Source organism: Mesorhizobium sp. M0106 (assembly GCF_040322715.1).
Lineage (GTDB): Bacteria > Pseudomonadota > Alphaproteobacteria > Rhizobiales > Rhizobiaceae > Mesorhizobium.
Window position 1 is genome coordinate 1 of the sequence record NZ_JAMYUA010000009.1, and the last position, 113,082, is coordinate 113,082.

General features: G+C 62.5%; 109 protein-coding genes, 2 tRNA genes, 4 pseudogenes and 2 riboswitches (1 of these 117 only partly in view). Of the genes and pseudogenes, 43 read left to right on the forward strand and 72 right to left on the reverse strand.

Annotated features, from left to right (window positions below):
• Positions 1-179 precede the first annotated feature (179 nt).
• Genes cobO through NKJ55_RS11265 form a run of 4 tightly spaced genes read right to left on the reverse strand, consistent with a single transcriptional unit; the run spans position 180 to position 2,290 of the window.
• Complete coding sequence (gene cobO, locus NKJ55_RS11250) at positions 180-797, reverse strand: cob(I)yrinic acid a,c-diamide adenosyltransferase (RefSeq protein ID WP_352449967.1); 618 nt, start codon at positions 795-797, stop codon at positions 180-182.
• Position 798: 1 nt separating this feature from the next.
• Positions 799-1,320 carry a bifunctional adenosylcobinamide kinase/adenosylcobinamide-phosphate guanylyltransferase gene (gene cobU, locus NKJ55_RS11255; protein ID WP_352449968.1) on the reverse strand — a complete coding sequence of 174 codons (522 nt, stop codon included), beginning with the start codon at positions 1,318-1,320 and terminating at the stop codon, positions 799-801.
• Complete coding sequence (locus tag NKJ55_RS11260) at positions 1,313-2,095, reverse strand: CbtA family protein (RefSeq protein WP_352449969.1); 783 nt, start codon at positions 2,093-2,095, stop codon at positions 1,313-1,315. The genes cobU and NKJ55_RS11260 overlap by 8 nt, the downstream gene beginning before the upstream one ends.
• 15 nt (positions 2,096-2,110) lie before the next feature.
• Complete coding sequence (locus NKJ55_RS11265; RefSeq protein WP_023676561.1) at positions 2,111-2,290, reverse strand: CbtB domain-containing protein; 180 nt, start codon at positions 2,288-2,290, stop codon at positions 2,111-2,113.
• 36 nt (positions 2,291-2,326) lie between these two features.
• A riboswitch (cobalamin riboswitch) is annotated at positions 2,327-2,524 on the reverse strand.
• 347 nt (positions 2,525-2,871) lie between these two features.
• Here NKJ55_RS11265 and NKJ55_RS11270 point away from each other — a divergent pair.
• The 3 genes from NKJ55_RS11270 (at position 2,872) to NKJ55_RS11280 (ending at position 4,779) form a co-directional block, all read left to right on the forward strand.
• Positions 2,872-3,039: an SRPBCC family protein gene (locus NKJ55_RS11270; RefSeq protein WP_352450124.1), complete on the forward strand. Its 168-nt coding sequence runs from the start codon at positions 2,872-2,874 to the stop codon at positions 3,037-3,039.
• Positions 3,040-3,257: 218 nt separating this feature from the next.
• The gene (locus tag NKJ55_RS11275; protein ID WP_352449970.1) at positions 3,258-4,256 is read left to right on the forward strand and encodes a heparan-alpha-glucosaminide N-acetyltransferase; all 999 of its coding nucleotides are present in this window, start codon (positions 3,258-3,260) and stop codon (positions 4,254-4,256) included.
• Positions 4,257-4,272: 16 nt separating this feature from the next.
• Positions 4,273-4,779, forward strand: a complete 507-nt coding sequence (locus tag NKJ55_RS11280; RefSeq protein ID WP_352449971.1) for a methyltransferase family protein — start codon at positions 4,273-4,275, stop codon at positions 4,777-4,779.
• A gap of 18 nt (positions 4,780-4,797) precedes the next feature.
• Here NKJ55_RS11280 and NKJ55_RS11285 read toward each other — a convergent pair whose 3' ends face one another.
• The 4 genes from NKJ55_RS11285 to NKJ55_RS11300 form a co-directional block, all read right to left on the reverse strand.
• Positions 4,798-5,184, reverse strand: coding sequence for a MerR family transcriptional regulator (locus tag NKJ55_RS11285; protein WP_023676566.1), 387 nt, complete (start codon positions 5,182-5,184; stop codon positions 4,798-4,800).
• A 139-nt stretch (positions 5,185-5,323) separates the two neighbouring features.
• A complete protein-coding gene (gene mgtE, locus NKJ55_RS11290) occupies positions 5,324-6,721 on the reverse strand; it encodes a magnesium transporter (RefSeq protein ID WP_352449972.1) in 1,398 nt (465 codons plus the stop codon).
• A 332-nt stretch (positions 6,722-7,053) separates the two neighbouring features.
• Positions 7,054-7,536 carry an SRPBCC family protein gene (locus NKJ55_RS11295; protein ID WP_352449973.1) on the reverse strand — a complete coding sequence of 161 codons (483 nt, stop codon included), beginning with the start codon at positions 7,534-7,536 and terminating at the stop codon, positions 7,054-7,056.
• On the reverse strand, positions 7,533-7,850 hold the full coding sequence (locus NKJ55_RS11300; protein WP_352449974.1) for an ArsR/SmtB family transcription factor: 318 nt from the start codon (positions 7,848-7,850) through the stop codon (positions 7,533-7,535). Before NKJ55_RS11300 ends, NKJ55_RS11295 begins: the two co-directional genes overlap by 4 nt.
• 346 nt (positions 7,851-8,196) lie before the next feature.
• Between NKJ55_RS11300 and NKJ55_RS11305 the strand changes: the two genes are divergently transcribed.
• Positions 8,197-9,108 (forward strand): phosphatase PAP2 family protein, encoded by a 912-nt coding sequence (locus tag NKJ55_RS11305; RefSeq protein ID WP_352450126.1) that lies wholly within the window; start codon positions 8,197-8,199, stop codon positions 9,106-9,108.
• Positions 9,109-9,434: 326 nt separating this feature from the next.
• Here NKJ55_RS11305 and NKJ55_RS11310 read toward each other — a convergent pair whose 3' ends face one another.
• The 10 genes and pseudogenes from NKJ55_RS11310 to NKJ55_RS11355 form a co-directional block, all read right to left on the reverse strand.
• Positions 9,435-10,502, reverse strand: a complete 1,068-nt coding sequence (locus NKJ55_RS11310) for a cyclic nucleotide-gated potassium channel (protein WP_352449975.1) — start codon at positions 10,500-10,502, stop codon at positions 9,435-9,437.
• Positions 10,503-10,613: 111 nt separating this feature from the next.
• Entirely contained in the window at positions 10,614-10,757 is a 144-nt protein-coding gene (locus NKJ55_RS11315; protein WP_352449976.1) for a hypothetical protein, read from the reverse strand.
• A 1,568-nt stretch (positions 10,758-12,325) separates the two neighbouring features.
• Positions 12,326-12,490: a DUF736 family protein gene (locus tag NKJ55_RS11320; RefSeq protein ID WP_352449977.1), complete on the reverse strand. Its 165-nt coding sequence runs from the start codon at positions 12,488-12,490 to the stop codon at positions 12,326-12,328.
• 338 nt (positions 12,491-12,828) lie between these two features.
• Positions 12,829-12,957 (reverse strand): annotated as a pseudogene (locus tag NKJ55_RS11325) (DUF736 family protein); the annotation flags it as partial.
• Positions 12,958-13,315: 358 nt separating this feature from the next.
• Positions 13,316-13,642, reverse strand: a complete 327-nt coding sequence (locus tag NKJ55_RS11330; RefSeq protein WP_352449978.1) for an antibiotic biosynthesis monooxygenase family protein — start codon at positions 13,640-13,642, stop codon at positions 13,316-13,318.
• Between the two features lie 8 nt (positions 13,643-13,650).
• Positions 13,651-14,043 (reverse strand): 4a-hydroxytetrahydrobiopterin dehydratase, encoded by a 393-nt coding sequence (locus NKJ55_RS11335; protein ID WP_352449979.1) that lies wholly within the window; start codon positions 14,041-14,043, stop codon positions 13,651-13,653.
• 49 nt (positions 14,044-14,092) lie between these two features.
• A pseudogene (locus tag NKJ55_RS11340) lies at positions 14,093-14,167 on the reverse strand (NADH-quinone oxidoreductase subunit D-related protein); the annotation flags it as partial.
• A 42-nt stretch (positions 14,168-14,209) separates the two neighbouring features.
• Positions 14,210-15,853: a chaperonin GroEL gene (groL, locus tag NKJ55_RS11345; protein WP_352449980.1), complete on the reverse strand. Its 1,644-nt coding sequence runs from the start codon at positions 15,851-15,853 to the stop codon at positions 14,210-14,212.
• Positions 15,854-15,903: 50 nt separating this feature from the next.
• Positions 15,904-16,218, reverse strand: coding sequence for a co-chaperone GroES (gene groES / locus NKJ55_RS11350; RefSeq protein ID WP_352449981.1), 315 nt, complete (start codon positions 16,216-16,218; stop codon positions 15,904-15,906).
• Positions 16,219-16,847: 629 nt separating this feature from the next.
• Positions 16,848-17,285, reverse strand: coding sequence for a hypothetical protein (locus NKJ55_RS11355; protein ID WP_352449982.1), 438 nt, complete (start codon positions 17,283-17,285; stop codon positions 16,848-16,850).
• Positions 17,286-17,696: 411 nt separating this feature from the next.
• On the opposite strand from NKJ55_RS11355, the gene NKJ55_RS11360 reads away from it, so the two are divergent.
• The 6 genes from NKJ55_RS11360 (at position 17,697) to NKJ55_RS11385 (ending at position 24,074) form a co-directional block, all read left to right on the forward strand.
• Complete coding sequence (locus tag NKJ55_RS11360; protein ID WP_023676577.1) at positions 17,697-18,071, forward strand: DUF1488 family protein; 375 nt, start codon at positions 17,697-17,699, stop codon at positions 18,069-18,071.
• Between the two features lie 50 nt (positions 18,072-18,121).
• Positions 18,122-18,307 carry a DUF3606 domain-containing protein gene (locus NKJ55_RS11365; protein ID WP_023676578.1) on the forward strand — a complete coding sequence of 62 codons (186 nt, stop codon included), beginning with the start codon at positions 18,122-18,124 and terminating at the stop codon, positions 18,305-18,307.
• 371 nt (positions 18,308-18,678) lie between these two features.
• Positions 18,679-19,335 (forward strand): ABC transporter ATP-binding protein, encoded by a 657-nt coding sequence (locus tag NKJ55_RS11370; RefSeq protein ID WP_031211739.1) that lies wholly within the window; start codon positions 18,679-18,681, stop codon positions 19,333-19,335.
• Positions 19,335-21,743, forward strand: a complete 2,409-nt coding sequence (locus tag NKJ55_RS11375) for an ABC transporter permease (protein ID WP_352450127.1) — start codon at positions 19,335-19,337, stop codon at positions 21,741-21,743. The genes NKJ55_RS11370 and NKJ55_RS11375 overlap by 1 nt, the downstream gene beginning before the upstream one ends.
• Positions 21,733-22,788, forward strand: a complete 1,056-nt coding sequence (locus NKJ55_RS11380; RefSeq protein WP_352449983.1) for a lipocalin-like domain-containing protein — start codon at positions 21,733-21,735, stop codon at positions 22,786-22,788. The genes NKJ55_RS11375 and NKJ55_RS11380 overlap by 11 nt, the downstream gene beginning before the upstream one ends.
• 1,025 nt (positions 22,789-23,813) lie before the next feature.
• Positions 23,814-24,074 (forward strand): pyocin activator PrtN family protein, encoded by a 261-nt coding sequence (locus NKJ55_RS11385; RefSeq protein ID WP_352449984.1) that lies wholly within the window; start codon positions 23,814-23,816, stop codon positions 24,072-24,074.
• A 684-nt stretch (positions 24,075-24,758) separates the two neighbouring features.
• Here NKJ55_RS11385 and NKJ55_RS11390 read toward each other — a convergent pair.
• The 11 genes and pseudogenes from NKJ55_RS11390 to iolG all read right to left on the reverse strand — a co-directional run bounded on the left by NKJ55_RS11390 (position 24,759) and on the right by iolG (position 36,193).
• Positions 24,759-24,986 carry a transposase domain-containing protein gene (locus NKJ55_RS11390; RefSeq protein ID WP_502901478.1) on the reverse strand — a complete coding sequence of 76 codons (228 nt, stop codon included), beginning with the start codon at positions 24,984-24,986 and terminating at the stop codon, positions 24,759-24,761.
• Positions 24,987-25,749: 763 nt separating this feature from the next.
• Positions 25,750-26,242: pseudogene (locus NKJ55_RS35605) on the reverse strand (IS66 family transposase); the annotation flags it as partial.
• 306 nt (positions 26,243-26,548) lie between these two features.
• A complete protein-coding gene (locus tag NKJ55_RS11410) occupies positions 26,549-27,598 on the reverse strand; it encodes a Gfo/Idh/MocA family protein (protein WP_352449985.1) in 1,050 nt (349 codons plus the stop codon).
• A gap of 208 nt (positions 27,599-27,806) precedes the next feature.
• On the reverse strand, positions 27,807-28,811 hold the full coding sequence (locus NKJ55_RS11415; protein WP_023676588.1) for a substrate-binding domain-containing protein: 1,005 nt from the start codon (positions 28,809-28,811) through the stop codon (positions 27,807-27,809).
• A gap of 58 nt (positions 28,812-28,869) precedes the next feature.
• Positions 28,870-29,970 carry an ABC transporter permease gene (locus NKJ55_RS11420; protein ID WP_156937342.1) on the reverse strand — a complete coding sequence of 367 codons (1,101 nt, stop codon included), beginning with the start codon at positions 29,968-29,970 and terminating at the stop codon, positions 28,870-28,872.
• The gene (locus NKJ55_RS11425; protein ID WP_352449986.1) at positions 29,963-30,703 is read right to left on the reverse strand and encodes an ATP-binding cassette domain-containing protein; all 741 of its coding nucleotides are present in this window, start codon (positions 30,701-30,703) and stop codon (positions 29,963-29,965) included. Before NKJ55_RS11425 ends, NKJ55_RS11420 begins: the two co-directional genes overlap by 8 nt.
• A gap of 137 nt (positions 30,704-30,840) precedes the next feature.
• A complete protein-coding gene (locus NKJ55_RS11430) occupies positions 30,841-31,965 on the reverse strand; it encodes a Gfo/Idh/MocA family protein (protein WP_352449987.1) in 1,125 nt (374 codons plus the stop codon).
• Entirely contained in the window at positions 31,955-32,920 is a 966-nt protein-coding gene (locus NKJ55_RS11435) for a hydroxyacid dehydrogenase (protein ID WP_352449988.1), read from the reverse strand. Before NKJ55_RS11435 ends, NKJ55_RS11430 begins: the two co-directional genes overlap by 11 nt.
• Positions 32,920-33,735, reverse strand: coding sequence for an HpcH/HpaI aldolase family protein (locus NKJ55_RS11440; RefSeq protein ID WP_352449989.1), 816 nt, complete (start codon positions 33,733-33,735; stop codon positions 32,920-32,922). Before NKJ55_RS11440 ends, NKJ55_RS11435 begins: the two co-directional genes overlap by 1 nt.
• Before the next feature lie 10 nt (positions 33,736-33,745).
• On the reverse strand, positions 33,746-35,182 hold the full coding sequence (locus NKJ55_RS11445; protein ID WP_352449990.1) for an NAD-dependent succinate-semialdehyde dehydrogenase: 1,437 nt from the start codon (positions 35,180-35,182) through the stop codon (positions 33,746-33,748).
• A gap of 3 nt (positions 35,183-35,185) precedes the next feature.
• Positions 35,186-36,193 carry an inositol 2-dehydrogenase gene (gene iolG, locus NKJ55_RS11450; protein WP_352449991.1) on the reverse strand — a complete coding sequence of 336 codons (1,008 nt, stop codon included), beginning with the start codon at positions 36,191-36,193 and terminating at the stop codon, positions 35,186-35,188.
• A gap of 107 nt (positions 36,194-36,300) precedes the next feature.
• On the opposite strand from iolG, the gene iolD reads away from it, so the two are divergent.
• The 3 genes from iolD to NKJ55_RS11465 all read left to right on the forward strand — a co-directional run bounded on the left by iolD (position 36,301) and on the right by NKJ55_RS11465 (position 39,992).
• Positions 36,301-38,148 (forward strand): 3D-(3,5/4)-trihydroxycyclohexane-1,2-dione acylhydrolase (decyclizing), encoded by a 1,848-nt coding sequence (gene iolD / locus NKJ55_RS11455; protein ID WP_352449992.1) that lies wholly within the window; start codon positions 36,301-36,303, stop codon positions 38,146-38,148.
• A gap of 124 nt (positions 38,149-38,272) precedes the next feature.
• Positions 38,273-39,172 (forward strand): myo-inosose-2 dehydratase, encoded by a 900-nt coding sequence (gene iolE, locus NKJ55_RS11460; protein WP_352449993.1) that lies wholly within the window; start codon positions 38,273-38,275, stop codon positions 39,170-39,172.
• A gap of 4 nt (positions 39,173-39,176) precedes the next feature.
• On the forward strand, positions 39,177-39,992 hold the full coding sequence (locus NKJ55_RS11465) for an SDR family oxidoreductase (RefSeq protein WP_352449994.1): 816 nt from the start codon (positions 39,177-39,179) through the stop codon (positions 39,990-39,992).
• Positions 39,993-40,065: 73 nt separating this feature from the next.
• Here NKJ55_RS11465 and NKJ55_RS11470 read toward each other — a convergent pair whose 3' ends face one another.
• The gene (locus tag NKJ55_RS11470) at positions 40,066-40,941 is read right to left on the reverse strand and encodes a MurR/RpiR family transcriptional regulator (protein ID WP_352449995.1); all 876 of its coding nucleotides are present in this window, start codon (positions 40,939-40,941) and stop codon (positions 40,066-40,068) included.
• Between the two features lie 396 nt (positions 40,942-41,337).
• On the opposite strand from NKJ55_RS11470, the gene NKJ55_RS11475 reads away from it, so the two are divergent.
• Positions 41,338-41,496, forward strand: a complete 159-nt coding sequence (locus NKJ55_RS11475; RefSeq protein WP_352449996.1) for a hypothetical protein — start codon at positions 41,338-41,340, stop codon at positions 41,494-41,496.
• An 848-nt stretch (positions 41,497-42,344) separates the two neighbouring features.
• On the opposite strand, the gene NKJ55_RS11480 is transcribed toward NKJ55_RS11475, so the two are convergent.
• Complete coding sequence (locus tag NKJ55_RS11480; protein WP_352449997.1) at positions 42,345-43,520, reverse strand: hypothetical protein; 1,176 nt, start codon at positions 43,518-43,520, stop codon at positions 42,345-42,347.
• A gap of 615 nt (positions 43,521-44,135) precedes the next feature.
• Here NKJ55_RS11480 and NKJ55_RS11485 point away from each other — a divergent pair.
• Complete coding sequence (locus NKJ55_RS11485) at positions 44,136-44,642, forward strand: alpha/beta fold hydrolase (RefSeq protein ID WP_502901477.1); 507 nt, start codon at positions 44,136-44,138, stop codon at positions 44,640-44,642.
• A 370-nt stretch (positions 44,643-45,012) separates the two neighbouring features.
• Here NKJ55_RS11485 and NKJ55_RS11490 read toward each other — a convergent pair whose 3' ends face one another.
• Both NKJ55_RS11490 and NKJ55_RS11495 read right to left on the reverse strand, forming a co-directional pair.
• Entirely contained in the window at positions 45,013-46,107 is a 1,095-nt protein-coding gene (locus NKJ55_RS11490) for an S-adenosylmethionine:tRNA ribosyltransferase-isomerase (protein WP_352449998.1), read from the reverse strand.
• On the reverse strand, positions 46,104-46,826 hold the full coding sequence (locus NKJ55_RS11495; protein WP_352449999.1) for an SDR family NAD(P)-dependent oxidoreductase: 723 nt from the start codon (positions 46,824-46,826) through the stop codon (positions 46,104-46,106). Before NKJ55_RS11495 ends, NKJ55_RS11490 begins: the two co-directional genes overlap by 4 nt.
• A gap of 85 nt (positions 46,827-46,911) precedes the next feature.
• Between NKJ55_RS11495 and soxR the strand changes: the two genes are divergently transcribed.
• Positions 46,912-47,346 carry a redox-sensitive transcriptional activator SoxR gene (soxR, locus tag NKJ55_RS11500; RefSeq protein ID WP_352450000.1) on the forward strand — a complete coding sequence of 145 codons (435 nt, stop codon included), beginning with the start codon at positions 46,912-46,914 and terminating at the stop codon, positions 47,344-47,346.
• A gap of 1,200 nt (positions 47,347-48,546) precedes the next feature.
• On the opposite strand, the gene NKJ55_RS11505 is transcribed toward soxR, so the two are convergent.
• Positions 48,547-49,929, reverse strand: coding sequence for a DUF6538 domain-containing protein (locus NKJ55_RS11505; RefSeq protein ID WP_352450001.1), 1,383 nt, complete (start codon positions 49,927-49,929; stop codon positions 48,547-48,549).
• 138 nt (positions 49,930-50,067) lie between these two features.
• Positions 50,068-50,152 (reverse strand) — tRNA-Leu (locus NKJ55_RS11510).
• A 175-nt stretch (positions 50,153-50,327) separates the two neighbouring features.
• Between NKJ55_RS11510 and lipB the strand changes: the two genes are divergently transcribed.
• Positions 50,328-51,071 carry a lipoyl(octanoyl) transferase LipB gene (gene lipB / locus NKJ55_RS11515; protein ID WP_352450002.1) on the forward strand — a complete coding sequence of 248 codons (744 nt, stop codon included), beginning with the start codon at positions 50,328-50,330 and terminating at the stop codon, positions 51,069-51,071.
• Between the two features lie 387 nt (positions 51,072-51,458).
• Here lipB and NKJ55_RS11520 read toward each other — a convergent pair whose 3' ends face one another.
• The 23 genes from NKJ55_RS11520 to NKJ55_RS11630 form a co-directional block, all read right to left on the reverse strand.
• Positions 51,459-52,142 (reverse strand): ABC transporter ATP-binding protein, encoded by a 684-nt coding sequence (locus NKJ55_RS11520; RefSeq protein ID WP_254818120.1) that lies wholly within the window; start codon positions 52,140-52,142, stop codon positions 51,459-51,461.
• Positions 52,139-53,425: a lipoprotein-releasing ABC transporter permease subunit gene (locus NKJ55_RS11525; protein WP_352450003.1), complete on the reverse strand. Its 1,287-nt coding sequence runs from the start codon at positions 53,423-53,425 to the stop codon at positions 52,139-52,141. Before NKJ55_RS11525 ends, NKJ55_RS11520 begins: the two co-directional genes overlap by 4 nt.
• Entirely contained in the window at positions 53,422-54,750 is a 1,329-nt protein-coding gene (gene proS, locus NKJ55_RS11530) for a proline--tRNA ligase (protein ID WP_352450004.1), read from the reverse strand. Before proS ends, NKJ55_RS11525 begins: the two co-directional genes overlap by 4 nt.
• A 560-nt stretch (positions 54,751-55,310) precedes the next feature.
• Positions 55,311-55,595 (reverse strand): DUF1467 family protein, encoded by a 285-nt coding sequence (locus NKJ55_RS11535; protein WP_023676613.1) that lies wholly within the window; start codon positions 55,593-55,595, stop codon positions 55,311-55,313.
• Positions 55,592-55,996, reverse strand: coding sequence for a methylmalonyl-CoA epimerase (gene mce, locus NKJ55_RS11540; protein ID WP_352450005.1), 405 nt, complete (start codon positions 55,994-55,996; stop codon positions 55,592-55,594). The genes NKJ55_RS11535 and mce overlap by 4 nt, the downstream gene beginning before the upstream one ends.
• 139 nt (positions 55,997-56,135) lie before the next feature.
• Positions 56,136-57,806, reverse strand: a complete 1,671-nt coding sequence (locus tag NKJ55_RS11545) for a ribonuclease J (RefSeq protein ID WP_352450006.1) — start codon at positions 57,804-57,806, stop codon at positions 56,136-56,138.
• Positions 57,807-57,891: 85 nt separating this feature from the next.
• The gene (locus NKJ55_RS11550; protein ID WP_352450007.1) at positions 57,892-58,713 is read right to left on the reverse strand and encodes a biotin--[acetyl-CoA-carboxylase] ligase; all 822 of its coding nucleotides are present in this window, start codon (positions 58,711-58,713) and stop codon (positions 57,892-57,894) included.
• 4 nt (positions 58,714-58,717) lie between these two features.
• The gene (gene nuoN, locus NKJ55_RS11555) at positions 58,718-60,154 is read right to left on the reverse strand and encodes an NADH-quinone oxidoreductase subunit NuoN (RefSeq protein ID WP_352450008.1); all 1,437 of its coding nucleotides are present in this window, start codon (positions 60,152-60,154) and stop codon (positions 58,718-58,720) included.
• Positions 60,155-60,172: 18 nt separating this feature from the next.
• Complete coding sequence (locus NKJ55_RS11560) at positions 60,173-61,678, reverse strand: NADH-quinone oxidoreductase subunit M (RefSeq protein WP_352450009.1); 1,506 nt, start codon at positions 61,676-61,678, stop codon at positions 60,173-60,175.
• Positions 61,678-63,651, reverse strand: coding sequence for an NADH-quinone oxidoreductase subunit L (gene nuoL, locus NKJ55_RS11565; protein ID WP_352450010.1), 1,974 nt, complete (start codon positions 63,649-63,651; stop codon positions 61,678-61,680). The genes NKJ55_RS11560 and nuoL overlap by 1 nt, the downstream gene beginning before the upstream one ends.
• 10 nt (positions 63,652-63,661) lie before the next feature.
• The gene (gene nuoK / locus NKJ55_RS11570) at positions 63,662-63,970 is read right to left on the reverse strand and encodes an NADH-quinone oxidoreductase subunit NuoK (RefSeq protein ID WP_023676620.1); all 309 of its coding nucleotides are present in this window, start codon (positions 63,968-63,970) and stop codon (positions 63,662-63,664) included.
• A 1-nt stretch (position 63,971) separates the two neighbouring features.
• Entirely contained in the window at positions 63,972-64,592 is a 621-nt protein-coding gene (locus NKJ55_RS11575) for an NADH-quinone oxidoreductase subunit J (protein ID WP_023676621.1), read from the reverse strand.
• A 118-nt stretch (positions 64,593-64,710) separates the two neighbouring features.
• Positions 64,711-65,202, reverse strand: coding sequence for an NADH-quinone oxidoreductase subunit NuoI (nuoI, locus tag NKJ55_RS11580; protein WP_023676622.1), 492 nt, complete (start codon positions 65,200-65,202; stop codon positions 64,711-64,713).
• The gene (gene nuoH / locus NKJ55_RS11585; RefSeq protein WP_352450011.1) at positions 65,202-66,245 is read right to left on the reverse strand and encodes an NADH-quinone oxidoreductase subunit NuoH; all 1,044 of its coding nucleotides are present in this window, start codon (positions 66,243-66,245) and stop codon (positions 65,202-65,204) included. Before nuoH ends, nuoI begins: the two co-directional genes overlap by 1 nt.
• Positions 66,246-66,247: 2 nt before the next feature.
• The gene (gene nuoG / locus NKJ55_RS11590) at positions 66,248-68,329 is read right to left on the reverse strand and encodes an NADH-quinone oxidoreductase subunit NuoG (RefSeq protein ID WP_352450012.1); all 2,082 of its coding nucleotides are present in this window, start codon (positions 68,327-68,329) and stop codon (positions 66,248-66,250) included.
• A gap of 74 nt (positions 68,330-68,403) precedes the next feature.
• Complete coding sequence (locus tag NKJ55_RS11595) at positions 68,404-69,099, reverse strand: helix-hairpin-helix domain-containing protein (protein WP_352450013.1); 696 nt, start codon at positions 69,097-69,099, stop codon at positions 68,404-68,406.
• Between the two features lie 78 nt (positions 69,100-69,177).
• Positions 69,178-70,482: an NADH-quinone oxidoreductase subunit NuoF gene (nuoF, locus tag NKJ55_RS11600; RefSeq protein WP_023676626.1), complete on the reverse strand. Its 1,305-nt coding sequence runs from the start codon at positions 70,480-70,482 to the stop codon at positions 69,178-69,180.
• A 10-nt stretch (positions 70,483-70,492) separates the two neighbouring features.
• Positions 70,493-71,545 carry an NADH-quinone oxidoreductase subunit NuoE gene (gene nuoE, locus NKJ55_RS11605; protein ID WP_352450014.1) on the reverse strand — a complete coding sequence of 351 codons (1,053 nt, stop codon included), beginning with the start codon at positions 71,543-71,545 and terminating at the stop codon, positions 70,493-70,495.
• A 434-nt stretch (positions 71,546-71,979) separates the two neighbouring features.
• A complete protein-coding gene (locus NKJ55_RS11610) occupies positions 71,980-73,170 on the reverse strand; it encodes an NADH-quinone oxidoreductase subunit D (RefSeq protein WP_352450015.1) in 1,191 nt (396 codons plus the stop codon).
• Positions 73,171-73,773, reverse strand: coding sequence for an NADH-quinone oxidoreductase subunit C (locus tag NKJ55_RS11615; protein ID WP_352450016.1), 603 nt, complete (start codon positions 73,771-73,773; stop codon positions 73,171-73,173).
• Entirely contained in the window at positions 73,770-74,309 is a 540-nt protein-coding gene (locus NKJ55_RS11620; RefSeq protein ID WP_352450017.1) for a hypothetical protein, read from the reverse strand. The genes NKJ55_RS11615 and NKJ55_RS11620 overlap by 4 nt, the downstream gene beginning before the upstream one ends.
• Before the next feature lie 6 nt (positions 74,310-74,315).
• Positions 74,316-74,897, reverse strand: a complete 582-nt coding sequence (locus NKJ55_RS11625; protein ID WP_023720749.1) for a NuoB/complex I 20 kDa subunit family protein — start codon at positions 74,895-74,897, stop codon at positions 74,316-74,318.
• Positions 74,888-75,253: an NADH-quinone oxidoreductase subunit A gene (locus NKJ55_RS11630; RefSeq protein ID WP_023798850.1), complete on the reverse strand. Its 366-nt coding sequence runs from the start codon at positions 75,251-75,253 to the stop codon at positions 74,888-74,890. The genes NKJ55_RS11625 and NKJ55_RS11630 overlap by 10 nt, the downstream gene beginning before the upstream one ends.
• 335 nt (positions 75,254-75,588) lie before the next feature.
• Between NKJ55_RS11630 and NKJ55_RS11635 the strand changes: the two genes are divergently transcribed.
• From NKJ55_RS11635 to NKJ55_RS11670, 8 genes are all read left to right on the forward strand, one after another.
• The gene (locus tag NKJ55_RS11635) at positions 75,589-76,788 is read left to right on the forward strand and encodes a winged helix-turn-helix domain-containing protein (RefSeq protein WP_352450018.1); all 1,200 of its coding nucleotides are present in this window, start codon (positions 75,589-75,591) and stop codon (positions 76,786-76,788) included.
• Between the two features lie 29 nt (positions 76,789-76,817).
• Positions 76,818-77,021: riboswitch (cobalamin riboswitch) on the forward strand.
• A 38-nt stretch (positions 77,022-77,059) separates the two neighbouring features.
• Complete coding sequence (locus NKJ55_RS11640; RefSeq protein ID WP_352450019.1) at positions 77,060-77,494, forward strand: DUF1636 family protein; 435 nt, start codon at positions 77,060-77,062, stop codon at positions 77,492-77,494.
• A complete protein-coding gene (gene cobW, locus NKJ55_RS11645; protein ID WP_352450020.1) occupies positions 77,491-78,531 on the forward strand; it encodes a cobalamin biosynthesis protein CobW in 1,041 nt (346 codons plus the stop codon). Before NKJ55_RS11640 ends, cobW begins: the two co-directional genes overlap by 4 nt.
• 18 nt (positions 78,532-78,549) lie before the next feature.
• Positions 78,550-82,086 carry a cobaltochelatase subunit CobN gene (gene cobN, locus NKJ55_RS11650; RefSeq protein ID WP_352450021.1) on the forward strand — a complete coding sequence of 1,179 codons (3,537 nt, stop codon included), beginning with the start codon at positions 78,550-78,552 and terminating at the stop codon, positions 82,084-82,086.
• Positions 82,083-83,552 carry a precorrin-3B synthase gene (gene cobG / locus NKJ55_RS11655; RefSeq protein WP_352450022.1) on the forward strand — a complete coding sequence of 490 codons (1,470 nt, stop codon included), beginning with the start codon at positions 82,083-82,085 and terminating at the stop codon, positions 83,550-83,552. The genes cobN and cobG overlap by 4 nt, the downstream gene beginning before the upstream one ends.
• Positions 83,549-84,196: a precorrin-8X methylmutase gene (locus NKJ55_RS11660; protein WP_502894830.1), complete on the forward strand. Its 648-nt coding sequence runs from the start codon at positions 83,549-83,551 to the stop codon at positions 84,194-84,196. The genes cobG and NKJ55_RS11660 overlap by 4 nt, the downstream gene beginning before the upstream one ends.
• Positions 84,193-84,951, forward strand: a complete 759-nt coding sequence (locus NKJ55_RS11665; protein WP_352450024.1) for a precorrin-2 C(20)-methyltransferase — start codon at positions 84,193-84,195, stop codon at positions 84,949-84,951. Before NKJ55_RS11660 ends, NKJ55_RS11665 begins: the two co-directional genes overlap by 4 nt.
• Complete coding sequence (locus NKJ55_RS11670; RefSeq protein WP_352450025.1) at positions 84,948-85,712, forward strand: precorrin-3B C(17)-methyltransferase; 765 nt, start codon at positions 84,948-84,950, stop codon at positions 85,710-85,712. The genes NKJ55_RS11665 and NKJ55_RS11670 overlap by 4 nt, the downstream gene beginning before the upstream one ends.
• Here NKJ55_RS11670 and NKJ55_RS11675 read toward each other — a convergent pair.
• Positions 85,676-86,458: a cobalt-precorrin-6A reductase gene (locus tag NKJ55_RS11675; protein ID WP_352450130.1), complete on the reverse strand. Its 783-nt coding sequence runs from the start codon at positions 86,456-86,458 to the stop codon at positions 85,676-85,678. The genes NKJ55_RS11670 and NKJ55_RS11675 overlap by 37 nt on opposite strands.
• Position 86,459: 1 nt before the next feature.
• On the opposite strand from NKJ55_RS11675, the gene cbiE reads away from it, so the two are divergent.
• The 8 genes from cbiE to NKJ55_RS11715 are packed head-to-tail and all read left to right on the forward strand — an operon-like array spanning position 86,460 to position 93,512.
• Positions 86,460-87,701, forward strand: a complete 1,242-nt coding sequence (gene cbiE / locus NKJ55_RS11680; protein WP_352450026.1) for a precorrin-6y C5,15-methyltransferase (decarboxylating) subunit CbiE — start codon at positions 86,460-86,462, stop codon at positions 87,699-87,701.
• Positions 87,698-88,078, forward strand: a complete 381-nt coding sequence (locus tag NKJ55_RS11685) for a cobalamin biosynthesis protein (protein WP_023676642.1) — start codon at positions 87,698-87,700, stop codon at positions 88,076-88,078. The genes cbiE and NKJ55_RS11685 overlap by 4 nt, the downstream gene beginning before the upstream one ends.
• Positions 88,075-88,839, forward strand: coding sequence for a precorrin-4 C(11)-methyltransferase (cobM, locus tag NKJ55_RS11690; protein ID WP_352450027.1), 765 nt, complete (start codon positions 88,075-88,077; stop codon positions 88,837-88,839). Before NKJ55_RS11685 ends, cobM begins: the two co-directional genes overlap by 4 nt.
• The gene (gene cobA / locus NKJ55_RS11695) at positions 88,836-89,642 is read left to right on the forward strand and encodes a uroporphyrinogen-III C-methyltransferase (RefSeq protein WP_352450028.1); all 807 of its coding nucleotides are present in this window, start codon (positions 88,836-88,838) and stop codon (positions 89,640-89,642) included. Before cobM ends, cobA begins: the two co-directional genes overlap by 4 nt.
• Positions 89,639-90,952 (forward strand): cobyrinic acid a,c-diamide synthase CobB, encoded by a 1,314-nt coding sequence (locus NKJ55_RS11700; RefSeq protein WP_352450029.1) that lies wholly within the window; start codon positions 89,639-89,641, stop codon positions 90,950-90,952. The genes cobA and NKJ55_RS11700 overlap by 4 nt, the downstream gene beginning before the upstream one ends.
• Positions 90,949-91,710, forward strand: a complete 762-nt coding sequence (locus NKJ55_RS11705) for an adenosylcobinamide-GDP ribazoletransferase (RefSeq protein ID WP_352450030.1) — start codon at positions 90,949-90,951, stop codon at positions 91,708-91,710. The genes NKJ55_RS11700 and NKJ55_RS11705 overlap by 4 nt, the downstream gene beginning before the upstream one ends.
• A gap of 24 nt (positions 91,711-91,734) precedes the next feature.
• The gene (gene cobT, locus NKJ55_RS11710) at positions 91,735-92,745 is read left to right on the forward strand and encodes a nicotinate-nucleotide--dimethylbenzimidazole phosphoribosyltransferase (RefSeq protein WP_352450031.1); all 1,011 of its coding nucleotides are present in this window, start codon (positions 91,735-91,737) and stop codon (positions 92,743-92,745) included.
• Between the two features lie 26 nt (positions 92,746-92,771).
• Positions 92,772-93,512 carry a hypothetical protein gene (locus NKJ55_RS11715; protein WP_352450032.1) on the forward strand — a complete coding sequence of 247 codons (741 nt, stop codon included), beginning with the start codon at positions 92,772-92,774 and terminating at the stop codon, positions 93,510-93,512.
• A gap of 94 nt (positions 93,513-93,606) precedes the next feature.
• Here the strand turns inward: NKJ55_RS11715 and NKJ55_RS11720 are convergent.
• Positions 93,607-93,682, reverse strand: a tRNA-Lys gene (locus tag NKJ55_RS11720).
• A gap of 105 nt (positions 93,683-93,787) precedes the next feature.
• Positions 93,788-94,693: a PhzF family phenazine biosynthesis protein gene (locus tag NKJ55_RS11725; RefSeq protein WP_352450033.1), complete on the reverse strand. Its 906-nt coding sequence runs from the start codon at positions 94,691-94,693 to the stop codon at positions 93,788-93,790.
• 111 nt (positions 94,694-94,804) lie between these two features.
• Here NKJ55_RS11725 and NKJ55_RS11730 point away from each other — a divergent pair, with 111 nt between their 5' ends.
• The 4 genes from NKJ55_RS11730 to NKJ55_RS11745 all read left to right on the forward strand — a co-directional run bounded on the left by NKJ55_RS11730 (position 94,805) and on the right by NKJ55_RS11745 (position 98,387).
• The gene (locus NKJ55_RS11730; protein WP_352450034.1) at positions 94,805-96,097 is read left to right on the forward strand and encodes an efflux RND transporter periplasmic adaptor subunit; all 1,293 of its coding nucleotides are present in this window, start codon (positions 94,805-94,807) and stop codon (positions 96,095-96,097) included.
• Between the two features lie 2 nt (positions 96,098-96,099).
• Positions 96,100-96,810, forward strand: a complete 711-nt coding sequence (locus NKJ55_RS11735; protein ID WP_352450035.1) for an ABC transporter ATP-binding protein — start codon at positions 96,100-96,102, stop codon at positions 96,808-96,810.
• Between the two features lie 2 nt (positions 96,811-96,812).
• Entirely contained in the window at positions 96,813-98,030 is a 1,218-nt protein-coding gene (locus NKJ55_RS11740) for an ABC transporter permease (protein WP_352450036.1), read from the forward strand.
• Between the two features lie 114 nt (positions 98,031-98,144).
• Positions 98,145-98,387 (forward strand): hypothetical protein, encoded by a 243-nt coding sequence (locus NKJ55_RS11745; protein ID WP_023720771.1) that lies wholly within the window; start codon positions 98,145-98,147, stop codon positions 98,385-98,387.
• On the opposite strand, the gene NKJ55_RS11750 is transcribed toward NKJ55_RS11745, so the two are convergent.
• The gene (locus tag NKJ55_RS11750; protein ID WP_352450037.1) at positions 98,362-99,111 is read right to left on the reverse strand and encodes a hypothetical protein; all 750 of its coding nucleotides are present in this window, start codon (positions 99,109-99,111) and stop codon (positions 98,362-98,364) included. The two genes, NKJ55_RS11745 and NKJ55_RS11750, sit on opposite strands and share 26 nt — an antisense overlap.
• Before the next feature lie 7 nt (positions 99,112-99,118).
• A complete protein-coding gene (locus NKJ55_RS11755; protein WP_352450038.1) occupies positions 99,119-100,231 on the reverse strand; it encodes an endonuclease/exonuclease/phosphatase family protein in 1,113 nt (370 codons plus the stop codon).
• 187 nt (positions 100,232-100,418) lie between these two features.
• Between NKJ55_RS11755 and NKJ55_RS11760 the strand changes: the two genes are divergently transcribed.
• The gene (locus tag NKJ55_RS11760; RefSeq protein ID WP_352450039.1) at positions 100,419-101,003 is read left to right on the forward strand and encodes a BA14K family protein; all 585 of its coding nucleotides are present in this window, start codon (positions 100,419-100,421) and stop codon (positions 101,001-101,003) included.
• A 175-nt stretch (positions 101,004-101,178) separates the two neighbouring features.
• Positions 101,179-101,463 carry a PilZ domain-containing protein gene (locus tag NKJ55_RS11765; RefSeq protein ID WP_352450131.1) on the forward strand — a complete coding sequence of 95 codons (285 nt, stop codon included), beginning with the start codon at positions 101,179-101,181 and terminating at the stop codon, positions 101,461-101,463.
• 13 nt (positions 101,464-101,476) lie between these two features.
• Here the strand turns inward: NKJ55_RS11765 and NKJ55_RS11770 are convergent, their stop codons facing one another.
• From NKJ55_RS11770 to NKJ55_RS11790, 5 genes are all read right to left on the reverse strand, one after another.
• Positions 101,477-102,100, reverse strand: coding sequence for a hypothetical protein (locus NKJ55_RS11770; protein WP_352450040.1), 624 nt, complete (start codon positions 102,098-102,100; stop codon positions 101,477-101,479).
• Positions 102,093-102,614 carry a hypothetical protein gene (locus tag NKJ55_RS11775; RefSeq protein WP_352450041.1) on the reverse strand — a complete coding sequence of 174 codons (522 nt, stop codon included), beginning with the start codon at positions 102,612-102,614 and terminating at the stop codon, positions 102,093-102,095. The genes NKJ55_RS11770 and NKJ55_RS11775 overlap by 8 nt, the downstream gene beginning before the upstream one ends.
• 502 nt (positions 102,615-103,116) lie before the next feature.
• Positions 103,117-104,094, reverse strand: a complete 978-nt coding sequence (locus NKJ55_RS11780) for a DUF3592 domain-containing protein (protein WP_352450042.1) — start codon at positions 104,092-104,094, stop codon at positions 103,117-103,119.
• A gap of 257 nt (positions 104,095-104,351) precedes the next feature.
• Positions 104,352-105,371: a ketol-acid reductoisomerase gene (ilvC, locus tag NKJ55_RS11785; protein ID WP_352450043.1), complete on the reverse strand. Its 1,020-nt coding sequence runs from the start codon at positions 105,369-105,371 to the stop codon at positions 104,352-104,354.
• 134 nt (positions 105,372-105,505) lie between these two features.
• Complete coding sequence (locus tag NKJ55_RS11790) at positions 105,506-106,156, reverse strand: TetR/AcrR family transcriptional regulator (protein ID WP_352450044.1); 651 nt, start codon at positions 106,154-106,156, stop codon at positions 105,506-105,508.
• 156 nt (positions 106,157-106,312) lie between these two features.
• Between NKJ55_RS11790 and NKJ55_RS11795 the strand changes: the two genes are divergently transcribed.
• The gene (locus NKJ55_RS11795; protein ID WP_352450045.1) at positions 106,313-106,741 is read left to right on the forward strand and encodes an anthrone oxygenase family protein; all 429 of its coding nucleotides are present in this window, start codon (positions 106,313-106,315) and stop codon (positions 106,739-106,741) included.
• A gap of 37 nt (positions 106,742-106,778) precedes the next feature.
• On the opposite strand, the gene NKJ55_RS11800 is transcribed toward NKJ55_RS11795, so the two are convergent.
• Positions 106,779-107,231, reverse strand: a complete 453-nt coding sequence (locus NKJ55_RS11800; protein WP_352450046.1) for a MarR family winged helix-turn-helix transcriptional regulator — start codon at positions 107,229-107,231, stop codon at positions 106,779-106,781.
• 100 nt (positions 107,232-107,331) lie between these two features.
• On the opposite strand from NKJ55_RS11800, the pseudogene NKJ55_RS11805 reads away from it, so the two are divergent.
• A pseudogene (locus tag NKJ55_RS11805) lies at positions 107,332-107,508 on the forward strand (Rieske (2Fe-2S) protein); the annotation flags it as partial.
• A gap of 129 nt (positions 107,509-107,637) precedes the next feature.
• The gene (locus NKJ55_RS11810) at positions 107,638-108,363 is read left to right on the forward strand and encodes a glutathione S-transferase family protein (RefSeq protein WP_352450132.1); all 726 of its coding nucleotides are present in this window, start codon (positions 107,638-107,640) and stop codon (positions 108,361-108,363) included.
• Between the two features lie 54 nt (positions 108,364-108,417).
• On the opposite strand, the gene NKJ55_RS11815 is transcribed toward NKJ55_RS11810, so the two are convergent.
• Positions 108,418-108,828, reverse strand: coding sequence for a winged helix-turn-helix transcriptional regulator (locus NKJ55_RS11815; RefSeq protein WP_352450047.1), 411 nt, complete (start codon positions 108,826-108,828; stop codon positions 108,418-108,420).
• Positions 108,829-108,964: 136 nt separating this feature from the next.
• Between NKJ55_RS11815 and NKJ55_RS11820 the strand changes: the two genes are divergently transcribed.
• Positions 108,965-109,855 carry an SDR family oxidoreductase gene (locus tag NKJ55_RS11820; protein ID WP_352450048.1) on the forward strand — a complete coding sequence of 297 codons (891 nt, stop codon included), beginning with the start codon at positions 108,965-108,967 and terminating at the stop codon, positions 109,853-109,855.
• 41 nt (positions 109,856-109,896) lie between these two features.
• Here NKJ55_RS11820 and NKJ55_RS11825 read toward each other — a convergent pair whose 3' ends face one another.
• Entirely contained in the window at positions 109,897-111,816 is a 1,920-nt protein-coding gene (locus NKJ55_RS11825; protein WP_352450049.1) for a potassium transporter Kup, read from the reverse strand.
• A gap of 158 nt (positions 111,817-111,974) precedes the next feature.
• Positions 111,975-113,082 carry the 3' portion of a potassium transporter Kup gene (locus NKJ55_RS11830; RefSeq protein ID WP_352450050.1) on the reverse strand. Its footprint extends 806 nt past the window's final position, so 1,108 of the gene's 1,914 nt are visible here — the last part of the coding sequence; its start codon lies beyond the right edge, outside the window; it ends in the stop codon at positions 111,975-111,977.

Below are 113,082 nucleotides of genomic sequence, written 5' to 3' on the forward strand. Positions count from 1 at the left end.
CCTCATATTTTGGGGGGGTTGGGTGGTGCGCCGCCGCCCCCCTGGTTGTGGTACCCCGGGCTTTAATAACCCCCCGTTGCGGGCCGGTGCGCGGCCACCTCTCCCCCGCTTCGCGGCGGGCGAGGAACCCAAATCTTGAGAGGTCGAGACACCGCGCCTCTGCCTCCCCAGCAACCCTCTCAGAACTCGATGCCCTGCTGCGCCTTCACGCCGGCGGAGAAGTGGTGCTTGGTCACGCCCATCTCGGTGACCAGATCGGCCGCCTCGACCAATACCGGTTTGGCGTTGCGGCCGGTGACGACGACATGCAGGCCTTCGCGACGCGCCTTCAGCGCCGCTACCACCTTTTCGACGTCGAGATAGTCGTAACGCAGCGCGATGTTCAGCTCGTCGAGCACCACGAGGCTGATCGACGGCTTGGCCATCAGCTCCAGCGCTTTCGCCCAGGCAGCCTCGGCCGCCGCGATGTCGCGCTTCAGGTCCTGTGTCTCCCAGGTAAAGCCCTCGCCCATGGCGTGCCAGACGACACGGTCGCCGAAGGCGGCAAAGGCGTCTTTCTCGCCGGTATGCCACTTGCCCTTGATGAACTGAACGACGCCGACGCGCTTGCCATAGCCGAGCATCCTGAGCGCCAGCCCAAAGGCGGCCGTGGTCTTGCCCTTGCCCGGTCCGGTGTTGACGATCAGCAGCCCCTTCTCGACCGTCTTGGCCGCGACCTCGGCGTCCTGCACCGCCTTGCGCTTGGCCATCTTGGCGCGGTGGCGTTCTTCGTCCTTGGGATCGACAGTATCAGCCATGTCATTTCACCTTGAGCGGCAGCCCCGCCACCATCAAAAGCACGGTGCTGGCAACAGCCGCGACATCCTGATTCAACCGACCGGCGGCGTCGCGAAACCGTCTTGCCAGCGCATTGTCCGGCACGATGCCCTGGCCGACCTCGTTGGACACCACGAACCACGGCCCACGCGGCCGCGACAACACATCGGCCAGCCTCCGGCATTCGGCCTCGACATCATGGTCGGCCAGCATATGGTTGGTCAGCCACAGCGTCAGGCAGTCGATCAGCACCGGCTGGCTGTCAGGCAGCGCTCCGATCGCGCCGGCAAGGTCGAGCGGCGCATCGATGGTCGTCCAGCCGGCGCCGCGCCGCGAGCGGTGCAGCGCGATGCGCTGGCGCATCTCCTCGTCATAGGCCTGCGCGGTGGCAATATAGCTCCACGGCGCCGGACAGGCCGTTACCAGCCTCTCGGCATGCGCGCGCATTCCGGAGCGCGCCCCCCCGATGGCCCCGGGGAGTGCCCCGGCAGCGCGGTCAGGCAAAGCTGTCGCGCAGGCTGGTCGCCGTGCCCGTGAAGCGTCCGCGCACCACGCCGACGACCGCGCCGAGCACCAGCCAGAACACCAGATTGGTCAGCGTCACCGCCACCACGAACTGGTGGTGCAGGCCTTCCGGGATCGCCGTTTCGAAGCTATCGGGCTGCGGCGCGCCGACGATATGCGGCGCAACGATCAACGCCACGGCAAGAGCCACCAGCGGCAGCGATCTGCGGAAGACGATAAGGCCGAGACCGGCCGCTGTCGCCAGCACTGTTGCCCACCACCAGATCTGGCGTTGGACAAGGTCGGCCGCCGGCATCGCCGGCAGTTCCGGCGGCAGGCCGAGGCCCGGCGCCAGCGTGAACGCGGCAAAGCCGGCCAGCCCCCAGAACAGGCCCTGGCGCCAATTGCCGATGCCGCCGGCGAATTCCGAAACCGCAACCAGGACCAGCGCAAAGCCGATGCCGGTGACGATATTGGCAACGACGCTGAAGCCGAAGCGTTCGAAAACGTCCGCCGGCGCCCAGCCTTCGTCTTCCGCCGGAGCCATTGCTTCAGCCGGTGCCGGCGCGGCGCTGCTCATAGCCGTCGTGCCCGCAGCGTTTTCAGCCGGTGTCGCAGGTGCCGCGGCATGGTCATGGCCGCCGCCGGCCTGTTCGTAGACTTCCGCCTTCAGGATGAGCGGCACCGTGGCATAGGCTTGCATGCAGGCGAGAGCCACGCCGGCCACAAGCCCTGCGATCGCCGCGATGAACACGACGTTGCGAAACAGTGTCATGATGTCAGCCCCTTGTTAGTGGCAGGGAAAGCCCATCGAATGGCGATAGTCGTGCGCGGCATTGTGGACCGCATCGATATGCGAGAAGCCGACAAAGCCCATGACGAAAATGCCGAGGAATGCAGCAAGCGCCAGTTGCATGAGACGCGACTGCGAGGAGGCGGAAGCGCCGAGCGAAACGGAAGCGGTATTCATGTCTTGTCCTTTCGCCCTCCACCCGAGGGCATAGAAGTCAGTTTCCTGTCGCCGGCAGGTCTCCTGGCTCGCGGATCAGCGCCCTTCCCCACCTTCCCGAAGGCGAACCTTCAGTGGCATATGGAGAGGACTACCGCACACAGTTGCGGGGGCAGCCGCGGCATTGGGCAAACAATTTCGCCCGCACCGCATTCCCTCTTGGTTCCAAACGGAACCGACGACATCAGCGACTATAGGCAGAATCGCCGCGCCCGGCAAACCAAATTCCGCCGGATCGTGTGGCGAATGCGCCGCCTCGCCAAGTTCGCAGACCGGCGCCGCGATTGACAATTTTCGCAGCCGGGTGTCGGCTGGCGGTGGGGAGGAAGCCGGCATGCAACCCAGCCCGAACAAGCGATCCCTACAACGGCCTGACGCGGCCCGAGCCGACGCTGCCGTCAAACAGCCTATTGGGACATCGCAGCCTATCAGCGCGATCTCGAGGCCATCTGGTATCGCAACTGGCTGCTCGTCTGCCGCGACGCGAAGCGCTCGCCGATCCGGCCGCCGATATCGACAACATCGTCGCGTTCGGTACCCAGGTGCTGGAGGAGGATGCTGATATCTGCGAGGTCAACCAGATGGGCCTGCGCTCGATGCGCCACAAGGCCGGCGTACTGATGCCCGAGGAATACGACTTGCACCGCTTCCACAACTGGGTGCGCGAGCGCCATGCGGCGCTCACACATCAAAGCGATTTGGGCAGATAGCGCCAGGTGACGAAGCCGCAGGCCACCGCCAGCAGGCCGAGCGTCGCGAAAACAGCGCCCAGTCCGAAAAACGCCAGCACGCCGGCCAAAGGCTTTCCGGCTCTGGCCTAAAGCAGCTCTGATGCCGACCGGCGCCAACACGACGCAAGGCCCTGCTTCTTTTGACGGTGGCAACCGTGATAGTCGTCTTGCCGGGGCTGAACCAAGACAGCGAGACCATGAGCATCGACACGCCGAGCGCAGCCGTTCAGGATCAACCGAAGTCGAAGCGCATCGCCGCTATCGACATTGCACGCGGCATCGCTTTGCTTGCCATGGCGAGCTATCATTTCACCTGGGACCTCGAATTCTTCGGCTACACCGATCCCGGCCTCACCGCCTTCGGCTGGTGGAAAATCTACGCGCGCTGCATCGCCTCGAGCTTCCTGTTCCTGGTCGGCATCAGCCTCTATCTCGCCCATGGCAAGAAAATCCGCTGGACCGGCTTCTGGAAGCGCTTCGCCATGGTTGCCGGGGCAGCGCTCACAATATCGCTGGTCACCCGCATCGCCACGCCCGACGGCTTCATCTTCTTCGGCATATTGCACGAGATCGCGCTCGCCAGCCTGCTCGGCCTGGCGTTCCTGCGCCTCCCGGCGCTACTGACGCTTGCCGTGGCGGCCCTCGCTATTGCCGCGCCTTTCTACCTGCGATCTGAGCTTTTCGATCATCCGGCTTTGTGGTGGGTCGGCCTGTCGGCGACCAACCCGCGCTCCAACGACTACGTTCCACTGCTGCCCTGGTTCGGCGCCGTACTTGCCGGCATCGCGGTTACCAAGCTCGCCACCACCTCCGGCGCGCTGACGCGGCTGTCGGCCTTGGCGCCTGGCCGCTGGGCAAATCCGCTGGTCTTCATCGGCCGGCACAGCCTTGCCTTCTATTTGATCCATCAGCCGGTGCTGATCGGCTCGGTCTGGCTGTTTTCGCAATTCATGCCGGCGCAGGCCGAAACCAGGGAGGTGCGTTTTCTGAAATCCTGCCAGATATCCTGCGAGCAGGCACGCGACACCGAGTTCTGCTCCAGCTATTGTGCCTGCATGCTGGACACTCTCCAGGGCGAAGCCTCGCTTGACCGGCTCTACAGCAACGACCAGTCCCCGGAGTGGAAGGCGCATATTGGCGAGCTCGCCGGCACCTGCACCGCCCAAACCGAGGCGGCGGAACCGGGAACGCGCTAATCGAGGGAGGACAATAATGAGCGACAGTCACCCGAAACCCGTGCAGCAAAATCCTGGGCAGCCGAAGCTGGGGCACATCCCATGGCCGCCGCTGATCTATGTCGCCGCCATCATCGTCAGCGTCGCGCTAGGGCTGTTCTATCCGCTGCCGTGGATCGGCGATCTTCTCGGCGACATCCTGTTCGCCGCCGGCCTTGTGGGGTTGGTGGCGGTTGCCGCGCTCTGGTTCACGGCAATCCGCACCATGATCCGCGCCAAGACGACGCTCAACCCGAACGGCGTGCCTGACCATCTGGTGACCACCGGACCCTTCGCCGTCAGCCGCAACCCGATCTACCTCGCCAACACGCTGCTGCTGGTCAGCCTCGCCTTTGTCACTGGGATCGCCTGGTTCCTGCCGCTGGCAGTCATCGCGGCGTTCCTGACGCAGAAGCTGACGATCGAGAGCGAGGAGAAGGTGCTGACGGCCAAATTCGGCAAGAAATACCGGGACTACGCCAAAAGGGTGCGGCGCTGGATTTGAGCCGAGGCTGACACCGGCTTAGGTGGTGACGCCGAGCTCCACCAGCCGCTCGACACAGGATTCCTCGGCCTGGTCGAGCTCTGCCAGGGTCTCTTCGAGGTCGCGGCGTTTCTGGCGAAGATCCTCGCGCTTTTCCTCGATGCGTTTGATCATCAGCTTGAGCTGGCCTACCTCGCCGGGCGGCTCCCTGTACATCTGGATGATCTCGCGGATCTCGTTGATCGAGAAGCCGAGCCTTTTTCCCCGCATGATCTGGCGGATGAGATGCCGGTCCGACGGACGGAACAGCCGCGTGCGGCCGCGTCTTACCGGCTGCACCAGCCCTTCGTCCTCGTAGAAGCGCAACGTCCGCGTCGACACGTCGAATTCGCGGGTCAGCTCCGTGATCGAATAATATTCCCGCATCGTCACTCCAATGCCCCGGCCACGCCGCGAGTTCCAACTGGCCGGCGCCGCCAGCGCCCAGGCGCGTACCAGAATCGGCGGACAAGGCACCTTTCAAAGCCTCGCATGGCATTTACGTAAAAGTCAATTGAGGTGACGTTCAGCGCACGCCGAACCACCATGTGGCGAGCCCGAGAAAGGCAAAGAAACCGACGACATCGGTGACCGTGGTGACGAAAACCGCCGAAGCCACAGCCGGATCGATCTTGAAGCGGTCGAGCAGCAGCGGGATAAGGATGCCCGCCAGAGCCGCCACGAACATATTGATGATCATCGCAGCCGCAATGATGCCGCCGAGATTGCGATCGTGGAACCAGGCAGCAGCGACGAGGCCGATCAGGATGGCAAAAATGATGCCGTTGATGAAGCCCACCCCGATTTCGCGGCGGATGATGCGGCCGGCATTGTAGATGTCGAGGTCCCTGGTCGCCAGCGCCCGCACCGTGACCGTCATGGTCTGCGAGCCGGCATTGCCGCCCATGCCGGCGACGATCGGCATCAGCACCGCCAGCGCCACGATATGCTCGATGGTGCGGTCGAACAGGCCGATCACCGAGGCCGCCAGGAAAGCCGTCAAAAGATTGACCAGCAGCCACGGCACGCGCGAGCGCGAGGTCGAAAAGATGCTGTCCGAGAGTTCTTCGTCGCCGACGCCGCCCATGCGCAGCAGATCTTCCTCGGCCTCCTGCTGGATGACGTCGACGACGTCGTCGATGGTCAGCACGCCGACCAGCCGCTCGTTCTCGTCGACGACGGCGGCGGACAGAAGATCGTATTGTTCGAATTCGCGTGCCGCCTCCTCCTGGTCCATGGTGGCCGGGATGGCATGCCTGGTCTCATGCATGACCTCTTCGACTTTGACCGAGCGCTTGGTACGCAGGATCTGGTCGAGGTCGATGGCGCCGAGCAGCTTGAAGCTCGGATCGATGACGAAGATCTGGCTGAAACGGTCGGGAAGATTGTTGTCCTCGCGCATGTAGTCGATGGTCTGGCCGATCGTCCAGAACGGCGGCACCGCGACGAACTCGGTCTGCATGCGGCGGCCGGCGGTCTCTTCGGGATAGTCGAGCGAACGCCGCAGCCTGATCCGCTCGGTGAACGGCAGCTGCGACAGGATCTCGTCCTGGTCCTCCTGGTCGAGGTCCTCGAGAATGTAAACGGCGTCGTCGGAATCGAGCTCCTGCACCGCCTGGGCGATCTGCGCATTGGGCAGACTGTCGACGATGTCGCGGCGGATCGCCTCGTCAACCTCGGTCAGCGCGGAAAAATCGAAATCCTTGCCCAGCAATTCGACCAGCGCGCGTCGCTGTTCCGGGTGCAGGGCCTCGAGCAGGTGGCCGAGTTCCGACTGGTGCAGATCGTCGACTTCGCGCTTCAGCGTCAGTGTATCGCGATCGGCGATCGCGGCACCGATCTGGGCGAGGAACGACGACAGGATGACGCCGTCCTCGTCATAGATGTCGGCGCGGCGCTCCTCGGCCGCCCTGGCGCCGGTCATCTGTTCGTCCCTCCCGCCATCGGATTTCCGGATAAGGTGCCTGTCAGGTCTAACGCATGACCCTGACAATCGGAATCGATTTTGCGAAAGGACCATGCACAACGACAAATTGCTACAGCGCCGTTCGCGCGTCCAAACGACGCGGCGCATACCGGATGGTAGGAGGAGAGGACGTTCTACAAACCTGCGGCGCTGCAAACCTTCGCGGCGGCAGGTAAAGGGCAGCGTATCTCCCCGACCCGGTCAACCAGATGGGCAGATCGACACTGATTCAAAACGGCGAGGCCGACAGTGCGAGGGCCTCGCTGGTATTGGACTGGAAGGCTTCCCGATCAGGCGGCGTGGCGCTTGGCCTCAGCCGCATAGCGGTCCAGGAGACCGCTCCAGCCACCCTCGGATTCGAAGGCCTCGCGCATCGCCTCTGCGGTTTCGCCCATGTTCTCCAGAAGCCTGTGCTCGAGTTCCACACGCGTCGCGTTCTCGCCAAGCGCGACAAAGCGGATCTCGACTTCGGTCAGCAATGCCGGATCGTAGCGCCAGCCGGCTCCAATGCGCCAGGCGAGCGTCAGCCTTGACGGCGGATCCCAGGCGAGAACCTCGCCCCAATCGCATTGTGACCCATCCTCGCCGATCTCGTACCAGCGGCCGCCGGCTTTCGGTTCGATCACCGCGGTCGTCAGGGCGGATTTGCCGATCGAGTGCGAAGCCGGCCACCAGCGCCCGAATCCTGTGGTGAACATATCGAATGCCTTGTCGAGCGGCACCTCCACCGTCACCGACTTCCTGACCGGCGCGGGCTTGATCATGGTCGTCATTTCCTGTTCTCCTTGCTGTTGTCGACTTCCCGTTTGAAGGCGTCGAGCGCATCGCCCCACATGCGGTCGAGCCAGGCGCGCATCTCGCCGAGCCCATGCGGGTCGAGATGATAGATGTTGCTGGCACCTTTCGGCTCTGCGCGGACCAGCCGGGCTTCCTTCAAGACCTTGAGGTGCTGCGATACCGCCGGCTGCGAGACCGGAAGCACTCGCGTCAGATCTATGACCGAGCGTGGCCGATCGGCGATGAGCTCGAACACCTTGCGGCGCGTCGGATCGGCCAAGGCCACCATTCCTGCATAATCATAAATCATGACTTATGATAAGCTAAAACTTATGATAAGTCAACCGAGGGCGTGGCGGGCCCGTGTTCAAGCAACCGGCCGGCTCGGCCCCGAGGCTCCGGGGCAATTCCTTCACGCGGGGGCATGGACAGCGATGCGGATGCAAGACTGCTCAGGGAATCGATCCACCGCATGCGGGCCGGCCGGCAAATGTCGACCACCGGGGAAAAGTAAACCTGGCGGCAAGGTTTTTACCTTATCGGTGTATGTGTCTCTCCGGCGAAACGTTAAGAACGGGTAAATTGGTTTGGCCCTAACCACGGAAGCCTCTCGCTACAGGCCCTCCGCCCTATGGCAATCGCGCCTCTCCTTGTTCATGGCGACATACGTTTTAGGCGCATCTGCACTATATCCAGAAGTATTCTATACGTCAGCCTTAATCTATTCTCACAAATTTCTTGTTGGCATTCCGGTGTTGTTTATCGGTGGCGTCTGCTGTACCGCGCTAATCCATGGCCGGCGGCAACCGGTTCGCTACGCACTGGATTTGGTTCAAGGGCGCTGGCGCGGTTGCCTGCTGGTGCTGCTGTTCTTCTTTGCCAGCTTGACCGCGTTCTCTACCTACAAGATCGCCATCCCGTCCGTCGTCCCATACTATGCCGACAACTGGTTGGCCGACGCTGATGAATGGCTGCACGGGATGCCGCCATGGGAGATCGTCCATAAGCTCGACGGCAACAATTGGTCGTTCGTCGTCTTCAACAGCTACGAAGTCATTTGGTTTTACCAGTGGTTCGGCACCATCCTTTTCGTGTCGCTCTGGTCGGACGAGATTGCCCGCATCCGCTATCTCTGCGCAGCAGCGCTGACGTTGTCCGTCCTCGGAACGGTCTTGGCCCTGGCGCTGGCATCGGTCGGACCGGTTTACTACCACCACTTTGTCGGCGTGGATCGCTTCCACGGATTGAATGCGGCCCTGGACAGGCTGGACCACAGTTACATGGTGCGGGAACCCGCGGCATATCTCCTGATGGCTTACCAAAGCGGCCGGCCAAGTCTTGGCGGCGGCATCTCGGCCATGCCAAGCATGCATGTCGCCTTTGCCGCATTGAACGCCTATTTGCTGTCATCGATCAATCGCTGGCTTGGCGTTCTGGGTTGGACCTTTGCAGCCCTGATCCTGTACGGATCGGTGTTCACTGGCTGGCACTATGCCGTGGACGGCTACGCATCGATCGTTGTTGTGTCGGTGATCTGGTGGGCGACCGGACGCCTGGTGCGCGAATAGTTATGTGCGCTTGTCGATAGATGGCCATGCCCGCCGATGGCCACTTCGCATAAGCCAAACTCGCGACCGCAATCAGGCAAAAAGCACGTGCCCCGACAAGGACGCTCCCTGCCGTGCTCGAATTCAACGGGCAAGAGATTCCGCTTTCGAATTTAATGGTGCGGTCGAGATGCCGCGTTGATTTTAAAGCATTTTTCTACGATTCCGTGGCGATTTGTATTGAGGATGGGTCGGCAGCGGCAAAGCATGTAGTTCCAGCCAGCCACCATCGGCAGGCAGCTGGCAGCCTTGCCATCACATCCTCCTCTGACGAACACCTAGTACGGTCAACCCTTAGCTGCCGCGCCGCGCCGCTCGAGCGCGGTCTTGCGGATGGTTTCTGCGATCTCCGGGCTGCTGCTGCACAGCATCTGGAAATCCGCCGAGTGTAGCGACAGGAGTGAGACCACCGTTGTGGCGCTGACGGTCGCCGAGCGCGGTTCGCCGGTGATCAGCGCCATCTCGCCGAAGAAGGCGCCAGGGCCCAGATCCACCGGGTTCGGCGTCGCGACGCTGACGCGCCCCTCCACGACGAAGAACATCTGGTCACCGGTCTCGCCATTGCGGCAGATCACAGCGCCCGCCGGCACGATGCGAGGTCGTAATGCGCGCACGATCTCGACTAGTGTGGCCGGGCCGAGCTTCTGAAACAACGGCACGGCGGCGACCAATTGCCAATTGCGGACGAAATCCTCGCGACGGACTTCTTGATAAAAGCCGGTGGCAAGAATGCCAGCCCAGAGCGCGAAGATGCCGATGCCACTCATCATGACCGCCCCGGCAAGGACGCGGCCGGCGAAGCTTTCCGGAATAGCGTCGCCATAGCCGGTGGTGGACAGCGTGACCACCGCCCACCACATTGCCTGGGGGATGCTGCCGAACTGTTGCGGTTGGACGTCGCGCTCGATGACATAGGCTGCGAGCGCAAAACCGAAAAGAACGATGCCGAAGACGGTGGCGACGCCGATCAGGTTGCGCGCTTCGTTGGTCAGGATTCTGCCCAGCAGCGGGAAGAAAGTTGAATCGCGCAGCGGTTTCAGCAGCCAGACAGCACAGTAGAGGCTCCGGTCGGGCGTGCCGACGAGCAGAAATGCGGCTAGTGGAACCAAAACCGCGAGCACATCAATGGCGATTGCCGGCGTCCTGTCCCGAACGTCTCCCGCCCGGCGCTTGAGCAGTTTCTCGGCCAATTCCAGGAGATAGACGCCCCAAATGACCGCGAGCACGGCAGCCAAAGCCAGTCTGCTTCGTCCGGACAGGTCCGGTATCGTGAGCGTAGCCACCGCCACAAGCCCAGTCGCAGCCAGCACCGCGTTGAGCAGCGCGTAAATTCTTAAGAAAGGCAGTACCGACATTCTATGCCCACGAGCGGATACTACCCTCCAGAATAGGAGCCTTCAAGGCAAGCGCAAAGGTGCTTATTTTCGCTGCGATCGTCGCTGGACCATAGGCCATGAGCCATCCAATCAGGGTCGAGATCGAGCTGCCCCTCGAACCACACCCAGCGCCGGCTCCTCCGGCGCGACGATGAAGCGGAACTGATGCCGGTCGCCGCGGCCGCGCTCGACGAAGGCCTTGCCGTCGGCCTCGTCGTCGAAGGCCGAGTACACCCTGCCCTTTTCGCCGTCCCCTGGTCACGCCGTCGCGCTGGAGATAGCGCAGATGCGCATCGACAGCCTTGCTGGTCGTCACAAACTTTTGGCCGCGCCCGGTGGTCCCCTTCCCTCGTCCCGGCAGCTTGACGACGCGCGCCTTCACCACGACGCGGCGGGAGCGAAACCGGACGCCATTGGGATCCTGGCGCCACCCGCCGCCGTCCTTTGGCAACGCTGAGACCACCTTGCCTCCGCGGCCGCGGGCATTGAAGCGGCCATTCCCATTCCCGGCTCCGCTGCTTGCGCCGATGCGATAGGGATTACCGCCCTGCTTGCGGACGGCGATCTCGACCTGGCGCACGAAAGGCAGCGTCCGCAGATTGACCGGCGCGCGCCCATTCCGCGTCCGGCCGATGCGAACTTGGAATCTGTGGCTGTCACCATCTGCCATGACGACAGCATCGGGAGTCGGATTTCGCGCTTCAAGACGGCCGGAGCGCTGAGCATGCTATGGACTGCAATGACTTGCTGTGGCGTAGGATGGCGGATCGCACATCGCTGCGGCACCTAAACTTTCCTGTTCAGATCAGTGGGATAACGGACCAACCAGCACCCTTCGCACCTCGCGCCGTGCCGCTCGGTGTCCGCACGCGCCGGAAAAAACAATGTGCAGACAGACGCTTACGAGCGAAGCGAGGGCGAGCGCCAGCTCGCTTTATCTTGCCGTCCCTCCCGTCCCGCCCCCTCCTGAAACAACCCTCCCACCGCAATTCCCGCAACGCAACAAGCCGAAATGCATTCGACCAGGAATGCCACTGTCAACGTGACGCTGTAGAAGGGCGCTGGACAAACAGGCTATCTGCGGCGGGTCTCGCAGCCGGACACACAAGCTATCCGGCCGAGGCTCGACCGCAGTTAAGTCAACTACGGCAACGTTCGTCGGCGACCGACTGTTGGGCGAATGAATCGCCGCGAACACTGCCTCTGCCGCAACATTCGCGTCAACGGTCGCTACGCATTGCAACGTCATTCCGGATATCGCCCGTGCGCGAAAACCGGCGAATGGAGGGCGCTCGCCTCGCCCGCTCCCTGCCGAGAGCGCGTCGGAATGGAAACCGCACCATTGATCAGCGATGCGCGCAGCTTCCCGGAAACCATGGATCAGCGGATAAGATCGTGCTGCTGGAGCGCGCCCGCCATTCACCATGCGTGGGAGGTTCCGCGCAAATAGCCGACGCCGAATGGGTGAGCCAAGCATGCAGACATCATTGTCATGGTGCTGCGGACGACAGTGCATGCACCCCTATCCTGACGCACAGGCAGTCTGCCGCCGTGCTCGCTTCAAGGGCAAGGCTTCGTCGGCCGACCTGCTTGCCGCAAATTGCGTCGCGATGAGCGTCCGCAGCCATTGGCAAGCGTCCCGCCGCCCTTGACCTTCGCTACGCACGCCAGCCGCCTGACGGGAGATCGGGTCGGAGTGTTTAACCAGCGCCCGAGTTGACGCGAAAGGCTCGCTGAGGCGCAATAGGAGCATCCGATCAGCCTCGCTCGTCGCGCTCCGAGAGCCGGCTCCAGTGCAGGCCCTAAGCACTTTTCTCGGCATCCGATTGGAACAGAGTTGCGCGGATCGGGTTGCACGAAGGATGAATCGTCGATGCATACGGAGAGAGGGCGACAGCCTTCTCGCCGGTGCGATCCCACGCCGCACCGATCTCCATGTCTTTGTAGAGAACGCGGTGGTCTGGCATATTTTGGCATTCGATTTCTCGGCGGGCAGGATGGCAAGCTTCCCGTCGAGCGCCAGGGTTGAGATGTTGCCGAAGAAGCCGTCGTCGTTGCAGGTGAAGGTTCCGATCTGGGCCATTCCGTTGCACCTTTCATAAGCGTTGACGAAGTTTACTGCGGGCCGTCACGGCTCGCCGGAGAGCGTTGTGAACAACCCCAATGGCAGTTAAGTCGCCGGTGAGGAAGGCGCGCAAGGCACCTGCCAAAGTGTAACGTGCCGCATCTGACAGAGGTGCCAAGCAGTGGCGAACCTGAATATGGCGAAGCTCCGCCTTGCGGCTGGGCTTCGTGTTAGGTCGGATCACTCTGCGGCGCGGCGAGACCCGATGAGCGAGAACGCGCCCTCGGTGTCGGTCTCGACCGGGCTCGCAGATATCGGAGCGGAGAAGCTTGGATCGTCGAGCTTGACGGGGTAGTCGCGTCCCTCGCTCGAGGTCTTCTTCTATGCTGCCCCGAACTCGGTGTTATGCAGTGCGCCACGTAAGTTCGATGCGGAGTGAGGTGCCTTTGGCCCTTTTGGCCGATCCAATAACTCGATCCTTGTCTGGCACTTGCTTCTCCTCGCCCGGTGAAATCGAAATTTGTCCGGGACAATGGAACCGTGGACCCGAATGGCGCTGTCTTTCTTGATTGCCGTCAAATGTGGAACATCGACGTAGTGCATTGCGGATCGGCCCCCCAGGCCCGCCGGAGAGCACTGGTGCATGGAGGGGCCGTTGGTGCATGTAAATTCACCAGCTCATGTCGGCTGTCTCGACCCGGCGGTTCAGGTCACCTGAACAGCACGCCTACTGACCACTATCTATCACCTGGGCTACCTCGTACAGATTGGGATCGATCTCGTCCGTCAACTGATCGAAGTGACCCCACTCCTTGCGGAATTCCGGCGATTGATGAGCCGATCGCAAGAGATCGCGATTCTGCCATTGGACGTCGTTGACGATGCGCCGCCCGTCGAGGCTGCGATGCAGGCTGATTGAGATGAAGCCAGGCTGGCGCGCCATAAAGCGCGCTCGCTCGGTCACGACGGACAATGCCTCGGCCTGCTTGTCCGGTTCAGAATCGACGATGGTGATTTGGGTGACGGGCTGATCGTCGGTTCGGATGTGTGGCATAAACGACCTCACTTGATTGGCAATGGATTTGCCGTGTCACCGTTGGCGGTCGAGGGGCCCCCCGAGCGATCGAGCATCCGATCGATCTTGCTCGCCATGATGAAATCGTTCTCGTGCAGTCCTTTGATCTTCTTGGTGCTCAGGGACACCGTCACATAACCCCAGCCGAAGCTGATGTCGGGGTGATGGCCCTCGCTTTCGGCGAGCTCACCGATCTCCTGAACAAGGGTGAGCGCGTCCCGGAAATTGCGGCATCGAACGCTCCGCTGGATGCGGTGGGCATCGTCACCCAGCTCCCAATCAGGAGCCTGTGCCTGGAAGCGTTGGGCTTCATCACGCGTGAGCGGCGGGACGCCGCCGCGACAAGGCGTACATGTTTTCTCGGCAAGAGTGTCGGTCATGTTCTTCTCCAAGACCATTTTTAGCAGCAAAAACGACAGCGACGAGCGCCTATCGATCGATCTCCCCGAACACGATGTCGAGCGAGCCGATGATCGCCAAGATATCGGCTCGCATGTGCCCGCGTGCTGGGCCTTCCGTCGTCCTGGCTATAGTTTCAGGCGCCGCTCAGTAGTCCATTCCGCCCATTCCGCCCATACCTCCTGCGCCACCCATAGCGGACGCATCCTTCTGCGGAATGTCCGCGATCATTGCTTCAGCGGTGATCAGGAGCGCGGCAATCGAGCCGGCATCCTGCAGGGCCGTCCGAACGACCTTGGCGGGGTCGACGATACCGGCCTTGATCATGTCGACGTAGATCTCGTTCTGGGCATCAAAACCCTGATTGTGATCCTTGCTGTCGGCGAGCTTGCCGACGACGATCGAGCCCTCGACGCCGGAATTCTCGGCAATCTGGCGGATCGGCGCTTCAAGTGCTCTCAGCACAATCGAAATACCTGCCGTCATGTCAGCATTCGCGCCAGTAAGCTCAGTCAAAGCTGCCTTGGCGCGCAAAAGCGCAACACCGCCGCCGGCAACGATGCCTTCTTCCACGGCTGCACGAGTGGCGTTCAGCGCATCATCGATGCGGTCCTTCTTTTCCTTGACTTCCGTCTCGGTCGCGCCGCCGACGCGAATGACAGCAACGCCGCCAGCCAGCTTCGCCAGCCGCTCCTGGAGTTTCTCCTTGTCGTAATCCGAGGTCGTTTCCTCGATCTGCAACTTGATCTGCTGGACGCGCGCCTGGATGGTGGCTTTCTCGCCGGCGCCGTCGATGATCGTCGTCGTATCCTTCTCTATGAGCACGCGCTTAGCCCGCCCGAGCATGTCGATGGTGACGTTCTCGAGTTTGATGCCGAGATCCTCGGAAATCATCTGGCCGGCGGTGAGCACGGCAATGTCTTCCAGCATCGCCTTGCGCCGGTCACCGAAGCCTGGCGCCTTGACGGCCGCGACCTTGAGGCCGCCGCGCAGCTTGTTGACGACCAGCGTCGCCAGCGCCTCGCCTTCGACGTCTTCCGAGATGATCAGCAGCGGCTTACCGCTTTGAACCACAGCTTCGAGGATCGGCAGCAACGCCTGCAAGTTGCCGAGCTTCTTCTCATGGATGAGAACGTAAGGGTCCTCCAGCTCCGCGCGCATCTTCTCGGCATTGGTGACGAAATAGGGCGAGAGATAGCCGCGGTCGAACTGCATGCCTTCGACGACATCGAGTTCGGTTTCGGCTGTCTTGGCTTCTTCGACGGTGATCACGCCCTCATTGCCGACCTTGTTCATCGCCTTGGCGATCATGGCGCCGACCGACGCGTCGCCATTGGCGGCGATCGTACCAACCTGGGCGATCTCGTCCGAAGATTTGACTTTCCTGGCCCTGGTTTGAATGTCCTTCACCACAGCAGCCACAGCAAGGTCGATGCCGCGCTTGAGATCCATCGGGTTCATGCCCGCGGCAACGAATTTGGCACCTTCGCGCAGGATGGAAGCGGCCAGCACCGTGGCTGTCGTCGTGCCGTCGCCGGCAAGGTCGTTGGTCTTCGAGGCCACTTCGCGCACCATCTGGGCGCCCATGTTCTCGAACTTGTCGGCAAGCTCGATTTCCTTGGCGACGGCGACACCATCCTTGGTGATGCGCGGCGCGCCATAGGCCTTGTCGATGACGACATTGCGGCCTTTGGGGCCGAGCGTCACCTTGACGGCGTTGTTCAGAATTTCGACGCCGCGAAGCATCCGGTTGCGGGCATCGGTAGCGAATTTGATTTCCTTGGCAGACATGATTTTACGTCCAGTTCAGTCTTGAAATTGCGGGATCGGAAATCGCCCGGTCAGGCGGCTTTCTTGGCCGCTTTGGTCTTCTCGACGATGCCCAAAATGTCGCTCTCCTTCATGATCAGGAGGTCCTCGCCATCGATCTTGACCTCGGTGCCGGACCATTTGCCGAACAGGATGAGATCGCCGGCCTTGACGTCGAGCGGGATCAGCTTGCCGCTCTCGTTACGCGAGCCCGGGCCGACGGCGATCACTTCGCCTTCCTGAGGCTTTTCCTTGGCGGTGTCGGGAATAATGATCCCGCCCTTGGATTTGGTATCGCCTTCCGCGCGCCGAATGACGACGCGGTCGTGGAGTGGTCGGAATTTCATTGGGGTTCTTTCTGCCGCCGCACATAGAGCGACTGCAACACTTAACATAGCCCCTTTGGCACTCGAATGATAGGAGTGCCAAATTTTTAATTCCTCAACCGAAAATATTTGAAATGTAAATCAGTCGTTGTTACCGGCGCTTTTGGCCGTCCGAAAGGCGGAGCCATAAGCAATTTTATTGTAATTCATCCCTCTTACTTTTGCCGACAACAGACTATATTAACCCGCAATTACGCACCAAACCTATTGAGCCTTGATTGAATGTTTATATACAGTTCGCGAAAATTTGGCACGATTTGGCTTTCCCGGTCCCGATCGACATAGGTCCGCGACCTTCGACCAACCATGAAGCACCGAATTTTCGACGGCGAATGTATAGCGCTTATCCGGCGCGCATGTCGCTCTGTTCGAGCCTTTGAACCACGGCGCTGACCACGGATGTACTGGCAGCATTGGGATCTTTCCGGTTCGGATGGAAAAGATGCAGGAGGGGCGTCGGCGTGCTCCTGCGGAAAGCCGCACCCCCTCATGCAACGCAGCCTCCCCGCGTGGGGAGCGGTTGCCTGCGCTACGGCGGCGGCTTTCCATGCGAGCCGCTTCAAAAATGATGCTGCGAAACGGCGCTGGCTTTATCCGACGAACGCCTCACGCATCCGAGCGAACATGCCGGGCTGTCTCCCGGCAATCGCCGCACGGATGTGACGGGCGGCCGTTGCGGCGGTCACCGTCGCGCCGAAATGGCAATAGCAGATGATCTCATGCAATTGCCTGTCGGTCAGTTCGAAGAACCGCTTCGCTTCGCCGTAGTTGTCGTTTTCCAACCCGGCGGCGCGGAGGACAGGATCCTCGAAAGCGACTGAGATCGGCGAGCCGTCGCCGCGCATGGCCCCGCGTGCTCTAACCGGCTGATACTCGGTCTGGTGCAGCGTCGAGAGGCGCCGGTCAGGGTTCCGTTCAAGGAGCTCCGCCCAGTGTTCAAGACGCTCGCTGCGCGACATGGCCTGGCGCGGGTAGGCCTGATCGATCTCGGCGACGATCTGCAGTTGCTCGATCGTCTGGTGTTTCATTTTGGCCTCCTATTCGGACGATAGTTGGTCCACCCATATCCTTCTTATGCCTGCGGCCAGCGTGACTCCAACCGATCGTGAAGTCCAATCACGATGATGCTGGGAGGGCTTCCCCCACGAAAATGCGGAGGCTTCGCAAAGATCCGGCCATTAATTTGGCGAACGCGGTCAAATGCGCGGCTGTTCGACGATGTCGGTCTGGAGTCCGTGCCGATCGAGGTGATCGACGGGCAGAGTCTGTGCTGGAGTAGCCCGGCTCCATCGCTGGCCGGGCAGCGGGATCAAGCGAGTGGCAGTTTAGCTTCGAAACCGCCGTAATTCTGAACGCGCACAATGCGAAGAGACGCAAGGCCGCGAGCCTGCAACAGACGTTCGCTACGCGGTTCTTGACGGCTTGAGGTATGTTCAACCTTGGCGCTGACTTTTCCGAACCGAAGCCGCAGCTACGACGAGGCCGGACAATACCTCCATTTTCTCGGCTACGATGGCATGTTTGAAATGCCGTTCTTGATTGAGATTGAAGCGCTCGCGAACGCAAAACCGGAAGCAGCCACAGCCGAAGCGGGTTATTTGGCGACCTTCGATGCATCAAGGGACTCCATTCGTGATGTCGCGCGGAAAGCTTCCTCCCACGGCCGCAAGAACGTGTACCAGCCCAGAAGACCTCGACGCTTCGAACGGCGGACGAGCAAAGCGTTCCCCGTAAGGGATCGGCTTATCCCTGCGACCGCGGAGTTGTGCGGTTTCGACATGGTTGGCGACTACGTCCTTGTCCCCGTCGATTAGAGGATTATCCTTGACATGTTTGGGCGAGGCGATCGCCCATGGAGGTTGTCATGGCAGACGACAAGTCAAAGCGTGGTCCGCAAGACAGAGCACGGGTCGACGGTGGCGAAGACTATGAAGTCGGGTACCTCATGAAGAAGCACCATCTCGAACGGGCTGATGCCCTCAGGCTGGTAAAAAAGTATGGAAACAACCGCGCAAAGATCGAAGAGGAACTCTTTGCCCGAAAGGTTTGATCGCGTATTCCCGTGAGGCTGGCATAGAGCCGAGCACGCCTGAGTGTGACCAGGCTGCAGGCATAATCATGGCGCTTTTCGGCAACGGCATCGGCACTGCTGAGGAATTGAAGGCAGCGCTCCAGTTCCGTTTGGAGAGTGAGTTGCGACGGCACGGTCAACGCCTATCCCGCCTAGCTGAGAACCGCTCTAGATCGTAATTGTACATCGAATTCCAAGTGGAGGTCGCGTTAGATGCAAAACGCGAGCCTCTGAAGAAAACCATTGTCCAATTAAGGCAGTGGGTTTGGAGGCTGTATGAAAGGGGTCGTTGTTTGGCGCTATTTCACTGGCATGCCGTGTCAGAAGCACGCGGGCCTCCGGGGAGTAACATGCTGCTGAGGCTGGACCAGATCGACAAATTCTACCCCACTGGCGAAGGGCCGTTGCATGTTCTGCACGGGATCGATCTTTCGCTGGAGGCGGGCAAGAGCCTTGCGCTGACCGGCGAGTCTGGCAGCGGCAAGAGCACGCTTTTGCACCTCGTTGCAGGGCTCGACAGCCCTGATGCGGGAGAAATCCACCTTGGCGGTACCAATATTGTGGGGCTGAACGATACGGCCCTTGCCGCCCTGCGGCGGGGAACAGTCGGACTTGTGTTCCAGCAGTTCAACCTGATCCCTTCGCTTGATGTGGCAGCCAACCTTGCCTTTCAGGCTCGACTTGCCGGCCGTCCTGATCCGGCGTGGCTGAAGGTCCTTGCTGAACGGCTGGGCCTGGCCAAGGTCCTAACGCGCTACCCTGAACAGCTGTCGAGTGGGCAACAACAGCGGGTGGCGATTGGGCGGACCCTAGCCGTTCGGCCCCGGCTGGTTTTGGCCGATGAGCCCACGGGCAATCTCGATGAGGCAACAGGGGACGCTGTACTCGATCTTATGCTGTCGCTGGTGGCTGAAACGGGTGCCGCCCTGTTAATGGTTACCCATTCCAACCGTCTGGCAAACCGGCTGAACGCCCACGTTCACCTGCACGCGGGACGGCTGGCTTGATGGTGTGGACCGGGTTGTCAGCGCTCTTGTCGCATTGGCGCAGGCGGCCTGTCCAACTGGCGATGCTGCTTTTGGGGCTATCGCTGGCAACGGCGTTGTGGTCAGCGATTCAGGCGATCAACGGTGAGGCGCGGGCGAGCTATGACCGTGCAGCGGCGATCCTTGGGCAGGACCGGCTCGCGCAACTGGTGCGTGAGGACGGGACCCGGATGGATCAACAGGTGTTTGTGAGACTGCGGCGAGCAGGCTGGCTGGCTTCGCCGGTGATTGAAGGTGAAATGCGGTTTGGGGATGTGCGGTTGCGCGTCCTCGGCATTGACCCACTGACTTTGCCGCCGCAGGCGCAGCAGGTGGATGTTGCAGTGGGTGATGAGCTATTGCCGTTCATCACGGCGCCCGGGGTGCTCTATGCAACTCCGGAAACCGCGGCACGACTAACCGAGCAAGCAACACCTCCCGTGCGCGTGGCCGAGGGTTTGCCGCCTGGCACAGTCCTCACCGACATCGGGCAGGCGCAGGTCTTGCTTGGGGCAAAGGACAAGATCTCTCGTCTTTTGCTCTGGCCGGACCAACCGATTGGCCGTGCCCCTCTAGAGGTGACAGCCCCCGGCCTGACCCTGCGCGAGCCGAGTGAAACGGGGGATCTTGCCAGGCTGACCGACAGTTTTCACCTGAACCTGACGGCTTTCGGTTTTCTTGCCTTTGCGGTGGGGCTCTTCATCGTGCATTCCGCCATCGGTCTGGCTTTTGAACAGCGCCGCCCGGTGTTTCGCACGCTGCGCGCACTGGGCTTGCCGGCCCGCGTGCTGGTCCTTTTGCTGATCGCCGAGCTGCTGATCTTCGCCCTCCTCGCGGGATTGGTGGGCGTGGCACTTGGCTATGTAGTCGCCTCGGCCCTTTTGCCCGACGTCGCCGCCACCCTGCGCGGACTTTACGGGGTCGATGTGCCGGGAACGCTGTCGATCCGCCCCGCAGTGTGGGCAGCGGGGCTGGCGATCGCGGTAATCGGCACGCTGGTAGCGGCCGCACAAAGCCTCTGGCGGCTATGGCACCTGCCGCTGCTTGCGCCGGCCCAGCCTCGGGCCTGGGCGCGGGCTTCAGAGCGGGCCCTGCGCGCGCAAGGCGTGGCTGCGATGGTGCTCCTGTTGACGGCGGCGGGAATTGCACACTTCGGATCCGGCCTCGAGGCGGGCTTTGCGCTTCTGGCGGCACTGCTGATGGGGGCGGCACTGGCGCTGCCGCTCGTGCTGACGGGGATATTGCACCTTGGCGGCCGCTTGGCGCGTGGACCATTGGCTGAATGGTTTTGGGCCGACACGCGTCAACAGCTTCCCGGCCTGTCATTGGCGCTAATGGCACTGCTGCTTGCGCTGGCCGTCAATGTGGGCGTCAGCACGATGGTGTCGAGCTTTCGGCTGACCTTCACCGGCTGGCTCGATCAGCGTCTCGCCTCAGAGCTTTACGTGACCGCCCGCACCGAAGCAGAGGCCACGGCGATACGCGACTGGCTGGCCCAGCGCAGCGACGCGGTCCTGCCGATCTGGAGCATTGAGGGCCGGGTCGCAGGCCAGCCCGCGGCAATATACGGCGTGGCCGATCATGGCACCTATCGCGACAACTGGCCGATCCTCTCTGCAGTGCCGGGGGTGTGGGACCGGATCGCCACAGGCGACGGCGCCCTGATCAACGAACAACTGGCGCGGCGCCAGGAGTTGGGCTTAGGGGACCAGATCACGCTGCCCGGTGGCTGGCGGGCCAGCATCGTCGGCGTCTATGCCGACTATGGCAACCCGATCGGCCAAGTGATCATCGGGATCGACACACTGCTCCAGCACTATCCTGACGTCTCCCGCCTGCGCTATGCCATTCGGATTGCCCCCGGCAAGGCCGAAGCACTGGCTGCGGGTTTGCGGGCGGAATTCGGGCTGCCCGCGCAGAACGTGATTGACCAGGCCGGGATCAAGGTCTTTTCGCTCAAAGTGTTTGAGCGCACATTCAGAGTGACAGCCGCGCTGAATGTGCTGACGCTGGGAGTCGCGGGGCTGGCGATGTTTGCGAGCCTCATGACCCTGTCGGGGATGCGCCTACCGCAACTGGCGCCGGTCTGGGCCATGGGTCTGCCCCGCCGCCACCTCGTATGGCTGGAGCTTTGGCGCGGCTTGTTGTTGGCAGCCTTGACCATGCTGGCCGCTCTGCCTGTAGGTATCGGGCTCGCCTTTGTTCTAATGGCGGTGGTGAATGTGGAGGCTTTTGGCTGGCGTCTGCCGATGCACCTTTTTCCCGGTGACTGGGCGCGGCTGGCGGCGCTCGCGTTGCTGGCGGCCGGACTTGCAGCCGCCGTGCCTGCCTGGCGGCTGGCGCGTCTTTCGCCATCGGATTTGCTGAAGGTATTTGCACATGAGCGTTAGAGCATTGCTGATCTACATGAGCTTGGCCGCACCTGCCTTTGGCCAGGGTTTTGCTGGGCTTGGCACAGAGGCTGACGGGTTTTCAGTGCCGCAGCCGGGGACTGCATTCAACTTTCCGGCAGACCACGGCCCGCACCCCGGTTACCGGATCGAATGGTGGTATTTGACGGCCAACCTGCAAGCTGCGGATGGAGCGGACTATGGCGTGCAATGGACTCTTTTCCGATCCGCCCTGGCCCCGGTGGAGCGGTCCGGCTGGTCCAGTCCGCAGCTTTGGATGGGCCATGCCGGGCTGACGACGCGAACGCACCAATTCGTGGCCGAACGGCTGGCACGGGGCGGCATCGGCCAGGCGGGGGTTTCGGCTGCACCCTTTGCGGCCTGGATTGACAACTGGCAGATGGCAGGTCGGGCCCTGCCAGAGGCGGATGCGCTGTCGGCGCTCGATCTGCACGCGGCGGGACAGGCGTTTTCCTACGAACTGGCACTGGACGCCAAAGGCCCTCTGGTGCCGCAGGGAGTGCAGGGCTACTCGGTGAAATCCGAGAAGGGGCAGGCGAGCTATTACTACTCGCAACCATTCTACCACGTGACCGGTACACTGACCCTTCCGGCGGGCGTGATCGCGGTGTCCGGTCAGGCGTGGTTGGACCACGAATGGTCCTCGCAGCCGCTGGCTGAGGATCAGACCGGGTGGGACTGGTTCTCCTTGCATTTCGACGGCGGCGAAAAGATGATGGGCTTTCGCCTGCGCGACGGAGGCGCGGGCTTTACATCGGCCACATGGATCAAGGCCGACGGCAGGCCGCAGCCGCAGGCCCCCGGCGCGCTAAGGGTGACGCCGCTCGAAACGGCGGCAGTCGCGGGACGTAGCGTGCCGATCCGCTGGAGGGTGCAATTGCCGGAAAACGGAGTGGATGTGACCATCCGGACGCTAAACCCAGAAGCCTGGATGGACACACGCTCTCCCTATTGGGAAGGCCCGATCCGATTTGAGGGCACCCATGCCGGGCGCGGCTATCTCGAGATGACAGGCTATGAGTGACTGGAGGACACTGCTCAATCGCGAGATCGCGACGGTTGGCGAATTGCCGAAAATGGAGAAGGTTAGTTTCCAGCGCCCTTCCCTCTACCACCACCTCAAACCCACTATCTCAGGTAATGGCTCTGGCGATGTAGCGGTCCTGCGCCGCCACCTACCACTACATGGCCCCGAATTGCGGATCGATGTTGCGTGGCCGGAGATGGGCGCGCATCTGCGTAGTGCAGAGTTGCCGCGAGCGTGTTTTCCGATTTCTACGTCGAAGCACCACCGCTGCACGCGTCAATCTTGTCGGTGTCGATCTCCATGCCAAGCAGTCTAACACGCGAAACGGCGTCTGCCGCGGTCCACACCGGATGGTTACGCTGCACGGCGCATTCTGCCGATGATTGAGGTTCATGAAGGCCTTCCCGCAAAATATGCGCCTTAATGCCCGGCCTCACGGCCTCACGCAATCCAGACATTTTCAACTCGCCACACGAAAAAACCGCCTCGGTTAGACCGAGACGGTTATCGTACTATGACAGAAGTGGTTGCGGGGACACGCAACCACCGATACCGACATCATTAACGTGACGATTTGAGAGGTCCAGGCCAGCATTGCAGGGAGGCGACTTGGTGGGCTCGGAGGGATTCGAACTCCGCGCTTGGAAAAGCGTCCCTCTCGTCTTCACCGTGCAGGCCGCTTACTCTGGGCGGCAGAGTGCCCTTCCGCGCTTCGCCAAACCTGCCGTGGGAAAAGCCTTGCCGTTTTTTCCGGCGGGGCTTTGATCAGATCGCGACTATTAGTGATTTATGCTGGAACTGGTTGCGGAGGTTGGAGTCGGACCGATTTGCGCCGATTAAGAAGCCCGTCAGCAAACGAACTCGGTCACAGCACTGTATTGGCGGTATCCCTCTAGCGACTTGAACGCCCCGGCCGTTGCTTAGGTCGCGCCCACCCTTTTGCACGCGCCCCCTGCCCGGCCGTTGAACCCGTTGGGCGGCTTGCTAGTCTGCCAAGCTCCTAACAGGGATAGCAACCTGGAATGAACACAGCACTGCTTTTGATGGCTCAGTATGGTGGCAAGGCCATCATCCCGATCGATGAGGTCTGCCGAGACTATTTCTCCCACCTGACGCCGCCGAAGTTGGTCCGAAAGATTTCCATGGGGGAAATTGCCCTTCCGCTCGCGCGGATCGAGGACAGTCAGAAGTGTGCCAAGGGCGTCCATCTCGCCGATTTGGCCAAATACCTTGAGTTCCGGACTGAGGCTGCGAGAAAGGAAATGAGGGGTCTCACGGAGTAGCGAGGGAGCGTGAATGAGGTTTCGTTCAGCCCTCCCGTACACAGCCGCCCGCGGCTTATGGCCTGATGAGCGACGAACTGGATCAACCGTTTCAAGGCCGGTACTGCATTTGGTACAGCACCACTTCAACAAAGACGCGTAATCGACTGTCTGAACTGCATGTTTGTTGGGACTGCGTCCCATCTGATGTTGGACACGATGGTACAACTTTGCAGTATCAAACGAGGCGTTTCGCGAAATGATCCTACAGAACACGCATGTGTCCCTGCGACGAGCCGAAGCAGCGCACCGGCTGCGTGGAACACGCTGACGGGAGGGGCCTGAAAAAGGAAGATTATTAGTCGGCTGCCGAGGTCATTATGAATTCAAATGCCGTCAGCTATTTGTACAGTTCTGGCTTACTCATTGCGCCAATAACTGCCTTTTCGCCCTTCTGATAGTGATTGCAGACCCGCCTCGGCGGCGATTGCAGCCCGGTATCCGTCCAGCAGCTTGCTCCGGCCGGAATTCCGCTGAGTGTTGAATGGATCCAGGCCTGGGCCTGCAGGCGATAGGCATCGGTGAAGCGAGGACGCCAGTCCGCGGGATAGGCCGTTCCTCGCGACAGACCCGAATTGATCTCGGTGCGCAGGGGCGAAAGCAGCGAGACCGTTGCGGTGGAAGCGTAAGCGCCTCGCGGATCGCCTATGGATTTGGGCTTGACGTTTTCCGGAATCGCCAGGGCATGAGTTCCTCGATCTGGGTTTGCGGATGGCCGTTGATGATGGCGTCGAGGGTTTCGGCGAGGTAGGCGACCGGGTTGACGTCGTTGAGCCTGCAGGTGGCCACGATGGAGGCGAGCAGCGCCCAGTTGTCGAACGTAGTGCTGTGCTGCGATTGTCGACAGTGTCCCAGGAGCCTCTTAGGGACCATTGCCTCCAACGATCCGTTGCTTTCCCCACCCCAACTTTCAAAATTGTGGTAAAGTCTCGACGTTGTTATTGGCTTTGAGCGAGCGGTGTGAGGGCGCTGGAGGCTACCATGCACTTCATTAAGCTCCTGGTTGGCTCAGCAATATTGACAGCATCGGGGGCAGCGTTTGCGGCAGAGGAGGTGTCTGTCGAGAGAGGACGGCTGGTTTCCATCATCGGCAGCTGTCACGACTGCCATACTGACGGCTACAGGGAAGCCGAAGGCGCGCTCGACCCCACCAAGGCATTGAGAGGGAAAGTAATAGGTTGGCGGGGGCCGTGGGGCACAACCTATGCAAGCAATCTGAGATGGAGCGCGCAAGACCTTAGCGAAGACGGGTATGTAACCTACATCAAGACACTTCGCACATTGCCGCCGATGCCTTGGTACAACGTTCGCGTCATGCCGGAGAGCGACATTCGGTCATTCTATCGATATGTGAAGTCGCTCGGTGATCCCGGCGCCTTCCTCCCGAGAACGGCGAGACCGGGGGAAGAGCCGAGGACGCCCTTCGTCACGCTGGAGCCACCGCAAATGCCGAAACCTTGTTCACGCGACCTGGACTGCGGCGTGGGCGAAGTTTGCTCGGCCGCACCAGTCCGCCAATGCGTTAAGAAGTAGGCACCCTGGGCAGCGGCCCTCTTAAGACAGCCGACCCCAATTACGCGGTAGGGCGAAACCTTAAGTTTCGGAATAGTAGCGAACGCCGCCCTCGGGCCAGACGTCAAGTCAGACCGTCAATGATAAAACTTAGGGTGAGCGCCTCGCGGATCGCCTGTGGATTTGGGCTTGACGTTTTTCGGAATCGCCAGGGCATGAGTTCCTCGATCTGGGTCTGCGGATGGCCGTTGATGATGGCGTCGAGGGTTTCGGCGAGGTAGGCGACCGGGTTGACGTCGTTGAGCCTGCAGGTGGCGATGGAGGCGAGCAGCGCCCAATTTTCGGCCCCGACTTTGTGACCTGCAAACAGGGCATTTTTTTCTGGTCAGGCATACTGGCCTGATCGCGTTTTCGACCGGGTTGGTGTCGAGTTCCAGGCGGCCATCGTCCAGGAAGCGGGTCAGGCCTTGCCAGTGGCCGAGCCCATGCCGGATGTCTTCGGCCAGGCCAGAGCCGGAGGAGATCATCGATAGCTGCTTTTCGAACCATGGTTTCAGGGCAGCGATGATGGGCGCGGAATGCTCCCGTCCGGCGGCAAGCCGGGCTTGAGGTGATGCGAGCATCCGCGCGTGATCCGCACCCATTACCCCTACGCCGATAATTCCAACGCGTATACTCAAGTTGACTTCCGTATTATTCCAATGCGTTCAGTCAAGCCAGCCGGTTGTCCGGGCTTTTCCGGCCTCGTGCGAGTCGGCGGCCGCCTGGATGAATTTCACCCAGCGCAGCCCGTCGAGCACGTTCGGAAACAAGATCGTGACTGCCTCCGCATGAACGGTTGCACGGTACAACGCGGTACGCGATGCCGTTTCGTGAGACGCTTCTCGCAATGAATCCTGGCCGGCTCCGCGGGCGAAAGCGCGTCAGAGAAGCAGCCGCTGGTCCGTTGTAGGCAAGATGCGGATCATATCCGCAGTAGGATGAACCTGCCGTGCCGGCGTGTCTATCTTCTGAGGCTGACCGGTGCTGGCGGCGCGCTCAATGGCAAGCAGGGCGCGCACGTCGGCAAATCCTTCTCCACCGTCGGCTTCAGGCGGTTGTGCATTCAGGATGCAGTCGGAGAAATACGCGGTCTGTCCGGCGAAATGGTCTGTCTGCGGGAACGTCTTTTCGGTTCTGATGTCGCCATGCCGAAGCTTCATTTGCACGGCAGTCTCGAAACGGAAGCCAGGGTCGGCCGTTACGCTCCCCTTCGTTCCGGCCACGTGGTAAAAATCCGAATTGTCCGCGCCGAAGCTGGCAATGAACTGTGCAAGCCGGCCCTCGGGGAAGCGCAACGTCACGGCAATGCTTTCCTCTACCTCCCCGACTGAGGCGCTGCCGAAACTCCTTACCGCGACTGCCTCGATCGGCTCAGTGGCAAAGATATGGCGCGCGGCATTCAGGCAGTAGACGCCGATGTCCTGCAAGGGACCGCCCCAATAGGCGGCCTTGAGGCGGTGATTGTCGGACGACGCTACGAAGGAGAAGACCGCGGCAAAGATGCGGGGATCGCCGATCTCACCGCTGCGGATGCGCTCCAGGACCTCGACAGTGCCGGGCTCGTTGTGCAGCCGATACGCCGTCATCAGGTACGCTCCGCTCTCATTGGCGGCGGCGATCATCGCCTCGCATTCCGCCTCGGTCGTGGCCAGCGGCTTCTCAACGAGCGCGTGCTTGCCGGCTCTCAGGGCTCGGATCGCATAGTCGGCATGCATGGAGTTCGGCAATGCCACGTAAACTGCATCGGCGACGTCCGATGCGAGCATCTGGTCGTACTGCTCATAGCTGAAGACGTGTTCCACGCCGTAGAATTCGGCGAGCTTGGCGGCGTTTTTGGCCGAGCCGCTGACGATCGCCGTGATTGTCGAGTTTCCGGTCTGGGACACACCGGGCATAAAGGCTTCCTGTGTGATCCAGCCCGCGCCCACCACGGCATATCGTATCTTTCTCAATTGCTCCTCCCGAATGGGATCACTCCCGGCACTCGTCTAAAAATGGTCACGCCGTGGCCAGCGGAGCGTCTCTGAGGCCTGACGGCAGCGGTCGATTTGCCAGTCGCTCGATGGGTCTGTTGTCGCCTCTCAGGGGCAAAGGCGGGCAAGAGTCATCCCTCGCCCGCCGCAGAGTTGCGCCCCCCGCCTACTTTCCGATGCAGGTGTCGGCGGTTTCGGGGGTGCAGACGTCGAGACCGGTGTAGGTCGGGTCGGCCGGCGCGGGCTTGCCGTCCTTGATGTCCTTCAGCGCCAGCATGGTCTTGTAGCCCATTTCGAACGGCCGCTGTCCGACCTGGCCGAGCGACAGGCCTTCCTTCATCTGGTCCATCTGCACCGGCAGCGTGTCGGCGACGACCAGAGCCAGCTCCTTCTTGGCGATCTTATCCTTGTACGGCTCGACCGCAGCGCGATTCGCATCCGGTATGAATTGCGGAAAGCCGCCTGTCGGCACGAAGGCGTCGAGGTTTGGCGTCTTCGCCATGAAGTCCTGGAACTGCTGAACCGACAGAGGGAAGTCGTCGTTGGTATAGAGAGGGCAGCCCGGTGCTTCCGTCCAGCCGTTCTGGCCGGTCAGGGCATCACCTGGCGAGGCGGCCGACTCCTTGCCGGCCAGCGTATCGCGTATACCCTTCATGCGCTCATTGTGGTTGGCCGCGGCAGCTCCGCCCGACTGGATACAGATGGTGCCACCTTTCGGCTTGATGGTCTGCACGATCTTGGCGAGGTTGACGCCAATTTCGTAATTGTGCGTGCCGATATAGGCGACACGCAGGTCCTTGTTCTCCGGTAGCACATCCGAGTCCCAGGTAAGCACGGGAATGCCCGCTTCCTTGGCGGCCTGAAGCGCGACGGCCATTGCCGCGGCGTTCGACGGGGCGACGGCGATGCCGTCGACCTTCTTGGCCACCAGGTCCTGCACGATCTGCACCTGCTCCTCGCCGCCGCCATGCTCGCCGGGGCCGATATACATGCATTCGATCGCGCCGCTGGATTCGGCTTCGGCCTTCTTGCAGCCGTCACGAGCCTGGTCGAAGAAAGGATTGTTCATGTTCTTCGGCACAAGGGCGAAGACGTATTTCTGCTGGGCATAGGCCTGCCCTGCCATCAGCGCGGAAAACGCCACGGCCGCCGTCAGAATGTATTTTTTCACCTGTTCCTCCACTTTGTTTTGACGTCCACTATCCCCGACGGCTTGCGGCCGCCGGATTCTATTTGCGCTTCCAGGTAAACATACCCTCCAGCGTCGCCCGCAGCGACTTGCCCGAGGTCTGCATGCCGAGAAGCACGGCAAGAATGATGAAGGCCCCGACAAAGGCGCCCTGCCAGTTCGAATCGATCCCGGCCATCAGCAGCGCGTTGCGGATGACCTCGAGGAAGGCCGAACCGATCACAGCGCCAAACGCGGTTCCGTAGCCGCCCATCAGGCTGGCCCCCCCGATGACGGTGCCGGCGATCACCCTCAACTCGTAGCCGGTTCCCATCGCGTTGATGGCCGAGCCGCTGTAGCCGAGCAGCAGCAGGGACGCGATCGATGCGGTAAATGCGCAGAAGACATAGGCCTGGAATTTGATCCAGTCGACGGGGACGCCGGTCATCCGCGAGGCGTTCTCGTTGCCGCCGATCGCGAAGAGGTGGCGCGCCCAGGCGGTGAAAATGAAGACGGAGCCGACGATGAGCGCGAGGATCACCATCACCCAGAACTGCGAGGACAGTTCCGGGATCCAATGAGGCACCCAGCCGTCAGGCGTGTGCCTCGGCCATTTGGCCTGGCCGATGGCCTTGACGATCGGCGCATCGGGTCCGAACTGGTAAAGCATCTGGTTGCCGGACAGCACGACCGCCAGCGAGCGCGCGATCGACAGCATGCCTAGCGTCACCACGAAGGACGGCATGCCGATATAGGCCACGAAGAAACCGTTAAAGGCTCCGCAGGCGATGCCTGCGAGCAGACCCGCGCCAAACGCCACATACCAAGGCTGGTGCCAAGTGAGCAGCAGGCCGGCGACGATCGCGACCAGCCCCATCACCGAGCCGACCGACAGATCGATGCCGCCGGTGATCAGCACCACCGTCATGCCCAGCCCCATGATGGCGATAGGTGCAAAATTGCGGGTGGTGTTGGTAACGTTGTCGACCGTGCCGAAGCTGGGCTCCAGCCACGTCATGAAGACCACCAACACGAAAAGCGCGATCGCGACCCAGAAGGCCTGGCTGGCGATCATCTTCTGGAAAACGCTCTGCTCTATTATGCCGACCACATCACCGATGGACGCATGGCCTTCCTTCAGCATGTCGCTCTGGCTATGCATCACGGATCGCTCCCGTAATTAGGCCGGTGATCTCCTCCGGCGATGTCTTCTCCGTCGCCTTGTCGGCCACTTTCGAGCCGCGTCTCAGCACGATGATGCGGTCGCAGACCGCGAACACATCGGGCATGCGGTGGCTGATCAGCATTACCGACACATTTTGCGATTTGAGCCGCCGGATCAGCTCCAGCACCTCGGCTACCTGGCGGACCGAAATCGCCGCGGTCGGCTCATCCATCAGCACGAGCTTGGAGTTGGATAGCCGGGTGCGGGCAATGGCGACCGCCTGCCGCTGGCCGCCTGACATTTTTTTGACCAGATCGCGCGGCCGCGTCTCCGACTTCAGCTCCGCGAACAGTTTTGCCGAGCGGTTGATCATCGCCTGCTTGTCGAGCACGCGGAGCGGCCAAAACCCCTTCTTAATCTCGCGGCCGAGAAAGACATTTTGGGCGGCCGTCAGATTGTCGGCCAAGGCCAGATCTTGATAGACGACCTCGATCCCTTCGCCCCGTGCCTCGATCGGCTTGTGGAAATGGCAGACCTTGCCGTCCACCGCGATTTCGCCGTCGGAGGGTGGGAAGTTCCCCGCAATCAGCTTCACCATGGTCGATTTCCCGGCACCGTTGTCGCCCATCAGGCCAACCACCTCGCCGGCAGCAACCGCGAAGCTAACATCTGACAAGGCGCGGATAGCACCAAAGCTTTTCGAGACGCTTCGTACGTCCAGCACAGACACATTCTCCTCCCTGTGCGACGTCGACTTGAGCACTCAGCCGACGTACCTCTCTCCGGCTGCAATCTATATTGCAAAATGTACAAACATGCAACGTTTATTTCAGACGCATGCGGGGCGGCGACCAACTCTCCCTCGCATCAGTCTGTTCGCAGCCACTTGCTCTCCCGGGCCGAGCCCTGAATTGCCTCCACGAGTTCCTGGATGCGTTGGCCGGCCCGGAAGCCGAAAGGCTCGTCTCGCTTCCCGGCGATCGCATCGACGAACCGCGCAATCTCGATAGCCTTCAGATCGTTGAAGCCGAGCTGATGGCCTGGTGCGACGCAGAAGAGTCCATAGGGATCGTGATCCGGACCGGCCTCGATGCGCCGAAAGCCACGCCGGCCGCCGGGATCGGCCGTGCTGTAGAAATGCAGCTCGTTGAAGCGCTCCTGGCTGAAGACGAGCGCCCCCTTGGTGCCATAAACCTCGAAATCGTGCTGCATCTTGCGGCCGGTGGCGACCCAGCTCGCTTCGATGCTGCCGGATGCACCATTGGCAAAACGCAGAAATGCGCGACCGATGTCGTCGACCTCGATGGTCCGGCGCCCGCCTCGGCCATCCGGACGGCTCGCTATGACGGTGACGGAATCGCCGAGGACCCGTTCCACCGAGCCAAGCAGAAACTCCGCCGTGGCCAGAGCATGGCTGCCCAGATCCGCCAATGCGCCACCGCCGACAGGATCGTGCCGGAAGGTAAATGGGCTTTCCGCATCCGCCATGTAGTCCTCGGCGTGAATGCCGCGATAGCTGCGGATCTCGCCCAACTCGCCCGCGCGGATCATCTGCCGCGCCAGCGCGAGCAGCGGGTTGCAGAGATAATTGAACCCGACCTGCGTCCTGACGCCGGCCGCTTCCGCCGCCTCGGCCATCCGTCGGGCATCCGCCGCAAGGGGCGCCAGCGGCTTCTCGCAATAGACGTGCTTGCCGGCGGCAATGGCGGCGAGCGCCATCTCCTTGTGGAAGCAGTTCGGCGCCGTGATATCGATCATATCGATCTCCGGGTCCTCGACCAGACGCCTCCAGTCCCCGCTCGCCCGCGCGAACCCCAAGGCCTGCGCCGCCTGCGCGGCGAGGTCCTCGGTTCTGTCCGCAACCGTGTGGAGCACCAGTTCGTAGGGAAGATCGAAGACACGTTGTGCGGCAGCAAAGCCGAACACATGGGTCTTGCCCATGAAGCCGGTGCCGATCAGGCCGATTCTGAGTTGAGGTTTTTCACCGGCCATTCAACTCGGCTCCGTTTACCACCAGCGCTGAGTCGATCCGCCCGGCGAAAAAATCGAGCACGTTCTGCACGGACGAGATTGCCATGCGCTCGCCGCACTCGGCGGTGAGCCCGGCAATGTGCGGCGTCAGAATCACCTGGTCGAAGCCGAAGAGCGGATGGTCCGCGGCGGGTGGTTCATCGTCGAAGACGTCGATACCGGCCGCTGCGATGCGCCCCGCTAGCAGCGCCGCGATCAGCGCCGCCTCGTCGACGATGCCGCCCCGCGCTGTGTTGATGAGAACAGCAGTCGGTTTCATCGCCGAGAGTTCCACGGGGCCGATCACCGGGCGCTCGGCCTTGGGTACGTTGACGGAGATCGCATCGGCCCAGGCGAGTCCCGTTTGCAAATCGCTCACCGGCGCGACCGGCCCCTCCGGCCAGCCTTGCCTCTCAAGGAATGGATCATAGGCACGCACGTCCATGCCGAATGCCGCCGCCATGCGCGCCAGGTGGCGGCCGATCCGGCCGAACCCGAGGATCAGAAGCCGCTTGCCCGAGAGTTCGCTTGGCTCCAGCCGGTTGCGCCAACCCCATTCGTTACCGCGCACCGAACGATCCGCTCGGATCAGCCGCTTGGTTGCCGCCAGCAACAGCATCATGGCGTGCTCGGCCACCGACACCGAGTTCACATCGCCGACGATCGCGAGAGCGATCCCGCGCCGATTTAGGGAGGATAGATCGACAGCGTCGTAGCCGACGCCATGGCGCGAGACGATCTTCAACCTCTCGGCGCGTGCGACGGTCGGAGCCGACAAGGGCTGGGTGCGAATGACGAGGCCATCGGCCTTGCCGATCAGAGGTGCGTAGCTTGGTTCGGAGACATCTTCGACATAGTCGTAGGTGACGCCGGGCGACCCATCGAGAAGTTCGATGCCGCTCGGATGAAGCTTTCCGGCGACCAGGACGTGGGGCATCAATAGCCTCCCTTGCCGGCTTCGGCCGGGACGGCTTTCGCACCCGTCAATTCGCGGAAGCGAGCGACACTTGCCTGCGCGGCGGAGGCAAGCAGTCGGGAGTCACCCGAGACGGTTGTCATCTCGAAACCCCATTCGACGGCACGTGCGGCGTAGTCGGCCGTGCCGCAATGGAGCGCGGCGCGTTTGCCGTTCTTCTTGCAGGCCGCAACGATCGTCCGCAGAGCGGCGATCATGTCAGGCTCCTCGCGATCGAAGGACGGCGCGAGACGCCCCTGGTGCAGGCTGAAGGTCAGGTCTGCGGGACCGACATAGATGCCGTCGAGCCCTGGCGTTGCGGCGATCGCATCGAGATTGCGCATCGCCTCGGCGGTCTCGACCATGGCGAAAGCCAGGATCTCGTCATTGGCCTCGGCCGCGTAGTTGGCACCCGCCGAGAAGTTGGCACGCGTCGGCCCAAAACTGCGCTGGCCGGCCGGCGGATAGCGCAGGTAGCTGACGAGCTGAGCCGCCTGTTCCGGCGTGTTGATCATGGGACAGATCACGCCATAGGCGCCGGCATCCAGCACCTTCATGATGATGCCCGGCTCCAGCCACGGCACGCGCGCCATGGGCACCACCCTGGATGCACGCATCGCCTGGAACATCGGAAGCAGCATCGAATAGTCGAGCGCGCCGTGCTGGACATCGATGCTCACGCTGTCATAGCCCTGCGCGGCCATGATCTCGGCGGTGAATGGATTGCCGATCGAAAGCCAGCCATTGATCGTGGGCCGCCCTTCGGCCCAGATCTGCTTGAGCTCGTTCTTGATCAAGGCGGCCTCCTCAGAACACGATCTGCGCAAGCTTGGTGTCGAGGTAGTCACCGATACCTTCGCTGCCGCCTTCGCGACCCATTCCGGAATATTTCGTGCCGCCGAACGGAGCCTCGGACGCGGCAAGAGCGAAGCTGTTGATGCCCACCATGCCTGCCTTCAGCTCGGCCACCGTCCGGCGCGCACGCTTCGGGCTCGACGTGAAGGCATAGGCCGACAATCCCATTGGCGAAGCATTCGCCCGCTCGAGCGCCTCCTCATCCGAGGAAAACCGGCTGATCGCCGCGATTGGCCCGAAATTCTCCTCGGCAAAGACCCGCATGTCGTCGGCAACATCGGTCAGGACCGTGGGCTCATGAAAATGGCCGGCATTGAACGCCGCAACCCGATGGCCGCCCGCGACGAGCTTCGCACCGGCTTTCATGGCGTCGGACACGATGTCTTCGATCTCGGAAAGCCGGCCGGCATTGATGAGCGGGCCCATCTGCACGGATGGGTCGAGCCCGTCGCCCAGTTTCAACGCTTTGGCGCGTTGCACAAAGCCCTCGACGAAGGCGTCGTGCAGGCTTTCGTGGACGAAGAAACGATCCGGTGTGACGCAGACCTGGCCGGAATTGGCGTATTTGGTCGGCACGGAGACGTTGAGCGCGGCATCCAGATCGGCGTCGTCGAAGACGATCAGGGGCGCGTTGCCGCCAAGCTCCATAGACACCTTCTTCACTGTGTCGGCAGCATCGCGGATCATCTGCTGGCCGACGCGGGTCGAGCCGGTGAGGGACACCTTGCGCACCGCCGGCGAAGCCATGATCGGCGCATAGGTCGTGCTCGTGGGCCCAACGACCAGGCTGACCGTGCCGGCAGGAAGATTGCAGGCGCGGATGCAGTCAACCATCAGCATCGCCGTCCCGGGCGTCTGACTTGACGGCCGGACGATGGTCGAGCAGCCAGCGCCAAGCGCCGGCGCCACCTTGCGGGCGACCAGTGCCGCCGGAAAGTTCCAGGCGGTGAAGGCGGCTGCGATCCCGACAGGCTCGTGCAGAACTTCGAAACGACCGCCGGGCACGCGCGATTCGATGACGCGCCCATAGATCCGGCGGGCCTCCTCGGCGTACCAGCGGAACTGATCGACCGCCAGCCCCCATTCGCGCTCGGACTGGGCAATAGGTTTGCCGGTCTCGCTGGAGATCATCCGCGCGGCTTCGTCCTTGCGGCGGATCATCTCGTCCGCGATAGCATGCAGGGCGGACGCGCGCTCAGAACCACCCTTGGATTTCCATGCGGAAAACCCACGGGCGGCGCTAACCAGCGCCTCTTCCGTGTCCGCGCGGGTGGCGACCGGAGCCTCGCCCAGCGGCTTTTCCGTCACCGGGCTCATCACCGGCGCCGTCCCGCCATCGGATGCCTTGCGCCACTTCCCGTCGATAAACAGTCCGTAGTTCGCGTACATGGCTTATCCGATCTCGCTGACCTTCACGAAGCGGCCTTCGACCGCCGATTTCATCGCCGCCTCAGCCAGGATCAGGGCGCGGCGCCCGTCCTCAAAACCGACCAGCGGCGGCTCGCCCTTCTCGACGCAGGTGACGAAGGCGTCGATCTCGGCATCGAACGCTTCGCGGTATCGCTCGATGAAGAAGTCGAGATAAGGCGCGGCGGCTTCGGTTTGCGCGACCGAGTAGCGGCGCAGTTCGTGAGGCTTCCTGTTGCCGCTGATCACCATGCCGGTGCTGCCCAGAAGCTCGACGCGCTGGTCGTATCCATAGGTTGAGGTGCGGGAATTGTTGATGTGGCACTGCTTGCCGCTTTTGGTTCGCATCACGACCATGACGCTGTCGTAGTCGTTCAGTTCCTCCATCATCGCCGGGTCGATCAGCCGGCCTCCGATGGCGAACACCTCCTCCGGCTCCTCTCCCAGCATGAAGCGGGCGAGGTCGAAATCGTGGATCGTCATGTCGCGAAAAAGCCCGCCCGCGACCTCGTAGTAGGAACGGGGCGGCATGCCCGGATCACGCGAGGTGATAATAACCTGGTGCAGGTCGCCGATCTCGCCGGATCGTACGGCGTTCCACGCCGCACGATGACCGGGGTCGAAACGTCGGTTGAAGCCGATCTGGACCGGCACGCCCTTGGACAAAATTGCTTCGGCGCAACGGTTCACCCTTTCCAGGCTAAGATCGATCGGCTTCTCGCAGAGCACGGGTTTGCCAGCGGCCACCGCCTTTTCGATGTAGTCGGCATGCGTGTCAGTCACCGTCGCGACAAGGACCGCATCTACATCTGCCGAGGCAAATACCTCGTCGGCCGACCCCGAAGCGCGAACGCCGTGCCGCGCCGCGACAGTCTCCGCGGACGATTCGTCGATGTCATAGACGGTGGCTAGTTCCGCACGAGGATGTGCGGCGATGTTTGCCGCATGCATCCTGCCAATCCGACCGCAGCCGAGCACAGCTATCCTGAGCATGAAGTCCTCCCGGTTTGAATTTTTGCAATGATCGTTGCAAACATATTGATTTGTCAATGGGCATTCCGTATAGATTTGGAAAGACCGTCGTTAGGGAGGAGACAAAGATGACCAGGGCCACCGTCCGTCTGACCATGGCACAGGCGCTCGTGCGCTATCTGTGCAACCAGTTCACGGTCGTCGACGGCGAGAAAGTTCCGCTTTTTCCGGGAGTCTTCGCCATCTTCGGGCACGGCAACGTGACGTGCCTTTCTGAAGCACTCGAGGCGGTGAAGGACGTGCTGCCGACCTGGCGCGGCCAGAATGAGCAGTCGATGGCGCTTGCAGCGATCGGCTTTGCAAAGGCGAAGCGCCGGCGCCAGATCATGGTTGCGGCGACCTCGATCGGTCCGGGTGCGCTGAACATGGTGACGGCGGCAGGTGTCGCCCATTCGAACCGGCTGCCGGTGCTGATGCTCTCAGGCGACACCTTCGTCAGTCGCCGGCCCGATCCGGTCATGCAGCAGGTCGAGCACTTCGGCGACCCGACCATCAACGTCAATGACGCCTTTAAGGCAGTCACGCGCTACTGGGACCGCATCGTCCATCCCGAGCAGATCATCTCGTCGTTGCCGCAGGCGGTTGCGGTGCTGCTTGATCCGGCCGATTGCGGGCCTGCCTTCATCGCTTTGCCGCAGGATGTGCAGGAGATCGCCTGGGATTATCCCGAAGCCTTCTTCGAACAGACGGTGAATGAGGTGCCGCGCCCCCGGCCCGATCGCAGCCGGCTCGCCGAAGCGACGCGCCTCCTCAAAAGCGCAAAGCGGCCGCTGATCATCTCGGGTGGTGGCGTGCGTTATTCGGGTGCAGAGAAGGTCCTTGGCGATTTCGCCAAAAGGCATGGGATCCCGCTCGCGGAGACGATTGCCGGCAAGGGCACGGTTACGCACGACCACCCCGCGCATGTCGGACCGATCGGCATCGTCGGCTCAACCTCGGCCAACGCGCTGGCGGCGGAAGCCGACGTGATCATCGCCGTCGGCACACGGCTCATGGACTTCACCACCGGATCCTGGAGCGCCTTCTCGGCCGACGCAAAGTTCGTCTCGATCAATGCCGCACGCTGGGATGCCACCAAGCACCGGGCGCTCGCCGTCGTCGGCGACGCGCTGGAGACGATGAGCGAACTCGAAGGTGCCCTCGGCGACTGGAAAGCGGAGAGGGCCTGGACAGACAAGGGTCGCATCGAGTTCGCCAAGTGGAACACGATGCTTGACGGCTTCCAGAAGCCGACCAACGAGCCGGTCCCGACCTATGCGCAGGTCGTAGGCGTGGTGAACGCCAAGGCGGGCGAGCGTGACCTGCTGATCACCGCGGCCGGTGGACTGCCCGGCGAGGTGATGAAGAACTGGCGGGTGAAGGACCCCAACACTTTCGACTGCGAGTTCGGCTTCTCCTGCATGGGTTATGAAATCTCTGCCGGCTGGGGCGCGGCCATGGCTGACCCTACCCGGACGCCGATCGTCATGATCGGCGACGGCACCTACATGATGATGAACTCCGACATCTATTCGTCGGTGCTCGCCGGCCACAAGATGATTCTCGTGGTATGCGACAATGGCGGCTATGCGGTGATCAATCGGCTGCAGAACGCCAAGGGCGGCGCCTCTTTCAATAATCTGATTAAGGACTGCCGGGTGAAGGAGCCGTTCTCGGTCGACTTCGCCAAGCACGCGGAAGCCATGGGCGCCCTGACGCGCCGTGTCGAAAGCCTCGCCGATCTCGGTCAGGCGATCGAATGGGCGAAGACCACCGACCGCACCACCGTCATCACCATCGTCTCCGACGCCTTCACCTGGACCCCGGGCGATGCCTGGTGGGACGTCGGCGTGCCCGAGATCAGCGGGCGCCAGCAGGTCCGCGACGCGCATGCCGTGCAAACCGAAGGTCGCAAGAAGCAGCGCGTGGGTGTCTGAACCGTTCGGGCGCGCGGGGGCGTCCCCTGCCGGAACGATGCAAAACTCCCTGAGCATTGTTCCCGGCAGTTTTGTCGCTGCGCAGGCAGCCAGCAGCATTCGAAAATCATGATTGGAGATGACGATGAGAGCCAAGCTTGGAATCGCGCCGATCGCCTGGTGGAACGACGACCTTCCCGAACTGAGCGACGACGTCTCGCTGGAGGAGTGCCTGCGGCAGGCCCGTGAGGCCGGCTTCACCGGCATGGAGACTGGCCGCCGCTTCCCGATGGACGCGGCGGTGCTTGAGCCCATCCTGAGGCAGCATGCCATGAGCGCCTGTGGCGGCTGGTTCTCCGGCCGCTTGCTGGTCGGCAATATCGATGAAGAGAAGGACCGCATCGCCGCGCAGATGGAGTTGTTCAAGGCGACCGACGCGCCCTGCATCGTCTATGGCGAGACGGGTCGCACCATTCAGGGCGACCGCGGAACGCCGCTGGCTATGCGCCCGCGTCTCGACGACGATCAGATCAAGGCCTACGGCCGTAAGCTCACCACTTTCGGCGAATGGTGCGCGGGTCAGGGCATGCCGATTTGCTACCACCACCACATGGCCGCGCCGATCGAAAGCGAACAGGAGGTCGATCTGCTGATGAAGCATTCCGGCGAGGGTCTGCCCCTGCTCTACGATGCCGGCCATATGGCCTTTGCCGGAGGCGACGTGCTGCGGGTGGTGGACAAGCACCACGCCCGCATTTCGCATGTACACACCAAGGACATCCGCCAAGCGGTCGTGGACGGGCTCGACCGCAGCCGGGAAAGTTTTCTCGACGCGGTGGTCAAGGGAGCCTTCACCGTGCCCGGTGATGGCTCGCTCGATTTCGAGGCGATCGTCAAGCGCTTGGCGAGCCACGGCTACGAAGGCTGGTTCGTCGTTGAAGCCGAGCAGGATCCCGTCAAAAGTCCGCCGCTCGAAATGGCGAAGATCGGCCACAAGGAATTGCTGCGTGTGATGGCCGCGGCTGGCTACAGGGTGGAGGGCTGAACGCATGAACCGGATAGATGGAAAGGTCTGTGTCGTCACCGGCTCGACGCAGGGGTTGGGAGCGGCCATCGCGCATCGGCTTGCCGAAGCGGGCGCTGCAGGCGTCGTGACGCTCGGCCGCAACGAGACCAAAGGCCGTGCCGTGGCCGACGCGATCACGCGCGAAACCGGCGTGCCGGTCCACTTCGTCAATGCCGATCTCGGCAAAGTCGAGGATTGCCGACGCGTGATCGCGGAGGCCGAGCGCGTCTACGGCAAGATACATGTGCTGGTGAACGCTGGTGCCCGCACGGACCGTGGCACCATCCTCGATACGTCGCCCGAACTCTTCGACGCCCTGTTCGCCGTCAATGTGCGCGGACCTTATTTCCTCATGCAGGAGGCCATCAGGCACATGATCCGCAATGGCATTGAGGGTGCGATCTGCAACATCGGCTCGATCTCGGAACATGCCGGCCAGCCCTTCATCAACGTCTACTGTGCTACCAAGGCGGCGCTGGCAACCTTGACCCGCAATACGGCATTTTCCGTCATGAAGAACCGCATCCGCGTCAACCAGCTGGATATCGGCTGGATGGCGTCCGACCACGAGCGGGAATTGCAGGCGAGCGAGAAGGGCGATCCCGACTGGGAAGCGAAAGCCGTTGCACACCTGCCCTTCGGGCGCCTGATCGACCCCCGCGAGGTCGCGCGGGCGGTAAACTTCCTTGTTTCGGACGATGCCGGGCTCATGACAGGTTCGGTGGTGGATTACGACCAGACAGTCCTTGGTGCCGCATCCGGCCCCATGGCCGTGCCTGAAAAGGCGATGGCGTTTTAACCTTCCGACACCGATTGAGAATCGACGGCCGGAGGATCGCCGGTGCTGCGACAGGTTTCGCGGTTTGGAGTCCCTACCGCTCGGTAACCGTTGGAATGCGGGGATTGACTGCGTTGTTCTGAAGCCTGGCCGCCAAGGCCACGGTCAAAGCCTGGGCAAGACACATAGGAGCCGCCAGCGAGCGCGAGAAAGTGTATTCGTGCTCCGGAACGGCGAAGAGAACGCGCGCGCTCTTGGCCAATGGAGACAGCGTGCTGTCCGAGATCGCCACGATGGGTATACCTCTCCCCGCGGCTTCTTCCACAACATTGACGACCTCGTTCGCATAGAAGCGGAACGACACCGCAAACAGCAGGTCCGTCTTCCGCATCGCGCGGGCCATATGCGTGGCCAGTCCGCCGCCCGGATCCAGGAGCACGCAGCGCTTACCCAGCATGGTCAGTATATAGCGAAGGAGTTCGACGACCGGTGCCGAGCGAAGTTGTCCCATCAGATAGACGACGTCGGCCTTCTCGAGCAGGCTAACGGCTTCCGCCAGATCCTCGGGCTGAATACCGGTGAGCATCTCTTTCAGGGACGCGATGTCACGGACGACCAGATCGTGCATGAATCCCATCTCGCTGCGATCCGTCCGCTCCCCCAGTTCCTTCTCCAACGCCTTGACGCGGGCTTCGAAGCCGGGAGCCGCGGTGGACAATCGTTTCTGGAAGAGGCTCTGCAGGTCCTTGAACCCCTCATACCCCAATGCTTGGGCAAATCGGACGAAGCTGGACGCGTGAACGCCGCTGCCTTCCCCGATCGAGTTCACCGATCGCACCGCGACGTCATTCGGATTTTGGGTGAGATACAACGCAATCTTCTGGTACGACTTGCTCATCCCATCATACCGGTCGTGTATCACGCGGATGAGATCCTCATAGTCCTTGGGAGCCTCGACCTTCTCGTCCACGATGCACATCCTTGCAATTTTTGTTGCATGATGGCGTCTTTGAAGGTTTTTGACCAGCAGAGAGTTGTCAACTCTGTCATCGGGCCACAAGTTGTGACTTCCGGTCGTACTGCGCAGGTCAGCTTCGCGCTAGAAAAACGGATCGGAGCGCCGAAGAGTGCGCATCGCGCGTCCGCGCACCAAGAGGGCTGCGACGGGTCCGTGCGAAGGAGACGCGTCAGAGGAGCAGCGGTTTCGGACAGGCTTAGGAATAGAAGGCCGGAAAGTCGACCGCTCCACCGCCCGACCAAAAGGCTTCGCGGCGGCGAAGATCTTTGCCGACGCCGCCCACTACGACTTGGAGAATACCTGCTGCCTTATGCGATCCGCAGAGTTACCGATCCGGAAGCAAGCCTCATGGTCTTCTTGGAGAGCACATATCGCGCCGCCGCAGACCTCGCGGACTGGGATTCAGCCGGTCTCGAATGTGCATTCGGGCAACCTCTGCGACCACGGGCTCCGCAAGTGCTCTGTCGCGCCGACGTTCGCAACGGCAAGTCCGTCCTACGACCCTGAAAACATCATCGGCTGCGCTTCAGCGGTACTGCATTTGGTACTGCATCGCCAACTTAAACCCCCTTAAGCTTTGATTTTTATTAGCTTTTCCGGACAGTCCGTCCAGTCCATCATTGAAATCGACATGGATGTCCTGGCCGCGTCGCCGATTTCTCGCCATAGCTTCCATTCGAGCGATCGAACCGCTGCAAACGTTGCCATTCTCCGGAGATTAGCCAAGATCCGATTATGCCGCCTTCCGATTTGTGGCGCGATAGATGCCATAGCCGATCTTGATGAGCAGGCCCTCGTCACACATCCGGGCCAGATAGCAGCCGGAATTCCGATGTCCGTGTGATCGCGTGTTCGCACACTTGTCGCTCCCATGCGCCCATGCGAGTGCGATCGCCCGTTTTTCTTGAGTGACGGTTTCGGCCCACCGGCCAAGAGGACGCGCTCCGCGCGCTCGCGGTCACGCTTGCGGATCTTGATGGTAGGCTGTGGCGTAGATTTGTAGATTGGAAAGGGATCGGCAGCTCATGCTTCGCAGTTTCGCTCAGCCCGGGGCCAAAGCCTTTTCTACGCTAAGGCGCGATTTTGCACGCCAGCGTGCGATTTCTCTCTGTCCCTCGATCCGCTTCGCTTCCACTTGAATGGTTGTAGCAGCCTAGTCCGGTTTCGATACGCCCGCGTTCATCTCTTGGCGGAAACTGCTCCTGCTCATGTAAAGATAGGCGCCGTAGAGCAGCATCCCAATCGCCGCAACAGGCTCTTCAAAGAGCCGAACCATTTGGTCAGCAAAACTCTCTCGTCAGTCATCGCTCAATGCCCCCACAGCGCCACCGCAATGAGCTCACCGCGCATAGCCTTCATTCACGGTTTGCTATTCGCAGCGCCCGAATCGAGGTGATTTTTTGCGCGATCTGGAATGGGTGCTCGCTCGTATTCATAGCAAGCCATTCGATCTTCTCCAGCTCGCGTTCTACTAGATGCAGATGCTCGTATCTCAGCATGCCATTCAGCAGCCCGAGTACGTCGCTGTAGCCGTACTGCTGGTTCCTTTCGAGCACCCGGTTCACGTACGAGCGCCGGAATATGTTGTCGACGAGAGCAGGCTTGAATTCATAGCGTTCGTATACCGTTTGGAGCGCGTCTTCGAGCCGGTTGAGCCGCCACAACGCGTATACGATGAGGTAAGACACGCCGTAATACTCGCGATCCCTATCGAGGCGGTCCAGCAAAAGTGACGGGAACTTCGCCAAGCGATCTTCGGGAAGCTTTGAGGCGTACTCAACGATCGCATCGCCAATCTCAGAGACGATCTTCGGCCCGCTCTCGACCACGATGTCCTGCCGCTCGGAAGCGCGGTCGGACGCCCACCAATCCTGGTAGATCGACTTTATCTTCGCGTTCCCCTTTACTGCCGAAATGGTCCCCAGCCCGCCATGCTGGCGACCGTGCCGCGCATAGCGCCCAATCTCCTCTTTCAGGAGCGACGCCAGAGCCTTCTCGTCTTGGTCAGCGATCTCTGCAATCGCCTCGGAGTTGAGTTTCGTCGTCTTGACGCGTTGGCGCTCGGGCTTGTATTCGATGCCCCGTTTTCGCGTCCGATGCCCGTTGTGATCGACGAATGTGAAATCGTAGCGTTTCGTGGCCTTCAGGTGATGCTTCCTAGTGGGGACCATGAAGTGCGTGGAAATCGGGACCGTCGCCTTTGGCGGGATGACAGGTTCGCCATCGTGCGCCCTCGGCCCATCCACAATGAGATCGCCCTTGACACGTGGTCGGTCGATTTCCACCCCCACCATACGCAGAGGACGGTCGCTGTTGTTAGTCAGCCACCAATCGTTTTGCAGTTGAAGGATCCGACTGTCTCGCCAGATGCCACCTGTTCTCTTTCGGTCGTTCGGTGATAGTCGGCGCGACGCCCAGCTCTTCACGACGTCGGGTACGAAGGGCCTTCCTACCCGTTCAATGAACTGCACGATCGCGGCAGTAGCCGACGAAGACTTGGGAATTGCTTCGTCTTCGTTATCTTGCGACATCTGAATGTCCTACCGCCAACGCCACCACGGCACAATATACAAGACGGCGAGCATTGCGTAAGCGATTTGAAGCAGGGTCATCGAGGTCGCTCCGTTGGACGATGACCTAGCCATTTATCGAAGATTTTTTGTCATGGGTGACAAATCCTTTGTCACGCACGACAAATCTTTTTCCGAAATCCGGAAAGATCGCGCTGCGGTTCAGTGCCCTCCCATACCGAAGAACGCGATGAGGTAGCCAACGAAGGCAATGAACGCGCCCGCGGCGAGGCAGAGATAAGCGATCTGGAGAAGTGTCATAAGCGGCATCCTTTGTTGCTGCTTACTCTATAGCGCTCCGCAAACCGTGTTGCGTTTTATGGTGACACGCTCCTGTCATTCGACGGCAAGCGCAAACACAGGCGCGCAGTACGTGCGGCAACTGAACGGCGAATACGAGAAACACTACGCGCCAATTTCATTGACGCTAGACAGGCCAATACGACGCGTACGAACAAACACTAGCCGATGGCGCTAGCCGCACTAGCGAACGAACACTGCATTGTCCGCAATGACGAACTCAATGCGTCGAACGACGCTAAGCACCGCGAACTGTCATATGGTTAGCGCAGACACTTGATTGACCAATTAGGCCAATTGGCGATTGACAGTGCATTTGATAAATGCGCCGAACCTACGGCAATTAGCAATGCTAACGTTGACATCGCCCTGATGCAGCACCTTGGATTTGATCGCTTCGCAATCGCCGGGCACGATCGGGGAAGCCACACCGCCTTTCGGACTGCTATGGATCATCCCTCCGCGGTGACACATCTCATCGTGCTCGATGCCGTTCCTATCCTCGAAGCGCTTGAACGATGTGATACACGCTTTGCAACCGCGTGGTGGCATTGGTTCTTCTTCGCCCAGCAAGAGAAGCCGGAGCGCGCTATCAATGCCGATCCCGATGCTTGGCATGGTGGCTCCGCCGAACAGATGGGCCCAGAGGCCTATGCCGATTACAGCGCGGCCGTTCACGATCCGCGGGTCATTCACGGAATGATAGAAGATTATAGGGCAGGTATCACGATAGACCGTCTGCACGACGCGGAAGACCGAGAGGCGGGCCGCCGTATTGAATGATGGTTCTGTGGTCGCTGCGTGATGACCTTGAGCAGCTTTACGGCGATGTTCTCGAAGTTTGGCGACCGTGGACGGCGGCGAGACTGCAGGGGAAGGGCCTGGACTGTGGTCACCACATGGCTGAGGAAGCACCGGATGCGCTCGCGGCCGAAATCCTGCGATTCTTGGGACCCTGCTAGGCTCTGCCTGCCGTGGCACGTATCGAAGCATTGACGCCCGGCAAGCCATGTTGTCCGCTTCGCCCGCAATGCGGACCCAATGTGAGGGCTTCGGAACTTCGACTTTGGGTCAAATGCCGAATTTGGTCCGCTGTAACATAGCTCCGACTTCCTTGCGCGCCGAGCACGAAATACCACCGAACCTGCCGACATCATAGCCATGCCTCGAGTAGAGGCTTCGTCTCGAGCACCTCGGCATGGTTCCGTTCGCGCGATAGAAGCAGCGGTTGGCGATTGAGCAGCATGGAATCGCCGAATTCATGCGCGCGGTATCGATACGCGGTGAAGGCTTCGGAGGCCTTGGCGAGCAGAGCATCGTCGGCAAAGGCGCGCAGGAGCTCGAAATGGCTTTCGCCGGGCTGGTGGACGCCTGTGAGAATCGCATCGACCACGCGAAGCCGCGTGCCGCGCGCGATGCGCCCTGTCGCAATGCCATTTCCGGCACGCACATTGCCGCCGGGATTGGCGGCTGCCTCAAGTGCGCGCACTACGCTCGTGCCGATCGCAATGATGCGGCTGCCGCGGAGCTTCGCCCGCGCGACCTGCGCCGCGGTGCGCCCAGGGATGCGGTAGGGCTCGTCGAAGGGAAGGCGCGAGTCGAGCGCGGGATCGCCGGTGGAAGAGACGCCCGCAGCATGCGTGAGGGTTGCAAAACCAACGTCGTGCCGACGCCAGGCTTGGAGCGTGCGCCAGTCGAGCGCGAAGCCTGCCGACGGCGCCTCGAACGCGACCGGCCCGGCGGCAATCTTCGTCCAGACATCCCACAGTGCCAACGGCTCGGGAACATGCGCGTATTGGATCGGTCGGCCGTGCTGCGCCAGTGCTGCAAGCACCGCTGCGCGGTTGCCTGGGAAGTGCAACTCGAGAAGGCGTGGATGGTCGAGAAGGCGCTCGACGACGGCGTCAAGCGAGCCGAGCCGGAGGCGATCGCCTGGTGACAGCGGAGGTGGAGGCAGCCGGTCTTCCGTGCGCGTGCGGTGATCACCCGAGCCGAAGGCAATCGCCACGAAACGGGTTGGATCGGGAAGTGACAGCCAGCCCGCCAGGCGGATCTCGATCGCCTCACCGCTTGGGACATGCGTGCCGTGCAAGCTGGCAGGCAAGGTCGCGGCGTCATTGGCGACGACCAGATCGCCGGGGTTGAACAGCGTCGCGAGTCCAGCTCGCGGCCGGTCGCGCATCGTGCCGTCGGCCTCGACGACGAACAGCCTGGCGGAGCGCCGATCGGGACGGTCGGCGGCAATCATGTATGTGCCCCGGCGAGACGCGTAGAGCGGACCGGCAACGCGTCGAGCATCTTTTCGATGATCTCGGCAGCAGCCAGCTCGGGGCGCTTCAATGTCGCCGGATCGGCGTCAGGAAGCGCCAGCGCGTGCAGCGGGGTGTCCATATCGCCGGGGTCGAGCGCGAGGAGCCGGATGCCGTCGGCTTTTGCCTCCTCGTCCCAAATCGCCGTCAGATGGGCAAGAGCGGCCTTGCTCGCGCCGTATGCTCCCCAGCCGGGATAGGCGTTCACCGCGGCGTCGCTGGAAATGTTGATGACCAGCGCGCCCCGGCCCTCGCGTGCGGACGCGGCAAGCGCACCGAACAGGGCTTTCGTCAGCCGGAACGCGCCGACGAGATTGACCGCGAGCGCCATTTCCAGCTCCTGGCACTCGGTATCGGCAAGGAGCGCCAGAGGGACAGGGCCGAGGCTCGACGCATTGTTGATCAGGACATCGAGCCCGCCGAGGCTGGCAGTGACCTGCAACGCGATCGGGTAGATGTCCTCCTTCTTGCCGACGTCGCCGACAATACCGTGCGCGCCCGTCTCGTCGGCGATGCGTTCGACATTCGCGGCGGTGCGGGCGACGAAGGCGACGCACGCATTCATCGCGGCAAGCTGCCGCACAAGCGCCAGTCCGAGGCCGGACGTGCCGCCCGTGACCGCCACGCGAAGTCCCTGAAGTTCGACATTCGTCTGCATTGCCAGTGCTCCTTTAATCCGTATGCCTCTTGGTACAAGTTCAAGTTAACTTGAAGTCAAGCGGGAATTGTGCTTTCGTTCATGCATGGATTCCATGCTGACCATCACCGACGTGGCGCGGCGCAGCGGCGTCGCATCATCGGCCCTGCGCTTCTACGAGGAGCGCGGGCTGATCGCGTCCGAGCGGGCCGGCTCGGGACACAGACGCTACCCGCGATCCGTGCTGCGCCGGATCGCCTTCATCGTCTTCGCGCAGCGAATTGGGCTGACGCTTGAGGAGATCGGCGGCGAGCTGGCCAAGTTGCCAGCCGATCGCGTGCCGTCGCGTCGGGATTGGTCGCGGTTATCGGGCCAGTGGACCAAGCGCATCGACCAGCGCATCGCCGAGTTGCAGCGCCTGAGGTCGGGGCTTACCGAGTGCATCGGTTGCGGCTGCCTGTCGATCGACCGGTGTAGCCTTGCGAACCCTGCCGATATGGCAGGACGCAAGGGGCCGGGGCCGAGGTATTGGCTGGGGTGAGTTGGCAGCCAATTGCGAGACGCTGCGGACCGGTAACGTTCAGCGGCGGTATCGTTTGTCGCTGACTTTCTCCATCCACTCGACGGCGTTGCCATCAATTGCTTGCGCCGTCCTGCCAGACGGTTCGTTCCTTCTAAAGATGCGGCTGCATTTCAGCGGGCCAAGCGAAATAAGGAAATACGTCGAACTGCTCCGGGTGCGGCAGTCATCAACCTCTTCAGCCCCCCGAAACGCTGAGCATTGGAGCCGTTGCGCGTTGCCACAGGCTGATCGGATTGATCCGGCGGTTGGCGATACCTTTCTTGCGGCAACGAAGGACGAAAACGGTGTCTAGGCCATCGGTAATGGTAGCCTGTTCAAAATTTCGCCAATCGTTGGCTGATCGCCCGCACGGTACTGCATTCGGACAGCATGACCCAAGACTTTACATTAAGTATTCGAATTTGTTCGCTTTCGGCGCAGTTGGTCCCGCCCATCATTGAACCGACACGAATCTCATAACCGATTTCTTGCCAAGCGATCGCCGTGTGAAGCTTGTCAAACTCACCCCAAAGGTGCCGCAATATCGAGGAATGCTAATGATAAGGTAATCATAAGCGACCTCCCGAGATACTCGCGCTCCCACGCACTGATCCGGATCAGCTAATTGCCTCTCCTCAGGTAATTATAGCCCACCAAATCCGGCATTGCCTGCGTCCTCCGATCGGTTTGGTCGGATCGGATGAGGCATTCCGGCCCGCCGACAGCCTGCGGATCGATTCGGTCTCGTGTCCGGTTCAAGGGCATCGACCCGTCTGAGTCCGCTCAGCAATTCATGTGGCCGGATGTGGCTAGCTGCATCTGACAGTGCAGAGTTGCCGCAAGCGTGTTTTCCGATTTCTACGTCGAAGTATCGCCGCTGCACGATGCGGGAGGCAAACCGCTTTTCTCACCTGCGCCTGCTGCCATTATCTCGTCTGTGTCATCGCCGAACAGGAAACAGACGGGACAGACAATGACCTGTGTTCTGCCACAGGTAAGCACTGTTCCTGAGCCCGTGACCTTAGACAGAATTGACCGCGCTCTGGATACGCTCGCCCTAGCTATCCACAAGGCTGGCAACAAAGGACGAGCGTATCTCCCGATTTACGAGCGTCTTGAACGGGAGAAGAAGAAATTGATTTGCAGAGATGGGCGCAATGCTGCGCGTCCAGGAACGGCTCAAACGATCTCGGGATCGAAAGGCAAAGCAATTTTTTTGAGTTCGTCTCGTCGCCATTGCAACGATCCGCCCGTACCATACTCTACACGCTCTATCGTATGGCCCATCAAGATTTTGCGAAGCTCGCTGTCGATACCTGCCTCCTTCATACGATCCTCGAAACTGTGCCGGAGGGAATAAATCTTGTGCTTCGGTGTCGGGAAAAGTTTGTGTGTTTTAAAGAATTTATTGAGGTTTGCAGAAAGCGCCTCTTCACGATTGCGGTAGCGCGGAAAGCCCTGCGGATTTTTCTTAAAAACTTCCAGCGCGACGCCTACCAGCGGTACATCTCGCACTGACCATTCGGTCTTGATCTCGCGCGGATCATCGGCGTCCTCTCGTGGGGTAATGCGAATATACGGAACCGGCGTGTCAAGGAAGATCACGGTCTCATCAAGATTGCATATCTCGCTTGGGCGTGTGCCTGTCTCGATCAGCGCCAGAACGCAGCGACGCGCTTGAGCATCCAGGGATGCTAAAGCGCCCGGCCTCATGATCTGATCGGTTATCCATTTGGGTTCGAATGACGGCCGTTTACGACGGCGCTTGCCACGCTCCGAAAAGCGGAGGTCATCGAATGGGGTGCCTTTTTGTTCCTCGCCCAAATGAGCGAAATAACGCCTGTAGAGATCCCGCATGTTGCCGAGGTCTCGATTGCCGGCAGACGCCGAATGTGTCGCGGCTCCGATGTCTGGCGGCGGCGCGATGCGCTTGAGCCAGAACCGGTAGAAGGTCAGTCCGTCTTCACGCGTGACGTCGCCGATCGGCTTGTCACCAATCAGGGCAACGAAATTGTTTACGGCTCTCTGCTTTACCTTCTTCCACATTCGGCGCTGCGACTGGCTCTTACCCGCGACTTCATGGGCCATGATCTCATCGGCGTAGAGATCAAAAGCTTTGGAGACTTTGACCGGCGGCACCTGCACCCCGCCGAGGAGAGCGTCGGCGACCGCGGGGGCCGCTTGAACGCGCTCCAGCGCCTCGACACGCTTTAAAATTGAATCGACATTCTGAAAGCCTGCCACCTGTCCATTTGAAAGGTAGGAAACGCCCATGGCTTCAGCCCGGCGAACGGCGTCGCGATACTGATCGAGTGCTGACCTTGCCTCGCCGCCGCAAAGAAGCACCGCCCACAGGGTCTTGTCCGCGTCTTCGAGCTTGTCGCGCATGGCACGTGCGAGGCGGCGTTCGTCCGTTCCCAGGGACTTGCGAATGAACCTGCCGCGATCGTCGATGCCGACCATCTTGGCGGGCATTCGCCGATGATAATAGAAAATTCCGTCGCGCTGGACGAGGTAGCGATCCGGGTCTCTGGCGGGCTCTGCGACGGCCTCTTTTCGCATGGGCCAAACTCGCGATGTATCTCAGTTTGTATCCTAGATTGTATCGCATTTCGGCAAGAACGCCAAAGCGCCCTCATCAACGGGTGCTCTGCCAGACTGGAGTTTCAATGGCTTAGAGGGCCAAGTTCACGAATTTGATGGTGCGGTCGAGAAGACTCGAACTTCCACGGGTTGCCCCACAGCGACCTCAACGCTGCGCGTCTACCAATTCCGCCACGACCGCACGTGGTAGGAGCCGGAACCAACCGGCCCGCGGCGTGTAGCAAATCGTTTCCGGTGAAACAAGTGCGCGGCCAGCAATAATCGGCCGGACATCGGCATAACTCTTCAAGGGCCGAACGTGCCGGAACTGGACGTTTGTACCAATTGCCGCCATATGAATGGCGAGACGAGATATCATGACAGAACGCAGCCAGATCGCCACGTCGTTCCTGCCCTTGCCCGGCTCGGCGCCGGTCGAATGGCGCATCGAGCCCGGGCTCACCGCCTATCCCGATGCGCTCGCCGTGATGGAGGCGCGCGCCGAGGCAATCCGCAGCGGCGCCGCCGGCGAGATGGTCTGGCTGGTCGAGCACCCGCCGCTCTACACCGCCGGCACCAGCGCCCGCATCGAGGACCTGATCGAGCCGGACCGTTTCCCGGTCTTTGCCGCCGGGCGTGGCGGCGAATACACCTATCATGGGCCGGGCCAGCGCGTCGCCTACGTCATGCTCGACCTGAAGCGGCGGCGCGAGGATGTCCGCGCCTTCGTCGCCGCACTCGAACAATGGATCATCGGCTCGCTGGCCGCCTTCAACGTACGCGGCGAACGCCGCGAGGACCGCGTCGGCGTCTGGGTGGTTCGGCCGGACCGCCCCGCTTTGCCCGACGGCTCGGCGGCCGAGGACAAGATCGCCGCCATCGGCATCAGGCTGAGGCGCTGGGTGAGCTTTCACGGCATCGCCATCAATGTCGAGCCGGACCTTAGCCATTTCAGCGGCATCGTGCCGTGCGGCGTCCAGGATCACGGCGTCACCAGCCTTGTCGACCTCGGCCTTCCCGTGACCATGGCCGACCTCGACCTGGCGCTGAAATCCGCTTTCGAGGACGTGTTCGGGCCCGCCGCGGTGTCGCCTGTCGAAGTGTCCCGCAAGGCCGGCTGAAACAGTCGCCCCAATGCCTGCGCCAATATGCGAAGGCGGCCCTCGCTCATCAGCATCGAGCCCGCCCTTGAGCTCAATCCTCACATCGCGCCGATCCAGATTGCCATGGAAATGAGGAACGTGCTCATGCACACCAGCGAGACGACATCCTGAACAAGATCGGTCATAACTCTCTCCTGTTGTTAGTATGTTCGTATTTTGTTCTAATTTTGTTCGAATGTCAACGATCGCGGTCCGGGCGTCGCCGGAATTGCGCTCGGTCATTTCGACAGGGTTAAGAAAGGGTTGAGAGGGAGATGCCGAGCGTTCGGGGCCGACAGGCGCGCGAAAGCGGCGGGACGGCGCATGGCAGCTCGCAGGCCGTCATCGCCTCAATTGCAGCGCACCCTAAAGCGGCACAACCTTGCCGTCGGCCAGCGTCACGCGGCGGTCCATGCGCGAGGCGAGCTCGTGATTGTGGGTGGCGATGAGCGCCGCCAGGCCCGATTGCCGGACCAATGCTGCCAGCGCCTCGAACACATAGGAAGCGGTCACCGGGTCGAGATTGCCGGTCGGCTCGTCGGCCAAAAGAACCAGCGGCGCATTGGCGACGGCACGCGCGATGGCGACCCGCTGCTGCTCGCCGCCGGAGAGCTCGGAGGGGCGATGCTGTGCCCGCTTGCCGATCTGCATATAGTCGAGCAATTGCGCCGCCCGCTCGGCCGCCTCCTTGCGCGGCAGCCCTTTTATCAGCTGCGGCATCATGATGTTTTCCAGCGCAGAAAACTCAGGCAACAAATGATGGAACTGGTAGACGAAGCCGACATCGTTGCGGCGGATCGCCGTGCGCTCGTCGTCGGAAAGCCGGCCGCAGGCGCGCCCCGCCAGGATCACGTCGCCGGCGTCCGGTCGCTCCAGCAGCCCGGCGGTGTGGAGCAGCGTCGACTTGCCGGTGCCCGACGGCGCCACAAGCGCCACCATCTCGCCACGCTTCAGCGAAAAATCGGCGCCGTTCAGGATAGTCAGCTTGCGCGGCCCCTGTACATAATGGCGTTCGACGCTCTTCAGCTCGATAATGGCCTCGGCCATCATTCGTACCTCAGCGCTTCGACCGGATCGAGCCTGGCAGCGCGCCACGCCGGAAACAGTGTCGCCAGGAACGACAGCGCCAAAGCCATGAGAACGACCGAGATCGTCTCGCTGGCATCCATGCGCGCCGGCAGCTGGCTCAGGAAATAAAGCTCGGGATTGAACAGCCGCTCGTTGGCCAGCCAGGAGAAGAACTGGCGGATGCGCTCGACGTTGAGGCAGATCACGATGCCGAGCAGCACGCCGGCGATGGTGCCGACAACGCCGATCGCAGCCCCGGTCATCAGGAAGATGCGCAGGATCGCGCCGCGCGTGGCGCCCATGGTGCGCAGGATGGCGATGTCGTGGCCCTTGTCCTTCACCAGCATGATCAGGCCCGAAATGATGTTGAGCGCCGCCACCAGCACGATCAGCGTCAGGATCATGAACATGACGTTGCGCTCGACCTGCAGCGCGTCGAAGAACGTCTTGTTACGCTCCCGCCAATCGACGAGGGTGATCGGCCGTTGCGCCGCCTCTTCGACCTTTGGCTTCAGCGCGTCGATATTGTCGGGATTGTCGGCGTAGATCTCAATCGTCTGCGCCCTGCCTTCCATGTTGAAATAAAGCTGCGCTTCCGAAAACGGCATATAGACGATGGAGCTGTCATATTCCGACATGCCGACCTCAAAGATCGCGGTTATCGGATAGCCTTTCATGCGCGGCGTCGTGCCGAGCGGCGTGACGTCGCCCTCGGGCGAGATCAGCGTGATCGTATCGCCGAGCACAAGGCCGAGATTCTCGGCCATGCGGCTGCCGATGGCGACGCCCTCGCCGGTGTCGAAGCCGACGATCGAGCCCGCCTTGATGTTGTTGGCGACGATCGTGATCTTGCCGAGATCCTCGCCGCGTATGCCGCGCACCAGCGCGCCGGTGCCGCCGCCGACATTGCCTTGCGCCAGTACCTGCCCGTCGATCAGCGGAATGGCATATTTGACGCCGGGCACGCCGTTGATGCGGCCGGCGACCTGGCCATAGTCCTCCAGCGGCATGTCGAGCGGCTGCACGATCAGGTGTCCGTTGACGCCGAGGATGCGCGTCAGCAGTTCGGCGCGAAAGCCGTTCATGACCGCCATGACGACGATCAGCGTGGCCACGCCTAGCATGATGCCGAGGAAGGAGATCGACGCGATCACCGAGATCACCGTCTCCTTGCGGCGCGAGCGCAGGTAGCGCCAGGCCACCAAGCGCTCGAAGCCGGAAAAAGGTCCGGCGCCCGATGGTCTTGCTGCCGCCGCTTCACTCATGCGGCGGCACCGAAGCGCTGCTTCACGTCCGCGATCGGCAGCGTCTCGCGCTCGCCGGTCCTGCGGTTCTTGATCTCGACCTCGCCGGCGGCGACACCACGCGGCCCGACGATCACCTGCCACGGGAGCCCGATCAGGTCGGCGGTGGCGAACTTGCCGCCCGGCCGCTGGTCGGTGTCGTCGTAGAGCACCTCCTTGCCGGCGGCGGCAAAGGCGGCATTCAGCTCGCCGCAGACGCGGTCGCATTCGGCATCGCCAGCCTTCATGTTGATCAGGCCGACATCGAACGGCGCCACCGCTTCCGGCCAGATGATGCCGTTTTCGTCATGGCTGGCTTCGATGATCGCCGCGACCAGCCGCGACGGGCCGATGCCGTAGGAACCGCCAGAAACGAAATGATCCTTGCCGTCCGGGCCGGTCACCTTGGCACTCATCGGCTTGGAATATTTGTCGCCAAAATGGAAGATATGCCCAACCTCGATGCCGCGCGCAGAGACCCGGTCGCTCGCGGGCACCTTCTCCCATGCCGCCTCGTCATGCATCTCGTCGGTGGCGGCGTAGGGCGTCGTCCACGTCTTGACGATCTCGGCGATCTCGGCGTCGTTCGAAAAGTCGGTATCCGCCCCCGGCACCTCAAGCGAGAGATAGTCGCGATGGCAAAACACCTGGCTCTCGCCGGTGTCGGCCAGGATGATGAACTCATGGCTGAGGTCGCCGCCGATCGGCCCGGTGTCGGCGCGCATCGGAATGGCCTGCAGCCCCATGCGCGTAAACGTCCTGAGATAGGACACGAACATGCGGTTATAGGCGGCCTTGGCGCCTTCATAATCGAGGTCGAAGGAATAGGCGTCCTTCATCAGGAACTCGCGCGAACGCATGACGCCGAAGCGCGGGCGCACCTCGTCGCGAAACTTCCACTGGATGTGATAGAGGTTGAGCGGCAGGTCCTTGTAGGACTTGACATAGGAGCGGAAGATCTCGGTGACCATCTCCTCGTTGGTCGGCCCGTAGAGCATATCGCGGTCTTGCCGGTCCTTGATGCGCAGCATCTCCTTGCCGTAGTCTTCATAGCGGCCGCTTTCGCGCCACAGCTCGGCCGATTGGATGGTCGGCATCAGGATTTCGAGTGCGCCGGCGCGATTCTGCTCCTCGCGAATGATCCGGCAGACCTTGTCCAGCACCCGCTTGCCGAGCGGCAGCCAGGAAAAGCTGCCCTGCCCCTGCTGGCGGATCATGCCGGCGCGCAGCATCAGCCGATGCGAGACGATCTCGGCCTCGCGCGGATTTTCTTTGAGAATGGGCAGGAAATAGCGCGACAAACGCATGGACTGGTCCGTGAGAGAGGATGGCGGCGCCGGAATCGGCGCAGCGCTGGCTTGCTTGCCCCGGCTTCATAGCCATTTCATGGCGGAATGGAAACCCGGCCCAGGCGCTGCATAGACGCCGCAATTGCCGCACACGGCTTGCTGGGCGTTTCGCAAGCAACGCCTGCCGTACTATTGTGCACTGCAGCACGAGATTGCCTGTTTCCGGGCAAAATTCTTCGTGACATTTTCACCCGCCTTAGGCTAGTGTGCCCCCATAACCGAGAGGGCGGAGAAAAATCTGCCCTCCTACGCGGTCAAAGTCTTGGGAGGATGCGATCTAGGCGCGGTAACTCGCTGCCGCCGGACACCGGAAACAGATCGGACGCGTTTAAATTGCAAGGCCTCGCGCCTTGCATTTTTTTTGTGCAATCATCTGGTTAGCACGACAGATTACCAAACTACATGACGTTGCGTCAGCCCAAACTCGCCCCGGCCTTTACTTTGGGTTGACCTTGCTGGCTCGGCTTGATTTCAGAGCCTCGGCTAGGCTGGGATAGTCGGACACGGTAGGTAGCCGGCTAATGCGCTGGGCTCTGGTTGAAATCCGGCACGATGTGCGGGATGTCGTCGATACCGAGGCCAAGCCCTCTCGTGATGCCGTAGAAGATACCCATGAGGACCAGCGTGACGATCGTCGTGCGCAGCGCCGCGCGCAGCATGTGCGGTCCGCGCGGTGCGCTCGGAACCGTGCCAAGCGTCACGTCCCGATCCTCGTCCTGCGTCCGCATGCTGAACGGCAGGACGGCGAACAACACCACCCACCATGTGGCGAAGAACAGGGCGACAAACGAAACCCAACTCATGCTTGCTCCAGTTCGACCAGCGTGCCGAAGAAATCCTTGGGGTGCAGAAACAATACCGGCTTGCCATGTGCGCCGATCTTCGGATTGCCGTCGCCCAGCACGCGCGCGCCGCTGGCCTTGAGACGGTCGCGCGCCGCAACAATGTCGTCCACCTCATAGCAGACATGGTGCATGCCGCCGGACGGATTCTTCGCGAGGAATGCGGCGATCGGCGAGGCTTCGCCGAGCGGCTCGAGCAACTCGATCCTGGTGTTGCCGACGTCGACGAACACCACCGTAACGCCATGCTCCGGCAGCGCCTGCGGCGCGGTCACGCGCGCGCCAAGCGTATCGCGATAGACCGCCGCAGCCGCGGCCAGATCCGGCACCGCAAGCGCGACATGGTTGAGGCGTCCGAGCATAGCGTACTCCCGGGTTAGGGGAGTAGGGGAGTAAGGCAGTAGGGAGTATGGAAAAAAGGATCTAGAAGTGCATCTGTTTGCGCTCCTACTTCCTACTTCCCTACTCCCTTACTGCCCTACTCCCCTACTCCCTTGTTCGTCACCGCGTGACGAACACTGTCACCAGCGGCTTCTTGCCCCAGGCTTCGTTGGCCGCGCCGCGCACCGCGCGCCGCACCGCCTCCTGGACCAGGTCGAGGTCTTTTCGGCGCTGGCGGGGGATGGAGTCCACGGCGCCGATTGCCGCATCGATCATCAGGTCTTCCAGGCTCTCGCCGCTGCCGTCGGCCTCGGCGACGCCGATGGCGACGAGATCGGGATCGCCGGCAAGCTCGTATTTGTCGTCGAGCACGACATTGACGGCGACATGGCCGGCAAAGGACAGCTTGCGGCGGTCGCGAATGCCCATCGCCTGGTCGGTGCCGATCAGCCTTCCGTCCTTGTAGATGCGGCCGAACGGCACCTGGTCGATGATGGCGGCGGCACCCGGATACAGCCTGAGCATGTCGCCGTCGCGCACCTGCGCGACCTGGCCGATGCCGGACGTCGACATCAGCGAGCCCTGCGCCACCAGATGCGCCGCTTCGCCATGCACGGGAACGCCGATCTGCGGCCGCACCCATTCATACATCTTGCGCAATTCGCTGCGGCGTGGATGGCCGGAGACATGCACCAGCGCATCGCCGTCCTCGATGATCTTGATGCCGAGATCGATTAGGCGGTTCTTGATTTCGAGGATCGCCTTCTCGTTGCCGGGAATGGTGCGCGAGGAAAACACCACCGTGTCGCCGGCCGTCAGCGCCACCGACTTCATCTCGTCGCGCGACAGCTTGGCAAGTGCGGCAAGCGGCTCGCCCTGGCTGCCGGTGCAGATGATGACGAGGTTTTCGCGCGGGATGAAGCCGTAATCCTCCTCGGCGATGAATTCCGGCAACCCGTCCATATAGCCGAGTTCATCAGCCACATCGATGACGCGCTTCATCGAGCGGCCAATCACCAGGCACTGGCGGCCGGCATCCCGCGCCGCCTTGGCGATGGAGACGATACGTCCGACATTGGAGGAGAAGCTGGTGACGGCGACCCGGCCCTTGGCGTTCTGGATGACGCTCTTGAGGCCCTCGCCCACCGCCACTTCGGACGGCGATTCCCCTTCCCGCATCGCATTGGTGGAATCGCAGACCAGCGCCAGCACGCCCTTGTCGCCATAGGCTCGGAAGCGCGCCTCGTCGGTCATCGGCCCGACCGTCGGCGCCGGATCGATCTTCCAGTCGCCGGTATGGATGACGACGCCGGCCGGCGTCGTGATCGCCAGCGACATCGGTTCGGGAATGGAGTGCGCAACAGGGATGGCCTCGATCTCGAACGGGCCGACGGTGAATTTCTCGCCGGCACGGTAGATCGTCACCGGGATCTTCGGCGCCCCTTGCTCGCCCTGCCGCTTGGCTTCCAGTAGGCCGGCGCTGAACGGCGTCATCCACACCGGCGCCTTGAGCTTCGGCCAGATATCGTGGAGCGCGCCGTAATGGTCCTCATGCGCATGGGTGATGACGATGCCGCGCAGATTGGCGACGTTCTCCTCGATGAAACGCGTGTCGGGCAGAACCAGGTCGACGCCGGGCAGGGTTGCATCGGGAAAAGTGACGCCGACGTCGACCACGATCCATTCGCGCGCATTGGCCGGCCCATAGCCGTAGAGGGCGAAGTTCATGCCGATCTCGCCGACACCGCCGAGCGGCACGAAGACAAGTTCGGCGTTTTCCGCTGTCGCCATGATCTTTCCTTCCTTGCCGGTCAAAATTGTGGGCCGGTCAAATTCAAGCTGGTCAAATACCTGGCCAGTCAAACGTATTGGCCGGTCAAACACCGGCCGAGGCAACCGCGCCGAAATGCACGTCGCCGGCGGCGATCGTCAGAACCGAACCTTGATCGTCGCGGATCACGAAACGGCAGTCCTCGTCAATGGTCTCGAAGGTGCCGCGCACCACATTACCGTCAATTCTGACAGCAACCTGGCCGCCAAGCCCCGCCGCACGCGCCAGCCACCGCCGCCTGACGGCGGCAAGCCCACGCCCTTCGTTCCACAGCCGCGCATTCTCGCTCCAGGCATCCGACAGCGCCAGAAACAGCGTCTCGGCATCGCAAGCAGACCCCAGCGCGCTGAGCGACGTCGCTGGATAAGGCAAATCCTCAGGGTATGCCACCACGTTGACGCCGATGCCGACAGCCACCGCCGAACGATCACCATCCAGCATCGCCGATTCCAGCAGGATGCCGGCGAGCTTGGCGCCCGAGGCAAGCACATCGTTCGGCCATTTCAGTTCGAAACGGTTCTTGCCTTGGCTCGCACCATCGAGGCCGATCGCGATCCTGCCCTTCGGCACGACAGCATCGAGCGCGTCGGCCAGCGCCAGTCCGGCAACGAAGCCGAGCGTCGCGGCAAGCCGAAGCTCGGTGTTGGTGATCACCAGCAGCGTCGCTGCCAGATTGCCCTCGGGCGTCGCCCAGGCGCGGCCACGGCGGCCACGCCCGGCTTCCTGCTTTTTGGAGACGACCCAGAGTTTGCCCGGATCGCCGGCCCGTGCGTGCTCCAGCGCCAGCGCGTTGGTGGAGCCGACCGTGTCGTGCGCCTCGAGCCGGAACCCGTCCGAAGCCGCGGTTGGAGCCAGCCTGAACGTCATTCCGTCAGAAGAAGGTCTTGGCCGCGGCTGCTGCGTAGGTTCCGATCGTGCCGCCGATCAGCACGTAGAACAGCACGAAAGCGCCGCAGACACCGAGCACGACGCGCAGTTCGGTCGCCATCGGCACGAAGCCGCCGACCGGTTCGTCGAACCACATGATCTTGATGATGCGCAGATAATAATAGGCGCCCACCACAGAGGCCAGCACGCCGATGATCGCCAGCGCGTAGAGGTTGGCATTGATGGCGGCAAGGAACACGTACCATTTCCCCCAGAAGCCGGCGAGCGGCGGGATGCCGGCCAGCGAGAACATCAGGATGGTGAGGATCGTCGCCATGATCGGATTGGTCGCCGACAGGCCGGCGAGATCGCTGATCTGCTCGACATTGCCCTCCTTTCGCCGCATGGCGAGGATGAAGGCGAAGGTGCCGAGCGTCATCACCAGATAGATCAGCATGTAGATGGCGACGCCGCGCACGCCGTCCTGGCTGTTGGCGGCAAGGCCGACCAGAGCATAACCCATATGGCCGATGGAGGAATAGGCCATCAGCCGCTTGATGTTGGTCTGGCCGATGGCCGCAAAGGCACCAAGCGCCATCGAGGCAATCGAGATGAAGACGATGATCTGCTGCCAGTCGGCGGCGATCGGCTTGAAGGCGCCCATGGTGACGCGCACCATCAGCGCCATCGCCGCCATCTTTGGTGCCGCCGCCAGAAAAGCCGTCACCGGCGTCGGCGCGCCCTCATAGACGTCGGGCGTCCACATATGGAACGGCACCGCCGAGATCTTGAAGGCAAGGCCGGCCAGCACAAAGACCAGGCCGAAGACGAGGCCGAGCTGGCGCTCACCGCCGCTCAGCGCCGTGGCGATCTCCTGGAAGCCGGTGTTGCCGGTGTAGCCGTAGACCAGCGAGATACCGTAAAGCAGCATGCCTGACGACAGCGCGCCAAGGACGAAATACTTCAGCCCGGCCTCGGTCGAGCGCAGATTGTCCCGGTTGATCGCCGCCAGCACGTAGATCGCCAGCGATTGCAGCTCGAGGCCGAGATAGAGCCCGATCATGCCGTTGGCCGAGATCATCAGCATCATGCCGAGCGTGCAGAGCAGGATCAGCACCGGATATTCGAACTTGTCGAAACGCTCCGCCTGGGCAAAGCGGACCGACATGACCAGCGTCACCGCCGAGCCGACCAGCGCCAGCACCTTCATGAAGCGGGCGAACGGATCCTGGATGAAGGCTTCGCCATAGGCGTTGCCTTGTCCCGGCGAAAAGACCAGCCAGGCGCCGGCGATCACCAGCACGGCGACGGCAAGGCCGCTCACCGTGACAGTGGTGTTGGCGCGCGAATAGGCGCCGAGCATCAACAGCGCCAAGGCGCCGATGGCGAGGATCAGCTCTGGCGTCGAGAGCGACAGGCTTGAGAGAAGGTCCGGCGTCATGGTTCGCAAAACCCCCAGTCAGTTCGCCGCCGCGGTCTGCGCGGCGCCGATGGATGCGGTGACATTGGTAACGAGCGCCTTGACCGATTCGGCGGTCGCGTCGAAGATCGGCGCCGGATAGACGCCGAAGAAGATGACCAGCGCGACCAGCGGATAGATGATCACCTTCTCGCGCGTCGACAGGTCGAGCAGGCCTTTCAGGCTTTCCTTGGTCAGTGCGCCGAAGATCACCTTGCGGTAGAGCCAGAGCGCATAGGCCGCCGAAAGGATGACGCCGGTGGCGGCGAAGAACGCTACCCAGGTGTTGACCCGGAACACGCCGAGCATGGTCAGGAACTCGCCGACGAAGCCGCTGGTGCCGGGCAGGCCGACATTGGCCATGGTGAAGATCATGAACACGGTTGCATATTTCGGCATGTTGTTGACCAACCCGCCATAGGCATCGATGTCACGCGTATGCATGCGGTCGTAGACGACGCCGACGCAGAGGAACAGCGCGCCGGAGACCAGGCCGTGCGACAGCATCTGAAAGATCGAACCCTGGACGCCTTCCTGGTTCATCGCGAAGATGCCCATGGTAACGAAGCCCATGTGAGCGACCGACGAATAGGCGATCAGCTTCTTCATGTCCTCCTGCATCAGCGCCACCAGCGAGGTGTAGATGATGGCGACAACGGAGAGCGTGAAGATCAGCGGCGCGAACATTTCGGATGCGATCGGAAACATCGGCAGCGAAAAGCGCAGGAAGCCGTACCCACCCATCTTGAGCAGGATGGCGGCCAGGATCACCGAGCCGGCCGTCGGCGCCTCGACATGCGCGTCCGGCAGCCAGGTGTGCACCGGCCACATCGGCATCTTCACCGCGAAGGACGCGAAGAAGGCAAGCCATAGCCAGGTCTGCATATTGGCCGGGAAGTTGTGGGTCAGAAGCGTCGGGATGTCGGTGGTGCCGGACTGGAAGAACATCGCCATGATGGCGAGCAGCATCAGCACCGAGCCGGCCAGCGTATAGAGGAAGAACTTGAACGAGGCATAGACGCGCCGCTTGCCGCCCCACACGCCGATGATGATGAACATCGGGATCAGGCCGGCTTCGAAGAAGACATAGAACAAGACGATGTCGAGCGCGCAGAACACGCCGATCATCAGCGTCTCGAGCAGCAGGAAGGCAATCATATAGGCCTTGACGCGCTTCTCAATCGATTCCCACGAGGCGAGGATGCAGAGCGGCATCAGGAAGGTGGTCAGGATGACGAACAGCATGGAGATGCCGTCTACGCCCATATGGTAGGAGATGCCGGAATCCAGCCAGGCAAACTTCTCGACGAACTGGAAGCCGGGCTGCGAATTGTCGAAGCCGGTCCAGATGAACAGCGAAATCACAAACGTGAACGCGGTCGTGAACAGTGCTATGGCGCGGATGTTGCGGCGCGCGTTCTCGCTGTCGTCACGCACGAAAAGGATGAGCAGCACACCAACCAGCGGCAGGAAGGTGACCAGCGATAGGATCGGCCAGGCGGTCATCAGAGCATCATCCAGGTGACGAGTGCGGCAACGCCGATCAGCATGGCGAAGGCATAGTGGTAGAGATAGCCGGTCTGCAGCTTGACGACCCGGTTGGTGACGTCGACGACGCGCGCCGAAATGCCGTCCGGCCCGAGCCCGTCGATGACGGTGCCGTCGCCGGTCTTCCACAGGAAGCTGCCGAGGCGCTTTGCCGGCCGCACGAACAGGAAGTCGTAGAGCTCGTCGAAATACCATTTGTTGAGCAGGAAGGCGTAGAGCAGGCGATGGTTGGCGGCGACGCTCCGAGGCATTTCCGGCGCGCGAATATAGAACTGCCAGGCAATCGCAAAGCCGATCAGCATGGCGATGAACGGTGACAGCTCGACCCACAACGGCACTTCGTGGATTTCGTGCAGGATGTGGTTGTCCGGCAGCGTGAACAGCGACGCCTTCCAGAATTCGGCATAGCCCTCGCCGATGAAGGCGCCGTGGAAGATCACGCCGGCGAACAGCGCGCCCGCCGCCAGGATGAACAGCGGCACCAGCATGACCGGTGGCGATTCATGGACATGGTGCATGACCTCGTGGCTGGCCCGCGGCTCGCCGTGGAAGGTCATGAAGATCAGCCGCCAGGAGTAGAAGGAGGTGAAGCAGGCAGCAATGACCAGCAATATGAAGGCAAACGCGGCGACCGCATTGTGGCCGGCGAAGGCCGCTTCGATGATGGCGTCCTTGGAAAAGAAGCCGGCCGTACCGATGATCGTTACCGGAATGCCGACACCGGTCAGCGCCAGCGTGCCGATCACCATCATCCAGTAAGTCGTCGGGATCAGCGTCCTCAGGCCGCCCATTTTGCGCATGTCCTGCTCGTCGGAGACGGCGTGGATGACCGAGCCAGAGCCGAGGAACAGCAGCGCCTTGAAGAAGGCGTGGGTGAACAGATGGAAAATCGCTGCGCCATAGGCACCGACGCCGAGCGCCACGAACATGTAGCCGAGCTGCGAACAGGTCGAATAGGCGATGACGCGCTTGATGTCGTTCTGGACGAGACCGACGGTCGCCGCGAAGAAGGCCGTGAAGGCGCCGATGAAGGTGACCACCGTCAATGCCGAATGCGACAGCTCGAACAGCGGCGACAACCGCGCCAGCATGAACACGCCTGCCGTCACCATGGTCGCGGCATGGATCAGTGCCGAGACCGGCGTCGGGCCTTCCATGGCATCCGGCAGCCAGGTGTGAAGCGGCACCTGCGCCGACTTGCCCATAGCGCCCATGAACAGGAGCAGGCAGACGACCGTCATCGCAGCCTGCTTATCGAGTGCATAGCCGAGGAAGGTCAGCACGGCCGCACCTTGCGGCGCGCCTTCCGCCGGAATGAACGTCGCCGCATTGGCGAAGATGGTGCCGAGATTGACCGAGCCGAACAGCACGAACACGCCGAATATGCCGAGCGCAAAGCCGAAATCGCCGACGCGGTTGACGACGAAGGCCTTGATCGCAGCCGCATTGGCCGACGGCTTCTTGTACCAGAAGCCGATCAGCAGATAGGAGGCAAGGCCGACGCCTTCCCAGCCGAAGAACATCTGCACGAGGTTGTCGGCCGTCACCAGCATCAGCATGGCGAAGGTAAACAGCGACAGATAGGCGAAGAAGCGCGGCCGGTCCGGGTCGTGATGCATGTAGCCGATCGAGTAGATGTGGACCAGCGACGACACCGTGTTGACGACGACCAGCATGACCACCGTCAGTGTGTCGATCCTGAGCGCCCACGACGCTTCAAGGCCGCCCGACTGGATCCAGCGCATCACTGGCACTGTGAACACCTCGCCGCCGCCGAAGCCGACCGAGAAGAAGGCGACCCACGACAGCACGGCCGCGATCACCAGGAAACCGGAGGTGATGTATTCTGAAGCCTTGGCCCCGAGCGAAGTGCCGAACAGGCCGACGATCAGAAAGCCGAGCAGCGGAAGGAAGACGATGGCCTGATACATGGTGGTTCCGTCAACCTTTCATCATGTTCACGTCTTCGACCGCGATCGAGCCGCGGTTGCGGAAGAAGACGACGAGAATGGCAAGGCCGATCGCCGCTTCGGCCGCGGCGACCGTCAGCACGAACAGTGCGAACACCTGGCCTACCAAATCGCCGAGCGCCGCCGAGAAGGCGACGAAATTGATGTTGACCGCAAGCAGGATCAGCTCGATCGACATCAGGATGACGATGACGTTCCTGCGGTTCAGGAAGATGCCGAACACGCCGAGCGTGAACAGGATCGCCGATACGGTCAGGTAGTGCGCGATACCGACGACCATCTCAGACTCCTTCGCCCGTCTTGACCTTGCGGATTTCCACTCCAGTTGCTGCCGTGCGGCCGACCTGGGCGGCGATCGACTGCCGCTTGACGCCCGGCTTGTGGCGCAGCGTCAGCACGATGGCGCCGATCATGGCGACCAGCAGCACCAGCCCAGCCACCTGGAAATAATAGAGGTAATCCGTATAGAGGATGTCGCCGAGCGCTGCCGTGTTCGAGCGCGCGGCCAGGTCCGGAATAGGCTTGGCGACCGTCGCCGCCAGTTTCGGCGCGAATGTATAGCCGCCGAGCACGACGATCAGCTCCGCCGCCAGGATCAGCCCGACCAGCGCGCCGATCGGTGCATATTGCAGGGCGCCTTCCTTCATTTCGGCGAAGTCGACGTCGAGCATCATGACGACAAACAGGAACAGCACCAGCACCGCGCCGACATAGACGACGAGCAGGATCATCGCCAGGAACTCGGCGCCGGTCAGCATGAACAGGCCGGCGGCGTTGAAGAAGGTCAGGATCAGGAACAGCACCGAATGCACGGGATTGCGCGCCGAAATGACCATGAACGCCGATGCCACCGCGACAAAGGCGAAGAGGTAGAAAAAGGCCGCCTCTAGTCCACTCAGCATGGGTTCCCCCGGGTTTCCTGTCAGAACAGGACGTTCGTCCTGTTTTTTGCCACCGCCTCCGGTCGGCAAGTTGCGTGTTCCTTAAACGAGGCCCCTCGCCCCGTCCATGCGTCAAATATCAGCGGTAAGGCGCATCCAGCGAGATGTTGCGCGCCAGTTCACGCTCCCAGCGGTCGCCATTGGCCAGGAGCCGGTCCTTGTCGTAATACAGCTCCTCGCGCGTTTCCGTCGCGAATTCGAAATTCGGCCCCTCGACAATGGCGTCGACCGGGCAGGCTTCCTGGCAGAAGCCGCAGTAAATGCATTTCACCATATCGATGTCGTAGCGCACGGTGCGCCGCGTGCCGTCATTGCGGCGTGGGCCGGCTTCGATGGTGATGGCCTGTGCCGGGCAGATCGCCTCGCACAATTTGCAGGCGATGCAGCGTTCCTCGCCGTTCGGATAACGACGCAGCGCATGTTCGCCACGGAAGCGCGGGCTGACCGGCCCCTTTTCATGCGGATAGTTGATCGTCTCCTTCGGCGCGAAGAACTGGCGCATCGACAGGAAGAAAGCGCTGACGAAATCCTGCAAAAGCAGTGACTTGGCGGCCTGGGATAATGCTGACATCAGGCAAACCCGGTGAGTTTGAGGAAAGCGGCGGTAGCGACCACCATGAACAGCGAGATCGGCAGGAAGACCTTCCAGCCGAGCCGCATCAGCTGGTCGTAGCGGTAGCGCGGCACGAACGCCTTCACCATGGAGAACATGAAGAACACCAGGCAGACCTTGAGTACGAACCAGATCAGCCCCGGCACCCAGGTGAACGGCGCGAAGTTGAAGGGCGGCAGCCAGCCGCCAAGGAACAGGATGGTGGCCAGCGCGCACATCAGGACGACGGCGACATATTCGCCGAGGAAGAACAACAGGAACGGCGTCGAGGAATATTCGACCATATGGCCGGCGACGAGTTCCGATTCGGCTTCCACAAGATCGAAGGGCGGCCGGTTGGTCTCGGCCAACGCCGAGATGAAGAAGACGATGAACATCGGGAACAGCGACAGCCAATGCCAGTCGAGGAAGGTGTTGGGCAGGCCGAGCCGCGTGCCCAGCCCGTCCTGTTGCGACAAGACGATGTCGGACAGGTTGAGCGAGCCGACGCAAAGCAGCACGGTGACGATGACGAAACCGATCGAGACTTCGTAGGACACCATCTGCGCCGCCGAGCGCAGCGCGCCAAGGAACGGGTATTTCGAATTGGAGGCCCAGCCGCCCATGATGACGCCATAGACCTCGAGCGAGGAGATGGCGAAGACATAGAGGATGCCGACATTGACGTTGGCGATCGCCCAGCCCTCATTGACCGGGATAACCGCCCAGGCAGAGATCGCCAGCACCGCCGACACCAAAGGCGCCAGCAGGAAAACGCCCTTGTTGGCGCCGGACGGGATGACCGGCTCCTTGAAGACGAATTTCAGCAGATCGGCGAAGGCCTGCAGCGTGCCCCATGGGCCAACGACATTCGGGCCTCGGCGCAATTGCACCGCCGCCCAGATCTTGCGGTCGGCGTAAAGCACATAGGCGACGAAGATCAACAGAACGACTATCAGCACGACCGACTTCAAAAGGATCAGCAGCGCCGGCAGCACGTAGAAGGAGAAGAAGGTGTCCATGTCTACTCCGCCGCCTGCCTGAAGCCGTTCTTCGCCAAAGCCGAGCACTCGGCCATCACCGCGGAAGCCCGCGCGATCGGGTTGGTCAGGTAGAAATCCTTGACTGGCGAGGTGAAGGTGCCTTTGTTCAGCCGCCCGCCGAGCTTGGCAACCCTGGCGATGTCGGCCGGGTCGCCGGCCGCGACATGGTCGATGCGGGCAAGATGCGGGTATTCCGCATAGAGCTTTGCGCGTAGCTGCGGCAGCGAATCGAAAGGTAGCTTCTTGCCGAGCACATCCGACAGTGCCCGAAGGATCGCCCAGTCCTCGCGCGCCTCGCCGGGCGCGAAGCCGGCCCGGTTGGTCTGCTGCACGCGGCCTTCGGTGTTGACGAAGGTGCCCGACTTCTCGGTATAGGCGGCACCCGGCAGGATGACGTTGGCGCGGTGTGCGCCCTTGTCGCCATGCGTGCCGATATAGACGACGAAAGCGCCGCCGGTCTTGGCCATATCGATTTCGTCGGCGCCGAGCAGGAACAGCACATCGGTCTCGCCCAGCATGCCGGCGACGTTCCTGCCGCCCTCGCCCGGCACAAACCCGACATCGAGGCCGCCGACGCGTGCCGCGGCGGTGTGCAGCACGGCAAAGCCGTTCCAGTCGGCCCTGGCAGCGTTGACGGCGACGGCGAGCTTCGCCGCCTGGCCGAGCACGGCCGCCCCGTCCGGACGCGCCAGCGCACCCTGTCCGACGATGATCAGCGGATGCGTCGCCTTCTTCAGCAGCTGGAAGAACTTGCCGTTGCCGTCGGCCAGATCCTTCAGCGATTCCGGCCCGGCGCCGACCTGCTCGTAATCATAGCGCGTATCGCCGACATCGCCGATGACGCCGACCGGCAGATTGCCGGCCCGCCAGCGCTTGCGGATGCGGGCGTTGAGCAAGGATGCCTCGAAGCGCGGATTGGCGCCGATGATCAGCACCGCATCGGCCTGTTCGATGCCTTCGATGGTCGGGTTGAACACATAGCTCGCCCGGCCGAGCGACGGATCGAGTGCGGCGCCGTCCTGGCGGCAGTCGGTGTTCTTCGAGCCGAGCGAAGCCATCAGAAGCTTCAGCGCGTAGATCTCCTCGACGGCTGCGAGATCGCCGGCAATGGCACCGATCTTTTCAGGTGCCGCATTCGACACCGCTTCCTTGATCGCGGCAAAAGCCTCGGCCCAGCTTGCCGGGGCCAGTCTGCCGTCCTTGCGGACATAAGGGCGGTCGAGGCGCTGCGTGCGCAAGCCGTCCCAGATGAAGCGGGTTTTGTCGGAAATCCATTCCTCGTTCACCGCCTCGTTGGTACGCGGCAGGATGCGCATCACTTCGCGGCCCCGGCTATCGACGCGGATCGCCGAGCCGACGGCGTCCATCACGTCGATGGATTCGGTCTTGGTTAGTTCCCACGGCCGTGCCTGGAAGGCGTAAGGTTTGGAGGTCAGTGCGCCGACCGGGCAAAGGTCGATGACATTGCCCTGTAGTTCCGAAGTCATCGCGCTTTCGAGATAGGTGGTGATCTCGGCATCCTCGCCGCGGCCGATCAGGCCGAGCTCGGAGATGCCGGCAATCTCGGTGGTGAAGCGGACGCAGCGCGTGCAATGGATGCAGCGGTTCATGATGGTCTTGACCAGCGGCCCGATATACTTGTCTTCGACCGCCCGCTTGTTCTCGTGGTAGCGCGAGGAATCGACTCCGAACGCCATCGCCTGGTCCTGCAGGTCGCACTCGCCGCCCTGGTCGCAGATCGGGCAGTCCAGCGGATGGTTGATCAGCAGGAATTCCATCACGCCTTCGCGCGCCTTCTTGACCATCGGCGTGTTGGTGAAGATTTCCGGCGGCTCGCCGTTCGGGCCGGGGCGCAGGTCGCGCACGCCCATGGCGCAGGACGCCTGCGGCTTGGGCGGGCCGCCTTTCACCTCAATCAGGCACATGCGGCAATTGCCGGCGATCGACAGCCGCTCGTGGAAGCAGAAGCGCGGCACTTCCGCGCCGGCGTCCTCGGCCGCCTGCAGCAGCGTGTAATGGTCGGGTACAGTGATCTCTTTCCCGTCGACCTTGAGCTTTGCCATTTCGCCTCAAACCCCTGCGGACGTTCCGCAATCTTTCCTTCCGGGCGCAGCCGAGACCGCGCACGATATTGAATTCACTTTTTGGCCCCGGCCAACGCGGCCGCCTGACCGATCCAGCCGTCACGGCCGATGCGGCCCTTCAACGACAGGTAATCTTCGACCCAGGCGATCTCTTGCGGCGTCCACGCGGCGATCTGGGCGTATGTCCAGATGCCAAGGCCGTTCAGCACCTTTTCCAGTTTCGGCCCGATGCCCGATATCGCCTTGAGGTCAGCCGGCTCGGCTGGCCGATCCATCGGCTTGGGCTGCTTGAAATCCTCCGGCATCAGTCCGGCCGACGCATCCGCTGCAACGGTGCTGGCATTCGCCAAGCTCCGCGCCGCGGTGCTCGTCGCAATGTCGGTCACATCGTTGGCGAAGGACTGCGCCTCGGCAATCAGGGTTTTGGTCGCCGCGCGTGCCTTGGTCGAGGAGCTTTTGCCGGTCGCGGAAACGCGTTCCGTTCGCGCCTCGAAATCCTCGGCGACCGGCTGCCAAAGCCGCTGCGAGGACTCGGCCGCGCCTGAAAGCACGCCCATCCAGATACCAAAGGCGTGGTTGGCAAGGCCGATGCCGAGTGCCGTCATCGCCGCCGCGCCCGCGACAGGATGCGCCAGGAGATTGACGGCATTGGCCATCTCCTTCGGCATCATCCTGGTCAGATCCTGGTTCATCTTCAACAACGGGTCCATATCGGGCGTAAAATCGTCGGGTGTCGAAAACAGCGACATAGGTGGTCTCCTGGTCGTTTCCGTCTGCCCCGCGCTCGTTTCCTCGTGTCGGACATTCGTCCGCATTTTTGAATTCTTCTATTCCGCCGCCGCCAGCACCGGTTCGGCACGGTGCGCGTTGCGCGAAAACTCGTCGATGCGCCGCTCCACCTCGCCGCGGAAATGCCGCATCAGGCCCTGGATCGGCCATGCTGCCGCATCGCCCAGCGCACAGATCGTGTGGCCCTCGACCTGCTTCGTCACGTCGAGCAGCATGTCGATCTCGCGCTTCTGCGCCTCACCGCGCACCAGCCGTTCCATCACCCGCCACATCCAGCCGGTGCCCTCACGGCAGGGCGTGCACTGGCCGCAGCTCTCGTGCTTGTAGAAATAGGACAGCCGCGCGATCGCTTTCACGATATCGGTCGATTTGTCCATGACGATGACAGCCGCCGTGCCGAGGCCCGATTTCAGGTCGCGCAGCGCGTCGAAATCCATCGGCGCGTCGATGATCTGCTCGGCCGGCACCAGCGGCACCGAGGCGCCGCCCGGAATGACCGCCAGCAGATTGTCCCAGCCGCCGCGAATGCCGCCGCAATGCGTCTCGATCAGTTCGCGGAACGGGATCGACATCGCCTCTTCGACGGTGCACGGATTGTTGACGTGGCCGGAGATGCAGAACAGCTTGGTGCCGACATTGTTGGGCCGGCCGAAGGACGAGAACCAGGCGGCACCGCGGCGCAGGATGGTCGGCGCCACCGCGATGGACTCGACATTGTTGACTGTCGTCGGGCAGCCATAGAGGCCGACATTTGCCGGAAATGGCGGCTTCAGCCGCGGCTGGCCCTTCTTGCCCTCGAGGCTTTCGAGCAGCGCCGTTTCCTCGCCGCAGATATAGGCGCCGGCGCCATGGTGCATGTAGATGTCGAAATCGTAGCCGGAGGTGTTGTTCTTACCGATCAGCTTGGCCGCATAGGCCTCGTCGATGGCGCGCTGCAGCGCCTCGCGCTCGCGGATAAACTCGCCGCGCACATAGATGTAGGCGGCGACCGCGCCCATGGCGAAGCCGGCAAGCAGGCAGCCTTCGACCAGCGTATGCGGGTCATGGCGCAGTATGTCGCGGTCCTTGCAGGTGCCGGGCTCGGATTCGTCGGCATTGACGACGAGATAGCTCGGCCGGCCGTCGCTTTGCTTGGGCATGAACGACCATTTGAGCCCGGTCGGGAAACCGGCGCCGCCGCGGCCGCGCAGGCCCGATGCCTTCATCTCGTTGACGATCCACTCGCGCCCCTTGGCAACGATGCCGGGCGTGTTGTCCCAGGCGCCGCGCGCCATGGCACCGGCCAGCGACTTGTCGAAGCGGCCGTAGATGTTGTTGAAGATGCGGTCTCTGTCCTGAAGCATTGCTCGTTCCTCAGACCGGCTTCTTGCCGGTCGGCCGGCTCCTGTTTCCGGGCGACGGCTTGGCCGCAGCCTTCGCCGGTTTGACCTTGGCCTCCGGCGCTTTGAAAGCAGACGCCGGCTCGGCCTTGTTCTTGGGGCCCTTGCGCTGTTTCGAGACGTCCTCGACCTGCGGTTCGGCCTTGTTGGCATTGGCGGCCGAATGCAGAGGCGCTGCGACGCTCGCCGCCCTTTCCGCCGCGGGCGCGACTTTCGTCGCCGACGGCGATTTCAGCGCCGGGTTGGTCTCGACCGCGTCGGTCTTCGGCTTGCTGGCATTCGAGGGCGCAACCGGCGCCGGCGCGGCAGGAGCAGTTGGCGGGACTGATGCTGCGACGGCAGCCGCCGGCTCTGCATCCTTGGTGGCCTTGGTCGCCGCCCTGGTTTCCCGGTCGCGGGTCGCCTTGAGGATCGCCTTTTCGCTCTTGAGGGTCGTCAGGCCACTGGCCGGCTCAGAGGTGATGCGGCCGTTTTGCGGTCCTGGCGTCACCGAAGCACCTTTGCCGGCGTCATAGAGGTCGATGATCTCGGCAAGCCGCTCCGGCGTCAAATCCTCATAGGTGTCCTTGAATATCATCACCATCGGTGCGTTGACGCAGGCGCCGAGGCATTCGACCTCTTCCCACGACAGCGTGCCCTTGTCGTTGGTGTGGAATTGGTCGTGATGGATTTTCGAGCGGCACACATCCATCAGCGCTTCCGAGCCGCGCAGCATGCAGGGCGTGGTGCCGCAGACCTGGATATGAGCGCGGGTGCCGACCGGATTGAGCTGGTATTGCGTATAGAAGGTGGCGACTTCCAGCCCACGGATATAGGGCATGTCGAGCATGTCGGAGATCGTCTCGATCGCCGCCTTGGTCACCCAGCCTTCCTGTTCCTGCGCCAGCATCAGCAAGGGAATGATGGCGGACTGCTCGCGCCCCTTCGGATATTTCTTGATCCACTGCTTCGCCGCCGCCGCATTCGCCCGGTTGAAGGCGAAGGAGGCTGGCTGGAGGCTGGCTTCTGCGAGACGGCGGACTGACATTACGATTTCGCTTCTATGTTTCTACTGGTTAGAGTTGTAGGCGCGATAGCAATCCTCGGATCGCCCCAAAACGCATACGAACTCTTCATTTCCACGCTTCAGGCGGATGTATCCGTCATAGCGGCTATACACCCAAGCTATTGGCTTGCAACGATATTCTTCGGGGATCAATGACGCTACGAGGTTGTCATGAACCGCGCAGTTGGACGATGTCGACGGCCGGCCATGGACAAGAATGCCCTCATCCATTGCTGGGGTCTGGGTGCTCAAGCCACGGACTGTAAGCAGATCGCCTTCTGCAATAAGCTTGAACCCCTCTTTGAGAAGATCGGTCGACGAGAGACCCTCACCGGACCCAGCAAGCGACACTTCAGCGGAAGCCGCAAGGCATGCCGCGGCCAGAAACGCCTTTGACGGTCGAGCCATTCCCATCATCACCGATCGACCTCACCAAACACGATGTCGAGTGAACCCAACACGGCGGTGACGTCGGCCAACATGTGGCCGCGACACAAAAAGTCCATGGCCTGGAGATGCGCGAAGCCGGGCGCGCGCAGCTTGCAGCGATAGGGCTTGTTGGTGCCGTCGGAGACGAGATAGACGCCGAACTCGCCCTTCGGCGCCTCGACCGCCGCATAGACCTCGCCGGCCGGCACGCGGTAGCCTTCGGTGTAGAGCTTGAAATGATGGATCAGCGCTTCCATCGAGCGCTTCATCGCCGCGCGCTTCGGCGGCACCACCTTGCCGTCAAGGTTGGACACCGGCCCGCTGCCCTCCTTACCGAGCAACAGATCGACGCACTGGCGCATGATTTTCGCCGACTGCCGCATCTCTTCCATGCGCACCAGATAGCGGTCGAAACAGTCACCGTTCTTGCCGATCGGAATGTCGAAATCCATCTCGGCATAGCATTCGTAGGGCTGCGATTTGCGCAGGTCCCACGGCGCGCCCGAGCCGCGCACCATGACGCCGGAAAAACCCCAGGCCCAGGCGTCGGCCAGAGACACCGTCGCGATGTCGACATTGCGCTGCTTGAAGATGCGGTTGCCGGTCAAGAGTGAGTCGAGGTCGTCGACCGATTTCAGGAATGGGTCGATCCACTTGCCGATGTCCTCGATCAGCTTCTGCGGCAGATCCTGATGCACGCCGCCGGGGCGGAAATAGGCCGCGTGCATGCGCGAACCCGAGGCGCGCTCATAGAACACCATCAGCTTTTCGCGCTCGACGAAGCCCCACAGCGGCGGCGTCAGCGCGCCGACATCCATCGCCTGCGTCGTCACATTGAGGATGTGCGACATGATGCGGCCGATTTCCGAATAGAGCACTCGGATCAACTGGCCGCGCTTTGGCACCTCGATGCCGAGCAGACGCTCGGCGGCAAGCGCAAAGGCATGCTCCTGGTTCATCGGCGCGCAATAATCGAGCCGGTCGAGATAGGGCACGGCCTGCAGATAAGTCTTGGCCTCGATCAGCTTTTCCGTGCCGCGGTGCAACAGCCCGATATGCGGGTCAACGCGATCGACGACTTCGCCGTCAAGCTCCAGCACCAGGCGCAAAACGCCGTGCGCCGCTGGATGTTGCGGGCCAAAATTGATGTTGAAGTTGCGAACGGAGGTTTCAGCCATTTACTGCTTTGCCTTTTCATCCCCCGGAAGCACGTAATCCGTACCTTCCCACGGAGACAGAAAATCGAAATTGCGGAATTCCTGCTTGAGCTCCACTGGCTCGTAGATGACGCGCTTGGCTTCGTCGTCGTAACGCACCTCGACGAAGCCGGTCAGCGGAAAGTCCTTGCGCAGCGGATGGCCTTCAAAGCCGTAATCGGTCAGAATCCGCCGCAGATCGGGATGGCCTGAAAACAGCACGCCATAGAGATCATAGGTCTCGCGCTCGAACCAGTCGGCGCCGGGATAAATCCCGGTGATTGACGGCACCAGCGTCTCTTCGTCGGCCTGGACCTTGATTCGGATGCGGATATTCTGTCTCGGCGACAGCAAATGATAGACGACGTCGAAGCGCTTCGCCCGCGATGGATAATCGGCGCCGCAGACGTCGATGATCGAAATGAACTGGCATTTCGGGTCGTCGCGCAGGAAGATCACCACCTCGATCAGGTCGCGCGGCTCGACCGAGATGGTGAGTTCACCATAGGCGAACACCGCCTCGCCGATCCGGCCGATCAGCTTCTCGCCGAGATAGGTCGAGAGGTCATTCAACGCCTGGGTCATGACAACCTCGCCAACCAGCCCAGAACCTTGCGCGAGTCTTCTGGATCTTTTTCACCAAACCAGCCGCTCTCCCTGGCGGCGTCAATAGTCAAAAAAACCTGGCATTCATCATCGTCACCCGGCTCGCCAAAAAACAGCTTTCCGACAAACTGCCGGGTTTCCAGATGCGCAGGGTCGCCATTTAGAGCAACGCATTCCACAAACAGCTTTTCGGTAGTTGCTCCCTGGCCCGACGCGGCAGAGGAAAGCTTGGCCGACATTTCACCAATCAGATTCTTGGTTCGATCGCCAAGCGAACGCAGTCTTACGTCGCCATGATAAAAGATAATTCGTGGGTCGCTTGTCGGCTCGGCTTCCCAATCATTCAATCGGATGTCGATACCGACACCAGCAGCACCAAATTTCGTGTCTGTTGAGAGCGCAGAAGAATAAAACGTCGAACCGGAGTCCGTTTTTACAAATCGCTGTTCAGACGTTCTGAACATCAAATCCAGCCAAGGTTCAGGGTTGCCATAAATGATCCGATCTTCATCCATGGCGATTTACCGCTCGATCGTGCCGGTGCGGCGGATCTTCTTCTGCAGCAGAAGGATGCCGTAAAGCAGCGCTTCAGCGCTCGGCGGGCAGCCGGGCACGTAGATGTCGACCGGCACGATGCGGTCGCAGCCGCGCACCACCGAATAGGAATAATGATAATAGCCGCCGCCATTGGCGCAGGAGCCCATCGAGATGACGTAGCGCGGCTCCGGCATCTGATCGTAGACCTTGCGCAGCGCCGGCGCCATCTTGTTGGTCAGCGTGCCGGCGACGATCATGATGTCGGACTGGCGCGGGGACGCGCGCGGCGCGACACCGAACCTCTCCGAGTCATAGCGCGGCATCGACGTATGGATCATCTCGACGGCGCAGCAGGCGAGGCCAAACGTCATGAACATCAGCGAGCCACTGCGCGCCCAGGTGATCAGCGCCTCGGTCGAGGTGACGAGAAAACCCTTGTCGGCGAGCTCGTTGTTGATCTCCAGGAAGAACGGATCATCCTCCCCCACCGGCCTGCCGGTGTTGGGGTCGATGAGGCCCTTGGGCTTCGGCGCGACGAGCGTGCCGGAACTGTCGTTCAATCCCATTCCAGCGCTCCTTTTTTCCATTCATAGGCAAAGCCGATGGTCAGCACCGCCAAAAACACCATCATCGACCAGAAACCGAGCATGCCGATCTGGCTGAACGACACCGCCCACGGAAACAGGAAGGCCACCTCCAGATCGAAGATGATGAACAGGATCGACACCAGGTAGAAGCGAATGTCGAATTTCATGCGGGCGTCGTCGAACGAGTTGAAGCCGCACTCATAGGCCGAAAGCTTTTCCGGATCGGGGTTGCGATAGGCCACCAGGAAGGGTGCGGCGAGCAGCGCCAGTCCGACGACCAGCGCCACGCCGATGAACAGGACGATGGGCAGGTACGAACTCAACAATGCGTTCATTCTGCAGCTTTCCGTTGCGGCCAATCCACTCTGATTACAGCACCGGACCCACTTGCGGAAGCGTGACAGTTTAACCACTGAACCGTTTTAAGGGGGCTCTATGCTGCAACGCGGCGAGGGTTAGCGCAGCGCTTTCGGCGAAGCAAGTCAAACCTTGTTCAAATCGCGGTGCTGGACGGCATATCCGGGAAAACTGGTCCGATCCGCTCCTGTTGGATTTCCTTCACTTTTTACTCCACTTTTCTCTCCTGACATGGATGCCGCCAAAACCCTGCTAGCATGGCACGGAATCGCAGGTCATTTTCTCTGTCCAAAATCGTCCGGATGCCGCCTTCATGAAGGAAAAAATCTCGCTTGCCATGGCCCGCCGCATTGCGCTGGCGGCACAGGGATTCAATGACCCGCGCCCCACCGGCACGCCTGACCGCCGGCATCTGGCCCGCGTGCTTGCCCGTACCGGCCTGCTGCAGATCGATTCCGTCAGCGCCGTGGTGCGCGCCCACTATATGCCGCTTTATTCGCGGCTTGGCCCTTACAAGCTGGCGTTGCTCGACAACGCCGCCGTCACGCGCAAGCGCATGGTCTTCGAGTATTGGGCGCATGAAGCCTCGTTCTTGCCGGTCGAGACCTATCCGCTGATGCGCTGGCGCATGCAGCGGGCCGAACGCGGCGACGAAATGTACAGCGGACTGGCCAAATGGGGCCGCGAGCACGCCGCCTATATCGAAGACATCTATCGCGAGGTCGCCGAACGAGGCCCGATCGCGGCGTCGGCTTTCGAAGGCCAGAAGGGTTCGGGCGGCTGGTGGGGCTGGAGCCATGCCAAGCATGCCTTCGAGTGGCTGTTCTGGGCCGGCCGCATCACCACGGCGCATCGCCGCGGCTTCGAGCGGTTCTACGATCTGCCGGAGCGCGTGCTGCCGCCGGCGGTACTCGCGCTACCGGTTCCCTGTCCCGAGGATGCTCACCGCGAATTGCTGCGCATCTCGGCCCGCGCCCACGGCATCGCCACGGCAGGAGACCTGCGCGACTATTTCCGGCTCTCGCCCGCCGACATCAAGGGCCGCATCGAGGAGTTGGTCGAGGCCGGCGACCTGTTGCCGGTGAGCGTCGAAGGCTGGAGCAAAACAGCCTATCTCCACAACGACGCCCGTTTGCCGCGCAGGATCGAGGCGCGCGCCTTGCTCGCGCCGTTCGATCCCGTCGTCTTCGAGCGGTCGCGCACCGAGCGCTTGTTCGACTTCCACTACCGCATCGAGATCTACACGCCGGCCGAAAAGCGCCGGTATGGCTATTATGTGCTGCCATTCCTGCTCGGCGACAGCATCGTCGGGCGCGTCGACCTCAGGGCCGACCGTCCGGCCGGCGTATTGCGCGTCCATGCCGCCTATGCGGAGCCCGGCGCCCCGCCACAAACCGCTGCCGAGCTTTTCGAAGAATTGAAGCAGATGCAGGGCTGGCTCGGCCTGGAACGCATCGAGGTGACCGCTGCCGGCGACCTCGGCCGGCCGCTCGCGGATATCGCCGCGGCATAGACGTGCGTTGACACGACTGCCTCCACAAGCCTAAATCCGTTCCAGACGGTCCCCTGCCCGCAACGGCAGGGGCCAAGAGGGAATGCGGTGCGAAATCTCGATTTCAAATCCGCGGCTGTCCCCGCAACTGTAAGCGACGAGCCTCGGCCGAAAACCACTGGGATATTCCCGGGAAGGCGGCACCCAGGCGATGACCCGCGAGCCAGGAGACCTGCCGTCTAGGACATAAGAATCCGATCGCCTGGCGGGTTTTCCGGGCAAGGAGCCTGATTTGGAACGCGACAGCAGTTTTCCGGCTGAGACAGCGGATTTATTGTCCGGCCATGGTGATTCCCCGGCCGGCGTTACCGTCATCGTCTGCTCGTCCTGCCGTGACGAGACCGGTTCGGACGCTCATGCGCGCGCCGGCGAACTGCTCGCAGAGGACACGCGCCGCGCCGCTTCCAGCGAAAACATCAAAATCCGCACCGTCGAATGCCTCGGCAATTGCAAGCGCCGGCTCAGCGCGGCCATGCTGCGCGACGGCTGCTGGAGCTACGTCTTCGGTGATCTGACCACGACCAGCGGCGCCGATCTCGTCACCGGGGCAAAGCTGTTCGCCACCTCGACGGATGGGCTCATTCCATGGCGCGGCCGTCCCGATTGCCTAAAGCGCGGCCTCGTTGCCCGCATCCCTCCCCTTGACCTTCTGAAGGACTTGATATGACCGCTGCCTCCCTTTCGCGCGTTCCCTGCACCGTGGTCACCGGATTTCTCGGCGCCGGCAAGACGACATTGATCCGCCATTTGCTCGAAAACGCCAAAGGCAAGCGGCTGGCCATCATCGTCAACGAGTTCGGCGACATCGGCATCGACGGCGAGATCCTGAAGGGCTGCGCCATCGACACCTGCCCCGAGGAAAACATCGTCGAGCTGGCCAATGGTTGCATCTGCTGCACCGTCGCCGATGATTTCGTCCCGGCGCTGGACCAGATCCTGTCGCTGACGCCGAGGGTCGACCACATCCTGATCGAGACATCCGGCCTCGCTTTGCCCAAGCCGCTGGTCCAGGCCTTCCAGTGGCCGTCGGTGAAAAGCCGCGTGACGGTGGACGGCGTCATTGCCGTGGTCGACGGACCGGCGCTGGCTGATGGCCGCGTAGCCAACGACATGGACGCCCTGCAGGCGCAGCGCGCGCAGGACGAGACGCTCGACCATGACGATCCGGTCGAGGAAGTGTTCGAAGACCAGCTCGCCTGCGCCGACCTGATCATCCTGTCGAAGAGCGACCTGATGGACGCAGCCGGCGCGGCCCGTGCCAATGCCGTCATCGGCAAGCACGTTGCGCGGGCGGTGAAGATCGTACCGACTTCGCAAGGCAAGGTCGACCCGTCGGTGCTGCTCGGCCTCGGCCTCGCCGTCGAGGACGACATCGAGAACCGCAAGACCCACCACGACGACGAGCTCGACCACGAACATGACGATTTTGACTCGTTCGTCATCGACATCGCGTCCGTGTCCAACCCGGACGAGCTCGCACAACGGGTCGCCACGGCGGCGGAGGAAGAAAACGTGTTGCGCGTCAAGGGTTTCGTCGAAGTCGGCGGCAAGCCGATGCGGCTCCTGCTGCAGGCCGTCGGTCCGCGCGTCAACCACTATTACGACCGCGCCTGGACCGCTGACGACGACCGCCGCTCGCGCCTGGTCGTCATCGGCCTGAAAGGGCTGAACCGCCCGGCCATCGAGCGTATCCTCGCCGGCTGACCCCAGGTACGAGCCGCGATGCACATCCTCACCACCACATCCGCCTCGCTCGACGATCTCGCCGAGCCTGTCGATCTCAGGCAAACGCCTGCGGATGTCGTGGCGCTGTCCTTCACCGACAGCGACCTGGCCGGGCTGGCGGCGGCGTGGAAGGCAGATGCGCACCGCCTGCCGTCGATGCGGCTCGCCGCCTTGCGCGACCTGCGCCATCCGATGTCCGTCGACCTGTGGATCGACAGCGTCGCCCGCCACGCCAAGGTCATTCTGGTCCGCATCCTCGGCGGCTATGACTGGTGGCGCTATGGCTGCGACCAGCTCGCCGTTATCGCGCGAAATCGCGGTATCAAGCTGGCGCTGCTACCGGGCGAGAGCCACGACGAGGATTTGCGACTGATCGAATGCTCGACGCTGCCGCGCGAGGAGTTGGACGCCCTGCTTGGCTATTTCCGCGAGGGCGGGCCGGCAAATATGACGGCGCTGGTGCAGAGGCTGGCAAGTCTCGCTGGATCGGGTGCGGCGGTAGCCGAACCTGTTAGCATGCCAAAGGCGGGATTTTACGAGCCGGGACTGGGGGTCGTAGAACGCGGCGTCCCCCTCCCCCTCGAGGGGAGGGTCCCGCCCCAGGCCGGGGGTGGGGTCCTCTCCGAAGCGCGCCTACACAAAGCGTCGCGCACTGCCGTGACGACCCCACCCGGCCCTGCGGGCCACCCTCCCCTCGGGGGGCAGGGGGACGTCGTGCCAATTCTCTTCTACCGTTCGATGCTGCTCGCCGCCGATGTCGCGCCCATCGACGCGCTTTTCGAAGCCCTGCGCCACCGCGGCATGGCTCCCGTGCCTATGTTCGTCTCCAGCCTCAAGGACCCGGCCTCGCTCGCCTTTGTCGAAACCGCGCTCGCGACCCTGAAGCCTGCCGCAATCATCACTGCGACGGCTTTCGCCTCGGGTGCCGAGCCGGGCGTTGAAACCCTGTTCGACCGCGCCGGCGTGCCGGTGTTCCAGGTCATCGTCGCGACCACCCGCCGCGACATCTGGCAAACCAATCAGCGCGGCCTGGCGCCCGCCGACCTTGCCATGCATGTCGTCCTGCCCGAGCTCGACGGCCGCATTCTGGCCGGCGCCATTTCATTCAAGGGCGAAAGCGAAACCGACCCGGCGCTGGCCTTCCGCGCCTTCGCCAACCGGCCTGAGCCCGACCGCGTGGCGCAAGTGGCGAACCGTGTCGAGGCCTTCGTGCGCCTGCAGCGGACGCCGCGTGCGGAGCGCAAACTCGCCATCCTGATCCCCGACTATCCGAGCGCCCCCGGTCGCACCGGCTACGCGGTTGGTCTCGACGTGCCGTCCAGCGTGCTGGCAATGCTGCACGACCTGAGCGAACAGGGCTACGCCGTTGAAAGGATTCCGCAAACGCCGCGCGAGTTGCTGGATGCGTTGGAAAAGGACAGCCAAGGGTTGGCCCTACACGACTATCAGACCTTTTCGAAGGAATTGCCTGCAGCGGCAATCGCTGCGGTAGAGGCGGCTTGGGGGAATGCGGCAGATGAGACAAGTTTGTGCGAGGCACCCCCCTCTGTCCTGCCGGAGATGTCCGGCAGGACAGAGGGGGGTGTTCAAGCGCCTGCCGCCGCAAAATTCGCCTTCCGCGCAGCCACCTTCGGCAACGTCACCGTGGCACTCGCACCTGACCGCGGGCGCTCAGCCGACCGCCGCGCCGACTATCACGACCCGACGCTGCCGCCGCGCCATGCGCTGGTCGCCTTTGGCCTCTGGCTGCGCAAGTCGCTCGGCATCCATGCAATTGTCCATGTCGGCGCCCACGGCACGCTGGAGTGGCTGCCCGGCAAGACCGTGGCGCTCAGCGAAAACTGCTTTCCCGAGATAGTCACCGGTCTCCTGCCCGTAATCTATCCCTTCATCGTCTCCAACCCGGGAGAGGCAGCGCAGGCCAAGCGGCGCATTGCCGCCGTCACGCTCGGCCATCTGCCGCCGCCGCTGACCGGCGCCGGGCTGGACGAAAACCAGCACAGGCTTGAACGACTGGTTGACGAATATGCCCAGGCCGACGGGCTCGACCGCCGCCGCCGCGACCGCCTGGCGAAGCTGATCGTCGAGACGGCGGAAAAGACCGGCCTCGCCTCAGAGGCAGGCGTCGCCAGGACCGACGCAGCCGACGAGGCTTTGCGCCGCATCGACGCCTGGCTCTGCGATCTCAAGGATTTCGCCATCAAGGACGGCCTGCACATTTACGGCCGCTCGCCCGAAGGCGAAACCGATCCGTTGCGCCGGCAAAGTGCGGCAGCTGAAAAAACCGCGCTGCTTGCCGCCCTCGACGGCCGCCACGTCGCTGCCGGTCCCGCCGGTGCACCGGCACGGGGTCGGCGCGATGTTCTGCCGACCGGCCGCAATCTGTTCACCGCCGACCCACGCACCATGCCGACGCCGACCGCCTATGATCTGGGCAAGGTGGCAGCGGAAGAAGTGGTCCGCAGCCACATGCAATCGCATGGCGACTGGCCGCGCTCGCTGGTCATCGACCTGTGGGGCTCGGCCTCGCTGCGCACCGGCGGTGAGGAGATCGCGCAAGGCCTGGCGCTGATGGGCTGCCGGCCGCAATGGGATTCCGCCACCGGCCGCATCACCGGCATAGACGTGCTGCCGCCGGCAACACTCGGCCGTCCGCGCATCGATGTCACCTGGCGCATATCGGGCCTGTTCCGCGACATGTTCCCGACCCAGATCGCGCTGATCGACGCCGCGGCCAACGCGGTGGCGACCCGCGACGAGGACGATTCGGAAAACCCGCTCGCCGCTAGGACCCGCATCGACGGCAAGATCAGCCCGCGCATTTTCGGCACCTCGCCGGGCACTTACGGCGCGGGCGTCGAGGACTTGTTGTCGAGCGGCGACTGGGCCGCGCGCGAAGAGATCGGCCGCACCTATCTCGGCGCCACCTCGCACGCCTATGGCGGCTCCGAGGGCAAAGGCATTTCGGCGCCCGGCGCGTTCGAGGATCGCCTCGCCGAGGCCGACCTTCTGGTTCATACCGGCGACGACCCCGGCCGCGACATCCTCGAAGGCTCGGCCGACGTCGCCTTCATCGGCGGCTTTTCGGCAGCACTTGCCGCGCTCGGCAAAAACGCCGACGTAATCGTGCTCGACACCACGGACCCGCAAAGACCGAAGCCGCGCTCTATCAGTGAGGCCGTGTCGCGCGTCGTGCGGGCACGCGCCGTCAATCCGCGCTTCATCGCCGGCCAGATGCGTCATGGCCCGCGCGGCGCCTCGGAATTCGCCGAGACGGTCGACCGGCTTGTCGGCTTTGCTGAGACTACCCATGCCATATCGGGCACGCTTATCGAGGCCGTGCACGACGCCTATCTCGGCGACCCCGTGGTCCGCGCCTTCATCCTGCGCGAAAACCCTTCAGCCGCAAAAGTCATCGCCGAGCGTTTTCTCTCGGCACGGCGGCGCGGGCTCTGGCATCCGCTGCGCAATTCCATCGATGACGATCTCGCCGCACTGATTGCCGAAGCGCAAGCTCTGGGAGTGGCGGCATGAACGCTCTCTCGCGCCGTGGCGCCTGCCCCGCTTTGTCGGCGCCGATGCAGACCGGCGACGGGCTGCTGGTGCGGCTCAATCCGGTCGCTGGAGGACTGTTGCCGAAATCGTTGATCGGACTCTGCGAATCCGCCTTGCGCCATGGCAACGGCATCATGGAAGTGACCGCCCGCGGCAGCCTGCAGATCCGCGGCCTGACGCCGGCAAGCGCGCGGCTGCTGGCGATGGAGGTCGATGCGCTGGGCATCGCGGTGCGCACCGGCGTGCCGGTAGAGACCGGCCCGCTGGCTGGGCTCGACCTGGAGGAGATAGCCGACCCGCGCCCGATGGCGGAGCGGATTCGGGCGGCAATTGAGGACGCCGGTGTTACGCAACGCCTTGGCCCGAAGGTTTCGGTGATCGTCGACGGCGGCGGGCAGCTGACAATGGATGCGGTTACGGCCGATGTCAGGCTGGTCGGGGTGCGGGCCGCCGACGGAATTAAGTGGCGGGTATCGCTCGCCGGAGATGCGCAGGGTGCCACGCCGCTGGCGATGTCCGAGGAAGATGCGGCTTGTGACATCGCCGTCGCCATTCTCAGGATGGTTGCCGAAAAGGGCCGCGATGCCCATGCGCGGGATTTGACGGCGAGGCAGCTGAGATCTCTCGCAAGTTGGCGATCCTTCGCGCCCCCCTCTGTCCTGCCGGACATCTCCCCCACAAGGGGGGAGATCGGCAGCTTCGCCGGCGGCTTCCCCCCAGCACCTTCGGCGATTGGCGAAAGCGGAGACGAAGGCGCAATCTCCCCCCTAGAGGGGGAGATGTCCGGCAGGACAGAGGGGGGCGCGAAGGATCGCCGGCCCATCGGAGTTTTCGATCTGGCAGCCGGCAGTGCCGCCCTCGGCATCGGTCTGCCCTTCGGCAGCATGCCGGCGGACCACATCGTCACTCTCGTGCGGAGTGCCCTCGCCCTCGGCGCGACCGAAGTCCGCCCGGCGCCGCAGCGCGCGCTGCTTTTCCTCGGCCTTGCGCCAGCCGCCTGCTCGTCCCTTCAAGACGCAGCCGCAGCCCTCGGCTTTGTCACCGACGCAGCCGATCCGAGCACCAGGATCGCCGCCTGCCCCGGCGCACCCGCCTGCGCCTCCGGCCGCATCGCCACCCGCGACATCGCCGAGACCATCGCCGTGGAAAACCGCGATATCCTCGATTCCTCCTTAACGCTGCACATCTCCGGCTGCGCCAAGGGCTGTGCCCATCCCGGTCCGGCGGCGCTGACCCTGGTCGGTGGCGAAAACGGAGCCGGACTTGTCGTGGACGGGACGGCAAAGGCATTGCCCGCCGGATACAGGCCGGGCTACGACGCCGCGCACGGCATCGGCCGCGTTGCAGCGGTGATCCGCAGCGCACGACATCCCGGCGAAACCGCTGCCGCCTGCCTGGCAAGGCTCGGCGCGGCCGGCATCACCGAAATCTACCGACAGGAATGAGCATGCCCGCCCAGAACGCCTACGACTACATCCATGACGGCACGGCGATCTACGAGCGCTCCTTCGCCATCATCCGCGCCGAGGCCGACCTGTCGCGCTTTTCCGAAGCCGAGGCCGAAATCGCTATCCGCATGATCCACGCCTGCGGCCAGGTCGAGGCAGCGCGACATTTCGTTTTCTCGAGCGATTTCGTCGCCGCCGCGCGCACGGCGTTGGGGGCCGGCGCGCCGATCTTCTGCGACGCGCAGATGGTCTCGCACGGCGTCACGCGCGCCCGGCTTCCGGCCGGCAACGAGGTGATCTGTACGCTGCGCGATCCGCGGACAGCCGACATCGCGAAAAAGATCGGCAACACCCGCTCGGCCGCGGCGATCGACCTGTGGGGCGAGCGCATGGCCGGTTCGGTCGTCGCCATCGGCAATGCGCCGACAGCCCTTTTCTATCTGCTGGAAAAGCTGCGCGACGGCGCCCCGAAGCCGGCGGCGATCATCGGCATGCCGGTCGGGTTTGTCGGCGCCGCTGAATCGAAGGATGCGCTGGCCGAAAATTCCTATGGCGTGCCTTACGCCATCGTGCGCGGCCGGCTGGGCGGCAGCGCCATGACCGCCGCCGCCCTCAATGCATTGGCGAGGCCGGGCCTATGAATGCGATTGCAAAAGGCAGGCTTGTCGGCGTCGGCACCGGTCCTGGCGACCCGGAACTCTTGACGCTGAAGGCAGTGCGCGCGCTGGCCGAGGCCGATGTCGTCGCGCATTTCGCCAAGCGCGGCAACAACAGCAACGCCCGGGCCATCGTCGAAACCCATTTTCGCCCCGATTTGATTGAACTGCCGCTGCTCTATCCGGTGACGACCGAAATCGACAAGGATCACAGCGATTACCGCTCGCAGATCACCGATTTCTATGAGCAATCGGCCGAAAAGGTCGCCGAGCACCTCAGCGCCGGCAGGATGGTCGCGGTGCTCTCGGAGGGCGACCCGCTTTTCTACGGCTCCTACATGCATCTTCATGTCCGGCTGGCGCACCGCTTTCCGAGCGAAGTCATTCCCGGCGTCACCGCCATGTCCGGCTGCTGGTCGGCGACCGGCCTGCCTATCGTCCAAGGCGACGACGTGCTGACGGTGCTGCCGGGCACCATGAGCGAATTCGAGCTGACGCGTCGCCTCGCCGATACCGACGCTGCGGTGATCATGAAGGTCGGCCGCAACCTGCCCAAGATCAAGCGCGCGCTGGAGGCAACCGACAAGCTGGCGCGGGCCATCTATGTCGAGCGCGGCACCATGCCGGGCGGTGTCTCGATGCGGCTTGCCGACAAAAAGGATGACCAGGCGCCTTATTTCGCCATCGTGCTGGTGGCCGGCTGGTCGGGCCGGCCAAGCGCATTGAAAGCCGAAGCATGAGCGGCCGCCTCACTGTCATCGGCCTCGGGCCCGGCAACGCCGACCAGGTGACGCCAGAGGCAAGCCGCGCCGTTGCCGAGGCAAAATTCTTCTACGGCTATAAACCCTATCTCGACCGGCTCGATCTGCGCCCCGACCAGATTCGCGTCGCTTCCGACAATCGCGAGGAACTCGCGCGCTCCAGGGACGCGCTGTTCAAGGCTGCGGAAGGCCACGATGTCGCCGTCGTGTCGGGCGGCGATCCCGGCGTCTTCGCCATGGCCGCGGCCGTCTGCGAGGCGATCGAGGCGGGCCCACCCGAATGGCGCGCGGTCGACATCGCCATCGTGCCCGGTATCACCGCCATGCTCGCCGTCGCCGCCCGCATCGGCGCGCCGCTCGGCCATGATTTCTGCGCCATCTCGCTGTCCGACAATCTGAAGCCGTGGGACCTGATCGAGCTACGCCTGCTGGCGGCAGCCGGCGCCGGCTTCGTAATCGCGCTCTACAATCCGATCAGCAAGGCGCGCCCATGGCAGCTAGGCCGCGCTTTCGAATGCCTTGCTGCGATCCTGCCCGGCACCACGCCGGTGATCTTCGGCCGTGCCGCCGGCCGTCCCGACGAGCGCATCGAGGTTTTTCTGCTGGCCGACGCCGATGCCGCGAAGGCCGACATGTCGACCTGCATCATCATCGGCTCGCCGGAAACCAGGATCATCAAACGGGGTGACAAGGCCGCGCTGGTCTACACGCCGCGTTCGGCAGCAGGCCCAAGAACATGACCGACCAGAAAATGATCGACCATCGCGGCAAGACATTCGACGGTCTCAGCCGACGTGACGTCCGGCAGCGCCGGCCTGCGGATCATCACCACCTCGATTCCCAGCGCTCGCGCCGCCGCGATCTTGCCGTAGGTCGCCTCCCCGCCGCTGTTTTTGGAAACAACGACTTCGATGTGGTGTTGCAGAAGCAATGCATGTTCGTCGACTTCCCGAAACGGCCCGCGCGCCAAGAGATAGGTCGCGTCGGGCACAGCGAGCCTGGGCTCGACCGGGTCGACACTGCGGATGAGATAATGATGCTGGGGAGCGGCCTTGAAGGCAGCGACCTCCTGTCGCCCGAGCGCCAGGAACACGCGGCGCGGCACCGATCCCAAAGCCGTCACCGCGCTGGCAACGGTGTCGACCAACATCCAGCGATCACCTTCGACCGCCTCCCATCCGGGACGCCTGAGCGCAACGATAGGCACGCCGGTCATGCGCGCTGCTTCCGCCGCATTGGCGGAGATTCGCGCCGCATAGGGATGCGTGGCGTCGATCAGCAGGTCGATCTTGTTCTGGCGGAGATACGCCGCCAGCCCGCCGGCACCGCCGAAGCCGCCGACCCGCACCGGCACCCCCTGCGCGGCCGGGTTTTCGGTGCGGCCGGCCAGCGACAGTATGACCGAAATATCCGCGCGCGCGGCCAGCTTTCCGGCCATTTGCCGGGCTTCGGTGGTTCCGCCGAGGATCAGTATGCGGTGGGTCATCATGCCTGCTGAAGCTCCGCGCGGCGCTAAGCTCACCTCAAAGTGGCTCACGATCATCGGCATCGGCGAGGACGGTGTAGCGGGTCTCGGCGACGAGGCCAAGCGGTTGATCGCGGAGGCCGAATTCGTCTTCGGCGGCAAGCGCCACCTTGCCCTCGTCGCGTCGCTCGCCAAAGGTGAAGCGCGCGCCTGGCCGACACCCTTCGATGCCGAGATGCGCGGCGTGCTGGCGCTCTCCGGCAGACGCGTCTGCGTGCTGGCCTCCGGCGATCCCCTCTACCACGGTGTCGGCGTCACCCTCGCCCGCAAGGTCGCGGCAGAGGGTATGCGGGTGATTCCCGCGCCCTCGGCCTTTTCGCTGGCCGCCTCACGCCTGGGTTTGGCACTGCAGGACGTCGAGACCATTTCGCTGCATGGCCGCTCGCTCGACCTGATCCGGCCGTTGCTGCATCCTTGCACCCGCATTCTCGCGCTGACCTCAGACAGCGATGCACCGGGAGCGATTGCCCGTCTCATGACCGAACTTGGCTTCGGCGCTTCGCGGTTGACGGTGCTGGAGGCGCTGGGTGGGCCGAACGAAAGGCTGCGCTCGGCGAGCGCCGGCACTTTCGACCTCGAAAAGATCAACCCGCTCAACGTGCTCGCGATCGAAGTTGAATCGACTTCGCAAGCACGCATCCTGCCGCTGACAGCGGGACTTGCCGATCATTTGTTCGAGCACGACGGCCAGATCACCAAGCGCGAAGTGCGCGCCGTCACCCTGTCCGCTCTCGCGCCAAGACGCGGCGAACTGCTGTGGGACATCGGCGCCGGATCGGGCTCCATCGGCATCGAATGGATGCTGGCCCATCCTTCCATGCGTGCGATCGCCGTTGAGGCCGATCCGGCCCGCGCCGCGCGCATCCGACGCAACGCCGCGGCTTGCGGCGTTCCTGGTCTTACCGTCGTCGAAGGTTCGGCACCGCAAGCTCTTGCCGGGCTGGAGACGCCCGCGGCGATCTTTATCGGCGGCGGCGGCAGCGATGCCGGCGTGCCGGAGGGAGCCATCGATGCCTTGCCTGCCGGCGGCCGCCTTGTCGCTAATGCGGTGACCCTGGAGATGGAGGCGCTGCTGCTTTCCCGTCACGCCGCGCTCGGCGGCCAGCTCACCCGCATCGCTGTATCCCGTGCTTCGCCGGTCGGTTCGATGCAGGCGTGGCGGCCGGCTATGCCGGTCACTCAATGGAGCTGGGTGAAGCCATGATGGTCGCGGGCATCGGCAGCCGCAAAGGCGTCAGCGCGCGCGACGTGCTTGCCGCGGTAGAAACCGCCCTGGAAGCGCACGGGCTTGCCCTGCCCGCGCTTTCAGCCCTCGCGACCGCGTCTCTCAAGCAGGATGAAGCGGCAATCTTCGCCGCCGGACGCGAACTCCGCCTTCCGGTGATCGTCGTCGAGCAGGATGAACTCAAAGCCGCATCTACGACCAGCCGTTCCGACCTATCGCAGGAGCATGCCGGCACGCCGTCGGTTTCCGAAGCCTCGGCGCTTGCCGCCGCCGGCAAAGGCGCAAAACTGCTCGGGCCGCGCACCGTGCTCGGTGCTGTCACTTGCGCCATCGCCATCAGCGGAGATGCGGCATGACCGTTCACTTCATCGGTGCCGGCCCGGGTGCTGCCGACCTCATCACCTTGCGCGGCAGCCGCCTGCTCGGCAGTTGTCCCGTCTGCCTCTATGCCGGATCGATCGTCGCGCCGGAGCTGTTGCAGCACTGCGCGCCCGGAACGAGGTTGATCGACACCGCGCCGATGTCGCTCGACGAGATCGAGGCCGAATATCTGGCCGCCCACGCGGCCGGCAATGATGTCGCCCGCCTGCATTCCGGCGATCTTTCGGTGTGGAGCGCCGTTGCCGAGCAGATCCGCCGGCTGGAAAAGCACGGCATTCCTTACACGCTGACGCCGGGCGTGCCGTCCTTCGCCGCTGCGGCGGCAGCGCTGCGCCGCGAGCTGACCATTCCAGAAGTCGCGCAAAGCCTGGTGCTGACCCGCATCTCCGGCCGCGCCTCGAAAATGCCGCCGGGCGAAACGCTGGCCGGCTTCGGCCGCACCGGCGCCACGCTGGCCATCCACCTTGCCATCCACGCTATCGACCGCATCGTCGCCGAACTGACGCCGTTCTATGGCGCCGATTGCCCGGTGGCGGTCGTCTTCCGTGCTTCCTGGCCGGACGAGCGCGTGCTGACCGGCACGCTGGCCACCATCGAGGCGCAACTGGCCGCCGATCCGATGGAACGCACGGCAATCATCTTCGTCGGCCGCTCGCTGGCGGCGGAGGGTTTTGGCGAAAGTTCACTGTACGACGCGCACTACCAGCGACGCTTTCGCGGACGGGACGGATTGTGAGCGGCAGCAACAGAAACACTACGGTTGAGCAAGCGCTCACCCGGCTCAACTTCAAGCCGCGCCAGCTTGAGCCCGGGCATGTCTGGCTGGCCGGCGCCGGCCCTGGCGATCCCGGCTGCCTGACGCTGGAAGTGCTGGCCGCCCTCGGACAGTGCGACGCGCTGGTTTATGACGCGCTGGTCTCGCCAGAAGTCGTCGCTGTCGCCGAGCGCGCGGAACTGTTCTATGCCGGCAAACGCGGCGGCAAGCCGTCGATGAAGCAGGACGACACCACCGCTCTGCTGGTCCGGCTGGCGCGCGCGGGCCGGCGCGTCGTCAGGCTGAAGGGCGGCGACCCCTATATTTTCGGGCGTGGCGGCGAAGAGGCGCTGGCGTTGGCCGGGGAAACTATCCCCTTCCGCATCCTGCCTGGCCTGACGTCCGGCCTCAGCGCGCTGGCCGCGACCGGCATTCCCGGCACCATGCGCGGCATCAACAAGGCGCTGATCCTGGCGACCGGCCATGCCGCCGGCACCGATGACGATCTCGACTGGGCGGCAATCGCCCGCACCGGCCAGCCGGTGGTCATCTATATGGGCATGGCCAATCTGCCGCTGATCGCCGCTTCGTTGCTAGAGGGCGGCCTGCCGTCTTCGATGCCCGCCGCGGTCATCGTTGCCGCGACGACGCCGCAGGAGCGTATCGTCGTCGCCACGCTCGCCACGATTGCGGAGGAAACGGCCGCAGCCGGCTTGACCTCGCCGGCGCTGATCGTCGTCGGCGGCATCGTCGGGATGCGCGCGGCACTGGCGGGTGAGCCATGACCCGCGCCATCATCATCGGCGCGCCGCGCTCGGGCTCGGGCAAGACCAGCGTCACCATCGGCATTTTGCGCGCACTTGCCCGGCGCGGCCTGAAAGTGCGCGGCGCCAAATCCGGCCCGGACTATATCGATCCTGGCTTCCACACCGCAGCCACTGGCCTGTCCGGTGTCAATCTCGACAGTTGGGCAATGCCGCCCGCCCTGCTCAACGCACTGGCCGGCGAAGCGACCGAAGATGCCGATTTTATCTTCCTCGAAAGCGCCATGGGCCTGTTCGACGGGATCCCTGCTGCTCCAGGCCGTTCCGGCTCGGCGGCCGATCTCGCACGGCTCTATGGTCTGCCGGTGCTGCTTGTGCTCGACGTTTCCGGCCAATCGACCACGGCTGCGGCCGTCGCCAAGGGTTTTGCCACCTACGATCCGGATGTGCGCATGGCCGGGGTCGTGCTCAACCGGCTGGGCAGCGAGCGCCACCGCCGGCTATGCGGCGATGCCATCGAAGCACTCGGCCTGCCTGTCGTCGGCGCCATCCTGCGCGATCCCTCGCTCAACCTGCCCGAGCGCCATCTCGGCCTCGTCCAGGCCGGCGAATATGAGAATCTGATGGCGCATCTCGACCGGCTGGCCGACATGGTCGAGCGGTCGCTCGACCTCGACTCCATTATGGCGCTGGCGGCGCCATTCACGCCCGCGCCGGGCAATTTCGACGACGCGCTGCCGCCGCCCGGCCAGCGCATCGCATTGGCCGAGGACGCCGCCTTCACCTTCCTCTATCCGCACGTTGCCGCGCATTGGCGCAAGGCCGGCGCCGAGATCGTTCCGTTCTCGCCGCTCACCGATGAGGCGCCAGGCGACGATTGCGATGTCTGCTGGCTGCCCGGCGGCTATCCCGAGTTTCATGCCGGCCGCCTCGCGGCCGCGGCGAATTTCAGGGCCGGCATGGCGCGGTTCGCCGCCAGGCGGTCGGTGCACGGCGAGTGCGGCGGCTTCATGGTGTTGGGCGAAGCGCTCGAGGACGCGTCGGGCGAGACGCATCGGATGCTTGGCCTCCTCGGCCATTCGACCAGCTTCGCCAAGCGCAGGATGAATCTCGGCTACCGCGAGGCGCGGCTGCGGTCCGGCTGTCCGCTCGGCAGCCAAGGCACGCTGATCCGCGGCCACGAATTCCACTACGCACAGATGATTGCGACCGGCAATGACGAGCCGCTGGCCGACCTCGCCGACGGTCAAGGAAATCCGCTCGGCGCCTCGGGCTACCGGCGCGGCAATGTCAGCGGCACGTTCTTCCATGCCATTGCGAGGGGCGGATGAAGGCCTCGCAACAGCAAATTCTCGATGATATCGCGCTTTGCCTCGTCTTCTTTACCCGGCTGCCGCTGCCGAGAGCCGACTTCCGTGGCCGCAGCCTTGCCGCTGCGATCTGGGCTGCACCCGTTGCCGGTCTCGCCGTCGCTCTGGCCGGTGCGCTGGTCTACGCCATCGGGACAAGGCTCGGCCTAGCCGCAGGTCCTGCTGCAGCGTTGGCCCTTGCCGCGATCTTGCTCGCTACCGGCTGCCTGCATGAGGACGGGCTTTCGGATGTCGCCGACGGTTTTGGCGGCGGCAAGACGCGCGACAGAAAGCTGGAGATCATGCGCGACAGCCGCATCGGTGCCTACGGCGCTTGTGCACTTGCTGTCTCGCTGCTGATCCGCTGGAGCGTACTCTCTGGATTCGCCGGCCCGGCTCATGTCTTCTGGGCCCTCATTGCCGCGCATGCGGCCTCGCGCGGCCTGCTCGGCGCCTTCATGCACCTGCTGCCGCCGGCCCGCACCGACGGCCTCTCGGCTGATGCAGGCTTAGTCACCACCGAAACCGCGGGTTTCGGTGCCGCGCTCGGTGCGATCGCGCTGCTAACGCTTGGGGTCGGCGCTGCCATCTTGGCGCTCGTCCTGCTTGCGTTTCTGTTTGCCGCGTTCCGGGCGCTTTGCCTGAACCAGGTCGGCGGCCAGACCGGCGACACCGTCGGTGCCCTGCAGCAGCTGGGCGAGATCACAATCCTGCTCGTCGCTTCCGTTTCCCTTTCCTGACTCTGTTTCGGAGATTTCGCCCCCATGCCTTTCAAATCACTCGATGAACTGCGCGCCGCCTGCCTCGACCTGCCCAGTGGCAGCGATGCCGCCGCAAATGCCGTCGCCCGGCGCCAGGACACGCTGACCAAGCCGCAAGGCAGCCTCGGCCGGCTGGAGACAATTGCCGCCTGGCTGGCGCGCTGGCAGGGCCGCGACGTGCCAAAACTCGACCGCGTCAAGGTCTTCGTCTTCGCCGGCAACCACGGCGTCACCGCGCAAGGCGTGTCGGCTTTCCCTTCGGAAGTCACCGTGCAGATGGTGGCGAATTTCGCCGGCGGCGGCGCCGCCATCAACCAGCTTGCCCGCGTGGCCGGCGCCGAACTCGACGTCATCCCGCTCGACCTCGACCGCCCGACCGGCGACTTCACGCAAGAGCCCGCAATGGACGACAAGGCCTTCCTTGCCGCCGTCTCGGCCGGCTACGGCGCGGTCAGCAGGGAACTCGACCTCGTCTGCTTCGGCGAAATGGGCATCGGCAACACCACGCCGGCCGCGGCCATCTCGACCGCGCTGTTCGGCGGCGGCGCGGAAAGATGGACCGGACGCGGCACCGGCGTCGACGACGCCGGCCTCGTGCGCAAGATCGTCGCCATCGAGGCCGGCCTGAAGCGCCACGCCCCGGCGCTAGCCGACCCCCTGAAGGTAGCGGCAGCCCTCGGCGGCCGCGAGCTCGCGGCGATCCTTGGTGCGACGCTGGCAGCGCGTCATCTCGGCGTGCCGGTATTGCTCGACGGCTTCGTCGGCACCGCCGCCGCGGCACCATTGGCGAGATTGCATCCTGCCGGCCTCGCGCACACACTGGCAGCCCATGTCTCGGCCGAATCCGGCCACCGTCGTCTGTTGGAGGCGCTCGGCCTGCCGCCCTTGCTCGACCTCGGCATGCGGCTCGGCGAAGGCTCCGGCGCCTGCCTCGCAGTCAACATTGTTCGTTCAGCCCTAGAATGCCATACGCGCATGGCAAGCTTTGCCGAGGCTGGTGTTTCGGAGAAGTAAGGCGGAGCCAGGCGCGGATCGCGTTGATGAACAAACCCTCACAGATTTTCGGAGACCCCAAGCACGGGCTTCGCGATATTCTTGCTCGGATCATCACAGATTTCGACAGCAAGAGCGGCGCTTTTGCCGGGCTGAAATACAATTCGCCGTGGATACTCGCCACCGAGGATTGGGCAGAGCGATCGGTCCATACGGTCGAAGAGCTATGCGAGATGATTTCTCAATGCCGGATTTCGGTTCGCTCTGGGAATCCGACGAATCCGCCAATCATCCAAATTTTTGAAGATCTTCGCAGTGCTGCGGAAGAGTGGAGAACAGAGACAGGTTACAGTGATCCGCCCATCCATCTGACCCCGGAATTGACGAAATTCCCTAATCGCAAAGAACTGAAAGCCCATACCCTGAAGGTATGGAGTTCTTTGGGATTGGCGAGGCAATGGCATAGCTATGATGCCAAGGACCTTAGGTTCTGCGGAATTTTTGAGGACAGATTTGGTCACAATGTTACAGTCAGAATGACCTTTAAGCTTGGATATGGTGGGCCTATCCGGCTGGATTTTCACTTTCCTTACTACGCAGACGATGAACCTACATCCTTTGAACTGGGCGGTCTCTCGGGCGAGGCGCTATTCCATGCACTTCGACTGCCCAGGCATCCTGAACTCGAATGGATCGCAAGCAAGAGCAAAACAAACTTCGATGCCGTCGACGGCGTGATAGCCATAACGCGAGCAATCCTGACCTATCTGAAGCCCACTATCCAATAGTCGGGCGAGTCAGCTAGCCGCTTGCCGACATGTGCGACGGGCAAAAGCTGTCTCGCGCCGCGTTAAGGTCTTTCCACCAAATCCCGGAGATTTTTGGTGGGTGCGCACAGGATTGAACTGTGGACCCGCTGATTAAGAGTCAGCTGCTCTACCAACTGAGCTACGCACCCACTCGGCCGGCAAAACCGGCGTTGGCGGGCATATAGCCGCCGACATCCGCCATGTCCAGCCCCGTGGGATTCATTTCCCGACAAATCGCCGAAGTGCCGCAGCCGTCAAACAAAAAGCCTGCCTTCAGCCACCTTCACCGCATGGCCGCCGATGCGGGCGGCGGTCAGTTTGCCACCTTCGACATTCAGTTCGAGGCGAATGCGCGAAGGCCGGCCCATCTCCAGCCCCTGCTCGATCCACAGTTGTGAAACGCCGTCCGTCGGGCCGTCGAAATGCATGATCGCGCCAGCGAAGGCGGCCGCCGCTGAGCCGGTCGCCGGGTCTTCGTAGGACGGATTGCCGGGCACCATCATGCGGACATGGAAGGCACTGTCGTGGTGCACCGTCTCGCGGCAATAGACATAGGGGCTGGCGAAGGCCCAATCGCTCTTGCGTGGTGCGAGCTCCGACCAGGCCTGATTGTCCAGCCTGATCCGGGCGGCCGCCTCCAGATTGGCGACGGGGATGGCCACGTAGGGCACGCCCGCCGACCAGAACGAAACGCGGTGGTTCTCGAAGCCGATCTCGTGCGGCCCAAGGCCAAGGGCCGCGCCGATCGCCTCGGGATCGGCCGACAATGCCAGCTGCGCCGGCAGTTTCGCCAGGTCGAACTCGGCAAAGGTCGAACCGTCGTGCTTGCTGACAGCGCAGCGCACCGGACCGATATTCTCCTCGAGCACGAAGATGCCGGCGGCCTCTCCCGCCATTTCGGCGAGCGCTATCGCCGAGCCGACGGTTGGGTGGCCGGCGAACGGCATTTCATAGTCGGGCGTGAAGATACGGATGCGGGCCCGGTGCTTCGGGTTGTCCGGCGGCAGCACGAAGACGGTTTCGGACAGGTTGAACTCGCGCGCCACCGCCTGCATCGCCGCAACGTTGAGCCCGTCACAGTCGAGCACGACGGCCAGCGGATTGCCGGCCAGCCGGTTGGTGGTGAATACGTCGTAAAGCAAGTAATTCCGCGGCTGCATCTCAGTAAGTCCTCTGCCTCATTCCCAACATGAGCGAAATTTAATTTGAATTTTGCACCATAAGGCCTGATTTGTGCACTGATGGGATACCACTGAACATAGGGGTCCGGCGTGGACCAGATTGTCAATCTGCCAAAGACGGAATCCGCTTCCGCCATCGAGACGGCGCTCGGGCTCGACCACCAGGGCCTGAAGACAAAACGCCGTCGCGGTTGGCTTTACGCAGTGTTCGCACTGCTTGCCGTCGCCGCGACTGTCGTCGGCTACCAGTGGTATGCGGGCTCGCCCGCCAAGATCGAGTATACCACGACACTGGCCGCCATGGCCGACCTTACCGTCGCGGTTTCGGCTACCGGCACGCTGCAGCCTCTCACCCAGGTCGATATTTCCAGCGAACTCTCCGGCGTCGTCCGCTCGGTTTCGGTCAACGAGAACCAGCTGGTGAAGAAGGGCGATGTGCTGGCCGCGCTCGACACCGCAAAGCTGGAGGTGCAGATCGAGCGCGCCCAGGCCTCCGCCAAGGCAGCGGCGGCGAGCGTCGAGGACGCCACCGTGACCCTGGCCGAAAACGAAAAGGCGCTGGTGCGCGCGGCGCAACTGACCAAGCGCGGCATGGCGACGGACCAGTCGCTCGAAGCGGCAACCGCCACGCGCGACCGCTCGAAAGCGGCGCTCGATATTGCCAAAGCCAACCTCGCCATGGCCAGTGCCGATCTCAAGGCGCAGCAGACGGATCTTGCCAAGAGCACAATCTACGCTCCGATCGATGGCATCATACTGACGCGCTCGGTCGATCCCGGCCAGACGGTCGCCTCGTCGCTGCAGGCGCCGGTGCTGTTCGTCATCGCAGCGGACTTGAAGAACATGGAACTGAAAGCTGCGGTCGACGAGGCCGATATCGGCGCCGTCAAAACCGGCCAGCATGCGCGCTTCACCGTTGACGCGTTCCCCGAACGGCCATTCGACGCCGAAATCCGGGACATTTCCTATGCCTCGGTCACCACCGACGGTGTCGTTACCTATGATGCAAGGCTCGACGTCGACAATAGCGAGCTTCTGTTGCGGCCCGGCATGACAGCCACCGTCTCGGTCGTCACCAAGCAGGCCAAGAACGTGCTCACCGTGCCATCGATCGCCTTCCGCTACCGGCCGGCGCAGACGGCGGAGCGCGGCTGGAGCCTCACCGACGTGTTCACCGGCCGCATGGGGCGCCCGGGCGGCAACCGCCAGCGCCAGGCGGCGACGAAGCCCACCGACGGCTCGCGCACGCTTTACGTGCTGGAGAATGGCCGGCCGCATCCGGTCAACGTCAGGGTCGGCTCGACAGATGGCGAACTGACCGAGATCGTTTCCGGCCTGGAGGAAGGCGCGCAAGTCATTACCGCCTCGCAGCAGCGGAGCTGATCGTGGCATCGGGCGCGACCACCCTCATAGGCTTCGACAAGGTCTGGAAAAGCTATGGCCAGGGCGAAGCCCGGGTGCATGCGCTGGCCGGCGTCGACCTCGCCATCAGGCGCGGCGAATTCGTCGCCATCATGGGTCCGTCGGGCTCAGGCAAATCGACGGCCATGAACATCATTGGCTGCCTCGACACGCCGACGGCCGGGACCTACAGCTTTCAGGGCATCGATGCCGGCCGCCTCGACCGCAACCGCCGCGCCGTGCTGCGCAACCTCTATGTCGGCTTTGTCTTCCAAGGCTATAATCTCTTGCCGCGCACCACGGCGGCGGAGAATGTCGAACTGCCGCTGATCTATCGCGGCGTTGGCGCCCGCGAGCGTCGCGGCCTTGCCATGCAGGCACTTGCCGAGGTCGGCCTTGTCGGCCGTGAGCATCATACCCCGGCGGAGCTCTCCGGTGGCCAGCAGCAGCGCGTGGCGATCGCCCGCGCCATCGTCACCAGGCCGACGCTGCTCGTCGCCGACGAGCCGACCGGCAATCTCGACACCGCCCGCACGCACGAGATCATGGAACTCCTGACGCAGCTGAACAGCGAGCTCGGGCTGACTATCGCCATGGTCACGCACGAAGCCGATGTTGCCGGCTATGCGCAGCGCACGATCCGTTTCCTCGATGGCCATGTTGCCTTAGACACAGCCAATCTCGAGATGGCCTAGCCATGATCTGGGAAACCGTTCGCCTCTCGCTCCGCTCCATCCGCCGCAACGTGCTGCGCTCGTTCCTGACGCTGCTCGGCATCGTCATCGGTGTTGCCGCCGTGATCGCCATGCTGACCATCGGCTCGGGGACCACCGAGAAGGTCAAGTCCGACATTTCCAAGCTCGGCAGCAACCTGCTTGTCATTCGTTCCGGCCGACCGGCCGGGCCCGGCGGCCCGGGAGGGCTCGACCAGGTGGTCCGGCCTCTTGCCTACAAGGACCTCACAGCGCTTGCCGCGCATCTGGACGGCTCGCGTGCCATCTCGCCGGCGTCGCAAAAGCAGGTGCGCGTCATTTTCGGCACCGAAAGCCTGACCTCGGGCGTCACCGGCACCGACAGCGCCTATCTCGATGCCCGCGACTGGAAGCTGGTTTCGGGCCGCCCGTTCAGCGATTCGGAAACCCGCTCGGGGACCGGCGTCTGCCTCATCGGCGAGACGGTGCGCCAGCAGTTCTTCGGCGCCGGCGACCCTGAAGGCGAGATCATCCGCGTCAACCGCACGTCCTGCAAGATCATCGGCCTGCTCGAACCGAAGGGCTATACCGGTTTCGGCCAGGACCAGGACAATGTCGTGCTGATGCCGCTCGCCGCCTATCAGCGTCGCATTGCCGGCAATCGCGACATCGACTCGATCTATGTCGCCGCCGACGACCGTACGCCAACCACGGTGCTGCAGCAGCGCGTCGAGGACATCTTGCGCGACACACGCCGCATCACGCCCGACCGCGACGATGATTTCTCGATCCGCGACATGACCCAAATCGCCGATGCTATGGCCAGCGCGACCACCACCATGACTGGCATGCTCGGTGCCGTCGCCGGCGTCAGCCTGCTCGTCGGCGGCATCGGCATTATGAACATCATGCTGGTGTCGGTAACCGAGCGCACGCGCGAGATCGGCATCAGGCTCGCTATCGGCGCCCATGAAAAGCATATCCTCATCCAGTTCCTGGTCGAGGCAACCGTGCTGTCGCTGCTTGGCGGCATCATCGGCATCCTGATCGGCCTGGCCCTTGCCGGCCTCGCCTCGCTGACGCTGACGATCCCGTTTGCGCCAAGCCCGGCGGTCATCCTGCTTGCGGTCGGCTTTTCCGCGCTGATCGGCATGGTGTTCGGCTTCTTCCCGGCGCTGCGCGGCGCGCGGCTTAACCCGATCGACGCGCTGAGGCATGAATAGGCATTGCAGCAAGTGTCGCCTCCAGACGCTGCCAATTTTTTATGCAACCTGCCCTTGTCGCTGCACATTCTGCAATGATAACAATGCTGTTGGGGACTAAGGGGGGAACAATGGATGAGCAAGAAAGCGCGACTGGCTCTGGCGATTGTAATCGTCGAAGCCGCCTTGGCAGGGCTTTGGTGGAATTTGATCCTTTATGGGATGGAGAATCCCGATCGCGTCACCGCTGACTTCCAGCAGGTAATTGGGCAGACGATGGGAACGGCGATGGGCGCGCTCCTGGGTCTCGGCGTGCTGTTGTATTTTGTTGCCGCCCGCAACGACCGCAAGGCTATTGAAGGTAGGCTACGACGTTAGAGTTGGAACCTTGCTCGCTCGCAAAGTGCCATTCGATCAGCGGTCTCATATGCGGCATCAGCCCGTCCGGCAGGTCGGCTGCATTGCGGATGATGACGGGGCCTTCGATTTCAGGCTCTGACTCGGCCGCGACGAAAGCGCTGATCCGCTGTGCCAGGTCGTCGGCGGACGCCGTCTCGCGGTAGCGGCGAAAGATCACCGTGCCGCTTGCCGTCGACAGGGCGTAATGGCGCCTGCCGCGTGTCGCGCCGGATAGATCGAGGCCGGTCTCTTCCCGCACCTCGCGGATCATGTTGAAGTCCACGTCGACAAGGCCGTCGCGGAAATCGGTTGGCTCGAACGAGCCGGCGGCGAAGTAGATGCGCCCGGCGTTGACCGTATGCGGCGCCATGCGGATCGCCACCAACGCGTTGTCGCCGGCGACCAGCATGGCGTGAGCGTAGGCATGTTCGGCGCCAGGCACCTGTCGATTGCTGCGCCAAAGCATGAAGGTCGAATAACGCACCGCATGGCAACGGCCGACTAGGCGATTGTCGCGATAGCTGAGAGCGGAAAGCAGCACCACGGTGCCGTCGAAAAGCGCCGGCTTGGCCGCGGTCTCACGCCGCCAGTTCTCGGCGATCGCGTCGGCATGATCGCGCTCGAACGGATGCGGGCCGGAATCGAGCCTGACGTCGATGGCATCGACCGGCAGGATGACATTGCGCGGCAGGTCGAAACTCACGCCTGTCTCACACCATGTCGAGGGCAATTGCTACCGGGCAATGGTCGGATGCCTTCGGCCGGTCCCATCCGGCACGTGGGAAGCGCTCGACCTCCTGGCCCGCTGGAAATATGGTGCGCCAAGGCTGGCCGTTGCGGATGATATCGGGAACCGCGGTGGCGTTCTGCCTGGCCAGCGCCCTCGACAAAAGGATGTAGTCGAGCTGGCAGAGATGCCGCTCTTCCGGTCCGCGTGTGTGATAGAAAGTCCAGCGGTCCATTTCCGGCCGCCGCTCGACCGCGTTTTCACAAAAGCCGCCGGCAGTGAGCACATCGATGCAGGACCGGCTCTCGTCGATGACCTCGAAACGGTAGCCGTCGACGGCATCGCCGGTAATCTTCACGCGCTGCCGGTAGTCGTTCATGTCGCCGCAGATTGCCCAGCGCTTGTCGGCGGCATGGTCCTTGCCGAAGCGCTCCTCGATGATCAGGCGAACCGCTTGCGCCTCGGCGATGCGCAGCGGCATTGTTGCTTCACGGCCGTCGAGGCCGTTGCGGGGCGAGCCCATCGATTTGAAATGCACGAGATAGAGCGTCAACGGCGCGCCAGCCACCGTCAGATCGATTTCCAGGCAGTCGCGCCGGAAGATGCGCTCATTGGCCTGATACCCAAGCGCTGCCAATTCCGGCGTGTGCAGGCCGAATTGCTCGAACGTGACATAGGCGTAGCTGGTCATGCGCACGAATTCGATTGGCTGGCCCTGCGCGGTCTCGTTGCGCATCATCACGGCGACGTCGATGCCGCGCGAATCATTGCCGGCGGTGGTGTATTTCTGGCGGTAGCCTTGCCCCACCATCTTGAACAGATAGCCATATTCGAAGGCCCTCAGCGCCTCGATATTGTCGACCTCCTGCATGCAGATGATGTCGGCGCGGGTGGCCGCGATCGCCAGCGCCGTCAACTGCCGCGTGTCGTCGGATTGGGCGATGGCCCGCGCCTGCTCGAGCATCTTGTATTCGGCCTCGCTCTGAATGTCGAAAAGCGCCAACGTGCGATCTTCGTTGAGCTGATTGCGGTATCCGGAATAATCAAACCTGTTCATCAGGTTTTCGACGTTGAAGGTGGCAAGGCGCAGCGACATGGCTTTGACCTTTGCCCGCAAGCGCGCCCGAAAACAAGGGCGCAGAAACCAGGCGGCTCTGATTGATCGCGCGCGCCCTATGGTTGACGGAACCTTTTTGTTCATCTTCCGTTCAGATGGAAAGTTCCATCAATAGGCCCTTCCCCGGGGTATTCTGGGCGTGGGGCCTGAATCTTCGGAGAGTGCGATGAAACCGCTCTTTTTATCTTCCGCCAGATCCGGGCTGATGGCCCTCGGTCTGATCGCCGGCCTCTCGGCCCCGTCGCTTGCCGGGCCGATGCCCAAACCTCTGCTGCCGGTGGCGGGCAATGCCGCCGACATCGTGCAAATTCGTGAAGATTGGGCCGGCGGCAACGACAGGCAGATATGGCGTTGGCGCAACCACGGCTTTCGGCAATGGCACGGCGGCGACGATTGGAGATGGCGGTCCCACAATTTCCGCGGCCGTCATTTTTCGAGACACTGGGACAATGGCGGCTGGGACGACAGCTGGCGCTGGCGCCACCATCGCCGCCATTACCGCGGCGGCTACTATGATGATGGTGCGGGTGCCGCGATTCTTGGCTTGGGCCTGGGGCTCGGCCTTGGCAGCCTGTACAACAGCTACAACTACTACGACGCGCCGCCACCGCGCCGCTATTATCGCGCAGGGCGGCTTTCCAGTGCACATGTCCAATGGTGTTACAATCGCTACCGGTCGTACCGCGCCTGGGACAACACCTTCCAGCCCTATTACGGGCCGCGCCAGCAATGCTACTCGCCCTATAGGTAAGCAGGCTGACAACAAGCATCATTCGGCGCCGTGCTTCGCGGCGCCTTTTTCTTCCAGCCAGGAACCGCGAACATCGCCCAGTCCCGACTGCTGATAACGCTATTTTTATCAGGCAGGTCTAATAATCCTCCCGATCAGAACGCCCGAGACGCGAAAAATGGCTGGATTGCGTGCGATGGCCGAGGACGAACAGAGGGACAAACGCCGGCAGCGCGTCTTCAAGGGCGCGACGATCCTGACCGGCATGAGCAATTCCGAGGTCACCTGCACGCTGCGCAACATGCATGCCGGCGGCGCCGAATTGAAGGTCTCGATCGATGCGCGCGTGCCCGATGAGTTCCTGCTCTATGTTCCGACCGACGGCGTTGCCTACAAAGCGGTGGTCCGCTGGCGCCGCGAGGACCGAATCGGCGTGATGTTCACCGGCACCCAGCCAAAGCCCAGTTGGCATTACGGCTGAGATCTCACCTGCGCTATCCGGGTGGCAGGACTTGCAGTGTCTGCTCGTCAAACAGCGGCTCTTCCTGGCCGACGCGAACGAACAGAAGCTTTCGCAGGTCGAGTGATTGCACCTCGAAATACTGAATGCCGTCCGGGGCTTCGCCCCATTCGCCGCAAGGCGGTTCGCCGACCTCGTCAGGGTTAGCGACGGTCTTCAATTGCTCACGATAGGCGGCATCGGGCCTGAAAACATACCGGAGGATGCGCGCGGGCGTCGCCGCGTCGGTGTAAGGCGTGAGCACGCAACGTGTGCTGATGGCTTTCTCGGTCTTCTCTGTAAAAATGCGCTGCAACGCAGCGTCGGCGGCTTCGCCCGGCAGCATATCGAAGACTTCGACGACGGGATCGGCCGGCCCGCCGTCGCTGTATTTGATGGCAAGCGCATTGCCGCCAAGCTCGAAATGAATCCGGCGAAAACCGAAATCGCAGCGCTGCACCCAGGCAGCCAGCCCGACATCCTTGTCCGCCAGCCGTTCCCAGCTGCATTTGTCGACAGGCGGACGCGACGGCTTGCCTTGGTCGGCACGAGCGCCCGTAGCCATGGCCATAAGGACCGGCAGGGCGCAGATGCAGGCCGGCAGTCTCTTGCTATTCATCGCTGCAACCCGACAAGGTAAAGGCATCCCAGGCTGAACCATCGGGATTGGCATTGGCGAAATCGGGCCATTCGGTAAAAATCGCGCCGAAGTCAGGCAACAGCAACCCTGCCGGTGCCGGCGAGGCTTGGCGGGAGCTCAACTGCTCGGCACCGCCTGCATTGAACGCATAGACCTGCCCATCCCACACTCTGCACAGCCCGGTGCCGTCCTCGAGACCCGCCTCACGATCGTCGTCGGTGCAGGTGTGCCGGATCGTGCCCACAGGAAACGAGTACTTGCCATTGGTCCAGGTAATGTCCGACGGCAGGCGAAGGTCGGTGTTCGGCACGATCAGCGAAAAGACCTCGGTCGTCAGCGCGGCCGGCTCGTTGTTGGTTGGCCGGAACTGTATCGTTGCTCCCGAACGCGGCTCGCGATAGGTCGCATGGCTGAGCGGACATTCTGTTGCGTTCGCTGCTTGCAACAGGCTCAGCATGCTCAGAAAAATAGCTGCTGCTTTGCGGATGATCATTTAAGTCCCTTGGAGCAGCATCATTGTGAAGTCTGAGCATCGATGCTTTAGCATGGCCCAAGGCCACGTCGAAAAGAAAGAATCGATGATGCGAAATCTCTTGATGCTCATTTCGATCCTAGCATTTTCGTGCGGCCACGCCTTTGCCACGGAACCCTATGTGGGCACATGGTCCGGGGACAGATCGAACTGTACCGCCGTTGCGGATGTTCAACGCCAGACTGTCTACACATTGTACCGCGACGCGCTGTCGGTCCCTGCTCTCGGCTGCGAACACGCAACGTTCCTCAAGACGCCCACGGGCTGGGTGGCGCGGGCCAGCCAATGTTACGGATCCGACCCGTCGGCCGAAGAGCCGTTCTCCCGTGTCATCCATATTGTGGTCGACGGGGCGACGTTGAGACTGACATGGCCGGGCTTCGACAGCGGAGTTCTTGTCAGGTGCTGACGACAAGTGTCCTCTTCCTCTGGATCTACAGCGTCTAGGACGGCAGCTTCAGCATTAGATCACCCCGACAAGCAGCGCGGCTCCACCTATCAAGCCAACGGCGCAGACCCACAGGAGCCAAAGCCCGCTCACCCTGCATTCGAGAACCGCTGCAACTGGGTTGTCGGGATCGTAGTGGACCTCAACCTTGTCGCCCTGAAGATAGCGCTGTGATTGACCGCTGACGAGGCTCGGCAGCGAAGCCGTCACGTTTGCGCCGAAAGCGATGCGATCGGCGGCATAGCGCTGGCCGGCGACGCTATAGCTGTAGACGATGCGGGATTTGAAGACTGTTCGCCAGGGCCGATAGCCGCCTCCGGACCTGTCGCGGGTCTCGAATTTCTGCAGGCCCGAAGCATCGATGCGTCCTGCCGTGATCGGCCATTTGGCCGCCTGTTCCGCAAGTGACTTCTGGGCAAAGCCCATGCGCAGGACAAACAATCCCATGAAAAGCAGCAGGGCAGCGGCGCCGAGGTTCTGCGGTCTGGGCAAAAACGGCCGGATCGCTTCGAGGACGCCGCCGACGGAGAGGACCAATACAAGCGCGCCGACCACCAGCCCGGCCGAAAGCTGGACCATGAACTTGAAGGAGCCGTCGGGCATGGTGCGTTCGATCACGGCCTTGGCTGGATCGGCCGGATTGTAGAAGACGGTTACGCCGGCTCCGTTTGGAAATTTCGCAAGGGTTTCCGCCACGGCAAAGTTTCCAAGGTTCTCCTGCACGCTGTAGTGCGAACTGCGAAATGTCTTGCCGTTCACCTTGTATTCGAAGGTGATTGCCGGGAAGTTGCGGATTTCGGTCGACCCTCTGCTGTCCGAACCGGATCCCGAACTGGTCACCTCGCGAGCCTCGACCCGCGACGAGATGATCTTTCCCGGCGTCGGAGACCAGCGGCTGACCGCCCTCACCTCCCACCACTTCAGCAAGGTGACGAGGGAGAGCATGCCGGCAACCGCGCAGGCAAACCCGACCAACAGAAATTTGAGTTCCAACTCTCACCCCCTTGGCACTTTTGTGCCATGCCCCGCACAGGCATATCACGGTGATGAGGATAGTGCGCCTGTCCAGAAGCCTGGAAACCACACAATCTTGATGCGAAAAGGCCGGCGGATCGCTCCGCCGGCCTTTCTTGATCGGCAATGAAATTGCGATCGGTTCTTGGCCTTGTCGACCAGCTTGTTCATGGAAATTCCCACGCGCCCGCAGCGCGAAGCCCGAGGACGGGTAACGAAACGAACGTGGATGTCCTTCAGTTCTTGGCCTTGTCAACCAGCTTGTTCTTCGAAATCCACGGCATCATCGCGCGCAGCTTGGCGCCGACTTCCTCGATCTGGTGGCTGTCGTTGTTGCGGCGGATGCCCTTGAAGCGCGACATGCCGGCGCGGTATTCCTGCATCCATTCCGAGGTGAACTTGCCGGTCTGGATATCCTTCAGCACGCGCTTCATCTCGGCCTTGGTCTCGGCGGTGATGATGCGCGGGCCCGAGACATATTCGCCCCATTCGGCGGTGTTCGAGATCGAGTAGTTCATGTTGGAAATGCCGCCTTCATAGATCAGGTCGACGATCAATTTGACCTCGTGCAGGCACTCGAAATAGGCCATTTCCGGCGCGTATCCGGCTTCCACCAGTGTCTCGAAGCCGGCGCGGATCAATTCGACCAGGCCGCCGCACAGCACCACCTGCTCGCCGAACAGGTCGGTCTCGCACTCCTCGCGGAAATTGGTCTCGATAATGCCCGAGCGGCCGCCGCCAACGCCGCAGGCGTAGGAGAGCGCCAGGTCGAGCGCATTGCCCGAAGCGTCCTGGTTGACCGCGACCAGGCACGGCACGCCACCGCCCTTCTGGTATTCGCCGCGCACCGTATGGCCAGGCCCCTTCGGCGCGATCATCACGACGTCGACCGAAGCTTTAGGCTCGATCAGGCCAAAATGCACGTTGAGGCCGTGGGCAAAGGCGATCGCTGCGCCATCGCGGATGTTCGGCGCGATCTCGGATTTGTAGATGTCGGCCTGCAGCTCATCCGGCGTCGCCATCATCATCAGGTCGGCCCACTTAGCGGCATCGGCTACGCTCATCACCTTGAGCCCGTCGGCCTCGACCTTCTTGGCGGTCGCCGAGCCAGCCTTGAGGCCGATGGCGATGTCCTTGACGCCGGAATCCTTGAGGTTGAGCGCATGCGCCCTGCCCTGGCTGCCATAGCCGATGATAGCGACCTTCTTGCCCTTGATCAGGTTGAGATCGGCGTCGCGATCGTAATAGACACGCATTTTTCTTCCTTCCCGTTTTGAACCAGAGCATGATGCCGAAAGTGTGAAGCGGTTTTCGGACGACATCATGCTCCATCTTTTAGCGTAGAGCCGGATTCAGATTTCAGGTCGATTTGACCTGAAATCATCCGGCTCTATGGGCCCTGCGGCCCGGTTTTTGCCCCGAAAAGAGCGAGAAACTGCTGCGTCGCCCGGACGGCATCGCCGCCGATCGCCACATCAGTCAATTCCAGCCGGTCGCCAAGCAGCAAGCGGATCTGCACGTCACGGGCGACCAGCCCGAAAAAGGTGCGGAACGCCGTCTCCGCGTCCGAAAATTCAAGGAACCCGGCCTGTCTCCCGGCCTCCAGCACCGGCTTGAGGCGCTTGGCCAGCGCAAATCGACCGTTCTCCAGCACGATGGCGCCGAGATCGTCCTTCCCCGAACTAGCATGGCCGACCGCCACCCTGTTCAGCGCGATCGAGGTGTCGCTCGAAATTACCTTGAGCCAGTCCGAAGCGAAGCGTTCGAGGCTCGCCGTCAGCGAAGGGAGGTCGAGCCCCTTGCGGTCGACCGGCACTACCCGCACCTTGGACGCCTGCCATTGTACCGTTGCCGTCAACAGCCCGTCGCGATCGCCGAACCATTTGTAGAGCGTCTCCTTCGAGCAGCTCGCCCGCCGCGCCACGGCGGTCATGGTCAACTGATCGCCCTCTTCGACCAGCAGGCGAAGGGCGGCGTCGAGCACGTCCTTCTGCCGCTCCGTCAGCGCCTCGCTGGTGTCGATGTCGGTCACAGCGTGCAATACAGTTTTTCCTCAGGAGGCAAACTCACCCGCAGTTCAGATACGAGCTCGATGGCGTACCGTACGTTACGGTTCGGCTTTATGGCGTATTGCCCGACCCGACGCAAGCCTTTATTTCTGTTTGCTCCATGCGGGGCATCACGGGAGACACGGATCATGCTCGCCGGATTGCTTGCCTTGACCGTTGCCGCAGTGTTCGCCGGCGCGGCTATCTACGTCAGCGTCGCCGAGCAGCCGGCGCGGCTTCGCCTCGATGACAAGGCATTGCTGCAGGAATGGCAGCCTTCGTACAAACGCGGCGCCGCCATGCAAGCCTCGATCGCCGTCATCGCCTGTATTCTGGGCCTCGTCGCCTGGTGGCTGACCGGCAATCTCGCTCATCTGGCCGGCGCCGTGCTGATCATCCTGCCTTGGCCATGGACGCTGCTGGTGATGATGCCGGCAAATAGGTTGCTGGAGGCGATGGACGCGAACTCCGTCAATCCTGAAGCTCGGACATTGATCGCCAAATGGGGCAATCTGCATCTGGTCCGCGTCGGGCTTGGCGTTCTGGCGACGTTGGCATTCCTCTTGGGCAGTGCCTGACCTCGCCAATCGGTGCCATCTTCGTCATGAAGGCGTGTCACTCCAGGGCGGGCGGATCTCGCAGGCGCCCAAGCAGAGCTGACAGCACATCGAGCTCATCATTGGAAAGCCGGGAGCCGACCAACTCCGCGATCGACCGGCCGTAGACAGCCCACATGCGGCGGCGCGTCTCGCGTCCCTTGTCTGTGACGCGGACCGTTTGCCCGCGGCCGTCATCGGCAACTGGAAGCTTCTCGACCTGCCCGTCGGCTTCGAGCCGCGCCAGCAGCCGGGAGATGTTGTACTGCGCAAACAGGGTGCGCTCGGTGAGTTGGAACGGCCGCAATCCGGCCTCGCCCGCCTCGGCAAGCTCATGCAGGACGTCGTACCAGGCAAGCGGCGGCAGGCCACTGTCCTTCAGCGCGTCCTCGGCTCGTTCCAACAACTGGCGCGAAACCCGCATCAGGCGGGCCCAGGCCTTGATGGCTGGAGGTGAAGGAATCCCGGTCATGATTGCATCGTAGGCGATAGATGCAATTGCATCAAGCTTGACGATCGATGCAAATGCATCTATATAGATGCAATCGCATCAATCATGAGAGGCAATTCCGATGAAGCATGAAATCTGCAAGATCGCCGACATTCCGGAAACAGGCAGCCTGATCGCTCCGTTCTTCGGCCGCGAGGTCCATGTCTATCGCAGCGGCGAGCGTATCCGCGCCGCCGCCAACGTCTGCCTGCATTTCGGTGGCCCGCTCGACTGCAAGGACGGCAAGCTCGTCTGCCAATGGCACGGCGCCTCGTTCGACATGGCCAACGGTGATCGCCTCGAAGGCCCGGCGCCGAAGGGCTCCCGCCTGATGTTCCTCTCCACCCGCGTCGAGGACGGCGCATTGAACTATGTCTGGGAGAGTGAGATGATCGACAAGCTCATCCTCGTCAGCCACCATCTTTGTCCCTATGTGCAGCGCGCGGCGATTTCACTTCGCGAAAAGGACGTGCCATTCGAGCGCATCACGGTCGATCTCGCCAACAAGCCTGCCTGGTTCAAGGCGATATCGCCGCTCGGCAAGGTGCCGCTGCTCCGCGTTGAGCATGACGGCCAGGAAACGGTGATCTTCGAATCGCTCGTCATCCTCGAATTCCTCGAGGAAACCCAGCCCAATCCGCTGCATCCCACCGACCCCTATGCCCGTGCCCGGCATCGCGCCTGGATCGAGTTCGGCTCGGCAATCCTCAATGCCATCGGCCGCTTCTATTCAGCACTCACCGAAGCCGCCTTCATCGCCGAACGCGGGGCTCTGGCAGCAATGTTCGATCGCCTGGACGTGGAACTGGCGAACGGCGCGGCTGGGCCACGGTTCGACGGCGAGCGCTTTTCACTGCTCGACGCGGTCTACGGGCCGATTTTCCGTTATTTCGAGGTCTTTGACCGGATCGGCGATTTCGGCATCCTGGACGGAAAACCGCATATCCAGGCGTGGCGCAAGGCATTGCACGAACGCCCATCCGTGAAGGACGCGGTCGCTCCCGATTATCCGGAACGCCTCCACGCATTCTTGCAGGCTAAGGGTTCGCACCTTTCGGAAATCATCCGCCAAAACGATCCGGCCACAGCGCTTCCGCAAGCCCGATCGGCTTGAATGGATTGAGCACCGTTCCTGTAACCATGGAAGCCGCTGTCTCGGCCTTGAGGCTCAGCCCTCGGCAGCATCGAAAATCTTCCGCGCCTCGCGTACAGCGCCGTGATTGAGCTCGGCCCATTGGATCAGCTGATGCAAGGGTCCAAACATCGAGCGCCCGAGATCGGTGAGGCTGTATTCGACGCTCGGCGGTTTGGTCGGAAACACCTGGCGATGCACATAGCCGTCGCGCTGCAGATCGTGCAGCGTCTGGGTGAGCATTCGCTGTGAAATATCGGGCACCAGCCGCCGCAATTCGCCGAACCGGTACGGCTTCTCGGCCAAGGCCTCCATCAGCAGTGAACTCCATTTATTGCTTATGCCCTGGATCACGTCGCGAACCGGGCAATCCGCAAGGTTTCCGCCACCGCTGCCTGCTTTGTATATCTCGAGCTTCGATCTCAGATTGACGATCTTGCCGTCCATGGCTGGTTCCCTGGATGTGCCTACCTCCCGCAAAACTGCCTTCTTTACGAGGATGGGTCAATTCCTATTTTAGTGTTGGTCTCTTTTTGAGACTAACATATGCACCCGCCGCTCCGGCGCAACGTCAGGACATCTCATGACCGACACCCTTCTCGTCACCGGCGCCTCCGGCCAGCTTGGCCGCGGCGTCATCAATCATCTTCTTGACACGCTCAAGGTCTCCCCTCAGCGCATCATCGCCGCCACCCGCAATCCGGAAAATCTGGCCGATCTGGCAGCCCGAGGCGTCACCATCCGGGCGGTTGACTTTGACGACACCGCGTCGTTGGCCAGTGCATTTACCGGCGCCGACAGGGTTCTGATCATTTCGACAAACGAGCTCGCCGTTCCGGGCAAGCGCCTGAAGCAACATGAGGCCGCGGTCGCCGCCGCAAAAAGCGCCGGCGTTTCGCATCTGCTCTACACGTCGATGCCCAATCCGGAGCCAGGATCGCCGGTACTGTTTGCGCCCGATCACCACGGCACCGAGCAGGCGATCAAGGCGAGCGGTATCCCCTACACCATCTTCCGCAACGGCTGGTATCAGGAGAACCTGTTCATGGCGCTGCCGCACGCCATCGCCTCGGGGCACTGGTACACATCCGCTGGAGACGGCCGCATTGCACACGGCGCGCGCGACGATATGGCCGCGGCAATCGCCGCCGGCCTCGCTTCGAGTGCAACCGAAAGCACGACATACACACTGACCGGCCCCAAGGCCCACACGATGGCCGAGATTGCGGCCCTCGTCACCGAGGTCACCGGCAACCCGATCGAAGTCGTCCAGCTTTCGGATGAAGCGCTGACCGAGGGATTGAAGGCAGCCGGCGTTCCCGAAGCTTTTGCGCCTGTCATCGTTTCCTTCGACACCAACACCCGCTCCGGCCGGATCGGCATGGTGACCGACGCGGTCGAGACGCTGTCCGGCAGGAAGCCGCAGCCGCTGAAGCAATTTCTTGAAGCAAACAAGGCGGCTCTGGTGAGCTGAGCCTCACAATGGCCGTGCACTCAAAGGGCACGGCCATTTGTTCAGATAGCCACCTGCGTCCCGATCTCGACCACCCGTCCGGTCGGGATCTGGAAATATTCCGTCGCATCGGCCGCCGTGCGCGCCAGCCCGATGAACAGCTTGTCCTGCCAGACCGGCATGCCGGAATTGGGCGAGGCCTTGAGAGAGCGCCGCGACAGGAAGAAGGAGGTCGTCATGATGTCGAACTTCCAGCCCTGTTTGCGGCAGATCGCCAGCGCACGCGGGATGTTGGGCTGCTCCATGTAGCCGAAGGTCAGCGTCACCCGCATGAACAGCTCGTTGACCATTTCCATCTTGACGCGCTCGCTGTCGGGCACAACCGGCTGCGGTGCCGTCACCACCGAAAGGATGACGTTCTGCTCGTGCAGCACCTTGTAGTGCTTCAGGCTGTGCATCAGCGCGGTCGGCGCGCTCAGCGGGTCGCTGGTCAGGAACACCGCGGTGCCCGACACCAGATGCGGTTTCTTCTTCAGCAGATTGCCGGCAAGGAAATCGAGCGGGATCTCGTTCCGGCGCGTCTTGTCGAACAAATAGCGGCTGCCGCGGATCCAGGTCCACATAGTCATCACGATAACTGCGGCGATGGCAAGCGATGCCCAGCCACCTTCAAACACCTTGACTATGTTGGCGGCAAAGAAGCCGGTATCGACGAAGGCGAACACGGCCATCAAGGCGATCGCGACGCCGAGCGGCCATTTCCAGATGCGCGTCATCACAACAAAAAGCAGCACATTCGTCACCAGCATGTTGCCGGTCACCGAAATACCGTAGGCCGAGGCCAGGCGGCTGGATTCGCCGAAGCCGACCACCAGCAACATCACCACCAGCGCCAGCATCAGGTTGATGCGCGGCAGATAGATCTGGCCCGACTGTTTTTCCGACGTATGCTGGATAACGAAACGCGGCAGCATATTGAGCTGCACCGCCTGTCTGGTCAGCGAAAAAGCGCCGGAGATCACCGCCTGGCTGGCGATGACGGTCGCCGCCGTCGCCAGCACGACCATCGGAATAAGCGTCCAGCCCTGGTTCATCTCGAAGAATGGATGACCGACAACGCCGCCATTTGCCAGCACGAAGGCGCCTTGCCCGACATAGTTGAGCAACAGACAAGGGAACACGATTGCCAGCCAGGCGAGTACGATCGGCTTGCGGCCGAAATGGCCGAGGTCGGCATAGAGCGCCTCGGCGCCGGTGACGGCGAGGAAGACCGCACCAACCGTGACGAACGCGACATCGGGCGAGTTGACCAGGAACGACACGATGTAATGCGGGCTGATCGCCAGCAGGATTTCCGGATCGGCGATGATGTGGTTAATGCCGGAAAGGCCGATGGCCAGGAACCACAGAGCCGTGACTGGCCCGAACACCAAACCTACGCCGCCGGTGCCGAATCGCTGTACCGCAAACAGGATCGCCAGGATGGCCAGTGTCAGCGGCACCACATAGGGCTGGAATGTCGGCGTGACGACATTCATACCTTCGACCGCCGATAGCACCGAGATCGCCGGCGTAATGACTGCGTCGCCGAAAAAAAGCGCCGCGCCGACGATGCCGATGCCGAGGATCACCGCCGAGCGCGTCGGGAAACTGTTGCGCGCCAGCGCCATCAGCGACAGCACCCCTCCCTCGCCTCGATTGTCGGCGCGGAGCACGAACATGATGTATTTGATGGTGACGGTGATCGTCAGCGACCAGATGATCAGCGATAACACGCCGAGGATGTCGCCACGGTTGGCGACGTTGCCACCGGCCGATGCATGCAACGCCTCGCGAAATGCATAGATCGGGCTGGTACCAATATCGCCGTAAACCACGCCGAGCGCGCCCAGCATCAGCACCTTGGTGCTGTGCTGCTCGACCTCAGAATGGCTGGATTGTTCGACAGGTTCTGCCTCGTTACCAGCATTGGTAAGGGCCATGGACGACACTCCGGTAAGCGGGCGGTGCTCTACGCTTGCTGCGCTGCAATATCAAGTGCCGTGACGTAATGGCTCCGTCCCGATATTGCGAGTCCTCCACGACTTGGCAGACTCAGTCCGATCGGCAGACCACCTGGAATGTCGCAACGGACACGTTTTTAAATAGCCACCTGCGTCCCGATCTCGACCACCCGTCCGGTCGGGATCTGGAAATATTCCGTTGCATCGGCCGCCGAGCGCGCCAGCCCGATGAACAGCTTGTCCTGCCAGACCGGCATGCCGGAATTGGGCGACGCCTTGAGTGAGCGCCGCGACAGGAAGAAGGACGTCGTCATGATGTCGAACTTCCAGCCCTGCTTGCGGCAGATCGCCAGCGCACGCGGGATATTGGGCTGCTCCATATAGCCGAAGGTCAGCGTCACCCGCATGAACAGCTCGTTGACGGTCTCCATCTTGACGCGCTCGCTGTCGGGCACGACAGGCTGCGGCGCCGTCACCACCGAAAGGATGACGTTCTGCTCGTGCAGCACCTTGTAGTGCTTGAGGCTGTGCATCAGCGCCGTCGGCGCGCTCAGCGGGTCGCTGGTCAGGAACACCGCGGTGCCCGACACCAGATGCGGCTTCTTCTTCAGCAGATTGCCGGCGAGGAAATCCAGCGGGATCTCGTTCCGGCGCGTCTTGTCGAACAAATAGCGGGTGCCGCGTATCCATGTGGACATGATCAGCCCCATGCCGCAAGCGACCGTGATCGACACCCACCCGCCTTCGAGGATCTTAACGACGTTTGCGAGGAAAAATCCGGTATCGATCGTGCCGAACAGCAGTGTGAGCGCGGCTGCCAGTGCAAGCTGCCATTTCCACCGGAACCGCATCACCACGAACAGCAGGATGGTTGTCATCAGCATTTCGCCAGTCACCGAAATGCCATATGCGGAAGCCAGCGAACTCGAGCTGCCAAAGCCGACCACCAGCAACATCACGCCCAGCGCGACCACCAGATTGACCCGCGGCATGTAGATCTGGCCGGACTGCATCTCGGAAGTATGCTGCACCTCGATACGTGGCAGCAGATTGAGCTGCACCGCCTGCCGCGTCAGCGAGAAAGCGCCGGAGATCACCGCCTGACTTGCGATCACCGTCGCTGCCGTGGCCAGCCCAACCATGGGCATTAGCGCCCAATCCGGCAGCATCTGGAAGAATGGATTGGTGGGTTTGCCGCCGTTGGCCAGAACGAACGCGCCTTGTCCGAAATAGTTGAGGAGCAGA

Coding starts and splice junctions, on each gene's coding strand:
- cobO (WP_352449967.1), bottom strand. CDS start 797: ATGGCTGATACTGTCGATCCCAAGGACGAAGAACGCCACCGCGCCAAG.
- NKJ55_RS11260 (WP_352449969.1), bottom strand. CDS start 2,095: ATGACACTGTTTCGCAACGTCGTGTTCATCGCGGCGATCGCAGGGCTT.
- NKJ55_RS11265 (WP_023676561.1), bottom strand. CDS start 2,290: ATGAATACCGCTTCCGTTTCGCTCGGCGCTTCCGCCTCCTCGCAGTCG.
- NKJ55_RS11275 (WP_352449970.1), top strand. CDS start 3,258: ATGAGCATCGACACGCCGAGCGCAGCCGTTCAGGATCAACCGAAGTCG.
- NKJ55_RS11280 (WP_352449971.1), top strand. CDS start 4,273: ATGAGCGACAGTCACCCGAAACCCGTGCAGCAAAATCCTGGGCAGCCG.
- NKJ55_RS11285 (WP_023676566.1), bottom strand. CDS start 5,184: ATGCGGGAATATTATTCGATCACGGAGCTGACCCGCGAATTCGACGTG.
- mgtE (WP_352449972.1), bottom strand. CDS start 6,721: ATGACCGGCGCCAGGGCGGCCGAGGAGCGCCGCGCCGACATCTATGAC.
- NKJ55_RS11295 (WP_352449973.1), bottom strand. CDS start 7,536: ATGACGACCATGATCAAGCCCGCGCCGGTCAGGAAGTCGGTGACGGTG.
- NKJ55_RS11300 (WP_352449974.1), bottom strand. CDS start 7,850: ATGATTTATGATTATGCAGGAATGGTGGCCTTGGCCGATCCGACGCGC.
- NKJ55_RS11305 (WP_352450126.1), top strand. CDS start 8,197: ATGGCGACATACGTTTTAGGCGCATCTGCACTATATCCAGAAGTATTC.
- NKJ55_RS11310 (WP_352449975.1), bottom strand. CDS start 10,502: ATGTCGGTACTGCCTTTCTTAAGAATTTACGCGCTGCTCAACGCGGTG.
- NKJ55_RS11320 (WP_352449977.1), bottom strand. CDS start 12,490: ATGCCAGACCACCGCGTTCTCTACAAAGACATGGAGATCGGTGCGGCG.
- NKJ55_RS11330 (WP_352449978.1), bottom strand. CDS start 13,642: ATGCCACACATCCGAACCGACGATCAGCCCGTCACCCAAATCACCATC.
- NKJ55_RS11335 (WP_352449979.1), bottom strand. CDS start 14,043: ATGACCGACACTCTTGCCGAGAAAACATGTACGCCTTGTCGCGGCGGC.
- groL (WP_352449980.1), bottom strand. CDS start 15,853: ATGTCTGCCAAGGAAATCAAATTCGCTACCGATGCCCGCAACCGGATG.
- groES (WP_352449981.1), bottom strand. CDS start 16,218: ATGAAATTCCGACCACTCCACGACCGCGTCGTCATTCGGCGCGCGGAA.
- NKJ55_RS11355 (WP_352449982.1), bottom strand. CDS start 17,285: ATGAAACACCAGACGATCGAGCAACTGCAGATCGTCGCCGAGATCGAT.
- NKJ55_RS11365 (WP_023676578.1), top strand. CDS start 18,122: ATGGCAGACGACAAGTCAAAGCGTGGTCCGCAAGACAGAGCACGGGTC.
- NKJ55_RS11370 (WP_031211739.1), top strand. CDS start 18,679: ATGCTGCTGAGGCTGGACCAGATCGACAAATTCTACCCCACTGGCGAA.
- NKJ55_RS11375 (WP_352450127.1), top strand. CDS start 19,335: ATGGTGTGGACCGGGTTGTCAGCGCTCTTGTCGCATTGGCGCAGGCGG.
- NKJ55_RS11380 (WP_352449983.1), top strand. CDS start 21,733: ATGAGCGTTAGAGCATTGCTGATCTACATGAGCTTGGCCGCACCTGCC.
- NKJ55_RS11385 (WP_352449984.1), top strand. CDS start 23,814: ATGAACACAGCACTGCTTTTGATGGCTCAGTATGGTGGCAAGGCCATC.
- NKJ55_RS11390 (WP_502901478.1), bottom strand. CDS start 24,986: ATGGTCCCTAAGAGGCTCCTGGGACACTGTCGACAATCGCAGCACAGC.
- NKJ55_RS11420 (WP_156937342.1), bottom strand. CDS start 29,970: ATGCATAGCCAGAGCGACATGCTGAAGGAAGGCCATGCGTCCATCGGT.
- NKJ55_RS11430 (WP_352449987.1), bottom strand. CDS start 31,965: ATGGCCGGTGAAAAACCTCAACTCAGAATCGGCCTGATCGGCACCGGC.
- NKJ55_RS11435 (WP_352449988.1), bottom strand. CDS start 32,920: ATGCCCCACGTCCTGGTCGCCGGAAAGCTTCATCCGAGCGGCATCGAA.
- NKJ55_RS11445 (WP_352449990.1), bottom strand. CDS start 35,182: ATGTACGCGAACTACGGACTGTTTATCGACGGGAAGTGGCGCAAGGCA.
- iolG (WP_352449991.1), bottom strand. CDS start 36,193: ATGCTCAGGATAGCTGTGCTCGGCTGCGGTCGGATTGGCAGGATGCAT.
- iolD (WP_352449992.1), top strand. CDS start 36,301: ATGACCAGGGCCACCGTCCGTCTGACCATGGCACAGGCGCTCGTGCGC.
- iolE (WP_352449993.1), top strand. CDS start 38,273: ATGAGAGCCAAGCTTGGAATCGCGCCGATCGCCTGGTGGAACGACGAC.
- NKJ55_RS11465 (WP_352449994.1), top strand. CDS start 39,177: ATGAACCGGATAGATGGAAAGGTCTGTGTCGTCACCGGCTCGACGCAG.
- NKJ55_RS11475 (WP_352449996.1), top strand. CDS start 41,338: ATGGTCTTCTTGGAGAGCACATATCGCGCCGCCGCAGACCTCGCGGAC.
- NKJ55_RS11480 (WP_352449997.1), bottom strand. CDS start 43,520: ATGTCGCAAGATAACGAAGACGAAGCAATTCCCAAGTCTTCGTCGGCT.
- NKJ55_RS11490 (WP_352449998.1), bottom strand. CDS start 46,107: ATGATTGCCGCCGACCGTCCCGATCGGCGCTCCGCCAGGCTGTTCGTC.
- NKJ55_RS11495 (WP_352449999.1), bottom strand. CDS start 46,826: ATGCAGACGAATGTCGAACTTCAGGGACTTCGCGTGGCGGTCACGGGC.
- soxR (WP_352450000.1), top strand. CDS start 46,912: ATGGATTCCATGCTGACCATCACCGACGTGGCGCGGCGCAGCGGCGTC.
- NKJ55_RS11505 (WP_352450001.1), bottom strand. CDS start 49,929: ATGCGAAAAGAGGCCGTCGCAGAGCCCGCCAGAGACCCGGATCGCTAC.
- lipB (WP_352450002.1), top strand. CDS start 50,328: ATGACAGAACGCAGCCAGATCGCCACGTCGTTCCTGCCCTTGCCCGGC.
- NKJ55_RS11520 (WP_254818120.1), bottom strand. CDS start 52,142: ATGATGGCCGAGGCCATTATCGAGCTGAAGAGCGTCGAACGCCATTAT.
- NKJ55_RS11525 (WP_352450003.1), bottom strand. CDS start 53,425: ATGAGTGAAGCGGCGGCAGCAAGACCATCGGGCGCCGGACCTTTTTCC.
- proS (WP_352450004.1), bottom strand. CDS start 54,750: ATGCGTTTGTCGCGCTATTTCCTGCCCATTCTCAAAGAAAATCCGCGC.
- NKJ55_RS11535 (WP_023676613.1), bottom strand. CDS start 55,595: ATGAGTTGGGTTTCGTTTGTCGCCCTGTTCTTCGCCACATGGTGGGTG.
- mce (WP_352450005.1), bottom strand. CDS start 55,996: ATGCTCGGACGCCTCAACCATGTCGCGCTTGCGGTGCCGGATCTGGCC.
- NKJ55_RS11545 (WP_352450006.1), bottom strand. CDS start 57,806: ATGGCGACAGCGGAAAACGCCGAACTTGTCTTCGTGCCGCTCGGCGGT.
- NKJ55_RS11550 (WP_352450007.1), bottom strand. CDS start 58,713: ATGACGTTCAGGCTGGCTCCAACCGCGGCTTCGGACGGGTTCCGGCTC.
- nuoN (WP_352450008.1), bottom strand. CDS start 60,154: ATGACGCCGGACCTTCTCTCAAGCCTGTCGCTCTCGACGCCAGAGCTG.
- NKJ55_RS11560 (WP_352450009.1), bottom strand. CDS start 61,678: ATGACCGCCTGGCCGATCCTATCGCTGGTCACCTTCCTGCCGCTGGTT.
- nuoL (WP_352450010.1), bottom strand. CDS start 63,651: ATGTATCAGGCCATCGTCTTCCTTCCGCTGCTCGGCTTTCTGATCGTC.
- nuoK (WP_023676620.1), bottom strand. CDS start 63,970: ATGGTCGTCGGTATCGCGCACTACCTGACCGTATCGGCGATCCTGTTC.
- NKJ55_RS11575 (WP_023676621.1), bottom strand. CDS start 64,592: ATGCTGAGTGGACTAGAGGCGGCCTTTTTCTACCTCTTCGCCTTTGTC.
- nuoI (WP_023676622.1), bottom strand. CDS start 65,202: ATGTCAGCATTATCCCAGGCCGCCAAGTCACTGCTTTTGCAGGATTTC.
- nuoH (WP_352450011.1), bottom strand. CDS start 66,245: ATGGACACCTTCTTCTCCTTCTACGTGCTGCCGGCGCTGCTGATCCTT.
- nuoG (WP_352450012.1), bottom strand. CDS start 68,329: ATGGCAAAGCTCAAGGTCGACGGGAAAGAGATCACTGTACCCGACCAT.
- NKJ55_RS11595 (WP_352450013.1), bottom strand. CDS start 69,099: ATGTCGCTGTTTTCGACACCCGACGATTTTACGCCCGATATGGACCCG.
- nuoF (WP_023676626.1), bottom strand. CDS start 70,482: ATGCTTCAGGACAGAGACCGCATCTTCAACAACATCTACGGCCGCTTC.
- nuoE (WP_352450014.1), bottom strand. CDS start 71,545: ATGTCAGTCCGCCGTCTCGCAGAAGCCAGCCTCCAGCCAGCCTCCTTC.
- NKJ55_RS11610 (WP_352450015.1), bottom strand. CDS start 73,170: ATGGCTGAAACCTCCGTTCGCAACTTCAACATCAATTTTGGCCCGCAA.
- NKJ55_RS11615 (WP_352450016.1), bottom strand. CDS start 73,773: ATGACCCAGGCGTTGAATGACCTCTCGACCTATCTCGGCGAGAAGCTG.
- NKJ55_RS11620 (WP_352450017.1), bottom strand. CDS start 74,309: ATGGATGAAGATCGGATCATTTATGGCAACCCTGAACCTTGGCTGGAT.
- NKJ55_RS11625 (WP_023720749.1), bottom strand. CDS start 74,897: ATGGGATTGAACGACAGTTCCGGCACGCTCGTCGCGCCGAAGCCCAAG.
- NKJ55_RS11630 (WP_023798850.1), bottom strand. CDS start 75,253: ATGAACGCATTGTTGAGTTCGTACCTGCCCATCGTCCTGTTCATCGGC.
- NKJ55_RS11635 (WP_352450018.1), top strand. CDS start 75,589: ATGAAGGAAAAAATCTCGCTTGCCATGGCCCGCCGCATTGCGCTGGCG.
- cobW (WP_352450020.1), top strand. CDS start 77,491: ATGACCGCTGCCTCCCTTTCGCGCGTTCCCTGCACCGTGGTCACCGGA.
- cobN (WP_352450021.1), top strand. CDS start 78,550: ATGCACATCCTCACCACCACATCCGCCTCGCTCGACGATCTCGCCGAG.
- cobG (WP_352450022.1), top strand. CDS start 82,083: ATGAACGCTCTCTCGCGCCGTGGCGCCTGCCCCGCTTTGTCGGCGCCG.
- NKJ55_RS11660 (WP_502894830.1), top strand. CDS start 83,549: ATGAGCATGCCCGCCCAGAACGCCTACGACTACATCCATGACGGCACG.
- NKJ55_RS11665 (WP_352450024.1), top strand. CDS start 84,193: ATGAATGCGATTGCAAAAGGCAGGCTTGTCGGCGTCGGCACCGGTCCT.
- NKJ55_RS11670 (WP_352450025.1), top strand. CDS start 84,948: ATGAGCGGCCGCCTCACTGTCATCGGCCTCGGGCCCGGCAACGCCGAC.
- NKJ55_RS11675 (WP_352450130.1), bottom strand. CDS start 86,458: ATGACCCACCGCATACTGATCCTCGGCGGAACCACCGAAGCCCGGCAA.
- cbiE (WP_352450026.1), top strand. CDS start 86,460: ATGCCTGCTGAAGCTCCGCGCGGCGCTAAGCTCACCTCAAAGTGGCTC.
- NKJ55_RS11685 (WP_023676642.1), top strand. CDS start 87,698: ATGATGGTCGCGGGCATCGGCAGCCGCAAAGGCGTCAGCGCGCGCGAC.
- cobM (WP_352450027.1), top strand. CDS start 88,075: ATGACCGTTCACTTCATCGGTGCCGGCCCGGGTGCTGCCGACCTCATC.
- NKJ55_RS11700 (WP_352450029.1), top strand. CDS start 89,639: ATGACCCGCGCCATCATCATCGGCGCGCCGCGCTCGGGCTCGGGCAAG.
- NKJ55_RS11705 (WP_352450030.1), top strand. CDS start 90,949: ATGAAGGCCTCGCAACAGCAAATTCTCGATGATATCGCGCTTTGCCTC.
- cobT (WP_352450031.1), top strand. CDS start 91,735: ATGCCTTTCAAATCACTCGATGAACTGCGCGCCGCCTGCCTCGACCTG.
- NKJ55_RS11715 (WP_352450032.1), top strand. CDS start 92,772: ATGAACAAACCCTCACAGATTTTCGGAGACCCCAAGCACGGGCTTCGC.
- NKJ55_RS11725 (WP_352450033.1), bottom strand. CDS start 94,693: ATGCAGCCGCGGAATTACTTGCTTTACGACGTATTCACCACCAACCGG.
- NKJ55_RS11740 (WP_352450036.1), top strand. CDS start 96,813: ATGATCTGGGAAACCGTTCGCCTCTCGCTCCGCTCCATCCGCCGCAAC.
- NKJ55_RS11745 (WP_023720771.1), top strand. CDS start 98,145: ATGAGCAAGAAAGCGCGACTGGCTCTGGCGATTGTAATCGTCGAAGCC.
- NKJ55_RS11755 (WP_352450038.1), bottom strand. CDS start 100,231: ATGTCGCTGCGCCTTGCCACCTTCAACGTCGAAAACCTGATGAACAGG.
- NKJ55_RS11760 (WP_352450039.1), top strand. CDS start 100,419: ATGAAACCGCTCTTTTTATCTTCCGCCAGATCCGGGCTGATGGCCCTC.
- NKJ55_RS11765 (WP_352450131.1), top strand. CDS start 101,179: ATGGCCGAGGACGAACAGAGGGACAAACGCCGGCAGCGCGTCTTCAAG.
- NKJ55_RS11770 (WP_352450040.1), bottom strand. CDS start 102,100: ATGAATAGCAAGAGACTGCCGGCCTGCATCTGCGCCCTGCCGGTCCTT.
- NKJ55_RS11775 (WP_352450041.1), bottom strand. CDS start 102,614: ATGATCATCCGCAAAGCAGCAGCTATTTTTCTGAGCATGCTGAGCCTG.
- ilvC (WP_352450043.1), bottom strand. CDS start 105,371: ATGCGTGTCTATTACGATCGCGACGCCGATCTCAACCTGATCAAGGGC.
- NKJ55_RS11795 (WP_352450045.1), top strand. CDS start 106,313: ATGCTCGCCGGATTGCTTGCCTTGACCGTTGCCGCAGTGTTCGCCGGC.
- NKJ55_RS11800 (WP_352450046.1), bottom strand. CDS start 107,231: ATGACCGGGATTCCTTCACCTCCAGCCATCAAGGCCTGGGCCCGCCTG.
- NKJ55_RS11810 (WP_352450132.1), top strand. CDS start 107,638: ATGATCGACAAGCTCATCCTCGTCAGCCACCATCTTTGTCCCTATGTG.
- NKJ55_RS11815 (WP_352450047.1), bottom strand. CDS start 108,828: ATGGACGGCAAGATCGTCAATCTGAGATCGAAGCTCGAGATATACAAA.
- NKJ55_RS11820 (WP_352450048.1), top strand. CDS start 108,965: ATGACCGACACCCTTCTCGTCACCGGCGCCTCCGGCCAGCTTGGCCGC.
- NKJ55_RS11825 (WP_352450049.1), bottom strand. CDS start 111,816: ATGGCCCTTACCAATGCTGGTAACGAGGCAGAACCTGTCGAACAATCC.